The sequence below is a fragment of the Paenibacillus sp. SYP-B3998 genome (genome assembly GCF_010820665.1).
Lineage (GTDB): Bacteria > Bacillota > Bacilli > Paenibacillales > NBRC-103111 > Paenibacillus_E.
Window position 1 is genome coordinate 1 of the sequence record NZ_JAAIKC010000006.1, and the last position, 115,343, is coordinate 115,343.

The following is a 115,343-nucleotide window of genomic DNA, read 5'->3' on the forward strand; positions in this document are numbered from 1 at the left end:
CCTCCGTGTACTGATTAAATGTTTGTCCTTTTTTAGCCATAGAAAAATCCCCTCCAAGTTGTACTCATTTCCTTATGGTACCATAAGGTTTTTTTTGAGTGTCTACTTAAAGGGGATATTACCACTCACACGGTTCTTTGTATAGACGATTCAACCTAAAAAACATTTCAGTGCCTAAACCGAGAAGCTATATGCAACTTCCTTCGTTTGTTTAACCAAATCGCCCCATTGCTCGACTGGCATGACATCAACAACCGCTTTAATCGGAATACTTTTGAAATCCAGCTTCAATATAGCTTCCAAATCCAACCTATTGGTGACGAGACGAGCCAACCAATCTGGAACGAACTTCTCCATCTGCTGCAAACGATAGATAGCCGTTTCGAAATCTTTGCGCGAAGCGTTCACCGAGCCGATCACGCATTTATTCTCAAGAACCATGCCCTGATTGAGCATGTCCGCGGAGATTTCCAGCTTCCGGTCCGCTGGAGTTACCCCAAGCAGCGCTAGCACGCCGTTAGGCGCTAGCACGGACATAGCCTCGAATGCTAGCGGGCTGTAGCCCGTACACTCGAGAATGAGATCCACTGGCTTGCCGAGCCCGTCGGCATAAGCCGTTAGGGTTTCCACAGTCCCGGCTGCGCCGGACTGTTGATAGACGGCGCCGCACGCCTGCACAAGCTGCGCTTGTAAGCTGTCTTGCGGCGACATCGACCACACATAGGCGTCTAGCCCGAGCAATCGGCAGGTCATCGCTGCAAGCAGACCAAGCGGCCCAGAACCTAGAATAAGCGCTGTTCGCGGCTCCCAAATCAGCCGCTGCTGCACACGCTGCACTTGATCCCATACCTTCTCGACAATACTTTGCGGCTCAACAAGCATCCCTAACTTCAATAAGGAGGAGGGGACCTGAACCAAATAACGAGATTCTTCTTTATAAAACTCAGCTAGAAAGCCATGCGCTCCTTTGATTCCCCGTTCCACATATTTACCCGTCTGGCAGAAATCGGCATGACCATTGCGACAATTCACGCAGTTCTGATCCTTGCAAGGGCGTCTGACTATCGCCGTTACGAGATCTCCAACTTGAAAACCACTATCTGCCCCTGCCTCTGTAACGACGCCAAGTGACTCATGACCTGTCGTTAAGTCATCTTCTCCCTCAGCTGGAGTCCCGTATTTTTCTTGTAAAATCTCTCGATCCGTCCCATCCAAGCCAACCGCTAATACACGGACTAGCACTTCTTGCGGATGAGAAATAGTCGGGGTATCTATGGTTTCCAGCGCAATCGTGGCATTCCCCTCACGAAGCCCCTTAACGCGAATCGCTTTCATCTCGTGATCTCCTCCTTTATTGCATGACAGGCTCCAATACCTTATCTTCACTGACGTCAGCCGCTTGATTCGTTCCGGCCGAGGTAAGTGTTTTTATTTTGGATAAATACTCTTGCGTAACTTTAATAAATGAAGCATGCGACCAAGTTAGCGGAGATACCGACATGGGGTCGCCTGTGAAAGGATGAACCTGCTCCGCCATGACGCCGGAAGGCAGTGCGTGCTGAATGGCCCATCGCATCAAACGTTCAGCTTCTTCTAAATCGCCAACCGTGTTAGCCGCTGCAATCAGCCACTCTGCATACCAAAGCGTACAAATGAACCACGGGTTCCCAGGTACTTTTGCGACATCATTCGTTACCTGGTGGTAGTAATCGTTCTCATAGCGGGCAAAACCTCCGATATCTGTATGTACCCACAATTTATCTTTTAAAAACTGCATCGTCTTAACGATTCTAGGATCTTCAAGTTCAAACAAGCCAAAATCAAACAACGCATACATACTCATATCAAGCGTATAATCAGGGACGTAGCTCTGAGTCTCATTGTTCCAAAATAAAGCCCGTATGAATCGCTGCTGCCCAGGGTCATATAGCTGCTGCTCGGCTGCTTTCTTGACCTGAGCGGCTACATCCGCATAATAAATAGCTCGGGCTTTATCATCGTGGTACTCGGCGAATCGAGCTGCGGCTACTAACCCTGCATACACGCTTGCGACGGTGAAGGCCAGTACCCCATATCTTTCTTCCCACAGATCGTAGGAAGGCAACGGAAGACTGGAAGCATCGCGGTAATGCACGACAAAATCAGCTGCGGGCTTTACGAATTTCTCATAATCATCACGGGATTGTTCTAGCGTGCCTGCAAGCTTATGATGATGCCACATGGTATACAAAACGAGTGCCGTTTCGTCCTCTTGTATAGCTAGCTGCTTGGTACCCTGAGCATTGACCCAAGGATGCCAGCTTGAACCTACAGAACCGTCTGGATTGTATTTATGCATTAAATATCCTTCTGGCGTCAGCGCTTTGATGCAAAAGTCGAAAAACTTCCTAGAAAGCTCATAATATCCAGCCCGATCCAGTGCGTGCGATACAAGGGCGCCATCACGAGGCCACATATAGGAGTACGAATCTTTGGCAAATTTTAATATATCTGAATCATTCGCAGCTACGATTGCCCCTCGGTTATCTAAATTCGTCCTTGTGATAAGCAAGCTTCTCTTGTAAAATGATTCCAAATCCTCTTTTAATAGTGATAACTGATGCTGATCACGATTCACCCATTTTACCCAGTGATCATGAGTTCGCTGCAGCAAGGCTTGTGGTGTTGCTGTTCGCAGTAAACGCTCCAATCGTTCTACTTCTTGCTTGCTTTTTCCAAAACATATCCAAAACCAAGCATCCTTCGTGCTCTTAGGCGGCAGTATCATTGTCAACTCGATAATACCGTCCACTGAACCCTGTGCGATAGGATTACCACCTAGATGACCGTCCTCCGCGTCACGCCATGTACCTTCCAGGCCATTGATTCCCTTTTGACCCGTCGCATACCCTGTTGGTTTGGCTTTGTCCTCATCGGGCGACAAACAAGATAACGACATGTAACGGTGTCCTTTGTAAAATAGAAGCGAATTCAGCTCAGGATCATAGTAAATCGTATCCCCGATGCCATTTCCATAAATCTGTAGATCCAGATGAAAGTAAAGCTTCACCTTTCGCTGCCTATCCAATCGGTTTTCAACTCTGATTTTACGCAAAAACACATTTTGCTGAACATCGACTCCATCCCTGATAAGTAGGCTTAACCCAAGCCGCTCATTCGTACATTCCACATTGGTAACAAGGGAATCTTCCAAATAAGTCAGCTTGCGTGATACCTCTGGATTGTCAATCCAGAAGAATTCTTCGTCGCACCAAACGCCAAAATGTGAAAGATGATCGCTAGATTGATTTTCCTGACCTACTAAAGGGTAATACATGTCACGAATATTATAAGCAGCATCAAAATTGATGAGTACATTCCCATTTCCTATGGGTAGATCCCTTGCCATACGATCAGCCTCTTTCCATGGATGTTGCAATTAATTTTCCAATTGAAGGACCTAACTATGCATCACTTGCGATTTCCACTGGAAAAATCGGTAAATGCCACCATTTCGTCACTTATGCATTTTCATTTTAAAGGAATTCGTTTACAATATTAGTTATATGGAGGGATACGTAATTATGCAGCAATTAGAAGGATTCGGTAAATTTTTGGAGAGCTTGCGCGGAAAGATGTCTTTACGTGAAGCGGCCCACAAAAGCGGACTTTCGCATGCCTATATTCGAGACCTTGAATTAGAGCGGAACCGTTCCACCAACGAGAAGATCAAGCCCTCTCCTGTCACACTCAAAAAGCTGTCGGATGCATACAATTATTCGTATACAGAACTGATGGAGAAAGCAGGTTATCTGGAAAAAGAAGGCATGGCGAACACCGATGTCGACATTCCCTTTGAAGATATCCTATTCATTGAAGTGAGTATGAAAGAAATAACCTATCATACCCATACGGGTAGATTGAACAGAAACGTGAATTCCTTGATCGATTTCAGCAGCTTTCTCGACAAGCTTGAAGATCTGGATTTCAAAAAAATGGATACAGACTTGTTCGTAAATCTGCATCATGTGCAAAAATATTTAGAAAAAGAAGGAAAGCTTTATTTCGATTCCCTCGGTCTCGGCAAGCATGTTGTCATGGCCGCAATAAGGCAAAAGAAATACCACGAACTTATCATTCGAAGCGTAGCCCGCAATACGGGGATGAGTGTTGGTTACCAATTCGATCGCAGTCCCGGCGGAGACTCGTTGTTTTCTTCTTTAAAGCGTCCTATTTAGCAGAAGTACGTCGTTAATTCTTGTTTCTTCGATACACTGTGCTTAGCAAGTAAACATTTGTCTGATTTCATTTTAAATTAGTAACCACAAGGCAGCATTTTGGAAAAAAGCCTTGCGTTTGGCACCTCTGGGACAACCTATCGCTTATTGACGGAAAAAGGATAAAAAGTTCGGGATATTCTGAAACTTTTGTTTCCTTTTTTTCGTCTATTTAAGGAGTATGACTAGGTTGTATTCACTAATGAAAAGTGATTATATGGAGAGGAATTGTTGAGATTATATGGCTTTACAGCAAACTGCGTCCCGACTCCCTCCTCGTAAAACCGGAAAAGGTAGACGTAAAAAGTCTACAGGAATGGGAGTTATCTTGTACACGCTTATTGGATTTACTGGCTTGTCTTTAGTGGCCTTATGTTGGTTTTTCCTTACATCATCAGGGACAAGTGTAAGACTCATGATGGCTGACACCATCATTACAACCCAGCATCGCGATTGGGCCAAATATTTGATTGGCTCGGACGAATTGAAGAAGCGAGTTGACGCTTATACGAAAAATTTCGAAGAAATGGGCGTCGAGAAAGACAAAGGATTTGTTGACCTTGGCAAAAACTCAACGAAACCTTCAACCGTTAAAAAAGAGCTTGTCAAAATTGATCCGATTTCGGGCTCAAACTTTAAAGGTTATCTTGTAACCATCTCAGATCCAAAAAAGGTAAGAATTGCTGTTCCCGAAAAAGCAGGTAAAGGTGAGAAAGTTTCATCAATGGTCAAGCGAACAGGAGCCATTCTCGGCGTGAACGGCGGAGGATTTAATGATCCGAACTGGGAAGGAAATGGCTTCCAACCAGAGGGAATCGTTATCTCTGGGGGCAAAATCTTTTATAATGATAAAGGGGTAAATGGCTCCGTTCAAGTTGTAGGGATTGATAAAGAAGGCCGTATGATTGCTGGTAAATATAAAGTTTCCGAGCTTGTCGAAATGGGCGTTAAAGAAGCCGTTTCCTTCAGTCCGCGCTTTATTGTCAACGGCGTTGGTCAGATCAAGAGTCAAGCTGACGGTTGGGGCATTGCGCCTCGAACAAGCATGGCTCAGACAAAAGATGGCTCGATTCTCTTCTGTATTATCGATGGCAGGCAAAAAAATAGCATCGGAGCTACCTTATACGATGTCCAGCAGATCTTCCTCGACCATGGCGCGGTGACGGCTGCCAATTTGGATGGCGGAGCCTCGACCGTTCTCGTTCACAATAATGCAATCGTCAACAAGCCATCCAGCGAATACGGTGAACGCTATCTTCCCACTGCATGGCTTGTTTATGATCATCCTGAGACAGCTAACATTAAGAACGTCTGGGAAGGCCTTGATATTCGCAAAATTGATCCCTCCAAATGGTAGACAATGAAAACGCAGGAGTCTCAGTATAGCTGAGCTTCCTGCGTTTTGTTGTATGCGTATGAATGACATATACGCTTTATTAACGATTCCCGACGATCACTAAATCTTCGGCAGCCCCAGAAGCTGCTATCTCATCGACAAGCTCATCGTCCGCTTTAGCTTCTTTCCACGAACGAACAGTCTCAACAACACTTGATGCCGTTTCTTTCGCTTTACCTACTAATTCCACAGTATGCGTACTTACGGTTTTGGCAACATCTTGTGTTTTTTGAGTGATCGTGCTCGCAATTTGCACGGTTTTATCACTAACCACTTGCGCTTGCTCCGCGATGTCTCTTCTTAGTTCACGCCCTGATTTTGGAGCTAATAAAAGTGCTGTGGCCGCTCCTAACACGCCGCCAACAACAGCTCCGATGAGAAGATCTTTACCTTTTTTTTGATTGGACATAGGATTCCACTCCTTAGAGTATTAGTTCAGACTTTTAAGTGTCTGATTTGGCATTTCTATGAGCTTGCCATCTTTGCCACAATTCAATACCGGTCGTTGTCCATTCGATTGCATCCTGCAATCTTTTCTGGTGGGTATGTACGACTTTTTCCGCACCTTGAATGGATTGGTTCATCACCCTCGATGCTTTGCGAAGGACAGAAGCGACGTCTCCTATAGCTGCTCCTGTCTGTTCAATCGAGTGAAAACATGGCTGCAACTCCTGCAATTGAGTGTGCACAGCATCGGTGAGAACTGCTGCCTGCTTGATAAGCTGCTGGGACTGATTGGCTGTCACTGTTAGGCTTACTTTCGTTTCAACGATGGCATCGCTCAGCTGGAGCAGTGTGTTTCTTGCTGTAATCAAGATACGTATCCCAAAGCCTACAAGTACGATAACTGCGACAGCGGCGCTCACTACGCTTATCTCCACCCATGTCATGACCGGCACCTCCTAAGCATTTTAACTTGCTTCGTAAGCAGATGGCATCTTCTAGACGAATGCCTATGAATTACTACAGTATAAGTAGGCGCTGCCTGTCTTGACACAAAAATGCTGAAAAAATTTTGGCGACCTGTCATAATAAGAATTAAACGAACTTTAGAGGGTGGAGGGCAAACATGTTACGCGAGCAGGGACTCAAAGAAATTGAGCAAACACGCATCATCGCCATCGTCCGAGGCGTTAAAGAGGAGCATATCTCTTCTGTGGCCGAGGCGCTTTACCGGGGCGGCATAACGGTCATGGAAGTAACTTTAAACACACCAGGCGCGCTCCGCATGATCGAAGAGTTACAAAGCACATTTACTGATCGCATGTACATTGGTGCCGGTACTGTCCTTGATCTGGATGATGCGAAAAAAGCGGTACAAGCAGGAGCAGCTTTCCTTGTCACTCCGAACATGGATGAGGAAGTGATTCGTTGGGCCAAAAGTGAGGATATTCCGATCTTTCCCGGCGCTATGACGCCAACTGAAATCGTTAAAGCTTGGAAAGCCGGTGCAACCGCCGTTAAAGTTTTCCCTTGCGCGAGTCTGGGCATTGCCTACATCAAGGAATTAATGGGACCATTAGATCACATTCCGATGATGGCTGTTGGAGGCGTAACTGAAGAGAATATTAAACAGTTCCTGCACATCGGTTGTTACGGCTTAGGCATCGGCGGGTCCTTAATTAACTTGAAAGAAATCGAAGCAGGCCGCTTTGAATGGATTACTGAGAAAGCCTCCCGATTATTGGCTGCATCCAATTAATTCGGCTGTTTACTCTATAAAAGAACAAAATAGCCATCTTCCTCCGAAATGTAACCGGAGAAAGATGACTATTTTTTTTGACTAATCATATACACGCATTTACTGCCGCCTTTGGCCAAACATTCTGTTCGTTCTACATCGGCATCGAGTAAATTACGAAACAAAGCAAGCTCGCACTTACATGCCTGCTGAAACCGATTGGCGACCTGTGTAATGGGACAATTGTGTTCGCTAAGGAGAAATTCCCCCTCTTCACCTTGTGACCATTCCACCATATAGCCGTTCTCGTTCTGAATTCTCGCTAGCTCCGCCACTCGTTCTTCCAAGCTTATCGCTTTCATTCGCGATTGATAGCGCAGCTCCATCTTTTCTTGTCTGCGTTCAAACAAATGATCGATTTTCTCAAGACCTTCATCCTCCAGCAGTTCACCAAGCAGGTCCAACGTAAGCTGCGAATATTTCTTAGGAAACAATTCATCGGCTAGCGGAGATAACGAATACATCCTTGTTGGTCTGCCCATCGCTTGTCGAACAAGCTTCGTTTCCAGTAAAGCATCCTTCTCTAAGGAGTTGATATGGCGGCGTACAGCCATTTCCGTAATTCCGAGCTGCTTCGAAATCTCATGGACGCTTAGAGGCCCCTCGGTTTTGAGCATGGAAAGGATCACTTTACGCGTGGATGTCTCTAGTTCCTGTTTCAAAAGCTCACCTACCCTCGGACCTGCATTTTAGTCTCATTTTACAGCATCCTTTACAATAAGTAAATTAAGAAACAACTATGTATGTTATTCCATTTCCTTCTTTATGAACGCTTTTACATGAACAGCGAATTCTTGGAACGCTGCAGGAAGTCTAGGAATTAACGGATTGAGCTGCTCCCGATTCCAGCTTACATATTCCTGCACAAGAGGCTTTCTGAGCTTTACCAGCTCCAATAAAGTCTCTGTTAACGTTTCGGAATAGGCACCTTCGCCGTGTACAATTTCGACGATATCCTCATAACTGCTTGCATCTCTTAAAATAAACGCATCAATGAGTAAACTGCCGACATCTGTCACCGTTTCAATCGCTAAATGAAGCACTCTTTCTTGAGCCATTTGTAGTATGAGCGTGGACTCGCCGTGCTGCCACTGCTCCTCCAATTGCTTGCAAGTCTCAGACAAGCAATCTAGAAACTGAATTCTTTGATCAATTTGCTCATGATTAATAAAATACATGACCTATCTCCGTCCTCTTTTTCTCCATTTGGTCCATATCAGCATAGCAAAGAAAGTAACGATAACCAATAAAATCAACAAAACTGCTTGCATCAAATATTCATAACTCACCCTAGTTTCACCCTCTTGATCTACGGATCGTTCATTCTACCTAACAGTTTATCGTGATGGCATAGGAGCGTCAAGCACACTACTGCGTCAATGCTGCTCTATTGTTCTATCATTTTTTTCATGATAAAGTGGAAAAAGTAAAAAAAGGAGCTGCCGTCATCATGCTAACTCGACCTAAAATTCCTGAAATTGATATCGTAAGAGCCATCGCAATTATAGCCGTTGTCATCATTCATGGTACTGCAAATGCTACCTTACTCCCTGTGGGAACTGGCTCTCAAGCCTTCTTTTTCATCCTCAATCGAGCTTGTTTGTTCACCGTTCCCGTGTTTATATGGATTAGCGGCGTTGTTCTCTTCTATAACTATTACGACCGCTGGGATCCAAGTACATCGTTCGCTTTCTGGACGAAACGGTTGCGTCGAATTTTGATACCTTACCTGCTATGGTCTGTTTTCTATTATGTGTACAATCAATATATGTTCCATGGCAAAGTTACGCTCAACGCCTGGTATTTATTTAAATTAGTACTTTCCGGGAATGCCAGCTATCATCTCTATTATATGCTCATTATCGTGCAATTTTATATCCTATTCCCTTTTGTCATAACTGCCGTTCGCAAATTCCCCCTATTAAACAAAGCTTTAATTCCGCTTGGAATCTGCTTGCAAGCTGCCGCATACAGCGTGAATCATTGGGTTCATCCTTTGCCCGAGTACTCATCATTATTTACAAGCTACTCAGCGCTTTTTGCTTTTGGCGCTTTCACGGGAATTCATTATGCAGCGATGTCTACATGGATAGCTAGATACAGATCGTGGATTTTGTCTGCCATGGTCTTGGGGGGATTTGCCTTTGTCGGCATGCTGCTGCTGCATCAGTACGGATGGATCGCTGTTGAAAATACATGGTTTGAACTCGCCTTGCTCCTCTACTGCATGACTGCTGCGCTTATCTTCGTGCAATTGGGGCAAAACACGCTTCACAAGGATTCTTCCTTCAGCAAAGCGTTAACTGCACTAGGTGCGGCATCCTTCGGCATCTATCTCGCACATCCTGCACTTTTAACCTTATGGGATCGCTTAAAGCCTGCGAAGGAGCGCATTCTGTTGTATGACCTGCACACCGTCACTTCCTTCGTCATCGGTTTGCTAGGAACATGGTTGCTGGTAAGGCTCTACGCTCACATCATGAAAAAAGGCAAAGTATCCGTCAAATAAACGGAACTTTGCCTTTTTATCATTTGAAGCGAGCTAACAGCGCCCAACGACGCTGTTGTCTACGGCTGTATCGCGGTAAGCCGCGATAGATGTCCAGCGCTTCACGGTAAGCGCGCTTCGCTTCATCCGTGCGCCCCAGCTTCTGATACAGTTGTCCGAGACGGTAGTAGGCTTCAACCGAGGAGGAGTGTACGTCCCTGAACTGTTCCATATAAGCAACAGCTCGCTCAGGCGCGACCGATGCCAAGGCTTCCCCAAGACGCAAGTACGGATTGCCATACTTGACCCGCGGGTTCAACTCAATCGCTTTGAGCATGAAGCTTTCACCTCTAGATAAATCACCTAATTTCAAGCAGCATAATCCAATCTCATAGTGGACATCTGCTGAATCCAACATGACACTATGCGATTGCTCAAGGTAGGGCAGCGCCTCGCTATACCTTTTCCGTTCAATTAAAATTCTAGCAAGCTCTAATTTAACAGATGTGTTGTGAGGGTTAGCGTATAGATCCTGCCGCAGCCTACTGGCTTTGCGGCTTAGTTGAAATGGCCTAAAAATATTTGGCGTTAACCCTACAAATCTACGGTCTAGCACATACAGAATGACGATCAGGATGATAAGGGCAATAAACGGATTTCCTGTAAGACGCCAAAGCAACCCAAATGCAAGCAATTTGGTAAGCAAGCTGAATCCTCCTTCAATCTTTCGGGATAACGATCAGGCTTCCCTATACTACCATAATTTACTTACTTTGGTCACCCTTCCCCATCGAAAAAAGCTTCTGGCTCTGTACCAGAAGCTAGTTTCTCCGATAAGACCAACTGGAATCATTCGTGATTTCTAACAAGCAATGATATACTAAAAAGAAAAGGGAGATTCGACATGAACGATCCGCGCAAAGCGCTTTGGCACAAAAGACAACAAATGGGAAGATCCAAATACTTAATTTTGTTTGGGCTAATGCCTTGGGGCATCGGGCTTTCCCTCGTATTCGGTCTTATTGAATTCCTGCGACTTGGTGAAACGTTGTGGGTGTGGCTTCCGATTCGCTTGCTTGTATTCGCTCTCGTTGGTTTCTTTGTAGCCAATGCTCGTTGGCAATCGATGGAACGCAGATATGAGCCTGTTGGTAACGAACGATCCTAAGGATCGTTTTTTTATTAATAGGCATACAATAGGATTAATGTAAAAAGGTTTGGTCCTCTACATCCTCGGTATGGAATAAAGATGCTTTGCGAGACAGCTCAAAGTGTTCCTCAAGTTCTTTACGAATAGAGCCAAATGTCAGCACCTGCTCCTTAAAGGCCTCGCGTTCACCCCACTTCGTTTCTTCGGCTTCATTTTGAAACAAAGCTTCTGACATATCTTCCAATGCTTGATGCACATTGTTATCATACCGATCAATTTCACCGGAAACATCCTTCCGATAAACATGTGTCATGTCGAAATCGTTATCTTTGGATGCTGTAAACACGGCCAATAAAATGCCCTTCGAATGGTCTACTTTCACCTCAACATCCGCGCAAGCGATATCATTGCGTTCTGTGAATCTTACAACTTCTGCATGTTTAATTGTAAGCATGAATAACCCCCTCCTACATATAAAATCTACGGATAAAGGGAGTATTTCCATGTTTAGATCATTCTATCAGCGATTCGGCGCGAACCATATTTTGCGAAAATCGACCCAACCAAGGTCATTAATCGTGACACCTTTTATCGATGTGTGATAAGTGGTTTGAAGGGAACGGTGTAGAACAAACAGAAACGATTTCTCCTCTTGCAGCACATCTACCATATCGTTCAGCTTGCAAATACGCTCCTGCTGATTCGGATTGGTCATGAGCTGCTCCACATCCTGATCGATCCAAGCGATCAGCTCGTCGTTCAGATGGGCTCTCACGTAGCTATTACTTTGCTTCAGCGTTTGGATAATATGTAAGTCGTAGTCGCTTTCCATGCAAATGTGATAGAAAATGAGATCGGCAGCTTGAATCGTCTCCATCCTCATCATATCCAGCTTACTCTGTGTATGGACTTCGATCGAGACGCCCACCTTGGCGCATTGCTCGCTTATCCATAAGGCATCCTCATTATTGTTGCTATATATGTACATGCAAAGGGTTTCACCCCTATATCCGATCTCGCCCAGCAACCGCCTGGCTTCCTCCAAGTCAGTTCGATAAGCGGATCCTGTGCCTGCCATGCTTGGTAAAAAGCTGCTTGCGGGCGCTTCTCTGAAGCCCCCCAATTCGAGAATCATCCGTTCACGATCTAGAATGAGATCGATGGCTTGACGGAATTTATGCTGCTTTTGAGGGCCTTGCTTATTGATATTAAATGTAATCAAGCTGCAGCCAAGAACTGATTGTTCGATTTGCTGCCATTCAGAATCTTTCCCTACTGCGCCAACAGGCTTCCTAGAATTCGTATGATCAAAAAGCACTTGAACCGTATTCCAGCACGGACCCACCTCGGAAAAATCCTGTGGCAGCAACCATATCTCCACTTGATCCAGGTGCGGTCTCACGCCAAAGTAGCTATCGAAAGCACGCAACTTACAGATGTAATCATCGTTCCGTTCTAAACGAAACGGTCCTGTTCCAATTGGCATCCGCGCGAACATTGCCTCGTTATCATGGCATATATCCTCTGGTACAATGGACATGGAAGTATGCGCTAGCTGCTGCAAAAAAAGCACATTCGGATGCTTAAGCTCAATAGCGATTGCGTTGCGATTAAGGACGGTCATAGCTTCGATGCCTTCCGTCATCCATCCTTGGCTGGCTGACGTTCCAAGCTCCTTCAACCTTAAAAATGAGTAATAAACATCGCTAGCCGTCATTTCTCTTCCGTGATGAAACACCACGCCTTTACGTAAATAAAAAGTATAGTGCAGCCCGTCTTCACTTATTTCCCAATAATGTGCTAATAGAGGTTCTACAACAAGGGTACTCGAATTGTAAAAAACCAAGGTATCAAAGATCTGGTTAATCAAATGGCAGTCAAACGCAAAAAAAGAGTGAGCCGGGTCCAGCGTTACCAGCCATTTATAAACAGGAAAGCGCAATGTATCTTTAAAACGCTTCTCATGTTCCACAGCACGATAACCAAAATAGCTGAACAGCCACTCAATGAATGAGTCCTGCAACGCCTCCGTATTACCCAGTTGATGAATAAGTTCAATCGTCCCTTTATAGTCTCCTCGTCCGGCCAACTCCATCGCCTGCTTCGCAATCATTTCCTCCGCTGATACATGAAAAGTAAGCTCAGACGCATTGCCTCTGCCCCGTCCAGGCTTCCAACTAATCCATTCCTGCTCGGACATTTTTCTCAGCAGCAGCTTTACATTGCGTGTTGTACAGTAAAGCTTTTCCGATAATTCCTCCAACGTAATCCGTTGAGGATGATTTTCCACACCGTGTTCAAAGCCAGAGCGAAGCTCTAGAAAATGGGTTAACAGCTGCATGCCAGCCTTCCTTCCAATAAAAGGGGAAATCGTTAAAGTAAATTATACTCTTTTTGTTCCCCTTATTCTAGATGTATGCTAAGAGCATCAGGAAAAGAAAGGAAGTGATTAACTTGCAACCCACTGATATTTATTTGTCGGAGAAACTCATGCAATGGCAGCAACAGGCCCTCGAAAAAGAAGCACACCAGCTTTGGAAATGGAAATCGATTAAAAAAAGAAAAGTGTATATGCTGCTAATGTTACTGACTAGCTTATTCTCCTTCGTTTAATCCAAGCTCTTAGGAAAAGAACAATACTAACGACAATCACAGCAAGAATAATCCCTATTGCATCTACAGCAACATCAATTGGATGACCCGTTCTACCCGCAACAAACGATTGATGCCATTCATCCGTAGCTGCATAAATGATGGAAATTATAGAGGAGGTGAGCAGTGCTATGACGACTTTCACAGGTTTGGCCAGCAAAGCTAAAGACCAGAGCAGGGCAAGGACGGCGTATTCGCTAACGTGCCCTGCTTTTCTTATAAAAAATTCAATTAACCCTATTGGATCCTGCCAAGAGACGAGATCATGATCATAAGAAAACTCCACATGTGGCATGCTTTTCGTAAGATCAATATCTTGGAACCACGACGATAAAAGCGGGCGCAGACTTTGCTGCTGATACGACTCCGCTGACTTAAAAAAAATAACCGCCATCCATAGGAGGGCGGCCGCGAGCAAGAGATAATAACGAGTTGAAGATGTTTTGCGCATAGCTTACTCTAACTCCTTATGGATTCGATTTCTTACGAATGCTGAATAAAGCAAAAAACTCAATTACCATGACATTAACGGCAGAAATTCCGTAAAAGGCCATGCCGAACATCATTCGGAACCCTTCCGCACTAACAGATTTCCACCATATCACAGCCGCCAACGTCAATCCAATATTCAAAGCTGTCGTTGTCCAAAACGAGAATCCGAGTCGATTCGTTCGGCGCATCAACCAAACACCTAGAAGAAGTGGCAGCGCAGAAGCAATTCCCAGGAAAATCCAAAACAACATATTATTCGACACTTCCGTCACTCCCAAACCGCAACTTGTTTATTCTTTTAGGTTAGCATGAATGTCTTGTTGAAACAACGTTTCTCACTGTGCTGCAACACAATCGTCATATGGTAAAGAATGAGAAAAAGCGAGAAGATTTTTTTGTGAGTTAGGACTTGATTAGGTGAAATATTTCATGTATAATACGAAAAGTCGACACAAAAGACAACAATTACTTTAGCTTGGGGTCATAGCTCAGCTGGGAGAGCGCTTCGCTGGCAGCGAAGAGGTCAGGGGTTCGATCCCCCTTGATTCCATAAATAGAAGCACTGCAACCTTTAGGTTGTGGTGCTTCTTTTTTATATGGAGCCACGGGGAGATCCCTTCAGGGTTCGCCCGCGCGGACGGAGCGAAAAATGGGGCCCGCGCAAAGTAGTCGGACCTATTATCGAAGCATTTTCTTCACTTAGTGAGGTTGAGTATGGAGCACGGCGTCTGAAGCCACCGCTAAAGTCCTCGTCGAGTACCACATAGAGGTTGCTTCATGAATACCTCTGTGCCTCACTTGATACAAACTTATCACGCAAATGAAAGTCGGCCTTTTATTTGTGAATAATCACCGCTAATAAATCTTGTGTATATACACTCTACCTGCTTCACGAATCTTAGTAATTCATCATAAATACCAAGTTCCTTCAGTAACTCAACACCCTCTATTTTATATAACAAAAGGGTCCATACCTCTCCCCTTTTTTCACTTAAGCTCTTGTTTTTTTGAAGCTCTTTGAATTTCCTTTTCTTCATTAGTTTTGGATATGAATCCAAAACATTTGCAATTTCCAAATGCTCAATCAAACTAATTTCATCACTTATACAACAACCGGAAGAATGTTGAACTCCGAAGTTAGTATACTCATATTCAATTTCGCAAAGAGATAAATGATTCAAGACTTTGCTATCCTCATCTCCATTTCCTAATTTGTCCAAGCAGTTTTTTATTATAGGTTCAACGTATGACTTATTAAAATGAAAAGGAAAAAGACCACTTCTTGAAGTGGATCATTTTTTAAGTAGTGGTTGTAAACCTCGCTAGACAAAAATTCGTTCAACCACAAAATAGGCTCTTCTTGATGCATGAATAGATAAAAGCTTTCCGCGCAGAAACTCATGGTAATATCCCCTTTAAGTAGACACTCAGAAAAAACCTTATGGTACCGTCAAAAAGACAAAAAAAATGAAACCCGAATTTCTTCGGGTTTCCAATATACAATGGATAAGGTAAAGATAATTATTGAATGATAGCGTTAATAGCGGTTATTACGAATTCCGGATGATCTTGCGCAATGTAGTGGTAAGAAGATACGATTGTTTGGTGACTGTAATCAGACAGGCCCAGGAAACTCTTTTGTAAAGCTTGCCATTTTGCCTCTACATCAGGTCCCAGACGGTGATCGTCTGCTGTTACAATTTCAAGAGGAATATCACGCAAGGAATCGTTAGATTTTACAGCAGCCATTTCGGCAAGCGTTTTAACGATTGCAGGATATCCACCTTCGTGAATCCAGCCAGCTTTAAATGCTTTCGCATTCTCTGGATCTAAATACTTATCGGTAATTTCTTTTTCTTGATCTTCGTGTGCAGCATCAACAAGAACTACACCGGCGACTTCTTCGCTATATTTATCAACGAAAACTCTCGTGATAGCTGAACCATAGGAATGTGTTACCAAAACATATGGTGCTTTCACGTGAGATTTTTTCAGAAGTGCGTGAAGCTGCTCCGCTTGGTTATTAGCAGAATACTCTACATTGCTGCTATCACTTTGGCCGAGATCAGCGCGATCATATGATACGGTTTGTGTTTTCTGGGAAATGGAATCCTGAACAGCTTTCCATACAGTGTGGTCTTGATCACGACCACTTTCAAACACAACAGCCGGTTCACCTTTGTCTCTGTTAGCAGAGCCTTTGATATTCACATACAGACCGATAGCGCCAATGTTAACTTTGCCTTCAAAGTCACTGTGCGGCTTCGGTTTGGTGTCACTTGCGAAAGCAGGAACACACAAAAATACCATGAGTAGAACGGATAGTGCAACAGATAAAACTTTTTTCATTGAAAAGCCTCCTTTTGGTGAATCTTCATGCTCACACATTATTATTGATAGAGATTTATCTATGTCTATTCTCTATCATAATAATAATAATAATATATATTACCAAATTTGGAAAACGCTAAAAAACAAGACTATTTAAACGGTCTTGTTTAAAATAACAAAATGCTCATTGAAATAATCAATGGACATTAATTGATATCTTCCTTCGGTATGCGATTCAATATCTACATCAAGACCGACTTTCTCATAAATTCCAACATAAATAGAATGTTTCGATCAGGATTTAATTTGCGTACCTACCACTATCCGTGTACAAGCCGTCAATACCTACATCGCGTCTTTCTTTGTATGTTTCTAAAAAATCCCTTCTCGCTGTTGAACAACATCACAGACCAGCCCTTCGAACTCAAGCGGTTCTAACAATGCATGAAAATCATAATTGGACATAAAACGTCCTCCCGAAATGTAGTTTGGTAGCATAATTGTCCCATGTATAACGTATTTCAATAATAAAATATTTTTCCATAATTAAGTATGCTGACTATGAAGGTACACGGCATGTGGCTCATATGGGCTTGAATGCGTATCGTTATTCAGACAGAGTAATGATATATTGCTGCGAGGAGGGCGTAACATGCCAACTATTCGACCGAGCTCAGACTTACGAAATAAGTACAACGAGATATCTGAGTTTTGCAATAAATATGATGAACCTGTCTACATTACGAAGAATGGCCAAGGCGATCTGGCTGTTGCATTGAAAAAGCAGAAGGTACGACCTTTTCGTGAGGCACTTGCAGACATCGAGAAAGGAATTCCAGAGTGAGTTTAACATATCGTTTAGTGATCACAGAGCTGGCAGAAGCGGATTTGAGGAATATCGCCAATTATATCGCAAACGAATTATTGGAACCGACGACAGCGCGAAAAATGATTACCAGAATCGCTGAGGCCACTTTTCAATAGGAGCAAATGCCCTTTAGAAACGGATTAGTTCGCAATGAACGATTGGCAGTGAATGGTATTCGACATTTACTTGTGGACTCGTACATCGTGTTCTATGTCATTTCGAAAAAAGAAGAAACCGTTACAATTATTCGGATTCTTTTCGGAAAAAGGAACTGGAGCAGCTAGTGAAACCGTCTCATTTGGGAGAGCGCTTCGCCGGCAGCGAAGAGGTCAGGGGTTCGATCCCCCTTGATTCCACCAAACACTTTAACTCCATTCTGTTTTGGTGGATTGCCAAGGGGCAGATGAACCCCGAAATGGGAGGTATTCCGACAAGACGGAGTGATGGGAAGCTTCATTGAAAAGCATCAATTGAAGAGCACAACATCGATATCAACCACTGAGCTCTACTTCGTTGAATCGGCTTCGTCAGCAAAAGTTAATTAGGATATCGTTATCCCCGCCGAAACAGTGATTTCAAGTATTAAGCTGATTCTCATCTGTACTCCTCCAAACAACTAACACAAACGGCAGAGATGCCGTTTTTTTGTTTTGATTTCTACCGTACTCCATACATGATTATATCTTTATCAATCAAGCCGCTTAATTGGGATGTGATTCATTTTCATTTGTAAATATGCCCTGTGCCACGATAAGGAACGCTTGAACTGCTGGGGAAGCACATTGAATCGATGGATAAGCTAATGCCACACTACGCCAATTCAATTCCTTAAGATTTCCAATTTTAATTTTCGGCTGGTCTTTGAGAAACAATTCAGGCCCGATTGTAATGCCAAGTCCTTCTTGTACCATACTTGCAATGGTGGCACAGTCTTGAACTTCAAAACGAACCAAGGGTTTTATCTTAGCTTGAGAAAAAATCTCATCAACATGAGTTCGATAACCTCCTTTGGGCATAATAAACGGCTCTTCTTGTAAATCTTGTATGTCAATTGTTTTTTCATCTTGGAATCGATGTCCTTCGGGAAAGGCAACAACCATTTTATCTTTGATTAATGGCAATACATTCAGTTTCGTATTCATATTTTGTTGAACAACAATTCCGATGTCGATGACCCCTGTCTCAAACCATTCTATGATTTCTTCATAAGTCCCTTCAAAAAAAACAAACTCAATGTTTGGGTGTTTTTTATGAAACTTAGAAATTATTTTTGGTAATATGCAGGAAGTTGCGCTGGCAAAACTTCCGATTCGTATGGTCCCTGCTTCAAGATTTGATGCAAAAGCTACTTCTTGTTTGATTTTTTCCATCTGATTTAATATCTCTCGCATATAAATCAGTGTTTTCTGACCAACTTCTGTAAGTATAAGTCCTTTTTTCCGATCGCGAATCAAGAGAGTAATTCCCCATTCTGATTCCAAACCAGCGACAGCGTGACTCACGGCAGATTGTGTCATGTTAAGCCTCTCTGCTGCTTTTGTGAAGCTGCCTAGTTCAACTACTTTAGAAAAGATTTCAAATCTCGCCACACTCATGAGTTACACCTCATATATAACATTAATAATATCAATTTGATTCATGCTAACACAGGGCATATACTTATGCAAGAAATACCCGTATTCAAGAAAGGATAAATCAATTCAAAAAAGCAAATCTAACATCCGCGTCCACGAACCCGCAATAACGAATCAGACAGACGTGTGATTATATCTTTGGAGGTTATTACTATGACTCAAAAACTGTTTTCTTCATATGATCTGAAAGGTTTGCACCTAAATAATCGCATTGTCATGGCGCCTATGTGTCAGTATTCCGTTACAGCCAAAGATGGGAAGCCGAATGAATGGCATTATGTTCATTATCTCAGCCGCGCTATTGGCGGGACGGGCCTCATTATCATGGAAATGACTGATGTTGATCCCGATGGCAGGATTACCGATTTTGACTTAGGTTTGTGGTCAGATGAGCAGATTCCGGCATTCGCCAAAATTATCGACGGTGTACACGCTCATAACAGCAAGATCGGGATTCAGATTGCTCATGCGGGACGAAAAACGGAAAACGCGGCAATACCCATTGCACCATCTGCGATAAAGTTTCCAGGATCACCTTACAAAATGCCACGTGCTCTTGCTACCGAAGAGGTTCAACACATCGTCCAAAAATTTGCCGATGCAGCCCGTCGTGCTGTAGAAGCCGGTGTAGACACAATCGAACTTCATGGAGCTCACGGCTATTTGATCCATCAGTTTCAATCACCACTAACGAATAAACGAGATGATATATACGGACAGGACCTTGCCCGCTTTGGCGTAGAAGTCATTCAAGCAGTCAAAAAAGAAATGCCTGAGGATATGCCTCTCATCTTCCGCATCTCAGCTGTGGAGTATGCCGATGGTGGATACGATATTGATCACGCCATCAAATTGTCCAAAGTCTACCAAGCTGCAGGTGTGGATGCGTTTCATGTGAGTTCAGGTGGGGAAGGACCTGCTGGAGAGAGAAAGCCAGGCAATTATCCGAGATATCAAGTACCTTTTGCACGGATAATCCGTGAGGCTGTGAACACGCCCGTCATTGCAGTAGGTATGCTTGAAGATCCAGCGCTGGCTGAATCCGTTATCGGCAGTTCAGAAGCAGATCTCGTTGCGATTGGTAGGGGTATGCTGCGTGATCCATACTGGGCTGCGCATGCAGCCATTACGCTTCGCAATGAGCATAATAATATTCCCGAACAATACAGAGCTGCGTACTAATATTGGGAATTAGGAAAGGAAAATGAACGAATATGCTGCAGCGGCCAGAACAAAACGAATATGATCCGTACTTCTCGACTTACATCGACGTTGTACCTGATGGTGATATCCTTCAATTACTTCAACAACAATTGAATCAGGTAAACTTCATATTCGGCAAGTTTAGCGAAGAACAAGCGGAGCAGAGCTATGCGCCCAGAAAGTGGAAAATAAAGGAGGTTGTCGGTCATATCAGCGATTCGGAGCGTGTTATGAGCTACTGGATGCTTAGCGTTGCGCGTGGAGATAGAATGAAACTTCCGGGCTATGATCAGGATATTTTTGTTAACAACGGGTCTTTCGGCGAGTGTACGCTAGCTGAGTTGCTTGTAGATCTCCAAGCTGTCAGACAAGCGACGTTCTCGCTCCTGTCCACGATTTCAGAGACGGCTTGGTTACGGGTAGGCAATGTGGTTAATAAAGTTGTGACGGCTCGCAGCCTCCTTTATCTTATTGTCGGACATACCGAGCATCATTTGAATGTAATTAAGCATGCAATCCCCGGTGAGTTCAAGCAACAGTGAGCGTAGGAACATACACCGATGCAGTTCCGGTCAATTCTCGAATGGGAAGATACGCTGAATTATCTTAATGCCATTGTGAAGGAATGCAATATCGCGCCGGATTAAAAGACGGTATTCAAATGGCATGAATTTTTCAAGTTCATAAGTATCATTAATTATAAGAGTGGGACGTAGGCTGACGATAGCCTGCTGTCCTGCTCTTATTTGCCTTCTCAGCCGATGCAAAGCAAAAAAAAGACATTTCAGTACTTGATTCACCATTGTTCTCTCCCCCTCTCCGCTACTTCAACACATCGATATGCTCGATGTTGCGAATCGACATGTAGGCAACTGCCGCTCCAAGGAGCGCTAGGCCGATCGGCACCGCAATGTTTGAGTATAAACTGAAGTTGCCGACATACTGGCAGACGATCATCACAACAATGAGCGACGATACGACCGTGGCCGACTGGAATGCTTCTGCATGCCAAAGTACAGCGGGATCAAACTCCAAAGCCATCTGTCACACGTATATTGGATATACGCAATTGATTTTCCAGTACATAGGCCGCCTTGCTGCTTTCGCTTGTCGTAATTTCGATATACTCCGTGATTAGCTCAGCAATATGATCCATTGAAACTTCTTGCAGCAGCCTGCATTCGTTCATCACCGAGATCATATCGGCAATCAGCTCGATTCCTTTGCCCTGGTCCCACACGTCCACGTATACAAACTCGTCGTCGCTTCGCAAAGCAAGCCCGATCTTCTTTCCGTCCCCGCCGTGCTGGATCGCATTACCGATCAGATTGTTCAGAATCCGATCAAGCGCCTCTTCATTTCCCCATACAAGATGAGGTTTGTCTGGGATATCGATCGCCACCTCGAACCCTTTGACCGTTAACGTATCTTAGAAGTCCAACATATTTTTCCAGCAAATGTCATTCATATAAACCCGGGTCATTAGGACTGGCTTGTCCCCCGACTCTAATCTCGCCAAATCGAAAAACTGGCGGATCAGTTCCAGCACTTCGTTTGCTTTGGCATACATCTTCATCATTCATCATTTTTTCGGACATAAAAAAAGGCCACTCACGTGAGTGACCTAACTACTTCCTTGATAGAATTACGTTCAATCGTATAGAAACAAAGTTATACTTTAAATTTACACACTAACTCTTGAAGTTTCGATGCTTCGAAATTAACTTTTTGTGAGATCTCAGAAGCCTCATCAGCAAGCTTTGTTTGTCTCTCTGTATTATTTTTGACTAAAACAATTTTACCGAGCACATTGCGAGAGACCTGTGTAATTTCAATAACAGAAGCCGATACTTCCTCAGAGCCTGCAGCCATCTCCTCAGAAGCTGCCGATACTTCTTGTAGCTGAAGGGAAACTCCTTGGGACGCTAGTAAAATTTGTTGGAATGCGCGGCTAGCATGATTTACTTTACTACCACCAACAGTAACTTCATTGGAAATTTTCTTCATTGCTGCAGCCGTATGGTTCGTATCCGTCTGGATTTCTTTAAGCAGCACGGAAATTTTCTCTGCTGACAGCCTGGACTGCTCAGCCAGCCTCCGAATTTCTGTCGCCACAACGGAGAAGCCCCTTCCATGCTCGCCTGCGCGTGCGGCTTCAATCGATGCATTCAGCGCCAGAAGGTTTGTCTGCGAGGAGACGGAAGTAATAGCCGCAACAATTTGTTCAATATACCCTGTCCGGGATTCGAGAGCAGATACGATTTCGGACGATTCAATGACCGAGCTCTGGATATGCTCCATTTGGGACATTGCTTCTTGCATCAGCTCAAAACCCAGCCGCGATTCCTTCTCCGAATCCTTTGCCAGGTTAGACAGGTCGCTTGCGGAAGCTGCTATTTGTTGAATCCCTTTGGACATCTCCTCAATGACTCGCGAGCTCTCCTCTGTGCTGTGAACCGTTAGCGATGAATTAGCCTGAACTTCTTGCATCGCTTCGGAGGTATGGTGCGTTGATGAGGATACTTGTTCCGATATGCGAATCAATCTCGTCGACGAATCTGCAACTCCATGAGAAGAGGAAATGATCTCATGGACGATGGCCTGCAGTGTGTGTAAGAAGGAGTTAAGCGAACTGGATATCGTGCCAATCTCATCGGAGCTCGTTACCGGAAGCCTTGCCGTAAGATCACCACCCGAAGCGGCAAGCTCGCTTAACTTGATCTGCACGACACGAAGCGGTTTTAATTTATGAAGAAAGAATAAGAAAATGAACAGCAGAATGCCGAATGTCGCAATAAGCAGGCCAATTGTCAAGTATAGCATCTGTTGGGCATGCAGTCGCGCTTGCTCCGATTCCTCTTGGGCACGTTTGTTCATCGCATTCTGGAAATCCGTTATCGGATCCATAATGACTTTCTTATTGGCATCATAATTTTTGTCGAACATCAGGGTACGAGCCTTGGTAAAATCCCCTGCCGCAATCGCTTTCATCGCAGCATCTTCTGTTTTTACTAGCGCGTCTGAATTAGCCTTTGCCTTCGCAATGTAATCTAGCTCCGATTGCGGTGAGCCGAGTTCCTTGAGCTTCTCAACTACATAATCCCGCGTCTTCGTATCGTTTACTTCTTTCCAATAATTATCATAGTGAGTCTTATCACCAAACTGCACGTAAGCTCTTGCTTCATTCGTCAAATAATCAGAAGCATTTGCCAAATCAACTCCAAGTTGTTTAAACTCAATCTGTCGTTTGGACGCTTGGTTCTCTTTATCCAAACTTTGATTAAAAAAATAAACACAAATAAAAACACCTACAAAAAGCATAGTAAAGACACCTATCATTACTTTTAACCAAGTAGATATTTTCAATTAGATCCCTCCATCGTTGAGATAATCTAAAATTTCGACACAGTTCTACATTATCCCTTTAGCAAACGTGATAGGAGGAGTATCCTTTATTTCCCATTCATCTATAGAAGTAAACTTGCTGCCACGGTGGGAGACTAACAAACTTTTCCTGTGAAAGTCTTGTTTGCAGCATAAACTCTAGATCGCCGAAGTACGGATCGAAAGTACCAAATGAAAAGGGGATGCCCCTAGGTCATTTTAGACCTTATGGGACAGCCCCCTAAAATTATGAGTCACTAAAATCATTCTAGCCAATCCTTTGCGCTTCTCCCTTCTGGGAACAAGCCTATTTGTGGATCAACTATTCTTATTCAGGAAGCGTCACCTGATATTGAGTCCAGAGCTGATTGACGCGTATACCAGTAAGTTCCTGAATTTTATTTTCATTCCAATCTAGACCGTCGAAAGGGGTGAGGCTTGCATTTAGTTTACGAATGAATCCTTTTGTCTTCGTATCCTCAATCCAGCGGAAGAAGTTCCCTGTCGTGCCGTAGCCATCCTGCCAGGTTCCGCCCTTAGTCATGCCGTAGCGGTTATGATAGCCTACTTCAAAACGCACGGTATCGGCCAATCCTTCCACCATATAGCTGAGTCCCCCAACGTTCTTATCGGCATAGCGATTGTCGTCGTATTGATAACAATGAGTCAATTCATGGTAAAGGACGCCTATAATTTCATCACGTACCGATTGATTGGGATCAGCTGCGATGTCCCGTAGAAACCGAGAACTGAAACCGACCGTCTTTTGAACGCTGTCCCCCGATGCCCAAGCAACCCCAGGAACGTCTTCAATAGTCACTCGGATTTTCCTCACGCCTCCTTGCAGCTCGGCAGGATTGTTATACAGAACTTCGTTTACTTTACGGACGATTACCAAGATGTCATCCGCCGCATTAGGCAGAGCCTGATCGAACAATCTTCCGTTACCCGCTGAGTCGAGATTCTGCACTTCGATGACTGGATGGATGACATGCCACATGTCGTTAGTTCGCGAAAATTCGACCTCGCCTAATTGCAAGCGGTTACCGCTATGATTTTTCAAATTGTTTAACCTGTAAAATTGATAAGCAGCGCTATTGTTCTTCAGGATGTAGTGATTGCGCTGATGCCGCAGACTGAAGGACTCGTTGCTTTTCGTGTCGATGGTCGTCCAGTTAGCGTTATCGTTGGAACCCTGCAGAACCCAGCTTTTCGGATCACGCTCGGGCACATCGTTAGCTGCCGTGAGCGCATAGCCATCGATGGTCACCTGTTTACCGAAGTCAAATTGAAGCCAGCCGGTAGCCTCAGGAGCCAGCCATTTGGTAACACTTGTCCCGTCTACTAAATTCTCTTTGCCTTCGTGGGGCCCATTTTCCCCGCTGGCCGTAACCGTAGGCTTGATAGTGGTCCAGGTATCTACGGAACCATCGAATAGTTTGATTTCGGCCAACTGTAAGATGCCGCTTCCCGCTTGATTAGTAAGGTTATCGAATTTCACAAATTTATAAGCAGTCGTATTCGAAAACGAGTAAGTTTTCGTTTGATACCGATATGTAAAGCTTTCGTTCTGCCGAGTATCCAGTACGGTCCAGATCGACCCGTCATTGGAACCTTTCAATACCCAACCTATCGGGTCTCTATCGGGATAGTCGTTTGCGGATGTAATCGAGTAAGACGTAACAACATTTGCCATAGTAAATTGATATTGCAGCCAGCCCGGAGAATTAAATACTAACCATTTCGAATAAGGTGTCTGATCAAACGCACTATCCTTGCCTTCGTTTGGCGCATTTTCTCCACTAGCTGTTACCGTTCCGCCTACAGCCAAATTTTTGGGTGTGGTGGTCGTTGTCGATTGGGCTGCTGCTGCAGTAGATACGTTCACGCTGCAACTTATGCCTAATACGAAGGCGCCCGCAAAAATAAGCATTGCTAATTTTTTCATGTTTCTCCCCACCATTCCCTCTTAATTTTAATTGAATTATTGCCTTTAATTACCTTTAAATCCAAATATATTCCATTTCTAATATAGTAGACAATATGTAAAACTTTTTCATCACATATTCTCCAGAATTATTATTACTATCAGAAGTTCAAAGATAACAAAACATGCTAAATATGATTACAAGAACGTAGATATTATCTTTATTCATGTAAAGGAGAACTTACGATGACAGAAGAATTTTGAATAAACCTTCCAGTCAAAGACCTCGATAAGTCAAAAGCGTTTTTCACCAAACTTGGATTTTCGTTTCATCCACGGCACAGTAATAGTGATGAAGCCGCTGGCTTACTTATCGGAGATAAACATGTTATCGTGATGCTTTTTCCGGAGCCCTCTTTCAAAAATTTCACAAGAAATGATATTGCAGATACAAAGCAAGGCACAGAAGTGTTGCTTTCCATTGATGCTGAGAGCAAAGAAGCGGTAGATGAAATGGTAGAGAAGGCCGTAAAAGCGGGTGGCACAGCCTTTAGTGAGCCCCAAGGTCAGGGCTTTATGTACGGCGCTGGTTTCGCTGATTTGGATGGTCATCGCTGGAATGTGTTGTATATGGATACGAGTAAGATGCCGAAGGAGTAAACTATTGTATCGGGTTTCAGCCGAGCCCTTTAGGCTCAGTTATAATTTCCGCAATCATTTTTTATTCAATTGATAGAATAAAAAACAAAGACAAAACAAAAGAAATACTAAAAATTCGCTCGACGATGTCGTAGTCAATGTCATGAACCGTCGTGTAATTCAACATTCTTACTTCCCCTGAATACACTGCTCTAAGTTAATAAAATTATTATTAAATGAGGAGCAAATAAAATGAGCTATTATTACAGGCCCCCATACTTTAACCCACCCGTCCAGCAATATCAGTTAGTCCCTCAACATCAGCCCTTTGTTGCACAACCACAATTACATCCGTCCATTCCTGCTTATCCGGGAACTTATTCAGCAGCTGGACCAAGTTACTGTGTATGTATACCGAATAATTGCTGTTGTGGACCTGCAGGTGTGCCGTGTACCTGGTGCAACAATGGAAATCATACTTGCTAATTTTTCTCAACCTCGATTAGCATAATGGAGCAAACCTGGAGGAATAAACGGCGGCAGCGACCTCGTTATAAGGTCGACCGCCGCCGAATCAGTCTTATCCTACTATTGTTTTGGTAGCAACCCACGAAAATTTATTTTTTGTGGCGCTACCTCCAGCACCAGCAAATGCTATGAAGTATCCAGACAGTGTGTAGAATGTGTCTGTATTAGAACGTCTTTGAATCCATCCTTCGAAAATTTGATTTTGGCTAGGATTGTTTACATTAATGATTCTTATGAATATGATCCTTCCTTTTAATAAAATATGTAAAAAAACTAGAATGATAGGAACACTTGACGTAGTGTTTATGCGAGAGGATTGTTAAAAACAAAAAAGAGAGATAGACAATTGTCTACCTCCCACTACATTTTAATATTATCATCGTTTTTTCCTCACTAATTCTCACTCATTCTTACGATTTCAGATGTCGACATTCGCGAGTAAATAAACCATAATTTTCCATTAACAGCTGATATGCGTGCAAAAATAGGCATACATCTGTGCTGTTGTATGGCTTTTGTTTGTCCCTAACACTTAGAACGTCCCCGAAAGGGGTTACTTACGATCTGGTCGGTTGACTCGTAGTCCGCCAATACTGCAGATTTGCTTCATCACGAACTGCAATTCCTAGCTTACTGAGCTCTCTTTTAATTTCCTTTACATCGGAAATCTCTTTCTTTTCTATCGCTATTTTTCTCGCCTGTAGCAAAGCATTCACGCCTAACTCAAGGTCTGGGGAAGCAGAAACCCATAGTCTATATTGATCCTTGAAGGGGTCTTCTTTTGACCATGGAAAACCATACCGCTTAAAAGCATCCGAGATTCGAGTGCTCGAAGATTCAACCTTTTCCCTAAAAAGCTCTTGCCCCCATGTCCCCAGCAGGACAAGTTGCTTATTTTCCAAGAAGCAAACAGTCAACTCTTCTTTGGCATATGTTTCTTCGATGTCGTTTATTGACAGCTGAACATCCTTATCCGAAATGCTGATCGTAAGGCTCTCTTTGAATACAATATATATGATATACAAGCCGGCAAGCACACCTATTGAAGTGGTGAGATAACGTAGCCATGAGCCCTTGAACGATGCGATCAATTCAAGTGGACCTTTGAATGGCACCCATACCAACCTTACAGCCCAATTCGCAATGTTTGGCAAAAACCACCCAAGCACAAATCCCGAAATAAGAAGCAAGACCCAAATCAGAACTTTTTCAAAAAGTGTTAACCCTAGGATGGTACGGTTTTGAGATTGTCTCACATTATTTCCCTCCATTCATAAAAACACTGTTGACAGATTCTTTCCAAATTTGTTCAAAATCTAAGTTTAGTCCCATCATCATGTAAGTCGATAAATTATCAATAACGAGCGCAAGCATATGTGCCTTAGCCTTCGTTTGCTGAGACGAGATAACCCCCAATTCAGCACCCTTCTTTAACAAATCGCAAAAACCGTCTAAAAACTCCTGCTGCATGGAAATCATACGTTTGGCATAATTCTCATCGCGTCCGGCGCTTAACATAAATTCATTTAGAATGCGCATAATTGAGTAATGCTCTTCTTCGTTCTCAGGAAGCATTTGAAGCCCTCCTAGGTATAACTTATCCCAAAAGTTATTTTCATTAAATTCTTCGATAGGAAAGTAATGCTTAAAATGATATTCACTAAAAATATGCTCGAAGATTCGCTGCACAAGTTCTTCTTTCGAGGTGAAATGATAATAAATGGATGGCTTTGAAATGCCAACCTCCTTGGCGATCATGGCCAAGCTTGTTTTTTCGATACCATGCTGAGCGAATAGGTTGAAAGCTGCTTCAATCAACTGATTGGAAGTTAGCTCCTTTTTTTTCATAGTAAATTGCTCCTTAACAACCTTTTTTTAACTTCCGTTAGGTAAATTAAATCATATTTTATCATCAAAATCAATTTTTTAGCAAAAAAAGCCATTCTCTTAGGAGAACAGCTTTGCGCCACGCTATCTACATGTGTGAAATTTCTTAAAGTTCAATCTAATAAATATACCTTCTCACCTGTGTGAATGTGTCCCGTCTTCTTGACAGAAGCATACACGCCGAAACTTAAATTCATCTCCTCATTGACTTTCCTCAGCAAAGAAGAATCACGTTCAAGGTCATCTGGATCGATTGTAATCATTGAGCAGCGCTCACAATACGTATCTATTTGCAATTCAGCACTACCTACTGCCACTCTTTTTCCGATCCATTCACATTCATTGCCTGCGCCCTCATCTACTGTGACAACTAGGTTTGCTCTAAAACGACGTTTATCTAAGCTCTTCCCCCATATCTTTTCAAGGTTACGCAATGTAGAATCTGTGATAATCAGTAGGCTACTAGAATCGACAGCCATAAGGTCAGCGTTTTGTGATTGATAACTCTTCATAGACATCTTTTTTTTGGAAAACCTTTGCATTTCATTTAATAATTCTTCATTCCAGTTAAAAATCCGGTTATCTGGTGAGGTTACACTCACTTTAGGCAACTCATGTTGAAATCCTTCACCAATGAGTTTCGCCTTATAAGCGAGCATGTTAGGAATCGTTCTAGCAGTGAAGAAGCTTTCCCATCCTTCTTTCGTCTCATCTATAAAGGCATAGCAGCGGTCGCCATATAATCCATAGGTCTCAACGATACAAGTCTCCAAGCGCTCTCCCGCAAACGACTTTATCGGATATCGATTAATTTCGCTGATTTCTCCAATTAAAGTCAAGCAACTCCCTCTTTTCAATATAATAGTAATAACGTGATTATCTTCATTATACGCCTAGCCAAGCTGATTACGGTGGATTTACTCAGCTGAAACTTGATCAACATCTATCTTGACTAAGTGATAATTCGTCCAGTCACCACTACCTACGATGTCGATGAGATAGTTCTCTCCACCACCTTCAAGATTGGTTTGATCAGGAGTTAACGTATGGTTTAAGCGTTGATGCACATGTGCAAGTCCTAACTTACGATTGTCATCGTCATAGAAAGTCAACGTGAGTCTATAATCACGAGATCCTGGGAGCATGCCACTGATCCATGCCCTCGCAACCGTATACTCTTCTGTCTTCTGTTTACGAAGAATACCTAATAAAACCTTCCCTTCAGAATCAGTTAGATTCAGCAGGGGTGGGATCGGTAAACCGAAATAGAAGGGAAATGTATCCTGCAAAGTTGCTGCTACAGCTGATGATACATCCTTATCTACAGGTAAGAATAGCGGTGCAGTCATCTGTTGCCCTGCTTGTGTATGAACCGCATAAGGCGTTTGAGCGATAACTTCTCCTGCTTCATTCCAGAAGCTTAGTTTCCCCGAAACGATATAATCGTTTAATCCATGATTAATCCTTCCTACTAGCCAAGCATCTTTCTCAAGAATCAACTGTCCTTGAACAAAGGTACGTTCACCCAGTTTAGTGATATGAATATGATCAATCTTCATTAAATCCCCGTAGTCAGGACTAATGGCATCTGCTAAAGTCTTTGTTCCAGATAATCCATTCTTTATTTGTGGATAAATCAACCATTGATCACCCAGCCAAGAAGATTCAATCTGAATTGCATAAAAGCCTGAGGGTGAAACGAATTCCGCTTTGGTATGTACAGTTTGGGAAGATAATCCCCCTCCATTCGCAGCCTCAATGGACGGGCGATCATAAAGAGGTGTATCGGACGCCAAGTTGAGATCAGCTCGGAATGGACGGATTACGCCGATTTGTGTGTTCTTAAGCTTTATCCACCTATTACCAAGCCACGTTGTACGTATTTGAATCCATGTAAAGCCAGAAGGATTCGCATAGTCACGATCACCAAACTGAGTCTGAACCACCTCTACCTTCTGGGGGCTCAACGAATCCCAAGACACGATAGTTGAATCAGGCTTGGGGTAAAGCTGAGTGGTGTCTAAGAGATTAATAGTCTCTGGCATACCTTGAGGAAGCTCTGCTTCATTGATTTTTTGCGCTAGTGATGGCCATGGGGACGCAAATGTCAAAGATGAAAAACCTACAAGCAGAATACATAGGATTAAAAGCACTTTCTTCATCATCAACCCTCCTTAACATAGTGCAACTTATTTATTTTTCCATAATCACCCACCCGCGTGAAGTTACTAACCGTCCAGGCACACCGATCAGTCATTAGCGATGCAGAGGCCCCGCTAAAATCAAGCCTGCATCGCCTTCGCTAAGACAGCCAGCTTGTTCATGGTATTCCAGTTGCGCGTCGTCGCTGTATTGCCCAGCTTCTGAATATTACTCGCAAGCTTGGAATCCAAAACACTTTGGCGAAAAAGAAAATAAATCTCGCGTCCGTGAATCTGGAATTCATCGATGCTGCTTTTTCCATTAGACAAAATTTCCGCGGTTTGTTCGGGCGGCTCTTGCGTTAGCACAGAAATCTGTATGCTTTCACCTTCTAACAAAGCGTCCACCGCATAGGGACAAGCGGCAACGATCTGCTCAAACTCCTCCGCTGTTCGTAATACGACTGTCGGTGAAACGCCGAATCTGCTATCCATATCCTGCTCAATGCCCCTGCGCAGCGGCCCTTCCGCTTCCTCGGATATGAACAGAACATTGCCACTTTGCAAGTATGTCTGCACATGAGTGAAGCCTTTAGTCTCCAGCAACATTTTCAATTCGACCATTTTAATTTTGTTCTTGCCTCCTACATTAATTCCACGCAGCAGTCCGATGTAAACGGTCATCCCGATATCCCCTTCCTTTGATTACGCATACTTCTTATGTCCCCAATCAATTTTCACGAATTGTTGATGATGACATTACCATGCTATCCGCTTACAGACAAGCTTATTTCGCAGAAAAGTTGGATTTTTTTCCAGAAAAACACCTGCGACTCGACTACCTCCTGGCAGCAGTCAGCAGTCTAACCGCATCATCTAGCTTCCCTGCAGCGAGAACACATCTGTCATAAACCATCTCCGAGGATCAACCCGATGCACTTGATTACTCCTTACAGCCTTTAAGTTACGCCAGAGGGGATCCTCAGCAAGCTTACGATAACTCGCACAAGATTGCTCATCGTCCCACACCATGACGAACATATGATCATCGGCATACTGTTGCAGTTCCCCTTACGGACAGAATAAATGATATACACGTTCAATGGACAAATGAGTGCTATTATAGTCCATTTGTGTGGTCAATTGTCGAGCAGGCAAGAGACCAGTGAATAAATGCTCCTATTCTCTCCTAAACAAAAAACCACTTCAACTGGAAGTGGTTTTTGTTTAGGAAACCCAAGTGTACGGATTAGGTTTCCAAATGGACTGAACGGATATTGGGTACAAGCGTCTGCGTCGAACTCGTTTCGTCGCCTGCCTGAGTTAACCGACATGTCATTCCTTGACCGCGCCGATAGTAATCCCTTTAACGAAGAACCGTTGCAGGAAGGGGTAAACCAACAAGATAGGCAAAGCGCCGATAAAGATCTGCGATGCCCGAACAGTTCGTTGAGATAGATTGGCAACCGCTGCCGGATCTACCTTTGACATATCTGCTTGAACAATAATGGTTTGCATGAAGCTCGCAAGCGGGAGGTTTTTAGCCTCTTTAATATAGATTAAACCGTCAAAATAAGCGTTCCAATGTCCGACCATGGTAAACAAGGAAACCGTGGCAATGGCTGGTAACGAGATCGGTAAGTAAATCAAGACGAAAGATCGGAAATGACCCGCTCCGTCAATGAAGGCTGCTTCTTCCAAATCTTTAGGAACTGTACGGAAGAAGTTCAGTAGCAGAATAATGTTGTAGACTGTAACTAATCCTGGCAGGATAAGCGCCAACAATGAATTCATCAAGCCGAGCTTCAGGATAAGGATATAGGTTGGAATCAGGCCCCCATTGAACAGCATGGTTACAACAAAATACCAGAGATAGGTATTGCGAGCACGAAAGATACGACTATCTTTAGAAAGAGCGTAGGCTGCAATCAGATTAACGAACATGGCAAGTGCTGTTCCAAGGACCGTACGTTGTACGGAAACCCAAAGTGATGACAGGAAATTCGAGTTGCTAAACGTTTTTGCGTAGGCTTCAAATGTAAAACCAATCGGCCAAAACGTAACCAATCCAGCGTTGGCAGGAGCACTTGCGCTTAAAGATACCATCAGTAAGTGGAACAATGGTAGCAAGCAAAGTATAGAGATCGCAGTCAAAAACACATTGTTCAAGACGGAAAATATCCGATATGACGGCGTTTTATGGTACATGGGATTGTCCCCCCTTTGAGTTTTTGCCAGAAAACTGGCTTCGTAAGCATTCGCTTAGAAGATTCGATACCCAGCAAATTTATAAGCAATACGGTAGGATATAACGATTAAGGCTAAGCTAATTGTTGATTTGAATAGGCCGACTGCCGTAGCGAGACTGAATTGCCCGCTTAGAAGACCTTCCCGGTACACAAACGTGTCGATAATATCTCCCTGCTGATAGATCAGAGGACTATATAAGTTAAACACTTGGTCGAAGTTCGCATTCAGTACGTTGCCGAGCGCCAATGTGGCAACTACGATTGCCATAGGTATAAGTGATGGTATCGTGATACTCATCGTTTGCTGTAGGCGGGTAGCTCCGTCAACCTCTGCAGCTTCGTACAAGGCTGGATTAATGCCAGAAAGCGCTGCGAGGAAGATAATCATATTGAATCCAAATTCTTTCCATACATCACTGAAGATAATGGTAAATCGGAACCAACTGCCATCACCTAGAAAGAAAATCGGCTTAATACCGAACACATGTGTAACAAACTGGTTGATGATTCCTGTCTGGGCAAGCATATCAATCAAAATCCCTGCCAGCGTAACCCATGAAAGAAAGTGAGGAAGATAGACAAACGTTTGAATCGATCTTTTAAGCCCCATGTTCCTTACCTCATTCAACAACAGAGCGAAAGCAAATGGAATGATTAAGTTCAATACGATTTTGGAACAAGCAAAGAATAGGGTGTTCCACGTAATTTTCAAGAAATATTCATTCTCAAACATATAACGAAAATGCTTCAAACCGACCCATGGGGATCCGCTTACTCCCAAAGCCGCCTTATAATCCTGAAACGCCATAACGATACCCGACATTGGAAGATAAGAAAAAATAAATACCAATATGACAGCCGGAAGAACCATGAGATGAAGCATCCATGGTTGCTTGTAACTGCTTTTTTTCACACGTTTGGTGGTCTCTTGGGTCACCTGCTGTACTGTATTCGCATCCATAGCTCTCTACCCCGTTCCATAAAAACTCATTTGTGTATTTTGAGAAACCCTGATATATATAGTATCAACAAACGCTACCTTTAAACTATAAGACATTGTTAGGATTGATAGGGTTTTGTTAGGGGTATCTTCTGGGGGGATCGGTTATGAAGCTAAGAAAAGGCATCGCATTTGTCAAAAGAAAGAGCAGTTCCAGGTACAGTCTGTTTGCCAAAATGAACAGTTTGATCTTTATTTTGTTCATCCCGATCATTATCGTATTTACCTATTCCAACAGAATCGCATTCGATGTTATAAGTAAGGAACTTCAGGTATCTAACACCAAACAACTCTCTTTTCTATCCAACCAAATTGACTCCAGGATCAATCAGATGATGGACTTTGTCATGATCTTTTCGAAAGATCCGAATGTTCAGAAATTCAATGGATTGAACATCTGGGAAGATCGCTATGATCGGATGCAGACTAGATATGTGGTCCAGGAAAAGATGGTGCTGCAATCTGGTATTATGAACATATGGCCAGTTAAATACAGTGTTTATTCTCAACAGAACAAAGAAGTCATTTCTAATTCCAGTATAGCGTTCGAGTATGATGAGAATTATCTGAAAAGGAATATGACCGGAAAATGGACTTACGGTGATGGAGAAACCGATCTTCAAAGTGGTCCGAAAGCCTTTTATTGGTTCTTTACGGATTCTTTTGGCCAACAGGATACGCTTAAGGGAAGCAATTTAGTCGTCGAAGCCAGCTTCGGTCCCGAAAATATTCAAAACATGCTTGACACGTATAAAGCAGGCGGCCAAGGAGATCCTTTCTTTTACCACAAGGGAGAGACTCCGATCCTGAATCGCAGCGCATCCGAGAAGCTATCGAATAACGTTATCCATTATTTGGATGGGAAGTTTCTGGAAGACACGATGCAGCAGGTTGTAAGTTTAGAAAATAAAAATTATTTGGTTAGTGCTGTGAAATCTCCTCACTTGGATTGGTATCTGGTTGATATTGTTCCACTCGATCAAATACTGGGACCTATATCGTTTAGCCGCAATCTATTCTATTTATCGATGGTTCTGCTTTTTGTGGTCGGTATTTCAGCTTCAGTCTTGCTCTACCGGAACGTTCAACGTCCGATCAGAAAGCTGATTCGCGGATTACAAAGCGTGCAGCGGGGGGATTTCTCGGTAAGGATCGACGCTACCGTGCAAAATGAGTTTTCATTTCTGTTTTATCGATTTAATGATATGTCTCAGCAAATTCAAGGTTTAATTGAAAATGTGCTCAACGAGAAGCTCCGGGCCCGGGATGCGACTCTCAAGCAGCTACAGGCCCAAATTAATCCCCATTTTCTTTACAACTGCCTTGGCTACATTGTTAACATGGCCCAGATGAAGAACGAAGAGGCTGTCGTTTCAATGGCGTATAATTTAAGCGCATACTACCGTTACACGACCCGAATGGAGCGGCAAACGGCTAGTCTGGACGAAGAGATTCGACTGATCGTCAACTATCTGGACATTCAGAAGCTGCGTAACGAAAGAATTTACTATCTTATCGATATCCCTGATGAGATGCTAAACCAACAAGTTCCACGCTTAATGCTGCAACCCATTGTAGAAAATGCAGTCATTCATGGGGTAGGCAAATCATATTCATCGGGTGAAATTCGAATCAGCGGCGAGATGTCAAACGGCTATTGTCGAATATATATCGACGACGACGGCCCCGGGATGGGGGAGGATCAGCAATATGCATTAAATCGTAAAATGCAAGAACCCTTGCAAGAGAAAATGGGCTGCGGTCTTTGGAATACTAACCAGCGGATCATTCACCAATTTGGAGAAAACTCTTCTCTCTATTTTACGAAATCACTTCTAGGAGGATTTCGGACAGAGATCATTTGGAAGGCAACCTCCAGAGAAGAACATCGCCATCATCCATTCATACAAGGAGACACCTAACATGCAAATGATCATCGTAGACGATGAAGCTCACTGGGTAGACAATCTATCTATGCACAAACCGTGGCACACACTCGGCATCGAACAGGTTCATAAAGCTTATTCCGCGCATGAAGCGCTTCAAATCCTCGAGACGCATCCTATCGATATTGTCATATCGGATATTCTTATGCCAGAAATGACTGGCATCGAGCTGATAGAACGGATTCGCAGGTATGATAAAAATATAAAATGTATTATATTATCCGGTCACTCTGACTTTGAGTTTACGAAAGAGGCCGTCCGTAACCAAGCGGTGGACTACTTGCTTAAACCGCCAACCGACAACGAATTGTTTGGCGCAGTCAAGTCTGCCATTGACCAATTGAATAGTGAATGGGAAAGTATTAGCTCCTATGAACGCACCCAATACACACTTCGGGAAAACCTGCCGCTTCTTCGCGGCCAATTACTTCTAGATGCCTTGCGGGGTCATCGCATGCCCGCCGATGAATGGAGCAGGAAACTGGAGAATTACGGATTACCGTTCCGATATGGGGACTGTGCCCTACTGCTCGTCCGAATGGAGGAAGAATTCGGGCAATATACAAACAATGGGCAGCAGCTGATGGAATACGCAATCATTAATATGGCTGAGGAAATCATCGGAGAATATACAGAGGTGTGGGGTGTTAAAGAGGAGCATGGGTATCTTGCGTTTCTGCTTCAGTTAAAGGGAGATCGTCCTACTGACGCTGGAAAAGAAACGATTTTAGAAAAGCTTGCTATGCAGCTTCAGTATAAAGTGAAACAGTTTTTGAAAGGATCATTATCCATCGTCATCACGGAATGGTTCCGCTTTCCAGAGCAGCTGCCGGACCGCTACAGGCGAGCTTCGGCCTATTTCCGGCAAATTGTAGGGGACGAGCGGGAATTTGTCATTCGGGTCGGCGAATTAGAGCAGAACATTTCGCAGGAAACTTCGGACACTCTCCATCTTCCTCCCACTTTGATTACCCTGTTAGAAGCCGGCCGTTGGGATGCGGCAGAAGATAGACTGTCCACTGTGTTCGCAGAGCTGGACGAAAGATGGTCAGAATCCTGGGAGCATTGCATGGAGGCTGGATGCGTAATTGCTTCATCTTTCACTCATCTCGCCCATCGAAACGGCTACTCGCTGTCCAAATTACTTGGTTCGGAGATTGACTCCTTGCAAAGCGGAGAGGCTTTCACCTCCATCAGTAAGCTTAGAAAATGGTCTCTTGGCGTACTTGTCAAGCTGAAAGAGGGAACATCGAATGAAATCAAACACACACGCTCTGCGTATGTGAAAAAAGTCCAGGATTTTGCTGAGAAAAACCTGCATCTCGATGTTTCGCTGCGTACGCTGGCAGACCATGTAAATTTGCATCCGACGCATTTATCCAAAATTTATAAGATTGAAACCGGTGAAGGGATAAGCGATTACATGTCCTCTCTCCGAATGGAGCGTGCTTGCCATTGGCTTAGGACAACCGACAAAAAAGTATACCAAATTAGCCTGGAAGTCGGTTATTTGGATCCAGCTTACTTTATCAAAGTTTTTAAACGTCAGTTCGGTGTAACCCCGCAGGAATTCAGAGATAGCAATGAATAGCCTAACAGAGTACTATGAAAACTAATAAAATCATATAGATGCCATCCCTCACAAGTTGGTAAAGTAACACATGTAATGATCTTACATCGTAGGGGGAAATCAGAAATGGTTAAATTCAAAAAATCATGGCTGCTGCTCATGGTTTCGGCACTCATCGTGATCACGGCCTGTGGAAAATCCGGTGATACCGGAAAACCAGACAGCGCTGGTTCGAATGCTGCCACTGCATCCGATGCCGGATTCACCAACGGCAAATACGATCCGCCAATTGAGATTAGCACCGTCATTATGTTCAACACGCCGAAGAAGTACGGCAAAGGTGACACTAGAGAGAACAATGTACATGACCGTTGGATGCTGGAGCAGTTCGGGATCAAGCACAAAGATACTTGGTACCCTGCCGGCGGGGATCAATATAAGCAGAAACTTCAGCTTGCTATTGCTTCCGGCGAGAAGCTGCCTGATTTCGTATACGTACCAACCGACCCTGTTCTGACCAACCAACTGATCGATTCCGGACAGTTTGTTGCCATCGACCAGTTGTTCGATAAGTACGCCAACAAGGCTTGGAAAGACCATACGGTCAAAAATCCAGAACTGTGGTACCCTTTCACGAGGGACGGCAAAAAATACAACCTGCCAATTCTTGAATATACCGACAATGATGATACGTTGTTATGGCTGCGGGAAGATTGGATGGAAAAGCTGCATCTTACGACTCCCAAAACGATCGCTGAGTTAGAGAACGTGATGGATAAATTCAAGAACGAGAACCCGGACGGGCTTTCTCCGAAGGATGTCTATCCGCTCGCAATTACCTTGAAAAGTAATACCAATACATGGTTGGGTGGTCTCGACTGGCTGTTCGGAGCATACGGAACCGTTCAGGAGCAATGGAACAAGGACGCCAATGGCAATCTAGAATACGGTTCCTTGAATCCTGGAGCTAAGCAAGCGCTTGCCAAGCTGCAAGAATGGATGAACAAAGGCTACATTCATCCGGATTCGGCTCTGTGGGACGAGAACAAAACAGCTGAATTCTGGACAAAAGGGAATGCAGGCGTTCTACCTGGAGCGAACTGGATACCCGACTGGCCGGCTCCTGATTTGTTGAAAAACGTCAAAGGATCCAAATATAAAGCCTATCCGATTCCCGCAGGTCCTGATGGACTGATGGGCACGAAATGGCAAAATTCAGGCGTAAACAGCAGCTTCATGATTAATAAAGATGCCAAGCATCCAGAAGCGATTTTCCTGTATTACAACTATCTGCTAGACAACTTGGCCAACCCGCCAAGCGGCAGCAAATTCGAACACGGCTTTGCCCAAGGGTACGACTGGGATGTTGTGGACGGCAAACCGACGAGCAACAAAGACAAAATCAAGGATTTCAGCAATGACTTCACATTCCTTACTGGTCCGGCCCGAATTCCGGATCTTTATATGAAGTCGCTAGTTAAGCTTGCAGACGGCAAAACACCGGAAACTCCTTATGAGAAACAGTTAGCGGATTTCCGCAAACCTGAAAACTGGTATGCTGCGAAAGTCGTTATGTCGCAAATGGACATTCGCAAGCAAAACTATTTCACTGGTGCTGCGACGCCTACTATGATTTCCAAATGGAATCTGCTGCGTCAGTCTGAAATGGAAACCTTCAACAAAATTATTTATGGCAAATTGCCAGTTACTGCGTTTGACGAATTCGCTTCCAATTGGAAAGTTAACGGCGGGGATCAGATTACGAAGGAAGTCAACGATTGGTTCAAAGCTGTAACTAAAAAATAGAAGTGTAAGAAGAGAAGTCCTTGCTGTTCCTCTGACTCTTCGCAGATTAAGCTGCGAAGAGTCGGGTTCAGCTAGGACTTCTCTGTTTTTATTACATCTAGCTAGACTCCCTCATTTTCCCTATTTTCCTTATTTCCCTTCTTTCATTCGTTCAATAGCAGCAATGATATCTTTTCTAGATGTCACCTCTAAAACCGAAACCTGCGGAACGGACGGAACATCAAATAGCGTATGCGAATGAAAAAAATCAAAGATTAACGTTCCAATCTCATTTTGCTGTTGATCTTCAATAACAAACCAAAACACTCTCGATCGATGATCCTCTGGCCCCCATTTTTCCATAGAATTTCTGAAGTTAAACCCTTTTGCGATGATATAATCCGTTTCTTTTGCATCTCTAAGCGTGGTAAAACCCGCCTTTTCCAGCGCCTCAAACACGGGAGGCATAAGTTTTTCAAAATAGAGGCCATATGTCGAATCCTCAAGCTCCGGAAAAACGCGAATGAACTCTTCCATATTTTCCTCAAGTGCTTTTTTCCAATTCGTTGACACATAGTTCTCGATACATCCACCAAGTTCTTTCATAGACATACTAGGGTCAAAAGATATAACTAATTCTCCCATCTAAACTGCCTCCTCTTCATATTCCAATAATTAGTTGTACGATTTCATCATACAACATAAATGCTAATTCCAAACTTGATCAATTTTCCCCTTGATTTTATTGGTTCATATTGAATAAACTTTACAAGTAAACTTTAATCTTAATTAACCGATACAGCGAGGTGAGCATTCCATTGAGACCGATAGACATTGCGAGAAAATTAAAAATAAGCACAAGCGCCTTAAGAAACTATGAAGATCTGGGAATTGTTCCTCCTACCGAGCGATCATCGAGCGGCTATCGGATTTATACGAAGGAACATGTAGCCTATTTTGAGTGTATTCAAGCCATGTCACCCGGTTTCGGAATGAAAGTCGCATCAGAAGTTCTTCGAAAAATACAATCCAAAGAAGTTAATGCTGCCCTTTGGATGGTAAATGAAGTACAAGCAAACCTTCATCGTGATAAAACAATAATGGAGAAGACCATTCAAATCTTAGAGACTCAGCAGCTTCCCCTCCCAGATTCGAGTCAGACTGAAACTTGGCTAACAATCGGAGAGGTTTCTGCTGAGACAGGCATCCCCTGTTCAGCCATCCGACACTGGGACAAGATCGGGCTAATTACTTCATCGCGCGATCAACGAAACGGCTACCGACTATTTAATCGATCTCAAATACGTAAAATCCTGCTGCTGCGTACTTTCCGATCAACCGTTTATTCACTTGATGTGGTTGAGCTAAAGAAAAACATTGCTGAAATGGATCATACCGATGTTGAGCATGCAATTCGTATCGCCAAGGATTCATTAAATTACCTTAACAAAATAAACCAGCTGCAACTTCGAGGCGGAAAATATTTATATGATTTATGCCGATCTTTGAATTTACTAAATTAGTACAAAGAGACACACTTAACATCCATGAACCAATCATAAAATTTACATTAATTTATGATAAATAAATATTTATTTGAATTATATGGAATATATTGTTAAGTTAAATTAGTGGATATATTATATTTTAGGAGGAATAACGAATGAAAAAGAAAGTAGTGGCAATCCTAGCAACCGTTGCATTAGTTTCTACACTCTCCACGACAGCTATGGCAAGAGATGCCAAACCCGAAAGTGATAGCAGCAGCAGCCCCAACGTTTTTTATGGAGTAGGCGATTATTTCACAGCTACATTTGATAGTTTTAATGACCTCGATTATTACTCATGGTATAACGATGGACCTGCTAGAACTGTTTTCTTATATTTTTGGCAACCTAATTACACGACTTTAGATTATGGCATTAATTCTGTAGGTATTTCTGGAAGTACCCCTGGCGCTTCCCAACGCTTATGGAAAGCTAATGGACGGGAAAATTGGCAAGTATACGTTCCGGCAGGATCAACGTTGACCGTTGATACAAGAAGCTTTACTTATTCTGGAACAAACCCTAATGTTAAATACGAACTTCTACTAAACTCTGGCTACACGCCACAATAAGCAAAATAATTGAACAACAGAACCAACGGATAAGAGCCCAAGGAAATTCCTTCGGGCCTTTATTTATATCCAAACCCCCTGCTCTACAGTGCAAAGCTTTCAATCTCAAAACCCAAATCTTCGATAATGTGATGATCCGCAGTAACATCTTGTCCTTCTGTCGTTAAGTAGTCTCCTACAAAGAGCGAATTGGCAGCATAGAGTGATAAGGGTTGGAGTGAACGAAGATTTAATTCTCGCCCTCCTGCAACGCGAATTTCTTTGGATGGACAGATGAACCGAAACAAAGCCAGTACTTTCAATGCTTTCAGCGCTGGCGTTCGTCCTGCATATTCCAATGGCGTGCCAGGAATCGCATTTAGAAAATTAATCGGAATGGAATCGGCATCTAGTTCCCGCAGTGCGTAAGCCATCTCAACGATCTCCTGATGCGACTCCCCCATTCCAATGATAACGCCTGAGCAAGGAGACATCCCGTGTGATTTCACCTTCTCTACTGTTTCTATACGCTGTTCATAGGTATGTGTGGTTGTTATGGAAGGATAATTTGATTTGTTTGTATTTAAATTGTGGTTATAACGGTGCACGCCTGCATCTGCGAGACGCTTGGCTTGATCATCTTTCAATAGTCCAAGACATGCACATATTTTGAGCGGCAGCGTCTCGCGGATTTCTTGTACCGCTTCAACTACTTGACTCAACTCCTTGTCCGTAGGACCTCTTCCCGCTGCTACAATACAATAGGTCCCGGCTTTACGCGCTACCGCCTCTCGGGCACCGGCTATCAAGGTGATCTTCTCCAACAAGGTGTATTTGTTAATTGGCGCCGTAGAAACAATAGATTGCGAGCAATACCCACAGTCTTCTGGGCAAAGACCGCTTTTAGCGTTAATAATCATATTCAATTTCACTTTTTTACCAAAAAAATGCTTGCGAACCGTAAACGACGCATGCATAATAGCTAACACTTCATCATCGTCTGCCTCTAATACAGCCAAGCCTTCCTCCAACGTCAGCTTATCACCTTTTAATGCTTTTTGAGCATACAGTGCCCACTCTCTTTGAACTTCACAGGTATCCATACCAATTGTCTCCCTCTTGTTTTTTATTAATAATCGTTAACCAAATATCCTACTTCCGTTTTTAATTGTCAACCAAATTTAACATAATTAAGTTTACAATTAACTGATGAATAATAGCAAATCATGCCTCTTTCCCGGTATGAATCATCTCATTTTCAGCCTTTTTTTAAACAAACACCCCTGACAGCATTGCTTCAGGGGTGTTTTGGGGGGGCTGTCTTTATTGATCTCGCTCTGCTTTTCTCAAAAAGTCTTGAACGATTATTAGAAATGGTTTGGTTTCTTCTAAATAGCTTAGATGTGAACTATTTTCAAATACATGAAATTCAGAATCCTGCACCAAAGATTGATAATATTGGGTGGACTCTGGCGCCGCCTCGTCGTATCGACCACAGACGAAAAGAGAGGGTTGTTTGATTTCATGCAGCTGTGAGGTGCGGTCAAATGTTTTCAAATTACCAGTCGGACTGAATTCGGAAGGTCCCCACATTGTCATATAAACTTCTTTATTCGCTTTTGCACGGCTCTCCATTACAACAGATGGTAAGGGATCAAGTCTGCACACATGCCTTTTGTAATATTCTTTCATGGCTTCTTGATACTCGTCCGAGTCCGTCGTTTTTTGCTTCTCATTGCGTGAAATAGTTAGTTGAACTTCCTCGGGTAAATTTGCCAAGAAATGGTCAGCATCTTTTTTCCAACGTTCGGCACTCAGGCATGGACTTGAAAAAATAACACTTCGAACACCCGGAGGCTTCCGATCAATTAAATAGGATGCTGCAAGCATCGTCCCCCATGAATGACCCAGAATATGAACCTCTTCCAGATCAAGTGCTTGTCTTACACACATTAATTCTTCCACAAACCGTTCTGTTTGCCACAAGGAAGGATCCGTCGGTCTATCTGAATTGCCAGATCCAAGCTGATCATAGAACACGAGCGGCCGCTCATCAGCCAAAACGCTTAGAGCTGACTTCAGGGGATCGTGCGTATTTCCAGGGCCACCATGAAGCACCAATAGAGGTGTTTTATGACCATCACCGATTCGATTGTACCAAATCCTGCCTCCTGGAACTTCAATATAACCTTCACTCTGTTTCATGCACTTTGCCTCCACTTCTTCTATTTCACTAGTTGTATAACTTTATTTCTATGATATCTCGATATCATACTAAAACGTCGGTGTCGAAACAACAGGGTTGAAAATGATATAATTCATAGGCGTGTTACGGCTCACAGGCTCTGGGAAGAAAGGTAGTGTCTAACATGGTTCCTTTATTAACTTACAATCACTCAAACCTTTACTGGAAACAATATCAAAAGTTTTTTCCATTAGAGATTCGGATAAATGAAAAAAATCTACCTTCTGAGGAGTGGTGGGCATGGAAAAACATCCAAGTTCATCTGGATCGCATGCCCGTTCCAGATTCAAAAATAAAAATTTTGTTCATTCATGGTGCTGGTGGCAATGGTAGATTATTGGCGCCCTACGCAAGGATGCTTCAAAACCACGGTTACGAAGTAGTTTCACCTGATCTTCCCCCTTACGGGTTGAGCTATACGAAGTCTATAAAATCTTTGGACTATCAACTTTGGATTGACTTACTTACCGATTTGATTGACAAGGAGACTAAGCAGGATGGCAAACCTATTGTACTATTAGGCAGCAGTATTGGAGGGATGCTAGGATATCACACAAGCATTCAGAGCAACCAAGTAAGAGGGTTAATAGCTACGACATTTGTCGATACGAGCGATCCGAAAGTCCGGGATCAATTGGCTCCTAATAGACTCGTCAGTAGGCTAGGAAAGCTGTCAATGGATTTGCTCCCTTATTTGCTTGATCCTATTCTGATTTCAATTAAGTATGTATCACGCATGCATTTGATAACAAACAATGTTGAGTTAACTAAACTGATTATCAACGATGCGCATGCGGCCGGCGCGAAAATCCCGTTACGTTTATTAAAAACATTTCTAAATATGAAACCTAAGATTGCACCAAATGATTTTGATTATTGTCCTGTTTTGCTCGTTCATCCTGAAATTGATCCCATGACGCCGTTTTGCTTTAGCAAATTTTTTTTTGATAGACTAAAGGCTAAAAAAGATTGTGTCATTTTAGAGGGAGCTGGCCATTTTCCAATTGAACAGCCCGGTTAGGGCAACTGGAAACCGCAGTTTTATCGTTTTTAAAAGTGATAGAGAATGAAGATATAGACCAGAGTAAAGAGAATATTTGACTGATTTTTTAAAATCATCATTACTTCAAACACAAAAAGGAGCTGCCTATAAGCAAGCTCCTTATACATCTTACATGAATTAACCATAAAAGCTAGAAAAATGCGTATAGCCCCTCTTCGAAATAGGTATACTCCCTCTTACCTAATGCTTGTTCCACATTTTCATTCAAATAGCCCTCCGGAAATAGTCACCATCTTCTCGTAAATAACTGGAATTATTATACAAGCGACTCTATTTAGTAAGCAAGACATTTCTTAAAGAAGGTTGCACTTAACTTTTACAAAAGAAATAGGAGCTAGCATAAAGCTAGCCCCTCATTTTCGTCTTCCATTTCACGCTACTATTACTTGAGCTGTCAATTCAATTTGAATTTCTCCACGAGCAGTTGAAGTTCTTGGGCATGTTTGGCCAACACTTGAGAGGATGAAGAAATCTCTTCCATAGAAGCAAGCTGCTGCTCAGTTGCTGCCGAGATATTCTCTGATCCGGATGCAATTCGATCAGAGACGAGCGAAACATTTTCCAATGAATAAACAACTTGATCCGAACTTGCGGATATTTGCTGGGAAGCAGCGGAAATTTGTTGAATTTGATCTGTAACTTCGTTAACTGAACGGTTGATTTTACTAAATGCTTCATCCGCATTTTCAACGGCAACAATCCCTTGTTTGACGTCTTCTGCGCCTTTTTTGGCATTACCAATGACCTTTTCGATAACCTCTTGTACAGTTATAATTCGCTGAGAGATACGCTCAGCGGACACTCTTGACTGTTCGGCTAGCTTACGAACCTCTGAGGCAACCACAGCGAAACCGCGACCACTCTCTCCTGCGCGTGCTGCCTCAATGGCCGCATTAAGTGACAGAAGATTAGTTTGCGTCGCAATGTCCCCAATGACGGCTACAATTTGCCCAATTTCGGCAGAATGCTCGCCAAGCTCCTGAACAGTCAAGGTAAATTCGGACATGAACGTGTTAATCGCATTCATTTCCCTTACGACGGATTTCACAGTTTCATTACCCTCTTTGGCAAATTCCGTGGCATGGATAGCGGAGAGAGAAACCATCTGAGCGTTATTTGTCACGTCCTGCACGCCTGTTGACATATCGGTCATGGATTGCAAGCTTTCTTTCACGATCGTTGCTTGTTTTTCCGTTCCTTCCGCCATTTCCTCCGTAATTTGAGCAACCTGTTCTGTCGCTTTGGCCGTCTCATCCGCATTGATTGACAACTGTTCCGATGTGAAAGCCAGTTGCAATGCTGTTTCACTCACATCCCCGATGACGGTGCGAAGCGAGAGACTCATACGGTTGAAGCTTTCGCCAAGCCTACCCAGCTCATCATTGCTCCTTACGGGTACGCTAATTGTTAAATCGCCAGAGCTGATCTGATCGGACGCCTTCAATAGCCTCCCCAGTGGCTTGATAATAGAGTTAAGAATGAAATAGACCATAATTCCGCCTAGGATCAGGAACACAACAATACAGGCGATGGTTGTCAACATAATGGATCGTGCAGCCTGAGCAACCTCATCATTCAATAAGGTTCCAACCACTACCCAGCCGGTAAGTTCGTTAGTTTTGTAGAAGTCTACACGTTGGCTCCCATTTTTGTTATATTGGATTTCGCCCGTCTTTTGATCATACATTTGCTTAAAACGCTCGTCATTTGCCTCACTTCCAGATTTCTCGCTTGGGTCAATCAGATAGTGACTTTTCCGGTCTAAAATATAGACATATCCTTGTTTACCAACTTTCGTGCGATTTACCGTATCAGCAAGTGATTTCAAAGATAAACTGATGGACACTACCCCATGATCATCATGTGAGGTTTCCGAGACGGTGACAACGACATTGCCTGTGTTGCTTGAGATATATGGATCTATCACATTAGGCTTTCCTTTGTTAGCGATAGCTGTCATAAACCAAGGCCTTTTTCGAGGGTCATATTCCGGTGGATTCACCGCACTCTTGGGTGAGTTGATGTACACCCCTTTATCAGTCCCCACAGATGCGAGCTCAACATTAGGGTGCTTATCCTTATAAGCGTCTAGCATAGCCCGTACGAACGTATCTTCGTTTCCTTGCACAGGGCCAATTGATCCCAGGTTTAAACGATCTGCCATAAAATCAACGTTGTCCTTGGTGTCCTGAATGATTTGGTTGATTTGATCGTTCAAGAGCTCGACCTTGGATTGGGCCTCCTCCTTCATTTTCTCCTCTACCTTACTCTGCGCCGTCATGGCAGAGATCAAGCCCACGCTAACGCTTGGTACCAAAAGGATAATCGAGAAGGATAGAATCAATTTACTCTTTACATTAAATCCAGGAAGCCTTAATTTCCACATGTTACGGGCACCTCTTCGTCTGTTTTGGAAGCAAGAAGATATTCAGAAATTGTATCTTTCGCTTGATTTCATTTTCATTCGACAAATTTCAGCAATAGCCCTTTGAATTTCGTTCCAAGTTTGTCTATAGATTCTTTAAATGAAGAAAAGGCTGCACGCGGCAGCCTCCCACTTCGTTATGCAATTTTACGCACCATTATCTATAAGTTCTTTTTCATTCTCCAAATTTCATAGATGTTTGATTCTTCTTGCCACTTCGTTAATCCAGATTTTTCATAGAACCTTAAGGCTGCAGCATTACTAGGAGATACGCATAAATGGTATTCAGTGATATCATTCTTCCGAAAAAAGTTCTCAGCATACTCCAACAGTTCCTTACCATAACCTTTCCCTCGATACTCAGAAATAAGGTAAAAAAGATTTACATACCCAATATTTTCACCTTCATAAATAAGAATTTGAAGCTCAATTTGCCCGATCGTTTTCCCTTCAACTTCAACAAGAACTAATCCCTCAGGAAAGCGCTTAGCTCGCTCTTGAATTCGGCTTACATAGGTATCTTCATCGCCAAAACCTTCTTCATTCCCGAAGCTCACAACGTATGATTCTTTACGAAAAGACACGATAGTATTCCTATCTTTTATAACATCTATCGTTCTGAAAAACATAATCCCCCTCCTATATACACCTGATTTGATTTCATTAGCCTAGCGTTTCCCTTACCCTAAGAATAATTAAATGGATATGAGAAAACAATATAATTACAACCAAAAAACGGAGGTAGTTAGACTTGGACATACAACGAGCAAATGAGATTGCTGCTTCATCTGTTATGGTTAATGTCTCTTATGAAGGGGTTCCAATTTATATCCAACATGTTAATGAACCTAATGAAATGGCTAGAATTTATCCCCTTAATCAGCCTGATAAGGAGCAAAATGTTCCTTTACACACCTTAAAAGAGTTCTAAAATTAATTTCTAGGTTCAGATGGAGTAAAAGACGAAAAACCTACCATCCCATTTTGGGACAGTGGGCTTTCGTCTTTTATCAATACAAAACAAAGCAGATACAACTATCGTCTTTCAGGTCTTTTTACAGAAGCTCAAACGATAATGAAGACGCATTCAAATTACAAGGATGAATAATCCTATTTCAGCAACCACAATGCAGGAACATTAGGCGGTTCCCATCCCACAAGTGAGGTATGTGCTTGACGAACTTCATATGTCTGACCGTTGTAAGATACGAGCGTACCTACTGTATAGGCTATATTCGGCGCCCAAGGTGCAACTATAGAACCTGTTGTCGTAAAACTGATTGCGTTACTGTTAGCCGATACATTGCCAGCAGCGTCGATTGCACGCACTGTAAACGTATACAATGTATTGGCAGTCAATCCTGTCACCTTATAAGTTAGAGTAGTTCCATTAGCAGTCGTAGCTACCAAAGTTGAACCATTATAAATTTTGTATCCGGTTACCCCAACGTTATCCATTGAAGCGCCCCAAGTTAGTGTTGCACTTGTAGCGGCAACGTTCGAGGACGATAAATTCGTTGGTGCCGTCGGCGCTGTGTTATCTACAGGCAAGGAAAGCGTAGTGAACGTGACCGCATTACTTGCTACTGACGTATTTCCAGCGGCGTCGATCGCACGGAGGGTATACGTGTATAATGTATTTGCAGTCAGCCCCGTGAGATTGTACGTTAAGGTAGTTCCATTGGCTGTTGTAGCCACCAAATTCGTGCCGTTATAAATTTTGTATCCGCTTACAGCTACATTATCGGTTGCCGCACCCCAAGTCAATGTTGCACTTGTTGCTGCTACATTGGAGGAAGTCAAGTTCGTTGGTGCCGTAGGGGCTGTCGTATCGCCAGGAGTCCCACCGCCAAAATCAACGTCGATAACGTTATAGAACGCATTAGCTGTGTCATAAATTTCCCAAACAGCCAAAATAACTTGATACCCTGTTCGGCTAGGAACACTACAAGTATCCGAGTAGGAATGAGGTGGTTGCTTTCCTTTATAGTCCACGTTACAGAATGGCGTCAGATCAAACGATGCCCGGCTAAGAGGCGCGTTTGGATCCCAGTTTTGTTTAGTGATATAGTATTTCCAACTTGTCGTTGCATGATTGGCCTCAATCGTCCAATGAAACGTAGTCGTCCCAGGTGTAATTGCCACTTTACTCCAGCGAGTTGCCGACTGTTGGTCAAGTTCCGGGAAAGCGCCGGAAGCGCTTGCAATTTTACCATCCGCGGGCCCAGCCGCTGGGAATCCTTTGAGAGCTTCCAAACTTTGCGGTTCATAAATGATAGCGCCACAGTTTTTATTAGTTCCGTCTGCGCATAAGTCAGGGCGGCTGCTCGGTGAATCAATATAACCATGGGCCAAAGCTTTACTTGAAAATAAAAGCGCTGCCAGCATCATCACAAGAAGCATTCCGCTTGTGATCAACACCCTTAAGCAAAGTTGATTGGATAATCGACTGTACGTCAAATTCATTCTCCTCCTTAAATTTAGATAGGTCACACATTACTCATTGCTATAACATCATTGCTTGCTTTTGATCAACTCCCTCCCTTTGAACGATGTAGTAACAGCTCACACAAAACCACAGAAATAGCTCGCTGCAGCCTCCCTCCTTCAAAAACGTATATATAAACTCATAAAGAGCTTATATCGGACGGAATGATAGAACATACCTACCTCCTGCCGTCTCTGTAGAGATCACTCTAAGGTGGCTGGTGTAAGCATATTGAAATAAGACCAAAACACAATATCAAGCAAAGTTAAGTTTGGCTGCTACGCATGTATGAAAGGAAAAAGCGCTGATTGGATGTATGGAAAGGTGGTTGCTAACTTGACGTCGTTCTGAGGACGGAAAAGAGCAGATCGGAAAGCTAGAGGGATATTTGTCTCACTTGTTCAAAAATTCGAGCGTATCAAAGCTAAGCTTGAGAATCCATAAACAGGAGATTCACTATAATGATACACTTTGTAACGGAAATCCTCAACAACTACTTTTAACCATAAAACAAATGCTAAGCGAGCTTCCTGCACTTGAAAATCAGGCAAATCCCGTCAGTAAATCAGGACTAATAATGAGTGCACATTGTATTCTTTTCGTGAATAAAGGGAATGACATATTGACAATAAATATCAGTAATGTTATATAAATAATGAATGGCACTCATTGGATGAGAGTGCTAACGAATTACGAAGATTTACTTGATTTTACTCGTTAACTATTGAAGGGAGATTTTCTAGTGAAGAAAAAACAGTTTCAGGCAGAATCCAAGCGATTATTGGATATGATGATTAATTCCATCTATACACAAAAAGAGATTTTTCTGAGAGAACTCATTTCCAATTCTAGTGATGCGATCGACAAAATTTACTACAAGGCTTTAACCGACGATAACCTGGTCTTTGACAAAGACAGTTATTTCATTAAAGTAACCGCCGATAAGGAAAATAGAACGTTGGTCATTCGTGATACCGGTATCGGTATGACGAAAGAAGATCTTGAAAGCCATCTCGGGATCATCGCCAAGAGCGGTTCGCTGGCATTCAAAAAAGAAAACGAAGCCAAAGACGGACACAATATTATCGGTCAATTCGGCGTCGGATTCTATTCCGCATTTATGGTAGCCGATGTAATTACCGTTATTAGTAAAGCTTTAGACGGCGAAGGCGCTTATAAGTGGGAGTCTACAGGCGCTGATGGGTATACCATTGAACCTTATGAGAAAGATGCTGTCGGCACCGAGATTATCTTGAAGATAAAAGAAAATACGGAAGATGAAAGCTTCGATGAATTTTTGGACGAGTACCGATTAAAAGCGATCATCAAAAAATATTCTGATTTCATCAGATACCCAATTAAAATGGATATCTCCGGCAAAAGGCTCAAAGAAGACAGCGATAATGAATTCGAAGATTATAAAGAGGAGCAAGCCGTCAATAGTATGGTTCCAATTTGGCGCAAAAATAAAAGCGAGCTTACTCCTGAAGATTATGAAAAATTTTATAACGAAAAACATTATGGCTACGACAAGCCGCTCAAGCATATCCATGTCAGCGCCGATGGAGCTGTAGTCTATCAAGCTATCTTGTATATTCCAGAGAGCATTCCTTTTGACTATTATTCCAAAGAATACGAAAAAGGGCTTGAGCTTTATGCCAATGGCGTATTGATCATGAATAAATGCGCCGACCTGATTCCTGATTATTTCAGCTTTGTCAAAGGAATGGTCGATTCAGAGAGTTTATCTTTAAACATATCCAGAGAAATGCTGCAGCATGACCGACAATTGAAGCTTATCGCTAAGAACATTACGAGCAAAATTAAAAGCCAACTGCAAAGCTTATTGAAGGATGAAAGAGAAAAGTACGAGCAGTTCTACAAGAGCTTTGGCAGACAGTTAAAATTCGGAATTTATAGTGACTATGGCACTCACAAAGACGTGCTGCAAGATTTAGTCATGTTCTACTCCTCCAAAGAGAAGAAGCTCGTAACCTTAGATGAATATGTAACAAACATGCCGGAAGATCAAAAATACATTTATTACGCTTCTGGGGAATCCAATGAAAGAATCGAAAAGCTTCCTCAGACAGAACTTGTATCTGAAAAAGGCTACGAAATTCTTTATTTCACCGATGATATCGATGAATTCGCGATTAAAACGATTATGAAATACAAAGACAAAGAATTCAAATCCGTCTCCAGCGGTGATCTGGGCATTGAAGCGGATGAAGCACAGGACAATACGGATTCCGACAAAAATAACAACCAAGAGCTTTTCGAGCATATGACAAGCTTGCTATCGGATAAAGTAACAAAAGTAAGAGCATCAAAAAGACTGAGATCCCATCCCGTATGCTTCTCAACCGATGGCGATGTCACTATCGAAATGGAAAAAATATTGAATGCAATGCCAAATAACCCGAACGTAAAAGCGGACAAGGTATTAGAAATCAATGTTCATCACGCTGTGTTTGAATCGTTGAAAGATGCTTTTGAGAAAGATAAGGACAAGCTGAATTTGTATACCGCACTGTTGTACAACCAAGCACTCTTGATCGAAGGCTTGCCGCTTCAAGACCCGGTTGAGTTTACAAATGATATCTGTAAGATCATGGTTTAACAAAAAAGTGCTCTAATCGAACCGCCTAAGAAGAGGGAAACCTCTTCTTTTTTTGTGCAAACTTTTTTTGTTAAGAATGAATAATAAACCATTATCTCCACAAACTACACTCACACCACTTAAAGGAGTGAATCAAATGGCTGGCAGAAGCAGCAACACACTAGTTGTCCCACAAGCAAGAGCAGCACTCGAACAATTGAAATACGAAGCTGCACAAGAATTAGGTATCCAGATTCCCCAAGATGGTTACTACGGTTATATGGCTACACGCGATACAGGCGCTATTGGAGGACATATTACACGTAAGCTCGTACAATTGGCCGAACAACAATTAACAGGCTTTAAACGCTAATTCAAGGATTGAGAAGCAAGTCAAACCAAAAAGACTGCAGCCACCCTTTCGTTCTTACGGTGAGTGCAGTCTTTTATATTCAGATGACAAAATCCATGAACACGGGAGATCGTAACTTTCCGCTTCTTGTCCAATTTTTTGTTTTAATCTTGGCCATAAGCAATGGCTCCATGTAAGCAAAGCTCTTGTCTTCTTTATAAACGAGTCGGCTTTTGATACGATCTATAACTTGCTTGTGTTCTGGGGTAACACCGGACTCAATAACCCCCACAGAAACTTTAGATCCATTCGCAGCGTCAATCGAAGCTAGTAAGCCAAAATCACTTTTTCTATAACCTGAAATATAAACATCCGCATGCAGCCAATTAATCACTTTTTGCCATGAATTAGAACGTTTGCCGACAGTATATTTGGAATTCACATCAGAACGCTTGATGACGATGCCCTCGAGTCCATCCTTCTGAATCTGCTCGAAATATTCTTTCGCTTTGCCTTCGAACAATTGAATTTTCTTATACTGCTCACTTTCAACCAAAGCTTGTTCAAGCAGTTCTCTCCGCTTTAATAAGGGTAAGCCCGTTACATCAATTCCCTTATAGCGAAGAATATCAAATGCATAAAACGTAACTGGTGTTTTATTCTTGTTAGATAAGAATCTGGTTGACATCGCTTCATAATCAGGTTTCCCTTGTTGATCGATAATCATTAATTCGCCGTCAACGATAGTTCCTTCTGGCAAAGGGCATTTATGTAGCTCAGGGAATTTATTTGTAATCCGTATGTTTTGCTTCGTATAGATATATAACTCGTCCATATTGGAAATAACACAGCGAATGCCGTCTAATTTTTGCTCAACGACGTAGTTTTTACGGTTGAACGGTTTATTGTCTTTGGCGTCTTGTAGTAACATTGGAGAAATGAACATCGTTATCACCCTCACAATATGTTACATCGAAGAACCGTTCCTGCCTATAGGAAGTTGAAGGAAGTACGAGCAGCTAGTTGAAGGACACAATTTATAGCATAATCCCTTTCAATCACGAATATGCTATATGGCTTGTATCCCCCATTGAGAGGTGCTGCCCTATGTTCCGTATCTACGTAATTGACAGTGACGAAAAGACCATCGAATTATCTTTCAGAGATTCGCAAGAATTATATAGGTTCGCTGATGTATTCATCGATCATGGCTACAAAGTGTTAATTGAAAAAGATAATCATGACGCGACAACTCAGATTAACAGCTCAGATTCGATTCATGCACAAAGGGATGAACGAAATTAGTTACTCGTCTTTTTTGTCTCTCGCTTACCGCGGCTCATCAACCATAAGGTGAGCCAAATTAAAACAAAACCAAACAGCTGTCCTAACGTTAATTCCTGACCGAATACGAGCCAATTAATAAGCACTCCCACAGCAGGAAAAGCCAGTTCGGCAAGCGTTGCGAAGAACGCCTTGGTCGATGATAAGCCTTTATAATAGAGGAGCATACTAATCAAGCCTGGGAAGAAAGCTTGGAACATAAGATTGACGCCAATGATTATAAGCCCCGTTGTATGGCTATCAACATGCCAGGCATCTCCGCTAACCAAGAGCACGATCAGCAGCAAGGGTACGGCGAGTAAGAAACGTAGTGCAGTAACAACAGGAAAGTCAATGTTTTTCTGCAGTAAGTACTTGCCCATTACTGTCGACCCACCCCATAGGACAGCTGCCAAAATGGAGAATAAACAGCTCATGGTACCCAGATCCTTCAAACCTAGTGCAGGTGATCCAAAACCGAATGTCAATAAATAAGTGCCTAGCAGCGCAACAAGAATATACATAAAAAATTTGGAAGGCAAAGATTCTTTAAGCATTAACCTTGCTAAAATAATCGCGAACAACGGCTGCAATTTCTGCAGCAGCAGGACGGCATTTGCACTTCCATGAGCAAAAGCCGAAGTAAAGAGGATGGTTGCGATCGCCGATCCCCCCCAAGATATAAAAAGAAACGCTCCAAGGACAGCCAATGTTAGCTTGCCAGTTAGGTTCTTACGAAATTTAATAAGAACTGGCAGCGCATAACACGCCAACAGCAAATGCTCAATGAAAACGATCTGAGCGGATGTGAAGCTCTTTAGCAATAAGATACGGAAAAGAGGATCAAGCCCCCATAGTGTAGCGCCCAGGGCGACATACCAGATCCCATGGATGCCCACGGTTCGCGAGGAAAGTCCATTTCTAGCTTTACTTCTTAAATCCATTGCATTTTCCAATTCAAAAACCTCCTAAGAATGTTTTGAATTGAACCTTCTGAAAGAAACGATGCCCCCGTTTGACAAGCAACGGGGGCATCGATAAACAACTCGTTAAAATGAATATTTTAACAAGCTGCTCTTCACCTTCTCCCATCCGGACTTTACCGTCGGCCTTGGAATTCCACCAAGTCAGTCCCAGCCAAAAGAGCCGGGAGTCGCGGGCTTGAGATACACGAACGTATCCTCACCGCCGGTAGGGAATTTCACCCAACCCCGAAGGTTCAAAACTAATTTTCGTTTGTTTACCTTACTGATAAACACTAAACGTTGTAGGAAATACTACCATTATGAAATAAAAAAAGCAAGGATTTTCATCCTTGCTTCGTCCCACCTTCTAACCATTTAAAGAATGTGTCTCTAGATACTTTTATGATTCCCCCTCACCCCTGAGCTCCATTTAGTGACTTCTGATATTATCTAATGCACTTACTAACTTCTATAATTACTATTCCTTTTCCACCTCTATGCCCAACGCCCTAGCCAACTTCTCAAGCGCCTTCCATCTAATCTTGTTATAACAAAGCCCCGAGAGAAAGCATCCATTTGGGCCTTTTTTTGCATTTTGGAGGTTAAATAAGAGGTAGGATAATTTAGTAATACCTAATTTTTATCATCAGACTGTTTCCGGTACATGTTAAAATTATACTAAGAAAAATATAAAGAAGGTGCTTTACAATGAGGTTGTAATATTTGATGAAATAAAGATGAACAAAGTTCTGCGTAGAAGTTAAATCCATGAAACAAAATATTAAAAAGAGGTGTCTTTTATGATTTTAGGAATATATCCTCATTTAGTTTTAGAGGGTAATGTACAAGAAGCTGTTAAATTTTATGAAGATGCATTGGATGCAATAGTTCTTGGGCTTCAAACTTTTGGAGAAATTCCTGAAAATCCACAATACCCTACTCCTGTTGAAGCAAAAGACCGTGTAATAAATGCACATTTGAAAGTCGGTCATACAGATCTAATGCTTTCTGACACCTACCCAGGTCATCCATATCAAATTGGATCACAAGTGACGACAGCTCTCATCATAAACGATGTAGAAAAATCGAAAGAAGTATTCGAGAAACTGCAAAAAGGTGGTCAAATTATTATGCCGCTTCAAGAGACTTTCTGGAGCCCATCTTATGGACATGTAACAGACAAATTCGGCGTAACCTGGCAAATTTCAACACAAGTTGCTAATAATAAATAACTTGATTATCATTCATCTTCAATTAGATAGCTCAATCCAACAACGACGATAGCACAAATAACCGCCTAATTTAAGGGCGGTTATTCTATGATTACTCTACAGCATTCAAACACCTTCGTCATAACTTCTCTTTCGAAATCAACTTTGACATAAAAACAATGCCTCTTCCAGTCCAACAGCAGCACGGCTCCATCCATGTTTCCAACTATTGCGGCGTGATATGCTGGTTTCACTTGTTCTAGAGAAGGCACTCGTTGGTACTACGATGGAAGCCGATGATCTTGGATATCTCTGATAAACTCGCTGCCATTTATCGGTGGACAATTCTAATCCTCTTCCAGCCTACTTAATTAATACATTTTTCAAGTTTTCTTTGAGAAGATAGAACCCAGTAAATTAATATTGCAGTGAGGACCGCTATACCGCCGCAAAGGTTAAATGCAACCGTTGCTCCAAATACCTCCCAAACCACCCCCATCAACAGAGAGGCTGGCAACAAACCGATTCCTGTAAACATGGCATAGGCGCCTAAAGCGGTCGCTTTCATTTCAGAAGGGGCAGATCTAGCAATGACTGCTTTTTCCACCCCTTTCGTCAATGCTGAATATATCCCCAAAAGGCAAAATCCGAGCCATAATTCAGTTAAGCTGGAAGAAAAGCCGAATTGAAAATAAATCAATCCATATAAACCATATCCAGCAGTTAGAATTAACCTGCTCCCGAATCGATCAGAAATCAAGCCCGAGAAGTAAGATAATAAGGATGCAATAAGATGAAAAGCTAGGTACAGAAGTAATGTATTTTCAGTGGACACTCCCAATTCATTGGCTCGCAACAATAAAAACGAATTAGAGGAGTTGGCAAAGGTAAAAAACAAAATGACAAGTAATATCCGCTTTGTGGTTCGATCAAAACGGTTCCAGCTCTTTATACTACTTCTGGTTACTTTGTGATTATCCTTTGCGTCTTCTTTGTACCGATCTTTAATCTTAAACAACATAGAAAAACCAATGATGATCGGAATTAATGAGGCAATAAATATGGATCTATAGTTATCTTGATCAACCACTATTAGCATAACGTATGCAATCCCGATTCCAATTGACGCTCCAAGCATGTCCATCATTTGATGCAAACCAAAAGACCGCCCCTGCCTTTTCCCACCTGCCTCCGAAATGAGCGCATCACGTGGAGCTGTCCGGATGCCTTTACCTACCCGATCGACGATTTTCCAGACGAACACTCCTAGCCATGAAGTTGCAATAATAAGAAAAATCCGTCCGATCCCCGATAAACCGTAGCCCCAAATGGCCATTCGCTTATGGTTTTTCCTATGGTCGGATGCATATCCGGACCATAACTTCAAAACGCTTGTCAAACTTTCAGCAACGCCATCAATGATGCCAATAAATACAGGGCCAGAAGAAGCTAAGAGGATAGGGACAAGCGGTACTACCATGTAACTGCCCATATCCGTAAAGAAACTTACTAGACTTAGGATCCAAACGTTGTTCAACTAAACATGCCTCCCCAAATTCTACTCACCAGGTTTATTTCAAGTATAATAGAAAAAATGGCATAAAAAAAATTGTTATTTTTGATGTTATCTATAAATGGAGGTAATGGAAGGTGGAACATAGCAGTTTGGATTTATATCGTGTTTTTTATGCATGCGCAAAGACAGGTAGTCTGACAAAAGCTGCAGGACAGTTGCATGTTACCCAACCAGCGGTCAGTCACTCTATCAAACAATTGGAGAATATAATGGGAGGAGCGCTGTTCTCGCGTGCTTCAAAAGGTGTTACTCTAACTAAAGAAGGAAACGTTTTGCTAGAATACATAGAACAAGCATTTCAGATTATTTCTCTCGGTGAAAAGAAGATTGCGGAAATGCGACAACTTCTCGCCGGAGAAGTGAGAATCGGCGCAGGGGATACACTCTGCAGGTATATCTTACTCCCCTCACTTGAAGCATTCTACCGCAAGCATCCCGGAATAAAATTAAAAGTTACAAATCGAACTACGTTGGAAAGCGTAGAATTGCTAAAAAAAAGAAAAATTGATTTTGCCCTCGTTAATTTACCGTTGGACGACATCCAATTGGAAGTACAAAAGGTAGTAGACGTTCACGATTGCTTCATTGCAGGCCCTCGTTTTGAACATTTACAAGGACGCAAGATCAGCCTAAATGAATTGCTTTCTTCACCCCTCATACTTCTTGAACAAGGGAGCAACTCAAGGCTGTACGTTGATCAATATATTGAGCAAAAAGGGTATAAAATTGTACCAGAAATCGAACTGGGTAGTCTTGACCTGCTCGTTGAGTTTGCCCGAATCGGACTCGGTGTTTCCTGCATTATACGAGAATTCGTAGATAGGAACCAAACCACTGTGTTTGAAATTGATTTAAAGGATCCTATTCCGCCGCGTGAGATTGGTATCGTCAAACTAAAAAATATTCCATTATCCGAGGCCGCACAAATGTTCGTTAGTACCTTTTCCCTGGTGTAAATATAACCAAGGAATAACGATTATATTGAGTCATAAAGGGTTCTTCGAGTTTCACGATTTCCAAAGGCTTTTTGTGGAAGGACACCTTTCATATTTTCATTTTTAATTCCATGACATCTTCATGTGTAGCACTCCGTTAGTTTGAATTCGCTTGATCACGGAAGGAAGAACGAATGATAGCCGTAGCAACTATAGCTGTTATGACTGAGGCAGGCACCCAACTAATAAAGAATGGCCAGCGGTATTCAGCAATTGTACCTGCAACTGCGCCAATTCCATAGATCGCCACACCAGCCATGCGAAGAAGCGAATCGCGCGTCAAACGTTCTGGACTTTCTCCCCTGCGAAGGAGCATTCGTAATCGTTTAACCAAATCTTCTATTGCATTCGCTAAGTTGTTCGTTAATACCGTAGTTGAGATCCCTGCTACACCTATCGTTCTCGCAGCCGTCGTTTGGATCCCCATGGCATAACTTAGTAAAATAATCATTATGTAAACATCCTGCTTGCCAGCGCCTAGCTGAAAAAGGATACTAAAGGTAATTAATACCATAGACTCCAAAATAAAAATAGTGGTAAGTGCAGATGGCCAAAAAGCTTTCTCTTTACTTCTTGCAGCAAGAAAAGCTGCTGTTGCCGTTCCTGCAATAAAACCAATGAGCGCCAAAATAGAACGAAGAACCTCAAGTCCTTGCACATGTCCGACTGCCAGTCCTAACAATACAATATTTCCTGTCATATTGGCCGTAAATACATGCCCTAATTCAATATATCCGATCACATCAACAAGACCGGATGTCAGGCAAAGCAGCAATACAAATAATTGTCGATAAGCGGTATTTGACAACGAAAAACCTTCCTCTCACGCTGAAAAAGCTTTGGAGTATCATACCTGCGTATGCCCAATTCATGATAGGCAAGCATCCTCCTAAATAGATACATACGTTGTTGTATCTATTATTTAGGAGGAGATATTTAATAACTTATGTTCCAAACCCCTATCCTTATGCCTATCCATATCCTGTAATTACGGCTTATCCCGCTCCCGTTGCTTACTCATACTATCCCCACGGCTGGATGGGGGGCATTGGCACGGCGGTCATGGCGGTTCGCACGGAGGTCACCGAGGTCACGGGGGACCTGGCGGGCATCATAGATAAGGGACGAAATAGTCCAGATTTACTCAAAAAAGGAGAAAGGGATCTCCCCCTTTCTCTTTTTTTGCTCTGCAGCTTCTCCAGAAGTTTTCTTACCTGTTATATTTGAATGAATAAACTGGAAATAATGTAATTTTTATTGTAATTATACATAAAATTAAAATTTACAAATAGGCAAGCATCCATTTAAGCAATCGCTACATAGGTTGTTGTATCACATCTTTAGGAGGACTATTCGATGAGTTACAACCACCATCAACAACACCCGCATCCGCATCACCAGCAGCCTCATCATCATTATCCGCACCATCCGCACCATCATCATTACCCTCAACATCCACACCATCATCATCCCTACCATCCGTTTCCGCACCACCACGCTTATCATCCTTACCATCAGTACCCTGCGCACACATATCCTACTCACACCTATCATACCCACACATACCCTGGCGTTTCCCATCCGCAACATGCTCATCCTGCAGTCCCTTATACCACTGCTCCACAAGGCGGTCAATGGCAAGGTGTACAATCTCATGGAAGTGCTCAAGTTCAAGGCTCACAATGGCCGACAAGTCCGCATAACACATGGGGTGGCCAACATGATCAAGCGAATGTCGGACGACTGCAGACTCCCCAAGCAGGCAACGAACCATAAGCAATTCCCCTATACAAATATGCAAATGAAGCCGCATGAGTCTCCATGCGGCTTTCCGTTGCTTATAGTACCTAGCTTTCCGGCTTTTAGATTTTCTTATATAAGATTTCTTTATTTATCCCGAATGGGTCCGTTGTCGTGTTTGCCTAAAATTTGCGTCAATTCTTTAAGAAACATATTGATATCTTTAAATTGTCTGTAAACAGATGCGAAACGAATGTACGCCACTTCATCAACGGGGTACAGCTGCTCCATTACAATTTCACCAATTGCCAAGCTGTCCACTTCGGCATGCGCAGTATTCCGAAGCTGCATTTCGACTTCGGATACGATGACCTCCAGCCTCTCCATCGACACAGGCCGCTTCTCACAAGCTCGAATTAACCCTCGCAGCATCTTCTCGCGGCTAAACTCTTCCCGGCTTCCGTCCTTCTTAATCACAATCAAAGGTGTTTCTTCAACCATCTCGAAGGTCGTAAAGCGCCTCGTACATTTCTCACACTCACGGCGTCTACGTATGGACTTATTTTCGTTAGCGGGTCGGGAATCGAGCACTTTCGTACCAGAATAGTCACAAAATGGACACTTCATTCGCTCTTTTCTCTCCTTTCTCTCCTGGTTTTTTCCCAGATGTTACAAGTCATGTTCTTCACAAAAACGCACATAATACTATCACCAACGACAAGGAGGTGAACAGACATGGGCGCAGGACAATCCCGCAACAGCAATGCTTTAGTCGTTCCTCAAGCAACCGCAGCGTTGGATCAGTTGAAATACGAGGTAGCACAAGAACTGGGTATCTCCATCCCACAAGATGGATACATGGGTAATATGGCTACTCGTGATGCTGGTGCCATCGGTGGTAACATTACTCGTCGACTGGTACAAATTGCAGAACAATCTTTGGCTGGTCAATTCAAATAATTGAATCCAGACTAAGCTTGTAAACTGCAAACAAGAAGTATTGGACTCTACAGCCCCGCTAAGGAGCTAGTCCGATGCTTCTTTGTTTTTATTGGTATTCCGAGGGATGCGCGCTATTTTTCTGTATACAACTTCGTATATTTCTCATAATAATACAAAACCCGTTGAACGTAATGACGCGTTTCACCAAAAGGAATTTGGTTAATATTCGCTTCCGTGCCATCCCATACTTCATTTTGCTTCCATCTATTCACATTACCTTGGCCTGCATTATAAGCGGCAATCGCATAAACTAAATTTCCGTTGTAATGCTTGATTAGCCAATTCAAATACCAGGCACCTAAATTGATGTTAATTTCTGCTTTGAGCAAATCAGCTTGCGTATTTGGCGCTAAATCAGCCGATTCCACAATCCAAGCTGCCGTATCGGGCATAAGCTGCATGAGACCGATCGCACCTTTTTTTGATTCCAAATGGTGCTTATAATTCGTTTCCACCCTAATAACAGCTGCAATAAGAAGAGGATCTATATGATGTTTCGCCGCGCTTTGCTGAATTTCCTTCTTAAAGTAAATGGGATACAGTTTTCTTCCGATTACTGTGCTATTCATAAACAGGACTAGGACAAAACAAATCAGCAGAAGCGCGAAAACTCGCTTTTTGCGTAAAAATGTCATGAAAGCCCCTTCCTTAACCAAAACTCATCGATAAGACGACTCGTTTCTTCTTTTGTTCCACGATTATCAATGACAAAATCAGCGCGTTCCCGCTTTTCTTCGATAGACATCTGCGATTGCAGCCTTTCTAGTGCAGCATGTTCAGAGAGACCGTCTCGTAATAGCAACCGTTGGAATTGAACCTCGCGAGGAACATACACAACCATCACCTCATGAAACATGAAGCTTAGATCAGACTCGTACAACAAAGGCACATCAACGACAACCAGCTTATCTGGGTGCTCACGTTCAGCCGTTTCCATCTGTTCACGCATTAACGCGCGTATCGGTGGATGAAGCATTCCCTCCAACTGCTTGCGCGAAGCGGGGTCCGCAAAGATAATTTCTCCAAGCTTCTTACGGTTAAGTGACCCGTTGCTATGCAGAACATCTTGTCCAAAATGAGACGCAACCCTGTCCAGAACAGGGCTGCCGGGCTCTACTACGTCGCGGGCAAGTTTATCCGCATCCACCAATATAGCGCCGCGGTTAACCAGCATGGCACTAACTGTGCTTTTGCCGCAAGCGATTCCTCCTGTTAACCCGATATTCATGGATAAGCGCTCCTTCGAGTTTTGCTCAAACAGAACTATCCTCGCAAGCATAGTCTGCTTTTTCTGACTGAATTTATTTACCGTAAAGCTTCCTTCGAGCTTACAACATTTTCATAATTCCCATTACAATTAGCACACATCCTGGAAGCACAGATAGTTTCTTCATCCAGCTCATCTCGGCATAACGAAAGCCAATGCGAAGCCCGATGGCAATAAAGATGCCGCTAGATAAGGCAATGACCGAAGCGGTTAGGAAAGGAACAAAGCCAATTAATGCTGCGCCAATTCCAGCTCCAAAGGCATCAAGCGACAAAGCCAATCCAAGGAGCGTTGCTTCCGATGCAGAAATATTACCAGATCGATCCACGTCTGCAATCGAAGGTGTCCGCAAAATTTGAATAACCAAGCCAAACCGCTTCAATTCAATATTCAGAATTTCCTTCGTCCGTTGAAGGGTATCTAACGTTTGCCCGACAGGTTCCCCTGTCGATCTGACATGGACGCTATCACCCTGCAAACTTAGAGATTCCGCAGGCTCATGAGCTTCCTGAACCTTATGCTGCCTCATCTGCATTAAAGCCCATATGCCGATACCAATCAGGATCAATGCTCCAATCCGCTGCGCAACCAAAGGACTCATGAAAGACGACATGAGAACGCCGATTTGCATGGAGCTGAATATAATAATTCCCGACCAAAGCGATATAATGCCAATGGATAGGAGCGGAATTCGGATTTTGCGTAAGCCATACATCACACCAACGCCAAAACCGTCCAAAGAAACTGCAAAAGCTAGAATAAGTAATGAAATCACAGGAAGCATAAAACCCCTCCTAAGAGTTTTCCCTAAGCTAATTTGCTGCGCAAGCAATTTGCCTAGGTTGAGTACTCCTTATCATATGGAGAGGGTAGGCATCACGTGCCTATTTATCCGATTTCTTTCGCACTAGCTTCCTTTCTAAGGGTTGGCACGTAGGGCAAATATGTGTCCCTCTGCCGCCAACCACCGTTTTGTAAATTTCACTGCCACATTTTTTGCAGGCTTCCGATTGACGTCCGTAGATGTTAAATTGATGTTGAAATAGACCGATTTCACCTTGTCCATTCACATAAGATTTAATCGACGAACCCCCTACCTCAACGGAATCGCTTAACGTTCGAACGATTGCCTCATGCAGCCGCTCAAGCTCCTTGCGAGTCAATGAAGAGGCTGCTCGCTCTGGATGGATACCAGCTAGAAAGAGCGACTCGTCTACATAAATATTCCCGATACCCACGATATATTCTTGATTCAGCAAGAGCGGTTTAATCTTCGTGGGACGCTTGGCAATCCGCTCTCGAAAAACCTCAAAGGTAAACGATTCATCAAGCGGCTCCAAGCCTAGCTTCAGCAGGGGAGGCTGCGTCAATTCCTCTCCTTTGGGGAACAGATGCATCGTCCCAAACTGTCTGACATCCTTGTAGCGAAGCTCGCTATCGTCAGTAAAACGGAACAGCACATGCGTGTGCAGCTCAAGCGGCGCCTCGCCCTCGTACAGTCCGTATCGTCCTTCCATGCGAAGATGCGAGACCATCACATAATCATCAAGAACAAACAACAGAAATTTCCCCCTGCGCTCAATGGTCTCAATTGTCTGACCCTGCAGCAGCACCTCGAACATTTGAATATCATCCGGCTTCTGAATAATGCGCGGCAGTCTGACTTTCACATGAGCAATCGTTTTACCAGAAACGAGCTTATTCAAGGTGCGTCTGACAGTTTCAACTTCAGGTAATTCTGGCACAGCTTTCACCTCTTACTTGGTTAATTTGGAGGCAACCTCACTTTATTTGGCGTCATACCAAGTTAGTCCGTAATCCACATCTGCTCGTAGGGGCACGTCCAACTTAAGGGCGGCAGCCATCACCTCAGGCACGATACGCTTCATCGTCTCAAGCTCATCTTCCGGTACTTCGAAGACAAGCTCATCATGTACTTGAAGCAGCATGCGGCTTCTCAGCCCATCTTGTTTCAATCTCTCTGCCATCTGCACCATCGCAAGCTTAATAATATCCGCTGCGGTGCCTTGAATCGGTGTATTCATAGCCGTACGCTCAGCGAACGAGCGAAGATTAAAATTGGAAGCTGTAATCTCAGGTAGATAACGCCGACGCTGAAGCAGCGTTGTGACATATCCATCTTTCCGAGCATCCTTTACAATATCATCCATATACTTGCGCACCCCTTGAAACACAGCAAAATATTGCTCGATAAAGGTAGCTGCTTCCTTACGGGTTATATCTAAGTTCTGAGATAATCCATAGTCGCTGATGCCGTAAACGATACCGAAGTTTACGGCCTTGGCCTGACGGCGCATATTCGAGTCAACAGCGTCCTCCGCTACGCCGAAGACGTCCATTGCCGTCTTCGTATGGATATCCATGTTCTGAAGGAAAGCTTCCTTCAGGTTGGAGTCCTGCGAGATGTGCGCCAACACGCGAAGCTCAATCTGTGAGTAATCCGCTGCAAGTATGTACCAACCGGGCTCGGATGGGACGAACACCTTGCGGATTTTACGCCCTTCCTCCAGACGAATAGGGATGTTCTGGAGATTCGGGAACTGGCTGCTGAGACGACCCGTCGCAGCAATCGTCTGACGGTAATAGGTATGCACCTTACCCGTCTCTGCCCGCACCTCTTTAAGCAGCCCCTCTACATAAGTCGATTGCAGCTTCGCTAGCTGTCGGTAATTCAAGATCTCCCCTACAACTTCATTGTAGGGGGCTAGTCTCTCCAGTACCTCAGCGTCCGTAGAGTAGCCGGTCTTCGTCTTCTTCGAAGCGGGGAGTCCCAGCTTCTCGAACAGGATCTCACCCAACTGCTTAGGTGAATTGATATTGAACTCCGTTCCAGCGAGTTTGTAAATGCGCGTCATAATCGTATCCAGCTTACTCGCAAGCTCCTCGCCGAGCGCCTTAAGATCCGCGGCGTCAACTTTGATGCCGCGCATTTCAATTTCTGCGAGCACGCCGGCAAGCGGCAGCTCTAGCTCATAGAAGAGGCGATTCATCTCGCCCTTCTCAAGGTCTTCACGCAGCACCGGCACGGCGCGCGCAGTCGTGTACACCTTGCGGCATAAATGGTCGCTAAGAGCAGGCAGCTCCGGCAAGCGAAACTTCGCTCCCTTGCCAAAAATCTCTTCATCGGCCTTCATACTTGGAAGGCCATACTTACTTGCGAGGCCGCTAAGCGTAAGATTCGATTCTGTGGGATCAAGTAAATAAGCGGCCAGCAGCACATCGAAGTCCACCCCTCTGAGCTGGACACCCTGCCAAGCCAGCGCCAACTCGGCGCGGTGCTGGTCGAGCAATTGCTTTTTCTTCGAAGCGTCGCTTAACCAGTCACGAACCGGCGCACCCGCTTCGCTCATTAGCAGCTCAAAGGATAAATAGAAACACTTTTCGCTTTCTTCGATATAAAAGGAGATGCCCGCGATTTCCGAATGATGCGGGTTCTCGCCTACGACCTCAACATGGATGGGCGCGCTGTCACCCAGAGAAATTAGCAACTCATTCACATGCTCAGCTGTCACAACCTCGATATCAAGGCTTACTAAAATGCGCTCATCTTCAGTCTCTACGCCGCTCGTGAAGTCCATCTTTTCCAACAAGCTTTTAAACTCCAACTTGCGGAACATACCGGAGAGCGCTTGTCCATCATATCCTGCATAACGAAACGAAGACCACCCTGTTTCCATAGGCACTTCACGGAATATCGTGGCAAGCTCCTTACTCATAATCGCATCCTGAGCATGCTCTTCTACTTTTTCTTTCATCTTTCCTTTTAAACTTCCTGCATTGGCAAGCACTTCTTCGACTGTACCGAACTCATGTAGCATCTTAAGTGCGGTTTTCTCTCCTACACCCGGAATACCTGGGATGTTATCTGAGGTATCACCCATAAGACCTTTTAAATCGATAATTTGCTTAGGTGTAAGACCATATTTCTCCTTGATGGCTTCAGGATTGTAGAGTTCCACCTCGCTAATCCCCTTGCGAGTAATGGCAACGGTGACATGCTCAGAAGCAAGCTGCAGCATATCTTTGTCTCCTGAGACGAGCAGAACCTTTTCTCCCAGCTCATCGGCTGTTTTGGTCAACGTTCCGATAATATCGTCAGCCTCATAGCCCGTCAGTTCAAATTGCGGGATTTGGAACGCTTGCAGCAGTTCTTTAATCAACGGAAATTGCTCCGAAAGCTCAGGAGGCGTCTTCGCTCTTCCGCCTTTATACTCCGTATATTCCTTATGTCGGAACGTAATTTTCCCAGCATCAAAGGCAACTAGAAAATGAGTCGGTTTCTCTTCCTCAATAAGTTTAAGCAGCATGGTCGTAAAACCATACACCGCGTTTGTGTGCAGCCCATTTGAATTACTTAGCAGCGGAAGCGCATAAAATGCCCGATTCGCAATTGAGTTTCCATCAATAATAATTAACTTATCCATAAGTGCCCACCCCGATTTTTGACATACTCACTTCATCATAGCATACGAAATAAAAATAAAAAAACGGATGCGCACATAAACATATAATGAAGCAAGTAAAGGCCAAAGCGGACTTCAGAAGGAGGTTCTCATCGTGAGCCCTTTTTTTTCTCCAACTCGCAAAAAGATTATTTTTTTTGATATGAATAACACCATTTTAGACCGTAGGCAGTGCTTTGATTCAGCTTTTGTAGAAGTCATGGGCGACTTCACCGCAAGGTGGGAGCCAGAGAAACAAGCCTGGTCATCCCATGATGCCCTTCAAAGCTATAAGTTGGAGTGGAGTCGTCACCGGAAGACACCCCTGCGGAGTCCAATCTCCCCTGATGAGCTGCGACATGTTTGCTTGCAAAAGGCGCTGCAGCCTTTCCCGATTCAAGTAAGCCCCGCCTTTACACGATCATTTTTTGAGCAAGTGGAAGAACAGGAAGACAACTTCGTTGCGCTCTTCCCAGGAGTTGAAGATACACTAGAGGCACTATCTCATAACTATAAACTTGCAATTATAAGTAATGGGAACAGAAAACGACTGCAAAACAATTTGCAGAAGCTGAAGCTTACTACGTGGATTAAGCAGGATCGATTGTTTAGTTCGGAGAAGGATGGGCCGCGCAAGCCGCATCCAGCCATCTTTGAAGCCGCTATGAAGACTATCGGCATGACGCCCGGACAAAGCGTCATGGTGGGGAATTCGTGGCGCAACGACATCGTTGGAGCTACCTCCTGCGGGATGGATGCCATTTGGATTCATCCCGGAAATATGAAGAAAATAGCCGAACGCCGCATCGGCAAGCAAAAAGTAATCATCATTCGTTCTTTTAAACAGCTTCAGTACACGTTTTGAATTCGCTTCCTCTTACGCGTAAGACCTTTATCCAATGTTTTGAAAGTAATAAATACTTCCATGATGTGCCTTGGCCTTCTTTTTCAAGAGGGCCGCTGTCTGGGATATTTTCTCGAGTGAGAGGGGGGACTCACAGGTGCAAACGACAAGCGATAGAGATAATGTGACACCCTCACTCTGCACTTTCTTGCCGCTGCGGTCCCACACATATTCCCACTCCTCCCCTTCATAGAACATTTCAATCCCCTGTTCAAATCGGCGAATCATCTCCTTACATAGTTGTTCAGGTAAGCTCGATAGGGAAATTGCGATAAAATCGTCCCCCCCTACATGTCCAACAAAATCATGTGGTGTCCCGCATACAGCAATAGCTTGCTGCATAATATCTGCTGTGTACTGAATCAGTTGATCCCCTCTTTGAAAGCCGAAGCGATCATTGAACCATTTAAAATAATCCAGATCGGCATAAACCACATGAAATCGTCTCTCTTCCATGATCCGCTTGTTAATTTCTCGATTGATTTGCAAATTTCCCGGCAATCCCGTAAGTGGATTCGCAACTCGTGCAGATTCCATCCTTACATTCGTTATGCTTTCCAACATCGTTCTAATAGAAGCTGTCCCTGCCATTTTACCATTACTTGTTATGATAACTAGATCATATAAATGGTTGATCGAACGGGAAGTCGCCATCTGTGACACCTGCTCCACAGCCATGAATTCATCCACAATAAGCGGATTTTCATCCATAATCCCATCAATCGTTCGATTCCAGAACAAAGAAAATGCGTATTGACCAGCTAATTGCTGGAACAAGCGGTCCCGCATCATAAGACCTACAGGTACATCCTCACTAACAATCACGACACCGACAGCTTCCTGATTCTTCTTTAGATGATCAGCCACTTCTGAGATGAGCGCTTTCTTATCGAACACCATTACCGGTGTTGCTAAATCACCAATCGTCCATGTCATGACACTACCCTGAACTTTACGATGCTGCCAGATCAGCATGCGGTGACTCTCTTGCACTTCAGCAGGCTCCTCTGAAGGTCTTCCAAGCAAATAGCCTTGTGCATAGTGAATGCCAAGGCGAGTTAATTTCATCAATTCATCCGGCTGCTCAATGCCCTCTGCAATTAGCGAAATGTTCATTTTATGAGCAAAAGTGACGAAGGTTTCCAAGATATACTCTTTCACCTTATTCGTATGTATATGCTCGATTAATGAGCGATCTATTTTAATAAAATCGGGCTGCAGCTCAGCTATAGCTTGAAGCGATGAGTACCCAGCTCCTGCGTCATCAATAGCAATCCGGTACCCTTGTTTCCGGTAATGCTCTAATATTCTTTTGGCCAAAGAGAAATCTTCGATTGAGCTTCTTTCCGTGATCTCAAAGACCACATTGCTCGGACGTAACCCATATTGATGGAGAACCTCAAGCGTTTTCCCAGGTACGAACTGAGGGTCATACAATACTTGAGATGAAATATTAATAAACAGCAACTGCTGGGAATGCTCAAGAATAGAACCTTGGATCGCTTTCTCACGGGCCAGCTTTTCCAATATATATAACGCTCCCTGTTGTTCAGCGAATTGGAACAACGCTAACGGGGAGTGAAAAGTGCTTTCTTTGGGCCCACGCGTCAACGCCTCGTAACCGAATACATTCCCATCCTGCAGAGAAATAATAGGTTGATAGACAGAATAAATGGACTGCTGCTTAATAATCTCGTGAAACTGTGTTAATAAATCTGACTGAACGTTCATGCGATCATCCCTAACTGTCTCTACTTGTAACACTAGTTTAACAAACTAAATAACAGCCTTTATTAACCATATGTAAAATGAATGTAAAGAGTTCAAATAAAAAAGAGGGAAATCGCTGTCTCTCCCGAAAAAGAAAGCAATGGATTGTTTGGCGCTTTCGTAACCGTGTACAAGCACAGAAAGGAAATGAAATGAAATGGAACAAGGAGTAAAAATCCTGGCGGTAGATGACCGCTACGAAAACTTGCTGGCTCTGAATAGCATACTCGCTTCATCTCATTATGACATCATATCCTTACAATCAGGCGAGGAAGTTTTAAAATACTTGCTGCGAGAATCCGCTGACCATATAGCAGTCATATTGATGGATGTACAAATGCCAGGTCTTAATGGTTTCGATACTGTCGAGCTTATCAAGCAAAGAAAATCGTGCCAAGATATTCCAATTATTTTCCTGACAGCATTGAGCACTTCCATCGAACACGTCTTGAAAGGCTATCATGTAGGCTCTATTGATTATTTGTTTAAACCCATACATCCCGAGCTTCTTAGAATGAAGGTAGATGCCTTCGTCAAGCTGCACCGCTACCACCAGAAAATTAAATTTCAGAGCGAGCTCCTGCAAACACGTGCCCTAGAGCTAGAAGAAACAAATCAAAGATTGGCTGAGGCGAAAAAACAACTCAAAGAACAAAATCTACTTCTAGAACAGTGGGTGGAAGAACGCACTTCAGAGCTCGTAGATGCGCATGAGAAACTGATGAAATCCCAAGAGCATTTCAAAAAAATGTTTGTTTCTTCCCCGTGCTTAATGGCCATTCGCCGTTTATCCGACTATACCTACATAGATGTTAATGAAAGTTGGAAGCATTTCACTGGTTACGGGAATGAAGTACTGGGTACGGCAACGAACTTTCTGAGTATGAAGCTGGAGCTTGGAGAAGATGCGAAATTAGATCAAATTGTCCGTAATTATAAAATTAAGTATGAAACAAAATCCAAAGAAACGCGCAGTGCTTTACTATCTACTGAAATTATAGATATTGAAGATGAGAAATGCTTACTTCAAGTTGCCATTGATATAACAGAGAATATGAGATATGAAACAGAGATGGCTCGCCTCGCCCAATTGAATCTTGTCGGTGAAATGGCCGCTGGTATTGCCCACGAAATCCGCAACCCGATGACAACAATTCGCGGTTTCCTTCAGTTATTTAGAGAAAGCAATCGTAAGATGGAGAAGGAATATATCCAAATTATGTTGGAAGAACTCGACCGTGCGAATGACATCATTACTGAATATCTATCTTTAGCTAAAAACAAAAGGACACATCCACAGCTAGAGCATTTGAATCGGATTATTGAAACACTGCAACCATTGATTCAAGCAGAAGCCGCTATGTCGGGTAAGCATGTCTATTTCCACTTGGAAGATAGCCCACAATTAAGTTTAGATAATAAAGAAATCCGACAACTCATTCTCAATATGTGCATTAACGGATTAGAGGCTATGGAAAGCGGAGGTAATCTGACCGTACAAACTTATGTGGAATCCAATCAGGTTGTACTTAAAATTTCGGACGAAGGGGGGGGTATTAACGAGGAACATCTAGAGAAGCTAGGCAGACCTTTCTTCACCACAAAAGACCATGGCACTGGTTTAGGCCTAGCCATTTGCTACAGCATAGCCGCTAGACATCATGCGCCTATTCAAGTTGAGACAGACAGATCAGGCACCACATTTTACATACGATTCGGAATTCCCACTAGTTAGTTGTGATTGATGGCTCCATCTAATGCTTAGATGAAAAAAGATTACTGAGTGTTATCAGTAATCTCTTTTCACTTTATTCAGCTATACGTTCAAATCTTTACGTTTACCTGTCACCATATAGATAACGCCTTCGCCTATGTTCGTTGCATGATCGGCTACTCGCTCCAAGTAATGTGCAACTAGAAGTAGATGTGTCAATTGACGGTTGCGATTATAATCAGCGCTCATCAGGCTCATCAACTCTTGCATCACTGTGCTGTAAAGCTTATCCACACGGTCATCCTTCTCCGCCAACGCAGCCGCGCGATGCACATCGCGTTCTGTGTAGGCTTCGAGGCTTTCTTGCAGCATTTCAATTGCAATCTCCGCCATTTGAGGAATAATTTCGAGTGGCTTCACGAGTTCTTCACCAGCGAAGCGAATCGTAATTTTGGCAATATCGACGGCATGATCTGCGATGCGTTCCAAATCGATAGCAATTTTCAGTGCGGTGCCGATTATTCGAAGATCGCTTGCCATTGGCTGCTGCAGGGCAATTAAGCGCAGTGACAGCTCATCGATTCGTGTCAAATAGTCGTCAATAACATCGTCGCTCTTAATTACCTGCGTCGCCGATTTGTCATCTAGCTTGGCCAATGCTTCAACGGAGGAGCGGATTAAGTTTTGCGCGCTGTTTCCCATATCCAATAATTCTTGTTGTAATAAACCTAACGATTGATGAAACCCCGGTCTTGCGTCCATTCGCTTCTCTCCATTCTGTTCGGCTAACCGAATCTTCCCGTAATGTAGTCTTCTGTACGCTGATCATTCGGGTTCGTAAAGATTTTGTCTGTTTTGTCAGTCTCGACCAAATATCCATTGAGGAAAAATGATGTCATATCTGAAATACGTGCTGCTTGCTGCATATTGTGAGTTACGATGATGATCGTGTATTTATCTTTCAGCGTTTGCGTAAGCTCTTCAACCTTAAGAGTTGAGATGGGATCAAGCGCAGAGGTAGGCTCATCCATTAACAGCACATCTGGTTCAACTGCCAGTAAACGGGCTATGCATAGACGCTGCTGCTGTCCACCAGACAAGCCTAGCGCCGACTTATGCAAACGATCCTTTACTTCATCCCAGAGAGCCGCCTGTACAAGACTGCGTTCTACAACTTCATCTAGTACAGACTTCTTCTTCGTACCGTGAATACGGGGACCGTAAGCAATGTTGTCATAAATGCTCATCGGAAATGGATTCGGGCGTTGAAATACCATACCTACGCGTTTGCGAAGAGAAACGACATCGGAGTCTGAACCATAAATGTTATGCCCATCAACTGCCACATTTCCCGTGATTCTTACACTGTCAATCAGATCGTTCATCCGGTTCAATGTACGAAGGAAGGTGGACTTCCCGCAGCCGGAAGGACCGATTAAAGCTGCGATCGTGCCTGCTTCGATCGCCAACTCAATGTCGTGAAGTGCATGATTATCTCCATAATATAAATTCAATTTGTCCGCTTTAATTTTATGTTTGGCAGCCACGTTTTATTTCCCCCCGGATAGTCTTTTTTGTAAAATTCTACTTGGAATGCCTACCAGTAAGTTGAAAATCAATACGACGATAAGAAGAAGCGCAGCGCTTCCTTTGGCAATATCTTTGGCATCAGGCACTAACGCTTCTGCGCCAACGTACCAGAGGTGAACGGATAAAGTCTCACCCATTTTGAGCGGATTAAAGTCTGGGAAAAATCTTGAAACCGATAATCCAGCGGTATAAATGAGAATCGCTGATTCGCCTAACGCGCGGCCGGCAATCAGGGTAATACCTGTGATAAGATTCGGGAGCGCCGCTGGAATCAAGACTTTGCGAATCGCCTGCCATTTCGTTGAACCAAGCGCCAAGCTAGCTTCCCAGTACGATTCGGGAACCGTGCGAATGGCTTCTTCCGTTACACGTACCATAACTGGCAAATTAAGCAGGGCGACCGTCGCCGCTCCGCCAATAATCGAAAATTTCAAACCTAATAGGTTTGCAAAGAGCAAAAATCCGAATAAACCAAATACGATAGAGGGTACTGAGGACAAGGCCTCGACAGAGATTCTTACGAGATCGGTGAACCACGTTTTTTGAGCATATACCGCTAGATAGATCCCTGCACACACACCAATCGGAATGGAGATCAATAAAGAAAGAAATAATACGTAAAAGGAGTTAAATAGTTGAGGGCCTACACCACCGCCTGCTTGTATTTCCTCTGGTTTGCCGAATATGAAGTGCCAAGACAAGTGCGGAATGCCTTCGCCTAAAATACGAACTAAAAACCAACCTAAGATCAAAATTATAACGATACCTGAAAGCCAAAAATAGAGGGTGGCCAAACGATCCGTCGCTTTACTATTCATTTGAGTTCACTCCTTTTGGCCACGATGCGGATGATTAGAATTAGCGATAGCGATATAACGAGCAAAAGCAAGGCCATTAGGTAAAGAGCGTTATTCCAAGTCGTTCCATAGTTCGTGTTCCCCATATCTTTGACAATCGCTGTTGTCAATACGGTTGTTGAATCTAGAAGCGATTTGGGCATTTGCGGTGAGTTCCCAATCACCATGAATACAGCCATTGTCTCGCCAATTGCGCGGCCCATGCCAAGAATAATTGCCGTCAGAATCCCAGGTCTAGCAGCTGGCAGCAGTACACGCCACATGGTTTGCCAACGCGTAGCGCCAAGTGCCAAGGATGCCTCCTCCAAACGTCCTGGTAACGAACGAATCGCATCTTCTGAAATCGAAAGAATCGTAGGGAGAATCATAATAGCTAAGATAATTGAAGCTGGCAGAATGCCATACCCAATACCGCCCGTTAACTTCCCTAATGCAGGCACGATAACCGTCATTCCGATTAACCCGTACACAACGGAAGGAATACCGACGAATAAATCCGTTGCAGGACGCATAATCTCACGCATCCATTTCGGTGCAATTTTAGCCATAAACAATGCGCCAGACAAAGCCAAAGGTACAGATATGACAACTGACACAAGTGTCATAAGCAACGTGCTGTATAGAAAAGGAAAAGCTCCGAATTTATTACTGCCAGGCGTCCAATCTGTTGATAAGAAAAATTCTAGTGGACTAACATCTTGAAACGTCTTAACTCCCTGTATCCCTACGAACACGATAATTGAGAAAATGATAGCCGACACGAGGGCCGCACTTCCGACAAACACCCATCTCATCAAGTTATCCTGTCTATGCTGTCCGTGCGTCCACTTCGTAATGATCGGACGACTCTTCTCCTCTACCGAGCTAGTTAGCTTGTCTGCTACAGAATTCAATGGGTAATCCCCCTTCTCCTAAATACACAATACTTTAATAATAGGTGATGAATGTAAATAGATCGTCAATGAATTGTTAAGGCAATGTAAAAGTTTCTGCGTATAAACCAAAAAAAGAGCGCTGCATGGATGCAACACTCTTGGTGGAAGAGATCATTACTTTTTAAGCAAATCAGCTGGCAAGAATTTCAAATCACGAACTTGTTTGCCTTGGAATTCTTTGCTGGAGATGTAAGCGATGAAAGCCTTAGCAGGATCTTTTGCTTCGCCTTTTGTATACATGTGCTCAACACCAAACAATTTGTAAGTGCCGTTTTTAATGTTTTCTTCGGAGAAAGCTACGCCATCAATTTTCAATGCTTTAATGGAATCATCGATGTAAGGCGTATCTACATAACCAATAGAGCTAGCTTGACCAGCAACAGCTGTTTTCATAGCACCGCTGTTTTCTTGTGTAATACCGTCTTTCGTGAAATCTTTACCATCAAGAATGATTTGTTGAACCAGTTTACGGGAGCCAGAAGAATCTGGACGGTGAACAAGAACGATTTTCGCGTCTTTGCCGCCAACTTCTTTCCAGTTCGTCAGTTTACCCATGTAAATATCAGCAGCTTGTTGCTTCGTTACGTTATCAACCGTTACATCTTTGTTTACGATAAACGCGAAAGGAGCAATGGCTACTTGGTGGTCAACTAGACCTTTATCTTTATAATCAGCGCCTGGCTCAACATCGGAGTTACCGATATCGGAAGTACCATCTGCTACGTTTTTAATTCCTGTACCAGATCCACCTGCTGTAACGTTAATTGTTACTTTTGGATTTTTTTCCATGAATTCTGTAGCTGCTTGTTTAACTAATGGAAGAAGCGCGCTTGAACCGGAAGCTGTAATTGTACCGGAAAGATCTGTTTTTGGAGCTTCGCTCGGTTTTGTTGAAGCTGAAGCACTTGCTGCTGGTGTTGCGGAAGCTGCCGTTTTAGTATCTGTCTTGGCGCCGCACCCTACCAAAGTCCCCATCATTAGTACCGCTGAAAGTGTGAATGTGATTCCTTTTTTCGACATGAAGTTAAACATAATTAGCATGTCCTCCTTAGATTTTATCATTCAATTGGTAAGTGTCGATGCCCACTTGGTTGTCCGTCGAACTAACTTACTTACACATCGTAACAACCGAATGTAAATTTCAAACCCACGAAACGTAAACGTAATGTAAAACTTTTAATCCGAAATTAATTCGATGGAATTATAGGTAAATTTACATATTGATGACATAATTCGATTCTTTATTTAATAGATAAGTCCTATATTAATTAGAAACAACAAGAAATTAGTCGAATCTTGTCTATCAAATCGGAGGTAGTGACAATGAGGAAGATGAAATTTAATATGACTATGCGTCTCAAACTAATCACAAGCTTCGGTGGTGTACTGCTCGTTTTTCTTGCAGTTGCTTTCTTCAATTTGCATCAAGTCAGTCAGATCAAACAGAACTTGAACGATCAGAATGAAAAGGTAGAGCTTAAAGTATTAGCATTGGAACTTAAGGAAATGGTACAGGAAATGAATATTATCGCCTCAGGACTAGAAATATCGAAGAAGTCTGAATACATATCCAAATATAACAACAAGCGAATACCATTCAATGAGTACGTTAAACAAATTGGGAATACGGCAGCTACTCCTGAACAGCAAAAATGGAGGAGTCAACTCATTCAAGCATCTGTCGACTATATCAATAACTTCGATACGGCTTCTAAAATGGTTATGGATACAACAATGAAACCGGCAGATCTCGAAATTAATCTTCTGTACTTATATAATGAATCTCAAGTTTTGAAAGATCAGATTTTCGGTCTTGTTGATAAATTCTATGTCACCTACGCGGAAGCCGCTGATCAAGCTGTGAGCAGCTCAACGAACGCGCTCAATAACACCAGTCAAGTGATGATTATTGCTCCAGCGATTGTGCTTGTCATAACGATTATCGTTGCTTTTCTCATTACGCAGTCCTTCACACGTCCGATTATCCGTTTGCAGAAAGCCGTTTCACTCATTGCATCCGGAGATTTAACGCACACCATTAACTCAACCTCAAAGGATGAACTAGGTAAATTAAGCGATAGCTTCGATCACATGATTGTGCAGGTTCGACAGATGCTAAGCGCCACCCTACATATTGCTTCTTCTTTATCCGAGCATTCACACGCTTTCCATCGTTTCTCTCAGCTAACTGCGGCAGCAAATACCGATATTCTTAAAGCGATTCATGAGATTTCAGCCGGCGCTGATGAACAAGCGATGAAATCAGAGATGAGCTCGCTGATCATCGCGGAGCTTGAAACAGAGATTCGTGACATTAACGCGTACACGGATCAAATGAGGCATACCAGCGACGCTGCAGCTGTCGGTACGAAGCAAGGCACTGAATCGGTACGGGCGCTGAAAGCTTCGGCCGATCAGTCCCATGCGGTGCTGCATAAAGTCGATGCCGCAATGCAAACCTTAGCCGCCAGCTCGAAGCAAATCGGCGCTATCGTTCATTCCATCACGGAGATTTCGACGCAGACGAACGTGCTGGCTTTGAACGCGGCGATCGAAGCGGCGCGGGCTGGCGTCCACGGACGCGGTTTCTCCGTGATCGCAGATGAGGTTCGTCAGCTATCGCAGCAGACGAGCGATTCGTCGAAGACGATCAGCGGCATCGTCCAAGCGCTGCAGAAACAGATTCAAGAGCTTCAGATCAGCTTAGTAGAAGCCAAAGAATCCGTGGTGACGCAAAACCATCGCGTTACCGACACGCTCGGTTCTTTTGAAGGCATCGAACAGTCGATGCACGGCATTCAAGAGCAGATTGAACAGATTCATCTGAAGATTGAGCAAGCTCGCTCCAAAAACGACAAGCTGGTCGACTCTGTGCAGTTCGTAGCCGCCATCGCGCAGGAAACTGCCGCTGGTGTCGAAGAAGTCAACTCTACTTCGATTCAACAGGACGTTTCTATACGCCGCATTGCCGAGGAGTCGGATGATATCCTTGATTTGGCTCAGCAGTTGTTTGCTGAGATCAGCAAATTCCAGATTGATGAAGCCTCAAGGCACAACGTCAGCATCGCGCCTGAAGACGAGAGCACGCCAAAAAATGAAAGTAATAAAACTGAAAAAGAAAACGTGAAGGAAACAGAAAAATGGGGACCTGATGAGGGAGAAAAAGAAGAAAAAGAAAAAGAAGAAGAAGAAGAAGAACTTCTGGCTCCAGCTTTAACCTCCATTTTAGAAAGTGAGTCTACCCATCTACAGATGAAAACAATCCAATTGAGGCCAGCATTGGAGCAATTCGAACCTGAGCATAACACTCAAAACGAGAGTTCTAATCAAATCGATAACAAGAAAGAACTCGTTCTCGCAGGCAAATCTTAACTTCTACATGCCATAGAAGCCCCCACTCCCCAGTTTATGCACATAGGAGCGGAGGCTTCTTTCTCTTCAATTGCTTCTGTAATTTTATTTTAAACGCAGACCCGTTTGCCTGATTAACATAAACAGAGAGCTTAATGGTCGGACTCATTGTGTCACCATTACACAGGGATCTGCGGCAATTACTGCCGAAGCGACTTGATTAATTAATTTCAAGATTGATAGCTCCCGTGTTCGATTATGTCGGATCGGAAACAACCGCATCCAATTGGTTTTCTGTTTCCATTACTAGAACAGAAACTTGTTTATTACTTGTTAGAAAGCTGACTCCGCCTAACATTAAATCACCTGCTCAGCCTTTTAGCCCTGTTAAGGCAGTGGTCTGGTCGGCTATTTCTTAAAAACGAAATTTTATATTTCATATGTTTAATATATAAATTCAAATAATATTTCATAATCCTCTTAAATTATTCATATAACACCTAGATGTCAAGTCTGTTTTAATGAAAATAGCCCCCCTTTACAGCAAAAAAACCAAGAAATCACGATTCTTGGTTTTCCGCTCTGTATTTAAGTTTCAGGTCTACCTTTATTTTGCAATCTCATCGGTAGCCTTGATGTTGCGAATAATGCTTACCTCAACTCGACGGTTTTTGGCTCGGCCTTCGGTGGTGTCGTTCTCGCCAACCGGGCGATATTCCCCATACCCGACGGAATAATAAGATGAAGGGTCAATTTTGCTATTATTAAGTAATATTTTCATGAAATTGACGGACCGCTTCGCGCTCAAGTCCCAGTTCGTTTCGAAGTCCTGCCTGTGAATTGGCACATTATCCGTATGACCAGCTACTTCAACCTGATACCCGGAGTAACGACTTAGCAAATCGGAAATGGATACGGCTAAGGCTTGCGCATCCTGCTTCACGGTTGCCGATCCAGAGTCGAAGAGCGCGCGATCGCTGATCGTAATGGTCAACCGCTCGTTGTCGAGCTTCGTAGCCAACTGTTCCGTCAAATTATTGTCTTTAATGAACGCATCCATGCTCTTTTTTAATTCTTCAAGATCCTTTTCTTCTTTTTGCAGCTTCGCGGCTAGCTGGCTCTCTTCTTTGCTTTCCGTTTTTGTCGGAGGATCCTGATTCTTGCTGGTGTTTTTCGTTGATTTAGCCGATTCATCAATTGGAATCAGATTCGACATGGCGAAAGGTGCTTCGCCCCCTGTGAAAGCGCTGTTCAGAGACCGCATAATGGAGTCGTACTTTTTGGAATCCACTTGACTCGAAGCAAACAAAATAATAAAAAGAGCTAGAAGCAGCGTAAGCAAATCCGCGTAGGGAATGAGCCAAGTTTCATCAACGTGTTCTTCATGTTCCTCATGCTTCTTCTTTTTACTCACTGTGGAGTTGCCTCCCTTGTTTCTTCGTCATACGCCGCACGCTCCGAATTCGCAACGAAGATCATCATTTTCTGCTTAACGGAGTTAGCTGAAACCCCCGATTGAATCGAGAGCAAGCCTTCTACGACCATCAACTTAATCTCGACTTCTTTCTTGGATTTCTGTTTTAATTTATTAGCAAATGGGTGAAAGATTACGTAACCTAAGAAAATCCCGAACATCGTGGCAACGAATGCAGCAGATATTAAATGACCTAGTTTCTCGACTTCGCTCAAGTTCCCGAGAGCGGCAATCAGACCTACTACGGCCCCAAGCACCCCTAAAGTAGGCGCGTATGTACCAGCTTGTGTGAAAATACCAGCATATTTTTTATGCCTTGTTTCCATTTCAGCAATATCTTCAAGTAAAACATCGCGAACAAAGTCAGGGTCGTTGCCATCAATAATTAATCGCATGCCGCTTTTCATGAAAGGATCAGAAAGCTCTTCCGCTTGTTTTTCTAAGGAAAGCAAGCCTTCGCGACGTGTAATGGAAACCCAGTTGACAAACGTTTCGATCAATTCTTTTTTAGGCATAAGCTTCTGCTCTGTAAAAATAATTTTTATTAAAGTTGGGATTTTTTTAATTTCTTCCAACGAGAAAGCAATACATAGCGCTGCACCCGTTCCGCCAAAAATAATTAAGGCAGCGGCTGGATTAAGCAGTGCTACTAAGCTTGCTCCTTTTAAAACCATACCCACACCAATTGCAACAAACGCTAGGACGATCCCAATAAGTGATGACTTCTCCATCTTCCTACATCCTCTCTACGCTATCTAAATTAGTTATTCGTGCTGTTCGCCAACGATTTCATAAGATTTGCTAATGTTTGCTGATCTTCACCAAGCTTGGAAAAAAACGTATCATCTGCTTGCACCACAATTGCTAAAGCCTCTGATACAATCTGTTCTCCAATTGCTGTAAGTGCAATAGACTTAGCTCTTGTATCTGTAGGGTGTTCCTTGCGAACAAGGAGGCCTTTTTTTTCTAAATTACGTAGAACTTGCGAGGCCATCATTGGATCGACATGTGCATGCTGTGCAATCTGAACTTGAGTTACATCCCCCCGCCCTGATAGCGAATTCAGCTGTTCCGTAGAAGCTAGTAAAATGAATTGTACATGCGTAAGGTCAAAAGAATGCAGGGCATGGCGAAGGTTTTTTTGCCATAAGTTCGTAACCTGCCACAAGAGAAAGCCTGGACTATCATAAGGTTTTCCGCATTCAGCTTTCATAGAACCTCCGATATTTCGACAAAATAGTTGTATATGTACATATAATAAGTTTATTTACTATAAAATACAATACTTTTTGTCGAATCCATAATACGATAGACTCATATTTTTGGAGATATGGAATCCTTGTCTTACATCTTTTATACTTGAAGCATCCGAATTCCTGCTCAAATCGATATCCGCATTTTGAACGCGAATTCTGGAAACGATATCCATAGCAGGAGAATTAAAATTAAGCAAGGAGTGAATGATGTGGAAAAACGAAATTTCGGCCTGACGGGGCAGCAATTTCCATTGCTTAGCTTCGGCGCTCAGCGCATGGTGGACGAACATAATTGTACGGAAGAACAAGCGATTCAAATCGTAAACCGAGCTATCGATGCAGGGATTACGTATTTCGACACTGCCCCAAGCTATTCGGATGGTCAGTCGGAGGAGAGACTAGGCAAAGCGCTGCAAGCGCGGAGAAAAGATGTCTGGATCGCAACCAAGACGCACGATCGGACAAGAGATGGCTCATTAAGGCTCTTAGAAGCAAGCCTACAGCGATTACAAACCGATCATGTACAAGAATGGCGTTTGCATAACATAATGACAATCGAAGAACTCGATCAATGCTTCGCCAAAGGCGGTGCGTTGGAAGCGCTCCTAGAAGCCAAGGACCAGGGCTTAATTAAACATATCAGCATTAGCGGACATACGAATCCGCAAGTCCAGGTAGAGGCTATCGAACGCTTTCCTTTTGATAGTGCATTAGTTCCCTTATCCGCGGCAGATCACCACGTATACAGTTACGCTCACGAGTTCCTTCCCAAGGCCATTGAAAAAGGCGTCGCTATTATTGGGATGAAGGTTATGGCCGTAGGCAAACTGGCACCATGGTATGAAAAAGCGATGCAATACACGTTCTCGTTGCCTATATCTACGGCCATTATTGGCATGGAGTCTCTGGATCAGTTAGAACGGAACTTAGCCATAGCCAATAGCTTTAAACCCATGACTGAACTCGAGCAGCTTGAGTTTTTCAAAGAGATCGTTCATCTCGCGAATCCCGATGTGCTGCGCTGGAAAGCCAGCGATTGGATGTCAGGCGAGTGGTATGTCCGATAAGTGAGCCTAGTAGAAGCCAGCGAAGGAGGAGCCCCTTTTCATTTTATGCATGGGATGCTCTGTCGCTGGCTATTCATCTATTTCAACTTAACTGTTGAACGAAAATAAAATTTGTTGTCCGAAGAACAGAAGACGCTCCAAGAATAGGGTTAGCTATTCCAAACATATGCCAATATATAGAGGAAATAAATGTGCACTGGATAAAAGATATAGAAGAAATACTTCATGTTTTTCCCCTTCTGTCCATTGTATAGATAAATGGGAATCGCAGCTATCACCATTAACCATTGGAAGTTCTGATCGAGATTAGTCATCGGCTCAGGCGAGGCGAATCCTACCAAAACGGATAACGCAACTAAACTGGCAATCTGAGCTATTCGATACTTGCGAAGATAATAAAACACGATACCCAGCAACACATAGATGAATCCCCCTTCCACCGCAACAAGTGATGGAAACAGACTGTTGATATAAAGCCCTGTTCTAGAGACCTCTTCCTGCATAAGCAGCAGCAGGGTAAACAAACTCCAGATAATCGGTACTAACATCAACAAGAAAGACGAGATCATCGTTTTCCATTTTCTAATCTTTACAGCGGCAATAAAACGATCAATCAAGACAATATACAAGCCCGAAAGAAAAAGCGTTCCAAAAATATTATTGATAAGAACCATATCGCTTGGCATAAAGTAAGAGATTAGGTGAGACATGAATAGGATCAGCAGATACCCAACGTACAAGTGAAGCAAATATTTCAACTTGCTTCTGGTATAATGAACGCCCTCCGCAAGGGTAAATAGAAAAATAGGCGCTACGATACGCCCCAGCCAAGTAAACCACAACGGCGCACCATCTGTTACAAAAAATTGATGAACGTGATCAAATACCATCAACATGATTCCAAGGATTTTGAGCTGAAAACTATTTAACGCCAAACGCTCTTTAATTATATTCATTTCATATGCCCCCATCTATTAACTACTAGTACAATTAATTTTGATTATAATTGTCCGACCTTACCTCTTATTAACAGTAACCTTACACAAACCTTAAAATAATCAACGAATTTCAACGCAAAAAATGAGGTTAACCAGATTTAACTAGTTAACCTCATTTAATTTCCCGCTTCGATACATTCTCATGATGATTGAATGATATCAATAATCTGTTGTCTAGCCCTCTTCGATTACATAGTAATGAATCAAGATCCCTTTATCATTCAATTTTTTTGGTAAAGCCACAGTAAAAAAGCCGTAAGAGGTTTACTCTCACAGCCGAGATATCGAAAAGTGCCTTACTTTTTTGAAACATGACAGGATTGACGAAACAGTAATCCAGTTCAAACACTTTTACAGCTCGTCAGCTTTGTTTACGTCTAGAATATCCAAAAGAAAAACAAAGATTGGCACACCAATTATTAATCCCCATATCCCTAAATAATGTTCCGAGAAAATTAAAATAACAAAACTATAAAACATCGGCAGTTTAGTTTTTGATGACATAAATCTCGGGTTAAGGAAATAACTCTCTATTAAATGAATCACTATGATCATAATACCCACGTAGACAATCATAATAACTCCGCCAATTTGAAGACCAATTAAGGAGAGTGGAATCATTGAGATAATTACCCCAACAACAGGAATCAAACTAAGTACGAATATCGTAATTGACAAAGCGAACAAATATGGAAAGCCTAACGCCCAGAGACCTATTGTTGTTAATATTGTATTAGAAATCGCAATAAGAATTTGAGCCTCAATTACCTTGCCAAACGAGACAACAAATTTCTTTCCGAAATATTCTACTTCGTTATAAAACCAAGCTATTTTACTTCCCTTGAATTTGGAAGTAAACCTTACAATCCTATCTTTTTCAAGCAAGAAAAAAAGACTAAGCAGTAATGATAAGAAGAATGTTTTACCCCAATCACCTAATTTGAGTAAATAGCCCAACCCTTGTTGTGCATATGATTGTAAATCTAAACTATCCAAAGCACTATTAATGCTATCTGGCAGAGAATTATCTTCTGGTGAATTATACAAATTTATTAACTCATTCGAAACTGCCTTAACCTGATCAACAATTTTCGGCAGCAAATTCGAGATACCTGTAACAAACGATATAATAAGAAGCAAGTAAATCGTAATGACAACTACTCGATAATTAATTTTAATAAATCTATTTAATTTCTTTGTAACATAGCTTTGTAGACTATTCATGATATAAGTAATTAGAAAAGTGAGCAGCATGAGATTTAACATGCTCTTTAGACTAATTAATAACCCACATATTAAAAACAGTATGAAAAACCTTCTAAACGTTAAACTTGATAATATACTTTTGATATATTCCATTGCTCTTTTGCTCCTCACGCTAAACATTGATAACAAAATAATTATTGGTAACTATCTTTCTATACGACAGATTATTATTCAACCTTAACCAATAGGAGCCTATCCTTAAACCCACCTCTTTCTGCCTGCTTAGCTAATCTAACCTTTTCAAAATTGCAAAATATGAGGGATTTTATCACGGACCAACTTATTATCAATGATCATTTAAATTCCTCCCTCTGTGTTTCTACACTTGCATCGAGTCTACCTACTTGTCCGCTATCTACTCCAACAATGAAACTACCGTCCATTCCAAGTACCCATTCGAACATTTTCCGACAATAGTAAAATTATACCACAGCTTAGGAGAGAGGGGCAGTTTGTTGTATCCGTGACAAGTTACATGCAAAAAACCTTGAGCGGCGCAGGGCCAATCAAGGCTTGAGCTTAACTACCAAATGCTGACCCTATCCGCAGGAGCCACATACATGCCATCACCTGGCCCAATATCATAAGCCTTATAAAACTCTGGGAAATTGACAAAGGTTCGATTCACTCTTACTTTATTTGCTGAATGCACATCTGTCATACTTCGATAGGCCGCTAATTCCTTGGTTGTCGTAAATCGCCAGATTTTTGCGGAACTTTCGAAGTATGCCTTGAAATCCGGATGTTTAAGCGTGGATGCAACTTGCAGTGAAGTTGCCATACCGCCAAGATCCGCTACGTTCTCGCTCACTGTCAATTGACCATTATTCGTAACACTATTAATGATCTCAATGCCGTTATAAAATTGGATAACGCGCTGGCATTTTTCTTCAAACTTTTTATAATCCGCTTCCGTCCACCAGTCATTCGCATTCCCATTCTCATCGAAGGCGGCACCGTTATTATCAAAAGCATGACTGATTTCATGGGCAATAACCATGCCGATTGCTCCAAGATTAGCTTCTGGTTTGGCCTTAATTTCATAAAATGGAGCTTGCAGGATGCCTGCGGGGAACACAATTTCATTATATACGCTGTTATAATAGGCATTTACTTCATAGGCGCTCATAGCCCATTCACTTTTATCTACGGGTTTTCCGAGCTGCGCTTTTTTCTCGTTCTCAACGGCAACACTTACCCGTGCGATATTATCAAATAACGATCCCCCCTCCGCATAGGTCTTAATCTCTACCTTCTTAAAGATAGTTGGCCATTTATCCGGATATCCAATTTTGACCGTCATTTTTGAAAGTTTAAGAATGGCCTTCTCCTTCGTAGCTTCAGACATCCAGTCGAGCGCCTGAATTCTTTCCTTGTAAGCGACTATAAATTGATGAGCCATTTGCTGCACATTTTCTTTTGCTTCTGCTGAAAAATATTTTTTCACATAATGTTGACTTAGAAGATCGCTCATCACATTTTTGGTTGTACGAAGGGCTATCTCCTCATTCGTTCTCACACCCGCAACCCCATATAATTCAGCACTAAACTGATTGTTTGCCTGTCTGAACTCGTCAGATAAATAGGTTCCAATTCCCATCAACAAATGAACCTTAGCATACGATTTGATGAGCTCCAAATGACCTTCCGTCAGAAATTCCGCTGTTTTTTCAGCTAATTTCACATCCGTTACAATCACTTTATTTGCTTCAGTGATATGCATAGACGTCATCATCTGTTTAACATCTATGCCGGGGTACAACGAGAAGAACTGCTCCATCGAATAGGGATTATAGTAATTGCTCACATTCCCTTCGTCTTGTGGATCCAGCTTGACGATGGCTAGTTCCTTTTCCATTTGATATATTTGCTGTGCTTGTTCTATTGCAGCCTTCTCATTCTCGCCGGACAGGACAAGCAGCTTGGCTAAATATTGTGTGTAGACCATCTTCGCCTTCTCGTCGCCGGTTACATAGCTTTTCTTAGGAAGTCGTATCGTAGGACCTGAATAATACAAGGCGTTCATCGAGCTGTTTTTCGCATCAGCCAGGACGTCAAAGGACATAATTTCGTTCATACTTGTTTCTTTTTCAAGGCGAATGTTCGCTTGAATGAGTTCGCCTACGCTCTTTGCCTCATCGAAAGCTTTTAAATATGCGCTCACAGGCTCGATCCCCTGCTTATTTCGATCTACTGTATCGAGTGCTGCTTTGTAGAAATCAGCAATTTTTTGTTCGTCAGTTCCTTGTGTATGCTTCTTTTTAATGAGATCAGCTAAGATACCTTTTAACTTGTCTTCGTTCGCGTGAGCAAGTTCGATGAACCCGCCGTTTGAAGTTTCACCATCCTGAATTTTCGAGTCCTTTAGCCATTTCTTGTTGATAGCCTCATAGAAATCGTCCTTCGGATTGCTGCCTACAAGCGCCCATATCCTGTGGATTACAGTCTGTAGCTGCTCTAAGGTTATAGGATCTGATGCACCCAACCTGTCGTCTGAATAGCCTGCCAGGAGGCCTGCGTCGGCAAGCTTTGCGATCTCTTTCTCTGCCCATGGCGGCACATCGGTAAAGGCAACTTGGAAGGTTCCTTTTCGCAAATCGTTACCTTCAGGCTCTGGAAGAACTGGGAAGGCCCTGCTAACCATAACAAAAGCCTCGGCTCTTGTTACCGACTGGCTGTCTTTCCTTTCACCCTTATCAAATCCTTTAAGGATATGCGCCTTCTTCACCCTTGGATAGTAAGCATCGGCAGCGTTAAGCAGCATATGAACAACTTGCTCTCTTGTTGCATACGTCTGCGTCTCAGCAGCAAGCGCTAATGAAGGGATCATTGAGAAAAGCAATATGACAGTTAACAGCGCGGACAAGCTTTTTTTCACACCTTTTCCCCCTCTTAGTTGTTAGCTCCTATGTTCGAGCGTACAGTGCCCTTCTCTATTGTTATCTTCCATGCTTAATGTATACATCTTCCATTTGGATAAACAGCCAAAAAGTATAGGTAGAGGAATTCTTTATAAAATAAAAAACACGATTGCAAATGAGCTGCAATCGTGTTTTTTACTCGCAAGGATAACAAAAAAGCTTAGGAGCTGCTAGCATGCTCGCTTTAAACGCCTAGGCATTTAACCGTTTATGATTCTGATGAGCGAGAGTCAGCAGTGCTACATAAATAGGCTGGAGATTGAATTTTTTCCCGAACTCAAATTTATAGGACGCTGTATGAGGATCGGTTGTCTTGAAATAAGGTGATGTGATGTAATGAATCGTTATTTCGCTATCATCGAAGCCTGTTCCGGCTGTTTCCATCGTAACTTCATAGATGGCATCCAAATGAATGGAAGCAACCCTGGTCTTTCTCCCAGTAACGCCTTGATGATCAATGAGAATCAGCCGTTCATCCGTGATGATAAAAGTATCCCTCACCAGCTTAAAACCCGTTCGAATCTGCTCCTCGGCCATTAAATACTGTCCATACTGTTGGAACAGCTCTTGAACGGAAACCTCTGAATAGTTGCCAAACAACCCACTCAATAAATTAGCCATTTTCCACTCGCCCCTTTGGTCAAAATTCTTAATCCATCTTTATTCGAGATGCTTGCAGAATATCCTTCCATGGAGACAATCATGACACGCTACTTGTCGGATTTATCCCCTTTATTCGTACTGGCGCTCTTTGCACCATCCGCTTTTTTAACCCCTTTGCTTGTATAAGGTTTCGGGGAATTCTTTGCTCTGTTAGCGCTTGCCTTCCATCGGTTCCATCCCTTACTGTCTGTTCCTCTGCCCGTTCCGCCCTTGCCTTTAGCTTTACTCAAATGATCACTCCATTAGTGTTTGTATGTTAAAGTATGTGTCCTTGATAGTTTTGTCCAAATGGCCCGGTTGTTTAACCAAGCATGATGAACTATACAACATCGCATACAATATGTACAGGAAAAAGCTCAGGCCTTTGTTTGGCTTGAGCTTTTCCAATTTGCAAAATTAACGGCCTACCGCCCTGAGCGTCCTGCACGTCTAAATATCCATATAATCAAGTTCAACTCGTTCCGTTTGCTCGCTATACTCCTCTTGCTCTTCCCGTCCACTTTGCTCCTCAAGATCATCCTCGGCTATGTTTTGCAAATCAAGCGCGTTGATACTAAGGATTGGATAAATTTGCGTCGCAGCGATTTGCATCGCTTGCTTTTTCATAAATTTGGGCGATCCTTCGGTATCTTCATCATAGACAAGAAGTATGCCATCTGTATTTCGCAGCAGAAATTTGTCGCGTTCCTTGAATTGCCAAGGCCCTTCATATTTCGTTTTCGTTATACTGTTCACATAATCGACGCGTCCAATGACGCTGTTATAGATGTTCTTTTTATCATCGCTCCACTTTTCCTCTTGCTCCAGAAAGGGAGTGATAACAGCAATTTTAAGCTCTTTATGAATTTGCTTGAGTTCCAACGCCGCTTCTGCGGCCCAGAGCTCTACACCCCATTGACCGCTAACAATGACCCATTCCAAACCTTCATCTATAAGGGCATGGAGTTTCTTTTTAATCGCTTTTTTGATAATGGCAATGCCTGGATGCTTCAATGAGAATATGCCAAGCTCAGACGCTTTATAACCCGTTATTAAAACCCGTTTCAATGGGGGGTACACCACCTTGTTCACAGTCCGTTTCAGGTTAGCATACTTGGTTTCGTTTATAAAGTCTTAATTTCTATTTGAGCCCAGTGTTCACAGCGTATCACCAGCCTGATACGTTAAAATTTGAAATACGCCCTTGCATTGTTATAAGAGATTCCTTCAACAAGCTGCTCCAGCAGTTCCTCGTCGTTCGGGAATTCGCCCGCTTCCACCCATTCTCCGAACAAGTTACAGAGAATTCTGCGGAAGTACTCATGTCTAGTATAGGACAAGAAGCTTCTCGAATCGGTCAGCATGCCTACGAAACGCCCTAGCAAACCAAGGTTAGCTAACGTCTTCATCTGCTGGATCATGCCATCTCTTGTGTCATTGAACCACCATGCAGCTCCAAGCTGAATTTTGCCTGCGATACCATCTCCTTGGAAACTGCCCATGAGTGTGCCAAGAATATCGTTGTCACGAGGATTCAAGGAATACAGAATCGTTCTCGGCAGCGCATCGCCCAGGGCCAGAGAGGACAAAAGTCCTGTTAATGCGCTTGCCACCGGGCTATCATTCATGGAATCATAACCGGTATCGGGGCCTAACACACCGAACATCTTCCCATTATTGTTCCGGGAAGCGTTGATGTGGTACTGCATCGCCCAATCGAGCTTGTTATAAATGCCGCCTAAAAATAGCAAAGTGTACGTCTTATATTTTTTTTCTTCGTCCAAACTAACCGCATTGCCTTGCAAGGCAGATTGAAAAATCAGTTCAACTTCTTCCTTCGTTGTGACTGCGAAAGGCACATAATCCAAAGCGTGGTCAGAAACTTTGCAGCCTACCGAATCGAAAAAATTCGCACGGCTCTCCAGCGCAGTCAACAAATCCTCGTAACCACGAATGGTCAGACCCGAAGCTTGCTCTAGTTGGCCAATCCATGGAAGGAACGTAGCGCGATTGATTTCCAGCGCCTTGTCTGGTCGGAAGGACGGAAGCACTTGCGTATCAAAGCCTTCGATGTCTTTGATTTTAATATGATATTCAAGTGAATCTACCGGATCATCTGTTGTACAAATGACGGTAACTTTGGATTTCGTAATTAAATCTCTGGCGCGCAAATCGCCTTGTGCCAGCTTCGTATTCACCTTGTCCCAAATAACGGGCGCATTCTTTGCATTAATGACTTCATGAACATCAAAATACGTTTGCAGTTCCATATGGGACCAGTGATAAAGCGGATTGCCAATCGCCATTGGCAGCGTAGACGCCCAAGCAGCAAAACGGTCATAATCGCTTGCAGCGCCAGTGACGTTAATCTCCTCGACGCCATTTGCACGCATCATTCTCCACTTATAGTGGTCCCCGTACAACCAAGCTTCGGTTATAGTATTGAATTGTTTATTTTCATAAATTTCCTTCGGACTTAAATGGCAATGATAGTCAATAATCGGCAGATCCTTGGCAATCCCGTGAAACAAGCGAACAGCCGTATCATTCGTAAGCAAAAAATTTTCATCTAAGAATGTTTTCATGAAGCAAATTCCCACCTTTCTCAACTGCATGATCTGCTGTCTATTTTAGCCGAGTCCTATTCAAAAATCTTGTGATTTTTTGCTTTCCTTTTGTAAAATATGCAGATCTTGACCTTCATTCAATTCGCCAAATTTCGACAAACCATTTTGACATTATTTTTCATCTAATGTTATAATTTTCATTTATATCAGACTTGTCATAAATCGTTATAGAAATATCCAATTTTTAGGAAGTTGGGGTGGTAAATTAAGCATTTGAAGTACCCGTTAGACCTTGCTTTTAATAAACTTTTGGAGGTAATTTTTATGAAAAAAAGATCACGCATGTCGTTTTTCACAAAAAATCTATTGCTTTCCTCAGTAAACATTTTTTTGATTGGGATGCTATTAATCGTTTCTAGCTATTTTATTCAAAAGAGTATTCTCATCACCCAGCTCCAAAACCAAATAAAGACAGTAACTGAGGCGTGGGCTAAACAAATTGACACTGGACAAATCCAAAAAGCAATTGCTGAAAAAAGCTATAAAGGTCCAGTTCAAACTGAATTACGTACATTAATGGACTCTGTAAGTAAATATAATCCAAGTATCGCGCAAGCTTATGTATTCGGTACAGAGCTGCAGGATGGCAATAAAACTTCACTTATCGCAGTACCTACGCACCTCGTTGAACCGTTGGAGCAAGCCAAATTGAACATCGGCGATATGTATGAACAACCGAAAGTCGTTGTGAACACGGTTCAAAAGATGCTGGATACGAATGCGCCTGCTCTTTCTGACTATTACACAGACGATCTTGGCATTTGGACAACGATCACCTACCCAATCAAGGATGCCAGTGGCAAAACTTTTGCTTATTTCGCCGTAGATACGGATGCTCGCGCGATTCCTGATGGCTTGCATAAGCTGCTCATTAACGGTATTTCAATTCTCTTAGGATTTCTGGTCATCATCTTACTCATTCAATACTTCATTGTCCGTAAAACGCTGTCTCCGATTAAAGCATTGATTCACGGTATTGAAGAAGTAAGCAGCGGTAACCTTGATGTGCAAATCGCGGTCGGCAAGGACGATCTCGGTATTATTAATGAGAAATTTAACACCATGGTGCGAACAATCAATCACATGATGGTCAAAGTTCAGGAAATGTCTGTCCAAGTCGCAACGTCTGCCAAAGGACTCTATACTTCCTCGGAAGAGAACACGGAACATGTTGATAAAATAAACACGAATATGAAAAAGATCGCAAACAGTATCACCTATCAAGAGAAATCCAGCTCTGAGGGATCCCGGGCGATATCCGAAATGGCTACTGTCATTCAAACAATCGCATTCAGCTCTTCTACGCTTTCTGACGAGGCTAACCACGTTGAGAATAAATCTGCTGAAGGCGATTTAATGGTGAAAAAGATGGCTGATCAGATGCAGCTAATTACGGATTTTGTGAAAGAGACATCCGATACCGTTACTTTGCTCGACCGTCGTTCCCAAGAAATCGGAAATATTCTGGACATCATTACCGGCATTGCGAATCAAACGAATCTACTGGCCCTGAATGCGGCAATCGAAGCCTCCCGCGTTGGAGAGCATGGCAGAGGGTTTGCCGTTGTCGCTGGAGAAGTGCGCAAGTTAGCGGAACAATCCCAGCAATCGGCTAATCAAATATCTGCCTTAATTACAGAAATTCAAGGTGGCATTCATCAGGCTGCCCAATCTATGAGTCATGGCAATCTGGTTGTAACTGAGGGGATGACCATAGCCAAACAAACAGGTCATTTATTCACTGAAATTTTACATGCCACGAAAGAAGTTTCTGGACAAATTCAAGGAGTTTCCAGTGCGGCCCAAGAAATGTCTGCTGGAACCGAAGAGATTTCAGCTAGCGCAGATGAATTGAATCAAGCGGTCAGTCAAACGGCAGCAAGCGCGAACGAGATCACTCATTCTATTGAAGAGCAGAAGCATTATATGGAAACGATCGTAAATTCGTCTAATCAATTGTCTGCTACAGCGGACGAGCTGAAAGAATTAATGAAGCAATTCCGAGTCAAGAAAATATAACCTGGAGGGCCATACAATGACGCTATTTAAATCGCCCTCCCCTCTTTCTAATCAATCCGACACTCCTGTCCTTCAGATACCGTTTGATGGAAAGCGCGAATTCCGCACCTTCCAAGTGGACACTCTGCAGGTCTCGTTGGACGATACGCTGAACCAGAAGCTATTACAACGAGTTGGACATGACGGAGGGGCCATAGATCCTCTATCCTTGTTCCTAACTGTCTATGTGTCATGGATATATCGATTATCGGGGGAAAATGACATTCGGGTAGGCACTTCGGGCGGACTTCATTCCGCCTTGGTTCCTATCCAAGTATCCATGCAAGAAAATGATCAATTTCAAAAGCTTAGGCATGCTATTACCAAGCAGTTAGCCACTCCAATCCTGCCTGAGGATTCATTCATCGATACAATCTTTGTCGTAAATGAACAGGTCGAGATGAAGCAGCCATTCTTGCTAGGCTGGCATATCATCACCAGTGGAAATCAATGGAACCTTCAGGTTAGCTATGATAAATCCTTATGGAAAGAAACCACTATACAACGTTATATCCATATTTATAACAAACTACTAGAAGCTGCTTTAGATAATGAATATCTACCTATCGGAGCGGTCCCTATTTTATCGTATGACGAGATCGCACTGTACCAAAGCTTGAACGACACAGCCTTTGAATACCCTCGTAATCGAACGATGCACCAGCTATTTGAGGATATCGCACTGGCGCATGGAGAGCGACCCGCTCTTTCTTCATTGTCAGGGATATACAGCTACAAATCGCTCAATGAGAAAGCGAACCAAGTTGCCCGCCTCCTCCTGAATAAAGGGCTGCATAAGGGAGATTTTGTTGCTATTTTCATGGAGAGAAGCCTGGAAACAATCATTAGTATACTGGGTATTCTCAAGGCTGGCGGCGTGTATGTGCCTGTTGATCCTGAATATCCGCAAGAACGCATCAGCTACATGATGGAGGATACGAACTGCCGCTTTATGCTCACGAAAGCTCCTTATTTGGAAAAGTCTAATCAACTAGGCAGTGAATTACCTGCTACATTTGAGATTATGCTCGTGGATGAAGGACTCGATTGCTTGGAGAAGACCAATCCAGAGGTTGAGGTACAGCCTGAGGATCTTGCTTATATTATTTATACATCAGGTTCTACAGGTAAACCCAAGGGAACGCTGCTTGCTCATGAAGGAGTCGTCAATTTAGGCACCTTCATAAGGCACACCTTTCAGATTACCGAACATGATGTGTTGACCCAATTCGCAACTTTTAGTTTCGATGCCTCTGTCTGGGAAACGATTAGCGCTCTATTCAGCGGGGCTCATCTTGTCTTATTAGGAGCCGAAGAGCGTATCTCCGTTGAAGCCTTCGCTGATGCCGTTGAAAGAACGCGCGCTACAATTATTCCTGCCGTGCCTACCGTCTTCTTCAATCAACTGGCTATGCATCTCTCTGAAGAAGGCTACCGCAAACTGTCAACTGTGAAACAAATCATGACAGCAGGCGAAGCGCTTTATGGCGAACAGGTCCGTGCTTTTCAGCGCAAATGCAGCGAGCAAATCGACATCTATAACTTATACGGTCCCACAGAGTGCACGGTTGGAGCCACCTTTCATCGCGTGAGTGGACTCATTCCCGAGGAATTAACACATATTCCAATTGGTAAGCCCAATGGCAACTATCGTGTTTACATCGTGAATGAAGAGCAGCAGCTGTGTCCGATCCATGTTCCAGGTGAGCTGTACATCTCGACGATTGGCCTCGCTAAAGGCTATTTGAATCAGCCTGATAAAACAGCCAGCGCCTTCACCGCCAGTCCTTTTGCAGCGGATGAAAGGGTCTATCGAACTGGAGACATTGTGAAGCTGCTGGAAGACGGTACGATTGAGTATGTCACTCGGAGAGACTCCCAGATTAAAATCCGCGGTCATCGGATTGAGATTGGTGCCATTGAAGATAGCTTCGCGAAATTCCCGAACGTACATAGCGCCGCGGTCATCCCTAGAAAAGACAACAACGGCCAAAATATGCTGGTTGGTTACTTTACTTCCATGAATGGAAGTCGTATAGAGCCAACGGCCATCAAGAAGTTTTTGAACGAAAAGCTGCCTGCGTACTATGTACCGCGTTCAATTTGCCAATTAGAGACCATGCCACTTTCACCTACTGGCAAAATTGAGCGGAAGCTGCTGGCTACCTTTGAGCTAATCGAGGAACAGGAGCAGTTGTCTGCCTCTTATGCGGCATTGACCGAATTACAACAGCAAATTGCCGCTGCTTGGAAAGACGTTCTTGGCGTGCAATCCGCCAATGCTCAGGACGATTTCTTCCTCATCGGAGGAGACTCCCTTGATGTCATTCAGGTGCTTGTCCACTTGAAGCCCCTGTATCCGGCCTTAACAATTAATGATTTGTTTCAGTATAAAACGATGGAACAATTGGCCACACGTATGGAACAGGTATCTGAAGTCGCGGCAACGGCAACGATGCTTGACGCCAAGCTGGAAAAGCTGGATCATCAGCATGCAGCAATTAAAGTCCTTAACGAGCATCCCGTCATAGCGACAACAACAGCTTTCCAGAACCAAGCTGATACACCACCTGCTAATGTCCTTCTCACAGGCGCATCTGGCTATCTCGGCTCTCATATCCTGTATGAAGTCCTGATCCGCAGTCATGCACAGGTGCATGCGCTAGTGCGCAACACGTCTTCCCTGACAGGAATGGACAGACTTCAAGAGATCATGACGCACTACTTTGGCGAAGATGTGCTTACGCTTATGGAAGGACGCGTTCACGTGCTGGAAGGTAATTTGGAGCAGCCGCGCCTGGGCTTACAAGAAGCGGACTATACGAAGCTATCTCAGTGTGTCCAAGCCATCTTCCACGCTGCGGCTGACGTTCGGCATTTCGGGGACAATGACCAATTCGACAGAACGAATGTGCAAGGCACACGCCATCTCTTAGAGCTAGCCGAATCTCGAAAGGGCATTCGATTCCATCACGTTTCAACGATCAGTGTGCCTGAGGATCTCGCACATAGCGGGCATTGGGACGAAGTAGAATTGTCTGGGGAAATGCCTTCTGGGCTTCACCTTGCTAACGTATATAGCGACAGTAAGCTGCAAGCGGAGAAACTTGTGCTGGATTCCTCCAAAAGAGGGCTTGCCGTGACCTTATATCGTCCTGGCAATTTAACCTGCCATTCCGAAAACGGCCGCTTCCAACGCAATATTGACAGCAATTCTTTTTATCGCATGATCAAGGCGATGCTGCTGCTTGGCAAAGCGCCCAAAGCGAACTGGTACGTTGACTTTACGCCCATTGATTATGGGAGTAAAGCGATGGTGGAACTTGCTTTTCAACCCGAGACAATCGGTCAAGTGCTTCATATCTGCAATCCGAATCAAATCCTGTATACCGATTTGATTCAAATGATTAATGCTTGTGGTTACCCGGTGGAAACGATGGATTTCGCTTCGTATACCAAATGGCTGCTTGATCCGACTATACCTAAGGATCGAGCCGCTCTGCAATTAGCCATGGCCCAGCTGGAGGGCGATGGAGCCAAAGATTCGATCTATCAGTACGGGTGTCCGGCAACCTCAGCCTTCTTGGCCGGTACCTCAGTAAGCTGCAAGGAGATAGATTTAACTTTCATCCAATCCATGATCGCTTATGCGGTGAATATCGAATATTTCCCAAAACCTTCAAACGTCTCTAGTATGGCGACCCTGTTCTAAGCCGTCCTTGACTAAAGGTAGCGAGCCTCTTTCACATGTACCATGAAAGGGGCTCGCTGCCTTCATACTTTTCCAACTCCTACATGTCAGGCTTTGTGTTTAAGGGATTGGCTGCCCTACGTCCGTCCCTGCATGTATTTCCTCCGGCCATGTTTCGGAAACGCTTGGCACATGCCGCGGCTTATAGTTAATGACATCCGAGGAAGATATCGATACGTAGATCCTCCCTCTTAGGGCCGCTGCTCTGATTAAGATAGGCTGGTTATAGTTGTTCGTGAAGCTAAAGTCAGGTCCCCCCCAGTTCACGGTCGCATCCCGTCCTGGCGGAACATAAGGGACTGACCTGCTGTGGGAATAACGCTCAATCACCTGCAAGCCCGCTCGATCAACCGCATTAAAAAGGGTTGAAGAAATTTGACAAATCCCTCCACCGATCCCTTCCGAGTACTCACCGCGCACAATAACCTTTGCTTGCTTGTACCCTCTAGTCGCCGTTCTGATCCCAACAACTTCGTTAAAGGAAAACGTTTTGCCTGGTAAGACCACGTAATTATTAATAGCCCTAGCAGCCAAACCGATATTATGGAAGCGATTTTTGTTATTGGGATTAAAATAGGTCACATAATATCCAATGGGGTTTACACGGATATTGGCCAACATCTCACTATCTACGTTCGGATAAATTGCTAATTGCGGCACTTCAAATTGCAAAGGCCCTTGACCATAGTAATGATCGTAGAACTTCTTTTCAAAAGCTTGGCGATCCAGCTTCGCCCCCGTTATTTCACGGACAATATTGCCAGCATCGTTAATGGATGCATTGACTGGTTTTCGGTAAACCTTTTTTTCTATTTCGGTCATTAAACGGTCTAATTGATCAAGAGCGACAATCGGCACATCAATCAACTGAACTGAATATTGCGCTCGATCCATAGTTGCGATACGTTTCCCGCTTTCTTCGGTAATTATCGAATTGGGTAGTTCATTTTGTTGTAAGAAAAGAACCAAGCCTGCGATCCAACCATAATTCACGAATTCATACACCCCCACCCACTATTGTAAACAATTGAAAACATTCCATACTATGTAAATCAGGTTTCCTTAATCGATATTTGTAAAAAAATTCCTTGTATAAAAAGGTTGAACCCAAACCTGATTATTCTTATAATAGAAGGCTGATCGTCGTAAAGAGAATGGCAAGGAGTGGATAGATGTGCCACGTAAGCCTGATGGCATTAATCGTGTATATGTTCGTTGCCCTGCATGCAGATGGTATGGGAAACGCCCAGAAACAGCGCTAGGCAACTGCTTGCGTTGCGAGAAACCCGTTAAACCGCAGACTGAAGTACCTAAAGCTGCATATCCGATCGAAAGAACTCGCAGAATCTGGGATGTCAAAAACCCAGCCTTATACAATTTAATTGTATCGAATGGTCTTCGTCTTTCTGAGTTTGCTGAATTGATCGGTGTTTCCGTTAGAATGGTAGAGCGGTACGTTTATCAAGGATCTTATCCCAAAGAACCTGTACGGCAGCGTATGGCTGATCTCTTTGATTGCCCGCAAGAGCAATGCTTCCCTAGTGAAAATAACGAATAGTAGCGAGAAGAGCCCCGTTGTTATCTGGGCTCTTTTCGCTACTATTCGTCAACGGTAAAATAAATTTGACAGACGTAAGCGGACAGCGTTAAGTTAAACCTATACCTTTATAGGGGAAAGCCTTCGTTCAACACACCTTTAGAAAAACGAAGCAAGGCCATATTCAGCTCCTGATTGGGCTGGGCGTTAAGGCAGGTATCAGGGATATCCTACTCGCTAGCGGTCAAGTACAACCTAACGATACCATCTGGGTTGAACTGCCAACTGAGTCTCATCTACCGCTCGAACGCGTCTAATGAAGGTACACATCATAGAGGAGGAACGATAATATGAGTCTAGAAACTAATCTTGAGAAATATGCTGAACTTACGGTTCGCGTAGCTCTAAACATTCAACCTGGACAGACACTATGGATTAACGCCCCTATTCACTCCCCGCAGCTCGTTCGCTTAATTTCCCAAAAAGCGTACGAAGTCGGCGCTAAACACGTGAATATTGAATGGCAAGATGAGATATCCACACAAATTAAATATAAGTATGCACCCGCCGAAGCATTCAATGAATATCCCGCATGGCGAGCCCAAGCGCTTAATGATCTCGCTGCTTGCAATGGCGCTTACTTATTAATCGATTCCAGCGATCCTGAGCTGCTGAAGGATGTTGATCCTAGCCGTACGTCAGCATTTTCCAAAGCAGCGGGCCCTGCCTTAGTGAAGTGGAGAGAAAGCATGTCCGCCTACAAAATGACTTGGTCGATCATTGCAGCTCCTTCATCCACATGGGCCAAAAAAGTATTCCCTCACCTGGAGGAGGAAGCGGCTATTACCGCGTTGTGGGATGCCATCTTCCAAGCGTCACGTGTCGATCAAGACAACCCTGTACATACCTGGCATGCACATAATGATACCCTTCGCAACAAAAGAGAGCTGCTTAACGAGAAGCAATACCGGAAAATTCATTACCGCGCTCCTGGAACCGAGCTTACGGTGGAGCTCCCTGAGAATCATATTTGGCGCGGTGGCTCTGCAACGAATGGAACGGCCAATTTCGAATTTAACCCGAACATTCCGACAGAGGAAGTATTTATTTCTCCGCATAAGAACGGCACGCAGGGTACGGTGCGGAGCACGAAGCCATTAAGCTACCAAGGCAACCTGATTAACAACTTCACGATTACCTTTGAGCATGGAAAGGTTATTGATTACAAGGCTGAACAAGGCTATGAGGCCCTCAAAGCGATGATTGAAATAGATGAAGGCGCTCATTATTTAGGCGAGATTGCTCTCGTTCCGCATCATTCACCGATCTCAAACTCAAACCTTATCTTCTTTAATACCTTGTTTGATGAAAATGCGTCCAACCACTTGGCCTTAGGCCGCTCTTTCCCGACTTGTATAGAAAACGGGACGGATAAGTCCAAAGAAGAGTTGTCGCAAGCAGGATTGAACGATAGTCTCATCCATGTTGACTTTATGATCGGCTCTGCCGAAATGGATGTCGACGGTGAGCGAGCGGATGGCAGCATCGAACCTATTTTCCGAAATGGAAACTGGGCTCTATAGGAAAGTTAAAAAAGGACATGGAGTTTAATCCCACGTCCTTTTTTGCTTTAAATTTCTATTTGCATCCCTTTTTGCATTTTCCTCAGCATATAGTAAGAAAGCATAACAAACAAGAAGACTACGACCGATTTAATACTGCCCATTGGGTTTCCGACCGCATTTTCCGACCAAAATGCAGCAATACAATCAATAGCAAACCCGGCATATGCCCATTCTTTTAGCCTATAATTTTTCGGAACAAGAAGAACAATGATACCTATAAGTTTTGCTATTCCAAGCATAGTCAGAAAGTAGGCTGGGTAACCCAACAGCTGCGTAGTTTCTACTAATGTTTTTGGTGACCGAGCAATCTCATTGACGGCACTGAGTAAGAATCCTATGAGCGTACAAATAGTGATTACCCAATACGTAATTTTTATTTTTTTCATAATCGTAACTCCTCGTATCGTTTTTTGGAATTTGTCTAACTTCAATGATTTCCTAATCCTTTCGTGCTCGGTTAAATCTCACAGCTATTCGTTTATCTGTGCTCCGGCTATCCTCCCTTAATTTCTTACACTCTGATTCTATCAAGAACAGAACGTAAGCAAATCTGTGAAAAGTCATGTTTGCGCAAAGAAAAAGGCAGAACGTTTGATCGCTAAAGCATGATTAATCTCACGCTCTATGCCAAAAGTCATGCCCATTGAATTACATTTGATGGCGAACCGAAAATACGGCTGCTTGTGTTCGGTCTCTTAGCCCTAGCTTAGCTATGAGGTTCGAAACATGATTTTTCACTGTACCTTCCGTAATAACAAGAAAACCAGCAATCTCTTTATTATTTAATCCTTGGCCCAATAAAGCTAATACCTCTTTCTCACGCTCAGTCAGAAGCCCCAATCCTACTGGCTCAGTCCTACTTAGTGGATGGGCTTTATCCGGGTTCCATTCTGACATTTTTTTCAACTCGTTCATAAGTGTTACCGTTATATCTGGTTGAAGTACAGTGCCGCCATTGTATACCGTTTGAATCGCACTTACGATGGCCTCAGATGGCATGTCCTTCAACAAATAGCCATGCACGCCTTTTTCCAAAACTCGTAAAATTAACTCAGCGTCATCGAAGGTCGTTAGAATCAGCACTTTCGTTTCTGGTAAATGCTTGAGAATCAATTCAGCCCCTTCCACACCATCCATGCCCGGCATTCGGATATCCATCAACACAACGTCAGGTCGCCATTCAAGCGCTTTGGTATAGGCATCTCTTCCATCCACAGCCGTTCCTATCACTTCCATACCCGCTTCCAAGCCGATGATGGTCGCAAGCCCCTCTCTCATAAGCCGTTGATCGTCTACTACCAGGATTCTCACTAAATAGCACGCTCCATTTTCATTAAAGAATAAGGGAGTTGCACTTCGATAGCAAAACCCTTGCGATGATCCATGTAAACATGCACTTCCCCATGCAATTCTTCCACTCTTTCTTTCATATTAATGAGACCAAAGCCCGGCTTAAGTTCAACAGGAAGATCTCCGTCATTACGTATGCACAGAGAAAAGCCGTTCTCCGCATAGACTAGCCTGATTTTCACATTTTTCGCATGACCGTGTTTCTGAGCATTCGTAAGTGATTCCTGTACAATTCGATAGGCCGTTATTTGGAGATTGCCTGATAGTGCGACTGGAATCCCAATCGATTCAAAAACGGTTTGAACCTCAGTAAATTGGGTAAACTCCTCTGATAGCGTTGCAAGACTATCATTTAATGAAGCAGACTTAACCGGTTCATCCCGAATAGCCCTTACCGAGAGCCGGACCTCTTGCAATGACGATCTAATTAAATCTTCACATGCCAGATAGGTTTGTTCACTACGTAATGAATCCAATCCGCTTAGCTTGCGAGCCGCTTGCATTTGAATCAATAATGCCGTCAGTTTATGACCTACAGTATCATGAATATCCCGCGCAATACGCACTCTTTCCTTCGTTGCAGCCCACTCCTCCGTTTTGAGCGCATAGTCCTGTAGTCGTTCATGAGATTGCATCAATTGTGCATACAACTGCATGGTATCATTACGTGCGCGTTGATAATAATTGATTAAAGAGCTGACAATTCCTGCGAAAACAATAAAAGAACAGGAAATAAAATAACCAATTTCATCGAATTTTTTATATAATTGCCAATCAATGCTACCCATCGTAACAACATACACGACCAGTAACAGCAGGCATGTACCGATAAGCATTCGGGTATTTTTTAATAACATTAAAATCGCCAAGGCTGTAATTCCAATGAATAAATGATTCGGGAATTTCCCGCCAATATAAACATAACCATAGGAAGCGGATACCAAGAAATCGATGATAAGGATGGGAAAAAGCCAAGTCTGTTTTTTTTTCATCTTAAGGTAAAATAAATTAATCAAAAGGAACACCATCATTGAAATGACGACAAAACTTAATCTCCAAAAAATAGTCATCGAATTTTCAAAATAAAAAACACCTGTTAAAGCTAAATCAAAGATTAGTTTTAACCCGAACAATACTCGCCATGAAAGAGGGCTCTTTCTTATTCGATCCGTTTCTTGAATCATCCTTTCTTACTCACCTCACCATTTGTGATTCCTATTAAAGCGATTATAGCATACAACGCATTAGAAACATTTGGTGTTAATTTCAGACTAGACGATGTACCATTTCACCCATCTTTATTAATAAAATATCCCCCACTAGCCAGTGGCCAGCAGGGGAATATGTATGTAAACTCACAAAACAGCCATCATCGGCGATCCGCCCGCCATCCCTTCAGTACACCATCGAATCCATCGTATATAAATAAATACTCTGTAACCTTTTTGTGCCTACTTCCCAATCGCTCCTCAACTCGTTATGATGAAGATTGTCGAATAAAAACGAAACGAGGAATACAAGGTGAATTCTTTTCCATCAATTAAAACAATTAGTCTTACGATTCTGCTCATCTTGATTTGGGCCTTCTCTTGGCCGATTTATAAACTAGCTCTCCCCTACACACCACCGCTACTGTTTGCGGGCTTGCGAACTTTGTTAGGAGGGCTATTGCTTACTCTCTTTCTACTAAAGCAGTGGAGACTGATTCGTTGGCGTGAAAATAAATTCATTTACATCGTCTCCTCTGTACTCAACGTGATTTTATTTTATGGCTTACAAACGGTAGGTCTCCAGTACTTACCATCTGGCTTATTCTCGGTAATCGTCTACCTGCAGCCTGTCCTTATCGGCATTATGGCTTGGTTATGGCTTGGAGAATCCATGTCGTTGATCAAAATCATAGGGCTGCTGATCGGGTTTATCGGTGTCATTACGGTGAGTTCCGGAGCGTTGTCGGGGCACATATCGATTATCGGTATCGTCATAGCCTTAGTAACGTCGTTAAGTTGGGCTACGGGTACGGTCGTCGTGAAGAAAATAGGAACGAATACGAATCGGATGTGGCTTGTAGCCTTTCAATGTTTGATCGGAGGGTTCGTATTGTCAGGGGCAGGGCTGCTCACGGAGCAATCCTCACATATAGTTTGGAGTAACCCCCTATATTTGACCGGATTAATCTATGGGGCCATCGTAGGTATTCCCTTATCATGGATTATTTACTATAAGCTTATGAACGCAGGTGAAGTAAGCAAAGTCGCTTCCAGTACATTTCTAGTTCCGCTGCTTGCCGTCTTTATCGGTACGCTCGTTCTCCATGAGCCGTTTACATACGCCCTTCTTGTAGGACTCCTGTTCATTGCGGCTAGTATTTACCTGGTGAATCGTTCTGCCGCATGAATGCAATCGCTCGGAAACACATTTCCGAATTTGTGGATTTCTTGCCGAACGTAATGGCCCTGTTCACTGCTAAAACTATGTGCATGGGTAGGTTATATGAACTCCTATGAAGATTACTTCCTTCTCTAGAACAAAGAACATCCCCTTCCATCATGTAGATGAAAAGGGATGTTCTTTGTTCTAGCTTATTATTCGGTCGGCAGCAGTAATCTTTCGCCGGCAATACCCGGTGTGGTCATCTGAATCGGATCCAGGATTTCCTCGATTTCCTCAGGCGTCAGAAGCTGTTTCTCTAGGATCAGCTCTTTTAACGACAATCCCGTACGAATCGCTTCTTTCACTAATTGAGCAGCTACTTCATAGCCTAAGTGCGGGTTCAAAGCTGTTACAATTCCGAAACTTTGTTCAACATAAGTTCTGCAACGCTCCCGATCCGCTTCCATGCCCTCTACCGCGAATCGTTCGAACACCTCAGCAGCGTTACGCATGATTTTCAAGGATTGCAATAAATTGAAAGCGATTACGGGACCCATTACATTAAGCTCGAATTGTCCTGCTTCACAAGCCAAACAGATGGTATGATCGTTGCCAATCACTTGAAACGCCACTTGATTAACGACTTCAGCCATAACCGGGTTCACTTTACCTGGCATGATCGATGAACCTGGCTGCCTTGGCGGAAGCTTAATTTCGCCTAATCCTACTTTCGGGCCGGAAGCCATCAAGCGAATATCATTGCAAATTTTCGATAAATTAACCGCACAAACCTTTAATGCAGCAGAGAGCTCGGTATAAGCATCCATGTTTTGTGTAGCATCGACAAGATGCTCAGCCAGTTCAATCGGAAGCTCTGTTTGCTCTTTCAAATGCAGCATGACGCTTTCAACGTAAGCCGGACTGGCATTAAGGCCTGTGCCTACTGCGGTTGCTCCCATATTAATAGTAAGCAGTCCCTCGGAAGCTTGTGTAATCCGTTTAATATCCCGCTGAATCACACGCGCATAAGCTCCGAATTCTTGCCCCATGCGAATAGGCACTGCATCCTGCAAATGCGTTCTTCCCATTTTGATCACATCATCAAATTCGATCTCTTTACGCGCAAATGCAGATTGAAGCGTTTTCATAGCTGCAAGCAGTTGATCAGCCAAACGAAAAGCAGCTATCTTAACGGCCGTTGGGATGACATCATTCGTAGACTGCGACATATTCACGTGATTATTCGGGTTGCAATGGAAATAATTGCCCTTCTCTTGGGACATCAGCTCTAGCGTACGATTCGCTAACACTTCATTCATATTCATATTGATGGAGGTTCCTGCACCGCCCTGAATAGAATCTACGATAAACTGGTCTACTAATCGTCCTTGCCTTACTTCCTCAGCCGCCGCAACGAGCTGCTCGCCAATTCTTCTTGGCAGCATGTGTGTGTCCATATTCGCCAACGCGCACGCTTTTTTCACTTCAGCCAAAGCTGTTATGAGCTCTGTATGTATAGTTACGCCAGTGATCGGAAAATTCTCAATCGCACGTATCGTCTGAATACCATAATACGCTTCCGAAGGAACCTGTTTTTCACCCAAAAAATCTTTCTCGATCCGATAACTCATCAAACGCACCATCCTTTTACTTGTCATCTGCTCGACATGACGCAGGAGATACAGCCTCTTACTCGCCGTTCATCGAATCAATTCGCTATGTGATGCTGCGTCTCCTGCTCACTTCGATCATAATTATCCAATGGTCAATATATTGTCATTTTTGAAAAAAAATCCGACCAAACTGCTGTGGAATATGGAAATTTACCTTCCCTGTCGGAGACCATGCCCAGTAGTGCCGATTCCCTTGCTCATCATCGTCAATTCGATAAAGATTCCAATTCCACGTCGTACCGGATTCCGGCGTCACACCCAAATCTGCGAAGGGAATATGCAGCTCATACATCCTCCATCCCTCCGTATCGGTGGATATCTTCGTAACCAAACCAGGGGCATGCCATGAGGTATCCACTGTTTTGGCGCCAGCCAAATCATTATGGACTAACGCATCGAATACGACATTACGAGGGCTCACTTCAAGCTCATAATAAACGCGGCCTGTTCCGCTTGTGTCGATAAAAGCTTCCACGACATCTTCTAAAAAAATAGGATCATCATGCTGCTCCATCGTCGCCACCACATGATCATCCTCACATTCAAAACGGATCAACAAAGCCATCTGCGTCCAGCACGCGCGAACGCGGGTCATTAAACGCGGGCTTTCTCCTGTTACCACTTCGCGCAAAGAAACAGCTTCGATCTCTTCCCATCGAGGATTTACATTGTCGCTGTCAACAAATCGGCATTCATAACGCATGCGTTCTCCTCCTTTACCTACGCTTGTAATCATACTGAAAACCCCGTAAAAAGTAAAAACTCCCCTAAGGGAGCTGTATCCTTCAATTTTTGTAAACCAGATTAATATCGTGCTTCACTTTCATAAGACTGGACACTTGATCCCTTGTTTGGGAGTCGCTGTTGATTAAGCAGGAATGATCAAGCTTATCGATCGTTTCAACACGAAGATTTTCATATTTTTTTTTAGCTGTTTCAATTTTGCTCATTACGTTCCGCATCATCATCACGAACGTGATGCAGCCTAATAAGGAGAATACCATGTATCGATTGGCTAGCAGCATATCTAGCATCGCCATCACATTACCGCCTGAACTTATAAGGATTGTCCGATAAAAGATGAGGGTGAAGTATACACATAAACATGCCGCCACCATCACATAAATAGGCAGTGAGCTTCTGAGCTTATCCAACTTAATCTTGCGCTCCTGCAATTCATCGAGCATTTTACTTGTATCCTCTGACAGATTGAGTTCCGACCATTTCATTGGACATTCCCCCCTTTTCTACCCATCCTATGCACTGAGCTATACAAACAGAATCGTTACTATACATACCTCCAGTAAAAAATGAAAAAACTGCCGAGACGCGAAGTCTCGACAGTTTGTACACACAGCTTCCTCTACACGAGGATATCGTCATCTCTCACTTCTTAAGGCAAGTTGACTAAGAACGGTTTTACCGTATTAGCAAAATTATAGTTGCTAGTCGCATCCCAGTTAATTGACCATGTCATTGCGCCGCGAATCGTCGGATACTTCGCCACTGGCTTATAGCTTCCGCAGCTGTTGCCATTTGCCAAGCAATCCAATGCATTATTCACTACAGCAGGGGACACATACCCACCGCCCGCAGCTGATGGGACCGCTGGAACGCCAAGCCCAAGCTTGTTCGCTGGAACCCATTGAAGAATAAGGTCGGTCAATGCGGTTAAGAAGTTAACCGTACCTTGCGAATAACACTGACCATCCCGACCAAGCATGCATCCAGAATTATAGTACTGAGTATTAATAACCGTAATAATGTCGCTCAGGTTCGTATACAACTGCATATAGCTCGTATTCTGACTTTGCATGTCGATCGTTTGCGGTGCCATCGTTAAGATGAAACCAGACCCCACGCTTTGTTGAATTTGGCGAATAGCCGTTGTTAAATTCGGAACGTTCATTCCGTTCTCCAGATCGATATCAATCCCATCGAATCCGAATTCATTAATCAAACCTAGCATACTGCTTACAAAGTTACTCACATTCGGAGAAGCGCTGCCTAGATTGATGTTGCCATTTTGCCCGCCAACAGAAAGAATGACCTTCTTGCCTTGTGCATGCTTAGCTTGAATGTCGCTAATGAGATTAGCATTCGTGTAACCGCCCAGTGCCGTAGACAACGCCGAATCTACGCTGAACACGACTCCGCCTGGCTTCGTAACGTCCATATCTGCAAACGCCACCGCAATGATGTCATATTGACTTGGTACAGCGCTAAGCTTAATATTGCTTGAATTATTAATGAAATTATGCCAATATCCTGTCAGTATATGTGCCGGCAGTTGACCGCCGCCGCCGCTTTGCGTGGTTCCGTTCACGGATGCGCTTGCTGCCGAGATATTGCCCGCAGCGTCTTTCGCTTTGACCGTGAAAGCGTAGGTTGTGCTTGCTGCAAGTCCTGTAACCGTAGCAGAAGTACCCGTCACGGAAACAGCTAACGTTCCTCCTTTGTATACGTCATACCCTGTTACGCCTACATTATCTGTTGATGCGCTCCAAGATAAGGACACGCTAGAGGCAGTAGTTGCAGTTACGCTTACATTTGTTGGTATAGTTGGCGCTTGTGTATCTGCTATTGTATTCGTCGTACCGTTAACAGAGTTGCTAGCCGCTGATACGTTACCAGCCGCATCCTTCGCTTTAACTGTGAAAGCGTAAGTCGTTCCTGCACTTAAACCTGAGTTGGTATAAGCTAACGTAGTGCCGGAAACACTTCCCGCTAAGGTCGTACCGCGATATATGTCATATCCGGTTACAGCGACATTATCCGTAGCTGCCGTCCAAGACAAAGAAATACTCGATGCGGTGGTCCCAATCACCTGAAGCCCGCTAGGCGCAGTAGGCGCTTGCGTATCGCCGCCTGCTGTATTAGTTGTCGCGCTAACGGAGTTGCTAGCCGCCGATACGTTACCAGCCGCATCCTTCGCTTTAACTGTGAAGGCGTAGGTCGTGCCAGCAGTTAAACCTGAATTGTTATAAGTTAGCGTAGTACCGGAGACACTTCCCACTAAGGTCGAACCGCGATATACGTCATATCCGATTACAGCAACATTATCTGTGGCTGCAGTCCAGGACAAGGAGATGCTTGATACTGTGGTTCCAGTCACCTGAAGGCCGCTAGGCGCAGTAGGCGCTTGCGTATCGCCGCTACTTGCGATAGGTTGCCATAATGCAGCCACGACGGGAGGTTCCCATCCTGCCAAAGATGTATGTCCTTGTAAGCACTTATATTGGCTGCTGCCATAAGTAACGGTATCATTTGTCGCATAAGCAACATTAGGTGCCCATACCCCTCGGTCAGCGGCTGCTGCCATCATCGGAATTAATGCAACAAACATAACCGCAATAAGTAGAATTGAAAACGCTTTCTTTAATAAAAACGATTGACCACTCGAAGCACTTTTCATCATAATCCTCCTTTAATTTCATTCTTCGGCTACTTCGTTCAATGCTACAGCATGTCCCCCCTTACGAAATAACGTCGCATTATGACCAAAACCAACGAAGTTTCAGTAATTAAATTTAACCATGAAAGGGCGCTTGAGAGTAGGGACAAATTCATATTCATGGGGAATAAATTTATATTTCGTTCTTATCATTGATTTAATGGATAAAACAAAAAAAGCCAAAGTTCGTCTCATCGAGTTCTTGAGACTTCCTTTGGTTTTCCATAATTTCGAAACGGCTTCTAGAACCGTCTTTTACCCATCAGGAACTTCTTATTGCCTTTTTTAGCCGTAACAGGCACATGCTTGTAGCTGCGAACCATCGAATTTTTGCATAATGGACAAGTTGGTAAAGCTTCCGTAACGAATTCTTTGCGAACCCATGCTTTACAATCTGTCGCTTTACATTTCCAAATTTCTATCTGTTCTACTTCTTGCTTCGGTTCTTCTGCAGTGTCGGGTGCTGTCTTTCGTATCGTTGTTGATGTAGGCATTTCAATAAGTTCTCCCTGTTCGTTTAATTAGACTACTTATTATTATACAGATCGAAAACAATATCAAGTCTTTAGGATGTTCAATTTTAATTACCAGTGGTAAAATGGAAATAGCATTTACAAATTAGACACAGATACAAAGGTAGGAAGCCCCATGTCGAATTTACTTCATGAATGGAAGTTACAGTTTCAAGGGTACAGCCGGAATCTTCTTTTGTTTTTTTGGTTTAATTTTGTTTGGAATTTGGGAATGGGGATGTTCGGACTGGTATATAATCTTTATGTCAAGAGTCTCGGCTATGATCAAACCATGGTCGGTAACATCGTTGGCATGAGCTCATTAGCAGCAGCCATTATTCTAATCCCAGCTGGCATTATGAACGATCGATTTGGACCTAAACGGGTTATTTCATTCGGTCTTTTTTTTGTTATTGCCGCTTTGAGTGCAAGATCCTTGATTGAAGCTAGGGAAGGTATGCTTGTCACTGCCTTCTTAGGCGGTATGGCATTAGCCATCGTTTCCGCAACGATTTTGCCCTTTATGGCCAATAATTCAACCCCTCAGCAGCGTGTTCATTTGTTTAGTTTCAATATGGCCCTTGTGATGGTCGCTAACGTAATTGGCATTGCGCTCGGTGGGGTACTCTGTGACTTCTTCCAATTCATGATCGGACTCGAAGAAATTCGCAGTATGCGGTCCACACTATTAATCGGCATCGGTTTAGCCGCGCTTGGCGTCATCCCGATGCTAATGTTTGAGAAGACGGAGCAAGAACTGCAAGCCCGTCGCGAGCCCCTTCAGTTGCGGCATATTTGGAAAGTACATAAAACATCGATGCAGGTCATCGGCATTTTCATCCTTCTCGGGCTATTAACTTCCACTGCTGGTGGCATGATCGTCCCTTATCTCAACGTCTACTTCGAGGATCGGTTCGCAGCCTCGAAGACAGCGATTGGTATGATCGTAGCCTTAGGTCAAGGCGCTACCGCCCTTGCTTTTCTCATAGGTCCTATGATTGCGAAGAGATATGGTGAGGTGAAATCCGTTGTTTACCTGCAGCTCAGTTCACTCCCTTTTCTACTTATCACCGCTTTTTCTTCCAGCTTTTATTTGTCCTCTGGCGGGTATTTGTTCAGACAGGCGCTCATGAATGCGGCGAATCCTTTCTACAACTCGATCAAAATGAGTTACGTTCATCGCTCTCTGCGCGGACTAGCGTCCAGCTCAGGGGAAGCGGTTTTTAATCTTGGTTGGTTCTTGGCATCCCCGATTAGTACAGGCCTTGTTTTGCGTTATGGCCCTTATTATGGATACGCCTATGCTTTCTGCATCACAGCAGTCGTTTATACGATTACCTCCATCTTATTTCTTGTTTTCTTCGGGAAAAATAGATTCAAGTCCATTGAAGAATCAGCTTAAAAATAGTGCTTTCAACCTAATCTTGCTGCTCGATGCAGGATTCTTGAATTTCCGGGCCAAACCAAATGTTCTTGAAATCGAACCAACCCAGCGTATTGACGGCGATTCCCTTCAAATGTGGGCTAAAGACGGTTTGCTGGGTCGAATGCACGAGAAATAACACACGGTGCTCCTCCGTCAATAGTCGCTCCATCGCCCGAATTTGCTGGATGCGCACCTTCGCATCAGGCTCAGCAACGATACGTGCAATCGTCTCGTTAACTGTTTGTCTCTGATCATCCGTAGCGAATACACGCGGGATCATATTCCCCATCTTGTACATCTCGATGAGACATCGCGCTTCGTCGTCGTCAGCAACGACGCCGCTCAGCACGATGTCACCTTCCTGCGCTAGACTCGCCCGCGACATGTCCTCATACGAGTACTCTTCAAGCTGCAGCCCAATGCCCACGGCTGCGCAGCGCTCATGAATCCATTCAGCCTCTCGCCGATGCGAAGGCGTGAAAATCAGCTTCAGCGTCTCCCCTAGGTAGCCGCTTGCCTCTATAAGCTTTAGAGCTTCTTCAGGCTGATTGTCTTGCTGCGGATACTCGTGGGGCGAATCGGGTGGAAGGAAGCCCTCTGCAGGTACCCCATTGTATAAGTCAAGTTCCGTAATCATGCCTCTCCGATCAAGCACCCTATGAATGGCTCGACGCAAGCTTTCATGGTGCTGAGGACCCGGCCTGCGCAAATTAAACGTAATCATGTTCGAACCCAGCGTCATGATTTCTTTCTTCCGCCAATCTGCGGGCGTCGGCTGCTTGTAATGGTTCAACTTCCCCATATGAAAATTCCACTGCTGCCAATTTTGTTGGCTCACAACCTGAGGCACATAGAGCAGCTCTATCCGATCTAAATGAGCGCCTTCGCGAAAATAATCTTCAAACGCTTCAAGCGTAATCCCCCCCTCATCATGTCGAGTCATGCGAAAAGGCCCAGTGCCAACAGGAAGCTTTTGTTTATCTTGATTTTCTTGGGGACTATAAGCATCCTCAGGTAAAATTGCCATTGGATAGGAGCTTACATAATGCAAAAACATATAATTAGGAGCTTGCAGCACCACTTGGACAGTTAAACGATCAACCGCTCGAATGTCTTCGATGGACTCACAGAGCCAATGGCTGGGTGAGTCCATTGTTCCGTGGGTACGAAGCCGATTCAAGGAAAAGACGACATCCGATGACGAAAGCTCGCGCCCATGATGGAAACGCACACGCTTACGTAAATAAAATGTCCATACACGTCCATCCGAACTAGAGGTCCAATAATGGGTCAAGCCAGGTTCGAACCCCCCGTGCGTTGGCTCATATCGCACTAAGGTATCGAACACTTGCTTCACGAAGTGCAGATCACGGGAAAAATACACCTCAGCGGGGTCCACGGTTAATATCCGATTATGTATCGGAAGGCGGAGTGTCTCTGGTGCCTCTGCTTCCTGTGTCCCCCGGTAGCCGAAATAACCGCCAAGCCATGCCAGAAAGCGATCTGTGAGCGTGGGATCAAGCCCCTCGATTTGAAATAAACTCATCGCGCTATGGATATTTCCCTGCTCTACGTATATCTTCGCTTCAACCAACAATAGCTCATCTGCAGAAGCCAGAAAACGAATCTCGGAACGGTGTCCACGACCACGACCAGGTGTCCATACGATCCAGCCGCTATCGCTCATTTTGCGAATCAGAATTTTCACGTTGCGCTCTGTACAGAACAAATAACTGGCAATTTCTACTACTGTAACAGGTACATTCTCAATCGTATCCTGCTTATCCCGCCGCTTTATCGAGGTGATCAACTGCACGTATTGCAAGGCTAGCTGCATACCGACGCCCCCTCATTTTCCAAGTATGAAAAAGTATAGGCGACACTCCGATTTTCGTCAACGATCTTCAGACATCGTCAGACGTATTAAAAGGGGAAATTGCACCGATTCAGCGGAATTAATGTCATATTGGGGGATTTCTGTCGCCGGGTGTTATGGCTGTTATCATTCTAATGACGGGCCTAGTAGGTGTTGTTCTACTGACTGCGATTCTCCCCGGCTTGCAAGACGAAAAGCCGGATTTGCATGGCTTAGCCACCTAACTTCCAACGGAACTACGCTCAGTCCTTTTAATTGATTGTGCATATAGGCCACGAGGCCCTGGCAGTTCACAGGGAATCGCGGTCTTTTTTTGTCGTTTTTCACCACATTTTAAGGTTTTCGTATTAGAATATAAAGTAACGACTCGAACTGACAGAAAGTAGTGGTGACTTTGAAATATTTATGTTCGCTTTTCATTCTTTTAATCCTGATTCAGCTGACCGGATGTGGGAAATCGGCCAAACCTGTCGCTGAGGAAATGCCCGCTTCAGCAGCTATCAAACATGATGCTCAACCGGATGTTCTACCTGTTGCGGTAAATAAGTCAGACGCGCAGTTGGACGCAAAAGTCTTCTATCACGCAAAAACGTCTGAGCGTAAAATCGCCCTGACCTTCGACGATGGGCCAGACAATAAATATACGCCAAAAGTGTTAGATATATTGAAAAAAAATGGCATTAAAGCAACGTTCTTCGTCATTGGCGAACACGCCGAACAGAACCACAAAATGATCAAACGCATCGTTGAAGAAGGTCATATCATCGGTAACCACTCGTGGGATCATGCCAATTTGTCCAATTTACCCAGCGATCAAGTTCAAGCCGAAATTACCAAGACGGATGATATCATCCGGACCATTGTGGGCCAATCTCCGTCGCTCTTCCGGGCACCTTATGGCGCAGAGAACGAACAGGTGAGAAGCGATGCCGCCAAGACTGGTCATCAATTGATTGGTTGGTCCGTTGACACGCTAGACTGGAATGGTAAAAATGCGAGCCAAATCATGAATACGGTCAAAAAAGAAACCAAACCTGGCGCCATCATACTCCAACACTCTGCCGGGGGTAAAGGCGGCAATTTGTCTAATACGATAGAGGCTTTGCCTCAAATCATTGCTTATTTGAAACATGACGGCTATGCGTTCGTAACCGTTCCTGAGCTAATGCACTTAAATCAAACCCAATAAGTCGTATACATCTTCCGTGTTTCACCTATTTTCATATGAGATCAAAAATAAGGACAGATCGAATGCCATCATTCGTCTGTCCTTTTGTTCATTTCTACACCATTCTGCCAAAAATGGATAAGTCCATCAGCAAAGTCCATGAAGGACAGCTGTTGTCTGTTCAAGGGATTAATAAAACCTTCCCCGTACTGTTTCTGCTCTCTAGAAGTCGATGGGCTTCTGCGCCATCCTGAAGAGCGAAAAGCTTAAAAGGCTCCATGATGAGGTGACCTTGCCGAATAGCTGCAAAAAGGGCTTCTGCTCGCTTGATTCGGTTATCCCGTGTTGTCACATGATTCCACAAATCGCCTCCCGTCAACGTCTTCGACGTATCCATGAGCATCCGCGGATCAATAGGCGCTGGATCCCCTCCCGCCATGCCGAAGAAAATAACATGCCCTTTGGTTCTCGTCGCAGCGAAGCTATCCATTAACGTAGAACCCACGGAATCGTAGGCGGCAGCAACCCCGGCCTTTCCTTCTGACCATTCAAGAACACTTGCTACCCAGTCATTCTTATAAAGGAAGACTGCATCGGCTCCCGCCTTCAGGGCTACTTCGCGCTTGGCCTCAGATGAGGTCAGACCGATGACTCTTGCTCCTTTGCTCTTGCACAGCTGCGTCAAGAGTTGACCTACGCCACCTGCCGCGGCATGAATTAATATATCGTCGCCTAGCTTCACCCCATAGCTGTCATTAGCCAAATAATGCGCCGTCATCCCCTGAAGCATGACACCCGCCGCTTGTTCGTCTGTGATATCTGCAGGTAACGGGATCACTCGGTCGATCGGTACTGCAACAATTTCCGCATTCGCATAAGCCACATCGACGAAGGCTACGCGATCTCCAACTTTAATATTTTGAATGCTCGCTCCCACTTGCTCGACAACCCCGGCGCCCTCGTAGCCTAATATGTACGGAGGCTCGCCTGCCAAATGGTAATTACCCCGCCTGCGGTATATATCTGCGAAATTCAAGCCAATGGCTTTCATCTTCACCAATACTGTGCCTGGTTCTACAAGCGGTTCAGGGATATTCGCGTAACGAAGCACCTCAGGACCACCAAATTGTTCAAAAATCAATGCTTTCATCATGACCTCCACTTAACAATCTACTAGTCAGAGAAATTGTAGCATATTGCGCTTCGTTACAAAAATGAGCTGCCCTTTTCTTGCTTATTACTGTAATTCCCCAGCCTGCTGCCGCAATAAGTAAAAGGTTAATATCATACGTCGAAATGGAGCTTCCTCTTCGAACGACGTTCCATGTTAATGCAGGAAGGAATTTGTTATATTTTGTCGAAATTTAGGGATATCAAATGATAAATGGAGGAACTCGTACATGTCCTTACAGAACAAAGTTTTGCTGCCCGTGTTGTTCATCGTATTAGCCGTAGCCTCTGTCTTGGGTGAAGTCGGTTACTTTAACCAACAAAACTTGCTGTTGAATTTAATGAAACAGGAAGTGAACACCAATGTGTCCGAAATCCAGCAAACAGTGAATCGCAATGATCAGACGCTCACAATTATGAGGGATTCGCTCAAAAGCGATTATTTGAAAATCGCCAAGAGCATCGCCGTTCAATTATCATCGAATCCAAATGCGCTTAAGACGGCCTCCCTCGCTAAACTAGCGCAAGACATCGGTGTTGATGAAATTCATGTGACAGATCCAAAAGGCGTATTGAAATACAGCTCCATCCCCGAGGTTATTGGCTTCGATTTCAACACTTCTGAGCAATCAAAAGCATTTTTACAACTTGGCGATGAAGGGTTAGCCCAAGATCCACAAGAGCGCGGCTCGGACAAGAAAGTTTTCATGTACATTGGCGTCAAACGATTGGACGGTCCTGGAATTATCCAGATCGGATTCGAGCCGAAGAAATACGCGGAAACTCTGCAACAAATGGATGTAGCTAAGATTGTCGCTGGCCGAAAGTTAGGCGTATCTGGTTATTACAGCATTGCGCAAGGCGATAAAATAGTCGCAAGTTCAAATCTCGAAGTCGCTATGCAAAACAGCACAAA

At 43.5% G+C, this 115,343-nt stretch carries 108 protein-coding genes, 2 tRNA genes and 1 riboswitch (1 of these 111 running past the window's edge); of the genes, 39 read left to right on the plus strand and 71 right to left on the minus strand.

Annotation, left to right across the window (positions count from 1 at the left end):
• Positions 1 to 174: 174 nt before the first annotated feature.
• Both GK047_RS16500 and GK047_RS16505 read right to left on the minus strand, forming a co-directional pair.
• Positions 175 to 1,335 (minus strand): glucose 1-dehydrogenase, encoded by a 1,161-nt coding sequence (locus GK047_RS16500; protein ID WP_163948911.1) that lies wholly within the window; start codon positions 1,333 to 1,335, stop codon positions 175 to 177.
• A 16-nt stretch (positions 1,336 to 1,351) separates the two neighbouring features.
• The gene (locus GK047_RS16505; protein ID WP_163948913.1) at positions 1,352 to 3,388 is read right to left on the minus strand and encodes a glycoside hydrolase family 15 protein; all 2,037 of its coding nucleotides are present in this window, start codon (positions 3,386 to 3,388) and stop codon (positions 1,352 to 1,354) included.
• Positions 3,389 to 3,563: 175 nt separating this feature from the next.
• Here GK047_RS16505 and GK047_RS16510 point away from each other — a divergent pair, with 175 nt between their 5' ends.
• A complete protein-coding gene (locus GK047_RS16510; RefSeq protein ID WP_163948915.1) occupies positions 3,564 to 4,217 on the plus strand; it encodes a helix-turn-helix domain-containing protein in 654 nt (217 codons plus the stop codon).
• A gap of 280 nt (positions 4,218 to 4,497) precedes the next feature.
• Positions 4,498 to 5,613, plus strand: a complete 1,116-nt coding sequence (locus GK047_RS16515; protein ID WP_163948918.1) for a phosphodiester glycosidase family protein — start codon at positions 4,498 to 4,500, stop codon at positions 5,611 to 5,613.
• Between the two features lie 79 nt (positions 5,614 to 5,692).
• Here the strand turns inward: GK047_RS16515 and GK047_RS16520 are convergent, their stop codons facing one another.
• The gene (locus GK047_RS16520; protein ID WP_163948920.1) at positions 5,693 to 6,061 is read right to left on the minus strand and encodes a YtxH domain-containing protein; all 369 of its coding nucleotides are present in this window, start codon (positions 6,059 to 6,061) and stop codon (positions 5,693 to 5,695) included.
• 34 nt (positions 6,062 to 6,095) lie between these two features.
• On the minus strand, positions 6,096 to 6,542 hold the full coding sequence (locus GK047_RS16525) for a DUF948 domain-containing protein (protein ID WP_163948924.1): 447 nt from the start codon (positions 6,540 to 6,542) through the stop codon (positions 6,096 to 6,098).
• 179 nt (positions 6,543 to 6,721) lie between these two features.
• Between GK047_RS16525 and GK047_RS16530 the strand changes: the two genes are divergently transcribed.
• Positions 6,722 to 7,354 carry a bifunctional 4-hydroxy-2-oxoglutarate aldolase/2-dehydro-3-deoxy-phosphogluconate aldolase gene (locus GK047_RS16530; protein ID WP_163948926.1) on the plus strand — a complete coding sequence of 211 codons (633 nt, stop codon included), beginning with the start codon at positions 6,722 to 6,724 and terminating at the stop codon, positions 7,352 to 7,354.
• Between the two features lie 68 nt (positions 7,355 to 7,422).
• Here the strand turns inward: GK047_RS16530 and GK047_RS16535 are convergent, their stop codons facing one another.
• Both GK047_RS16535 and GK047_RS16540 read right to left on the minus strand, forming a co-directional pair.
• Positions 7,423 to 8,055 carry a helix-turn-helix transcriptional regulator gene (locus GK047_RS16535; RefSeq protein WP_163948927.1) on the minus strand — a complete coding sequence of 211 codons (633 nt, stop codon included), beginning with the start codon at positions 8,053 to 8,055 and terminating at the stop codon, positions 7,423 to 7,425.
• Positions 8,056 to 8,139: 84 nt separating this feature from the next.
• On the minus strand, positions 8,140 to 8,571 hold the full coding sequence (locus GK047_RS16540) for a DUF86 domain-containing protein (protein WP_163948930.1): 432 nt from the start codon (positions 8,569 to 8,571) through the stop codon (positions 8,140 to 8,142).
• Between the two features lie 272 nt (positions 8,572 to 8,843).
• On the opposite strand from GK047_RS16540, the gene GK047_RS16545 reads away from it, so the two are divergent.
• Entirely contained in the window at positions 8,844 to 9,902 is a 1,059-nt protein-coding gene (locus GK047_RS16545) for an acyltransferase (protein ID WP_163948932.1), read from the plus strand.
• 19 nt (positions 9,903 to 9,921) lie between these two features.
• Here the strand turns inward: GK047_RS16545 and GK047_RS16550 are convergent, their stop codons facing one another.
• Positions 9,922 to 10,587, minus strand: a complete 666-nt coding sequence (locus GK047_RS16550; RefSeq protein ID WP_163948934.1) for a tetratricopeptide repeat protein — start codon at positions 10,585 to 10,587, stop codon at positions 9,922 to 9,924.
• 198 nt (positions 10,588 to 10,785) lie between these two features.
• Between GK047_RS16550 and GK047_RS16555 the strand changes: the two genes are divergently transcribed.
• Positions 10,786 to 11,049, plus strand: coding sequence for a hypothetical protein (locus GK047_RS16555; protein ID WP_163948936.1), 264 nt, complete (start codon positions 10,786 to 10,788; stop codon positions 11,047 to 11,049).
• A 34-nt stretch (positions 11,050 to 11,083) separates the two neighbouring features.
• Here GK047_RS16555 and GK047_RS16560 read toward each other — a convergent pair whose 3' ends face one another.
• The 4 genes from GK047_RS16560 to GK047_RS16575 all read right to left on the minus strand — a co-directional run bounded on the left by GK047_RS16560 (position 11,084) and on the right by GK047_RS16575 (position 14,438).
• A complete protein-coding gene (locus GK047_RS16560; protein ID WP_205516829.1) occupies positions 11,084 to 11,485 on the minus strand; it encodes a hypothetical protein in 402 nt (133 codons plus the stop codon).
• Between the two features lie 66 nt (positions 11,486 to 11,551).
• Positions 11,552 to 13,372 (minus strand): ABC transporter substrate-binding protein, encoded by a 1,821-nt coding sequence (locus tag GK047_RS16565; RefSeq protein WP_163948939.1) that lies wholly within the window; start codon positions 13,370 to 13,372, stop codon positions 11,552 to 11,554.
• Positions 13,373 to 13,621: 249 nt separating this feature from the next.
• Positions 13,622 to 14,134, minus strand: coding sequence for a VanZ family protein (locus GK047_RS16570; RefSeq protein WP_163948941.1), 513 nt, complete (start codon positions 14,132 to 14,134; stop codon positions 13,622 to 13,624).
• A gap of 16 nt (positions 14,135 to 14,150) precedes the next feature.
• Positions 14,151 to 14,438: a hypothetical protein gene (locus GK047_RS16575; protein ID WP_163948943.1), complete on the minus strand. Its 288-nt coding sequence runs from the start codon at positions 14,436 to 14,438 to the stop codon at positions 14,151 to 14,153.
• Between the two features lie 214 nt (positions 14,439 to 14,652).
• On the opposite strand from GK047_RS16575, the gene GK047_RS16580 reads away from it, so the two are divergent.
• A tRNA-Ala gene (locus tag GK047_RS16580) sits at positions 14,653 to 14,725 on the plus strand.
• Between the two features lie 262 nt (positions 14,726 to 14,987).
• Here the strand turns inward: GK047_RS16580 and GK047_RS16585 are convergent.
• Both GK047_RS16585 and GK047_RS16590 read right to left on the minus strand, forming a co-directional pair.
• A complete protein-coding gene (locus GK047_RS16585; protein ID WP_205516830.1) occupies positions 14,988 to 15,395 on the minus strand; it encodes a hypothetical protein in 408 nt (135 codons plus the stop codon).
• 301 nt (positions 15,396 to 15,696) lie between these two features.
• Entirely contained in the window at positions 15,697 to 16,524 is an 828-nt protein-coding gene (locus GK047_RS16590; RefSeq protein ID WP_163948946.1) for an alpha/beta fold hydrolase, read from the minus strand.
• 634 nt (positions 16,525 to 17,158) lie between these two features.
• Between GK047_RS16590 and GK047_RS16595 the strand changes: the two genes are divergently transcribed.
• From GK047_RS16595 to GK047_RS16605, 4 genes are all read left to right on the plus strand, one after another.
• On the plus strand, positions 17,159 to 17,350 hold the full coding sequence (locus tag GK047_RS16595; RefSeq protein ID WP_163948947.1) for an antitoxin PHD: 192 nt from the start codon (positions 17,159 to 17,161) through the stop codon (positions 17,348 to 17,350).
• The gene (locus tag GK047_RS29255) at positions 17,347 to 17,490 is read left to right on the plus strand and encodes a hypothetical protein (protein WP_205516831.1); all 144 of its coding nucleotides are present in this window, start codon (positions 17,347 to 17,349) and stop codon (positions 17,488 to 17,490) included. The genes GK047_RS16595 and GK047_RS29255 overlap by 4 nt, the downstream gene beginning before the upstream one ends.
• Positions 17,491 to 17,496: 6 nt before the next feature.
• Positions 17,497 to 17,658, plus strand: a complete 162-nt coding sequence (locus tag GK047_RS29260; RefSeq protein WP_205516832.1) for a type II toxin-antitoxin system RelE/ParE family toxin — start codon at positions 17,497 to 17,499, stop codon at positions 17,656 to 17,658.
• A tRNA-Ala gene (locus tag GK047_RS16605) sits at positions 17,642 to 17,733 on the plus strand. Before GK047_RS29260 ends, GK047_RS16605 begins: the two co-directional genes overlap by 17 nt.
• A gap of 342 nt (positions 17,734 to 18,075) precedes the next feature.
• Here the strand turns inward: GK047_RS16605 and GK047_RS16610 are convergent.
• A complete protein-coding gene (locus GK047_RS16610) occupies positions 18,076 to 18,969 on the minus strand; it encodes a LysR family transcriptional regulator (RefSeq protein WP_163948949.1) in 894 nt (297 codons plus the stop codon).
• Between the two features lie 192 nt (positions 18,970 to 19,161).
• Here GK047_RS16610 and GK047_RS16615 point away from each other — a divergent pair, with 192 nt between their 5' ends.
• Positions 19,162 to 20,190, plus strand: coding sequence for an NADH:flavin oxidoreductase/NADH oxidase (locus GK047_RS16615; RefSeq protein ID WP_163948950.1), 1,029 nt, complete (start codon positions 19,162 to 19,164; stop codon positions 20,188 to 20,190).
• 32 nt (positions 20,191 to 20,222) lie between these two features.
• Positions 20,223 to 20,753 carry a DinB family protein gene (locus tag GK047_RS16620; protein WP_163948951.1) on the plus strand — a complete coding sequence of 177 codons (531 nt, stop codon included), beginning with the start codon at positions 20,223 to 20,225 and terminating at the stop codon, positions 20,751 to 20,753.
• Positions 20,754 to 20,783: 30 nt separating this feature from the next.
• Here the strand turns inward: GK047_RS16620 and GK047_RS16625 are convergent, their stop codons facing one another.
• From GK047_RS16625 to GK047_RS16645, 6 genes are all read right to left on the minus strand, one after another.
• Positions 20,784 to 21,014, minus strand: coding sequence for a hypothetical protein (locus GK047_RS16625; RefSeq protein WP_163948954.1), 231 nt, complete (start codon positions 21,012 to 21,014; stop codon positions 20,784 to 20,786).
• Between the two features lie 19 nt (positions 21,015 to 21,033).
• On the minus strand, positions 21,034 to 21,252 hold the full coding sequence (locus GK047_RS16630; RefSeq protein WP_163948956.1) for a hypothetical protein: 219 nt from the start codon (positions 21,250 to 21,252) through the stop codon (positions 21,034 to 21,036).
• Positions 21,236 to 21,613, minus strand: coding sequence for an ATP-binding protein (locus GK047_RS16635; protein ID WP_205516833.1), 378 nt, complete (start codon positions 21,611 to 21,613; stop codon positions 21,236 to 21,238). Before GK047_RS16635 ends, GK047_RS16630 begins: the two co-directional genes overlap by 17 nt.
• Before the next feature lie 27 nt (positions 21,614 to 21,640).
• Positions 21,641 to 21,790: a hypothetical protein gene (locus GK047_RS29265; RefSeq protein WP_205516834.1), complete on the minus strand. Its 150-nt coding sequence runs from the start codon at positions 21,788 to 21,790 to the stop codon at positions 21,641 to 21,643.
• Between the two features lie 92 nt (positions 21,791 to 21,882).
• A complete protein-coding gene (locus GK047_RS16640) occupies positions 21,883 to 23,577 on the minus strand; it encodes a methyl-accepting chemotaxis protein (protein WP_163948959.1) in 1,695 nt (564 codons plus the stop codon).
• 346 nt (positions 23,578 to 23,923) lie between these two features.
• The gene (locus tag GK047_RS16645) at positions 23,924 to 25,543 is read right to left on the minus strand and encodes a basic secretory protein-like protein (RefSeq protein WP_163948961.1); all 1,620 of its coding nucleotides are present in this window, start codon (positions 25,541 to 25,543) and stop codon (positions 23,924 to 23,926) included.
• Between the two features lie 243 nt (positions 25,544 to 25,786).
• Between GK047_RS16645 and GK047_RS16650 the strand changes: the two genes are divergently transcribed.
• Positions 25,787 to 26,182 (plus strand): VOC family protein, encoded by a 396-nt coding sequence (locus GK047_RS16650; protein WP_163949608.1) that lies wholly within the window; start codon positions 25,787 to 25,789, stop codon positions 26,180 to 26,182.
• 1,064 nt (positions 26,183 to 27,246) lie between these two features.
• On the opposite strand, the gene GK047_RS16655 is transcribed toward GK047_RS16650, so the two are convergent.
• From GK047_RS16655 to GK047_RS16690, 8 genes are all read right to left on the minus strand, one after another.
• Positions 27,247 to 27,945: a YqeB family protein gene (locus tag GK047_RS16655; protein WP_163948964.1), complete on the minus strand. Its 699-nt coding sequence runs from the start codon at positions 27,943 to 27,945 to the stop codon at positions 27,247 to 27,249.
• 1 nt (position 27,946) lies between these two features.
• Entirely contained in the window at positions 27,947 to 28,537 is a 591-nt protein-coding gene (locus GK047_RS16660) for a TetR/AcrR family transcriptional regulator (RefSeq protein ID WP_163948966.1), read from the minus strand.
• Positions 28,538 to 28,689: 152 nt separating this feature from the next.
• Positions 28,690 to 29,415: an MOSC domain-containing protein gene (locus tag GK047_RS16665; RefSeq protein ID WP_163948968.1), complete on the minus strand. Its 726-nt coding sequence runs from the start codon at positions 29,413 to 29,415 to the stop codon at positions 28,690 to 28,692.
• 78 nt (positions 29,416 to 29,493) lie between these two features.
• Positions 29,494 to 30,741: a hypothetical protein gene (locus GK047_RS16670; protein ID WP_163948971.1), complete on the minus strand. Its 1,248-nt coding sequence runs from the start codon at positions 30,739 to 30,741 to the stop codon at positions 29,494 to 29,496.
• A 117-nt stretch (positions 30,742 to 30,858) separates the two neighbouring features.
• Positions 30,859 to 31,401 carry a DUF1697 domain-containing protein gene (locus GK047_RS16675; RefSeq protein WP_163948974.1) on the minus strand — a complete coding sequence of 181 codons (543 nt, stop codon included), beginning with the start codon at positions 31,399 to 31,401 and terminating at the stop codon, positions 30,859 to 30,861.
• A 192-nt stretch (positions 31,402 to 31,593) separates the two neighbouring features.
• Complete coding sequence (locus GK047_RS16680) at positions 31,594 to 31,758, minus strand: hypothetical protein (RefSeq protein WP_163948976.1); 165 nt, start codon at positions 31,756 to 31,758, stop codon at positions 31,594 to 31,596.
• A gap of 294 nt (positions 31,759 to 32,052) precedes the next feature.
• On the minus strand, positions 32,053 to 32,925 hold the full coding sequence (locus GK047_RS16685; protein ID WP_163948979.1) for a carbohydrate ABC transporter permease: 873 nt from the start codon (positions 32,923 to 32,925) through the stop codon (positions 32,053 to 32,055).
• A gap of 54 nt (positions 32,926 to 32,979) precedes the next feature.
• Entirely contained in the window at positions 32,980 to 33,927 is a 948-nt protein-coding gene (locus GK047_RS16690) for an ABC transporter permease (RefSeq protein WP_163948981.1), read from the minus strand.
• A 146-nt stretch (positions 33,928 to 34,073) separates the two neighbouring features.
• On the opposite strand from GK047_RS16690, the gene GK047_RS16695 reads away from it, so the two are divergent.
• From GK047_RS16695 to GK047_RS16705, 3 genes are all read left to right on the plus strand, one after another.
• Entirely contained in the window at positions 34,074 to 35,888 is a 1,815-nt protein-coding gene (locus GK047_RS16695) for a sensor histidine kinase (protein WP_240344005.1), read from the plus strand.
• 1 nt (position 35,889) lies between these two features.
• On the plus strand, positions 35,890 to 37,503 hold the full coding sequence (locus tag GK047_RS16700; protein WP_163948984.1) for a response regulator transcription factor: 1,614 nt from the start codon (positions 35,890 to 35,892) through the stop codon (positions 37,501 to 37,503).
• 105 nt (positions 37,504 to 37,608) lie between these two features.
• Entirely contained in the window at positions 37,609 to 39,288 is a 1,680-nt protein-coding gene (locus tag GK047_RS16705) for a type 2 periplasmic-binding domain-containing protein (RefSeq protein WP_163948988.1), read from the plus strand.
• A gap of 129 nt (positions 39,289 to 39,417) precedes the next feature.
• Here GK047_RS16705 and GK047_RS16710 read toward each other — a convergent pair whose 3' ends face one another.
• Positions 39,418 to 39,912 carry a DUF6022 family protein gene (locus GK047_RS16710; protein WP_163948991.1) on the minus strand — a complete coding sequence of 165 codons (495 nt, stop codon included), beginning with the start codon at positions 39,910 to 39,912 and terminating at the stop codon, positions 39,418 to 39,420.
• A 173-nt stretch (positions 39,913 to 40,085) separates the two neighbouring features.
• Here GK047_RS16710 and GK047_RS16715 point away from each other — a divergent pair, with 173 nt between their 5' ends.
• Both GK047_RS16715 and GK047_RS16720 read left to right on the plus strand, forming a co-directional pair.
• Complete coding sequence (locus GK047_RS16715; protein WP_205516835.1) at positions 40,086 to 40,790, plus strand: MerR family DNA-binding transcriptional regulator; 705 nt, start codon at positions 40,086 to 40,088, stop codon at positions 40,788 to 40,790.
• 140 nt (positions 40,791 to 40,930) lie between these two features.
• A complete protein-coding gene (locus GK047_RS16720) occupies positions 40,931 to 41,386 on the plus strand; it encodes a hypothetical protein (RefSeq protein ID WP_163948993.1) in 456 nt (151 codons plus the stop codon).
• A gap of 83 nt (positions 41,387 to 41,469) precedes the next feature.
• Here GK047_RS16720 and bioB read toward each other — a convergent pair whose 3' ends face one another.
• Positions 41,470 to 42,468, minus strand: coding sequence for a biotin synthase BioB (gene bioB / locus GK047_RS16725; RefSeq protein WP_163948997.1), 999 nt, complete (start codon positions 42,466 to 42,468; stop codon positions 41,470 to 41,472).
• A gap of 220 nt (positions 42,469 to 42,688) precedes the next feature.
• Positions 42,689 to 43,570, minus strand: a complete 882-nt coding sequence (locus GK047_RS16730; RefSeq protein WP_163949000.1) for a proline iminopeptidase-family hydrolase — start codon at positions 43,568 to 43,570, stop codon at positions 42,689 to 42,691.
• A gap of 164 nt (positions 43,571 to 43,734) precedes the next feature.
• Between GK047_RS16730 and GK047_RS16735 the strand changes: the two genes are divergently transcribed.
• On the plus strand, positions 43,735 to 44,631 hold the full coding sequence (locus GK047_RS16735) for an alpha/beta hydrolase (protein WP_240344006.1): 897 nt from the start codon (positions 43,735 to 43,737) through the stop codon (positions 44,629 to 44,631).
• Between the two features lie 436 nt (positions 44,632 to 45,067).
• Here GK047_RS16735 and GK047_RS16740 read toward each other — a convergent pair whose 3' ends face one another.
• Positions 45,068 to 47,059: a methyl-accepting chemotaxis protein gene (locus tag GK047_RS16740; protein WP_163949003.1), complete on the minus strand. Its 1,992-nt coding sequence runs from the start codon at positions 47,057 to 47,059 to the stop codon at positions 45,068 to 45,070.
• 200 nt (positions 47,060 to 47,259) lie between these two features.
• Positions 47,260 to 47,727: a GNAT family N-acetyltransferase gene (locus tag GK047_RS16745; protein WP_163949005.1), complete on the minus strand. Its 468-nt coding sequence runs from the start codon at positions 47,725 to 47,727 to the stop codon at positions 47,260 to 47,262.
• Positions 47,728 to 47,849: 122 nt separating this feature from the next.
• Between GK047_RS16745 and GK047_RS16750 the strand changes: the two genes are divergently transcribed.
• Positions 47,850 to 48,029: an H-type small acid-soluble spore protein gene (locus tag GK047_RS16750; RefSeq protein WP_163949007.1), complete on the plus strand. Its 180-nt coding sequence runs from the start codon at positions 47,850 to 47,852 to the stop codon at positions 48,027 to 48,029.
• Positions 48,030 to 48,208: 179 nt separating this feature from the next.
• Here GK047_RS16750 and GK047_RS16755 read toward each other — a convergent pair whose 3' ends face one another.
• On the minus strand, positions 48,209 to 49,558 hold the full coding sequence (locus GK047_RS16755; RefSeq protein WP_481856009.1) for a lytic polysaccharide monooxygenase: 1,350 nt from the start codon (positions 49,556 to 49,558) through the stop codon (positions 48,209 to 48,211).
• A gap of 770 nt (positions 49,559 to 50,328) precedes the next feature.
• Between GK047_RS16755 and htpG the strand changes: the two genes are divergently transcribed.
• Entirely contained in the window at positions 50,329 to 52,209 is a 1,881-nt protein-coding gene (gene htpG / locus GK047_RS16760) for a molecular chaperone HtpG (RefSeq protein ID WP_163949011.1), read from the plus strand.
• Between the two features lie 136 nt (positions 52,210 to 52,345).
• Positions 52,346 to 52,561, plus strand: a complete 216-nt coding sequence (locus tag GK047_RS16765; RefSeq protein WP_163949013.1) for an alpha/beta-type small acid-soluble spore protein — start codon at positions 52,346 to 52,348, stop codon at positions 52,559 to 52,561.
• 79 nt (positions 52,562 to 52,640) lie between these two features.
• On the opposite strand, the gene GK047_RS16770 is transcribed toward GK047_RS16765, so the two are convergent.
• Complete coding sequence (locus GK047_RS16770; protein ID WP_163949015.1) at positions 52,641 to 53,471, minus strand: ATP-dependent DNA ligase; 831 nt, start codon at positions 53,469 to 53,471, stop codon at positions 52,641 to 52,643.
• A 176-nt stretch (positions 53,472 to 53,647) separates the two neighbouring features.
• Between GK047_RS16770 and GK047_RS16775 the strand changes: the two genes are divergently transcribed.
• Positions 53,648 to 53,845, plus strand: a complete 198-nt coding sequence (locus GK047_RS16775; RefSeq protein WP_163949018.1) for a hypothetical protein — start codon at positions 53,648 to 53,650, stop codon at positions 53,843 to 53,845.
• On the opposite strand, the gene GK047_RS16780 is transcribed toward GK047_RS16775, so the two are convergent.
• Positions 53,842 to 54,819, minus strand: a complete 978-nt coding sequence (locus tag GK047_RS16780) for a DMT family transporter (RefSeq protein ID WP_481856010.1) — start codon at positions 54,817 to 54,819, stop codon at positions 53,842 to 53,844. The two genes, GK047_RS16775 and GK047_RS16780, sit on opposite strands and share 4 nt — an antisense overlap.
• A gap of 120 nt (positions 54,820 to 54,939) precedes the next feature.
• A riboswitch (FMN riboswitch) is annotated at positions 54,940 to 55,086 on the minus strand.
• Positions 55,087 to 55,628: 542 nt separating this feature from the next.
• Between GK047_RS16780 and GK047_RS16785 the strand changes: the two genes are divergently transcribed.
• A complete protein-coding gene (locus GK047_RS16785; RefSeq protein WP_163949021.1) occupies positions 55,629 to 56,060 on the plus strand; it encodes a VOC family protein in 432 nt (143 codons plus the stop codon).
• A 346-nt stretch (positions 56,061 to 56,406) separates the two neighbouring features.
• On the opposite strand, the gene GK047_RS16790 is transcribed toward GK047_RS16785, so the two are convergent.
• On the minus strand, positions 56,407 to 57,576 hold the full coding sequence (locus tag GK047_RS16790) for an MFS transporter (protein ID WP_163949026.1): 1,170 nt from the start codon (positions 57,574 to 57,576) through the stop codon (positions 56,407 to 56,409).
• 113 nt (positions 57,577 to 57,689) lie between these two features.
• On the opposite strand from GK047_RS16790, the gene GK047_RS16795 reads away from it, so the two are divergent.
• Positions 57,690 to 58,571 carry a LysR substrate-binding domain-containing protein gene (locus tag GK047_RS16795; protein ID WP_163949029.1) on the plus strand — a complete coding sequence of 294 codons (882 nt, stop codon included), beginning with the start codon at positions 57,690 to 57,692 and terminating at the stop codon, positions 58,569 to 58,571.
• Between the two features lie 136 nt (positions 58,572 to 58,707).
• Here GK047_RS16795 and GK047_RS16800 read toward each other — a convergent pair whose 3' ends face one another.
• A complete protein-coding gene (locus tag GK047_RS16800; protein ID WP_163949032.1) occupies positions 58,708 to 59,418 on the minus strand; it encodes a YoaK family protein in 711 nt (236 codons plus the stop codon).
• Between the two features lie 548 nt (positions 59,419 to 59,966).
• Between GK047_RS16800 and GK047_RS16805 the strand changes: the two genes are divergently transcribed.
• Positions 59,967 to 60,386 (plus strand): hypothetical protein, encoded by a 420-nt coding sequence (locus GK047_RS16805; protein WP_163948909.1) that lies wholly within the window; start codon positions 59,967 to 59,969, stop codon positions 60,384 to 60,386.
• Between the two features lie 111 nt (positions 60,387 to 60,497).
• Here GK047_RS16805 and nrdR read toward each other — a convergent pair whose 3' ends face one another.
• Positions 60,498 to 60,977: a transcriptional regulator NrdR gene (nrdR, locus tag GK047_RS16810; protein WP_163949035.1), complete on the minus strand. Its 480-nt coding sequence runs from the start codon at positions 60,975 to 60,977 to the stop codon at positions 60,498 to 60,500.
• 108 nt (positions 60,978 to 61,085) lie between these two features.
• On the opposite strand from nrdR, the gene GK047_RS16815 reads away from it, so the two are divergent.
• A complete protein-coding gene (locus tag GK047_RS16815) occupies positions 61,086 to 61,310 on the plus strand; it encodes an alpha/beta-type small acid-soluble spore protein (protein ID WP_163949038.1) in 225 nt (74 codons plus the stop codon).
• A 113-nt stretch (positions 61,311 to 61,423) separates the two neighbouring features.
• On the opposite strand, the gene GK047_RS16820 is transcribed toward GK047_RS16815, so the two are convergent.
• From GK047_RS16820 to polA, 5 genes are all read right to left on the minus strand, one after another.
• Positions 61,424 to 61,987 carry a lytic transglycosylase domain-containing protein gene (locus tag GK047_RS16820; RefSeq protein ID WP_163949041.1) on the minus strand — a complete coding sequence of 188 codons (564 nt, stop codon included), beginning with the start codon at positions 61,985 to 61,987 and terminating at the stop codon, positions 61,424 to 61,426.
• The gene (gene coaE / locus GK047_RS16825; protein ID WP_163949043.1) at positions 61,984 to 62,580 is read right to left on the minus strand and encodes a dephospho-CoA kinase; all 597 of its coding nucleotides are present in this window, start codon (positions 62,578 to 62,580) and stop codon (positions 61,984 to 61,986) included. Before coaE ends, GK047_RS16820 begins: the two co-directional genes overlap by 4 nt.
• Before the next feature lie 100 nt (positions 62,581 to 62,680).
• Positions 62,681 to 63,403, minus strand: a complete 723-nt coding sequence (locus tag GK047_RS16830; protein ID WP_163949046.1) for an MntP/YtaF family protein — start codon at positions 63,401 to 63,403, stop codon at positions 62,681 to 62,683.
• 100 nt (positions 63,404 to 63,503) lie between these two features.
• On the minus strand, positions 63,504 to 64,364 hold the full coding sequence (gene mutM / locus GK047_RS16835) for a DNA-formamidopyrimidine glycosylase (protein WP_163949049.1): 861 nt from the start codon (positions 64,362 to 64,364) through the stop codon (positions 63,504 to 63,506).
• Positions 64,365 to 64,406: 42 nt separating this feature from the next.
• Positions 64,407 to 67,064, minus strand: a complete 2,658-nt coding sequence (polA, locus tag GK047_RS16840; RefSeq protein WP_163949052.1) for a DNA polymerase I — start codon at positions 67,062 to 67,064, stop codon at positions 64,407 to 64,409.
• Between the two features lie 133 nt (positions 67,065 to 67,197).
• Here polA and GK047_RS16845 point away from each other — a divergent pair, with 133 nt between their 5' ends.
• A complete protein-coding gene (locus GK047_RS16845) occupies positions 67,198 to 67,947 on the plus strand; it encodes an HAD-IA family hydrolase (RefSeq protein WP_163949055.1) in 750 nt (249 codons plus the stop codon).
• Between the two features lie 27 nt (positions 67,948 to 67,974).
• Here GK047_RS16845 and GK047_RS16850 read toward each other — a convergent pair whose 3' ends face one another.
• Positions 67,975 to 69,717, minus strand: coding sequence for a GGDEF domain-containing protein (locus GK047_RS16850; RefSeq protein ID WP_163949057.1), 1,743 nt, complete (start codon positions 69,715 to 69,717; stop codon positions 67,975 to 67,977).
• 196 nt (positions 69,718 to 69,913) lie between these two features.
• Here GK047_RS16850 and GK047_RS16855 point away from each other — a divergent pair, with 196 nt between their 5' ends.
• Positions 69,914 to 71,491, plus strand: coding sequence for a response regulator (locus GK047_RS16855; protein ID WP_163949060.1), 1,578 nt, complete (start codon positions 69,914 to 69,916; stop codon positions 71,489 to 71,491).
• A gap of 81 nt (positions 71,492 to 71,572) precedes the next feature.
• Here GK047_RS16855 and phoU read toward each other — a convergent pair whose 3' ends face one another.
• The 5 genes from phoU to GK047_RS16880 all read right to left on the minus strand — a co-directional run bounded on the left by phoU (position 71,573) and on the right by GK047_RS16880 (position 75,884).
• On the minus strand, positions 71,573 to 72,232 hold the full coding sequence (phoU, locus tag GK047_RS16860; RefSeq protein ID WP_163949063.1) for a phosphate signaling complex protein PhoU: 660 nt from the start codon (positions 72,230 to 72,232) through the stop codon (positions 71,573 to 71,575).
• Positions 72,233 to 72,255: 23 nt separating this feature from the next.
• Positions 72,256 to 73,017 carry a phosphate ABC transporter ATP-binding protein PstB gene (gene pstB, locus GK047_RS16865; protein WP_163949066.1) on the minus strand — a complete coding sequence of 254 codons (762 nt, stop codon included), beginning with the start codon at positions 73,015 to 73,017 and terminating at the stop codon, positions 72,256 to 72,258.
• Between the two features lie 3 nt (positions 73,018 to 73,020).
• Complete coding sequence (gene pstA, locus GK047_RS16870; RefSeq protein ID WP_163949069.1) at positions 73,021 to 73,878, minus strand: phosphate ABC transporter permease PstA; 858 nt, start codon at positions 73,876 to 73,878, stop codon at positions 73,021 to 73,023.
• The gene (gene pstC, locus GK047_RS16875) at positions 73,875 to 74,810 is read right to left on the minus strand and encodes a phosphate ABC transporter permease subunit PstC (RefSeq protein ID WP_163949072.1); all 936 of its coding nucleotides are present in this window, start codon (positions 74,808 to 74,810) and stop codon (positions 73,875 to 73,877) included. The genes pstA and pstC overlap by 4 nt, the downstream gene beginning before the upstream one ends.
• Before the next feature lie 156 nt (positions 74,811 to 74,966).
• The gene (locus tag GK047_RS16880; protein ID WP_163949074.1) at positions 74,967 to 75,884 is read right to left on the minus strand and encodes a phosphate ABC transporter substrate-binding protein; all 918 of its coding nucleotides are present in this window, start codon (positions 75,882 to 75,884) and stop codon (positions 74,967 to 74,969) included.
• Between the two features lie 291 nt (positions 75,885 to 76,175).
• On the opposite strand from GK047_RS16880, the gene GK047_RS16885 reads away from it, so the two are divergent.
• Complete coding sequence (locus GK047_RS16885; RefSeq protein WP_163949078.1) at positions 76,176 to 78,224, plus strand: methyl-accepting chemotaxis protein; 2,049 nt, start codon at positions 76,176 to 76,178, stop codon at positions 78,222 to 78,224.
• A 586-nt stretch (positions 78,225 to 78,810) separates the two neighbouring features.
• Here GK047_RS16885 and motB read toward each other — a convergent pair.
• From motB to GK047_RS16900, 3 genes are read right to left on the minus strand one after another with little or no spacing between them, the layout of a single operon-like run.
• On the minus strand, positions 78,811 to 79,617 hold the full coding sequence (gene motB / locus GK047_RS16890; protein ID WP_163949080.1) for a flagellar motor protein MotB: 807 nt from the start codon (positions 79,615 to 79,617) through the stop codon (positions 78,811 to 78,813).
• Complete coding sequence (gene motA, locus GK047_RS16895; RefSeq protein ID WP_163949083.1) at positions 79,614 to 80,408, minus strand: flagellar motor stator protein MotA; 795 nt, start codon at positions 80,406 to 80,408, stop codon at positions 79,614 to 79,616. Before motA ends, motB begins: the two co-directional genes overlap by 4 nt.
• A 29-nt stretch (positions 80,409 to 80,437) precedes the next feature.
• Positions 80,438 to 80,890, minus strand: coding sequence for a MarR family winged helix-turn-helix transcriptional regulator (locus tag GK047_RS16900; RefSeq protein ID WP_163949087.1), 453 nt, complete (start codon positions 80,888 to 80,890; stop codon positions 80,438 to 80,440).
• 252 nt (positions 80,891 to 81,142) lie between these two features.
• Here GK047_RS16900 and GK047_RS16905 point away from each other — a divergent pair, with 252 nt between their 5' ends.
• A complete protein-coding gene (locus GK047_RS16905; RefSeq protein ID WP_163949090.1) occupies positions 81,143 to 82,000 on the plus strand; it encodes an aldo/keto reductase in 858 nt (285 codons plus the stop codon).
• Positions 82,001 to 82,149: 149 nt separating this feature from the next.
• On the opposite strand, the gene GK047_RS16910 is transcribed toward GK047_RS16905, so the two are convergent.
• The 7 genes from GK047_RS16910 to uxaC form a co-directional block, all read right to left on the minus strand.
• The gene (locus GK047_RS16910) at positions 82,150 to 82,956 is read right to left on the minus strand and encodes a TraX family protein (protein WP_163949093.1); all 807 of its coding nucleotides are present in this window, start codon (positions 82,954 to 82,956) and stop codon (positions 82,150 to 82,152) included.
• A gap of 393 nt (positions 82,957 to 83,349) precedes the next feature.
• Positions 83,350 to 84,384 (minus strand): AI-2E family transporter, encoded by a 1,035-nt coding sequence (locus tag GK047_RS16915; RefSeq protein WP_346010353.1) that lies wholly within the window; start codon positions 84,382 to 84,384, stop codon positions 83,350 to 83,352.
• A gap of 403 nt (positions 84,385 to 84,787) precedes the next feature.
• Positions 84,788 to 87,142: a M13-type metalloendopeptidase gene (locus GK047_RS16920; RefSeq protein ID WP_163949099.1), complete on the minus strand. Its 2,355-nt coding sequence runs from the start codon at positions 87,140 to 87,142 to the stop codon at positions 84,788 to 84,790.
• A 235-nt stretch (positions 87,143 to 87,377) separates the two neighbouring features.
• A complete protein-coding gene (locus tag GK047_RS16925) occupies positions 87,378 to 87,806 on the minus strand; it encodes a PH domain-containing protein (protein WP_163949102.1) in 429 nt (142 codons plus the stop codon).
• A gap of 89 nt (positions 87,807 to 87,895) precedes the next feature.
• Positions 87,896 to 88,078 (minus strand): DUF3934 family protein, encoded by a 183-nt coding sequence (locus GK047_RS16930; RefSeq protein ID WP_163949103.1) that lies wholly within the window; start codon positions 88,076 to 88,078, stop codon positions 87,896 to 87,898.
• Positions 88,079 to 88,277: 199 nt separating this feature from the next.
• Positions 88,278 to 88,895, minus strand: a complete 618-nt coding sequence (locus GK047_RS16935) for an SLOG family protein (RefSeq protein WP_163949107.1) — start codon at positions 88,893 to 88,895, stop codon at positions 88,278 to 88,280.
• A gap of 116 nt (positions 88,896 to 89,011) precedes the next feature.
• Complete coding sequence (uxaC, locus tag GK047_RS16940) at positions 89,012 to 90,412, minus strand: glucuronate isomerase (protein ID WP_163949142.1); 1,401 nt, start codon at positions 90,410 to 90,412, stop codon at positions 89,012 to 89,014.
• Positions 90,413 to 90,718: 306 nt separating this feature from the next.
• Between uxaC and GK047_RS16945 the strand changes: the two genes are divergently transcribed.
• A complete protein-coding gene (locus GK047_RS16945) occupies positions 90,719 to 92,473 on the plus strand; it encodes a methyl-accepting chemotaxis protein (RefSeq protein WP_163949145.1) in 1,755 nt (584 codons plus the stop codon).
• 16 nt (positions 92,474 to 92,489) lie between these two features.
• Positions 92,490 to 96,224: a non-ribosomal peptide synthetase family protein gene (locus tag GK047_RS16950; RefSeq protein ID WP_163949149.1), complete on the plus strand. Its 3,735-nt coding sequence runs from the start codon at positions 92,490 to 92,492 to the stop codon at positions 96,222 to 96,224.
• Between the two features lie 99 nt (positions 96,225 to 96,323).
• On the opposite strand, the gene GK047_RS16955 is transcribed toward GK047_RS16950, so the two are convergent.
• Positions 96,324 to 97,256 (minus strand): VanW family protein, encoded by a 933-nt coding sequence (locus GK047_RS16955; protein ID WP_163949152.1) that lies wholly within the window; start codon positions 97,254 to 97,256, stop codon positions 96,324 to 96,326.
• 181 nt (positions 97,257 to 97,437) lie between these two features.
• Here GK047_RS16955 and GK047_RS16960 point away from each other — a divergent pair, with 181 nt between their 5' ends.
• Together GK047_RS16960 and GK047_RS16965 are read left to right on the plus strand one after the other, a co-directional pair.
• Positions 97,438 to 97,821 (plus strand): helix-turn-helix domain-containing protein, encoded by a 384-nt coding sequence (locus GK047_RS16960; RefSeq protein ID WP_163949155.1) that lies wholly within the window; start codon positions 97,438 to 97,440, stop codon positions 97,819 to 97,821.
• A gap of 329 nt (positions 97,822 to 98,150) precedes the next feature.
• Entirely contained in the window at positions 98,151 to 99,383 is a 1,233-nt protein-coding gene (locus tag GK047_RS16965) for an aminopeptidase (RefSeq protein ID WP_163949158.1), read from the plus strand.
• A 47-nt stretch (positions 99,384 to 99,430) separates the two neighbouring features.
• On the opposite strand, the gene GK047_RS16970 is transcribed toward GK047_RS16965, so the two are convergent.
• The 3 genes from GK047_RS16970 to GK047_RS16980 all read right to left on the minus strand — a co-directional run bounded on the left by GK047_RS16970 (position 99,431) and on the right by GK047_RS16980 (position 101,767).
• The gene (locus GK047_RS16970; protein ID WP_163949161.1) at positions 99,431 to 99,811 is read right to left on the minus strand and encodes a DoxX family protein; all 381 of its coding nucleotides are present in this window, start codon (positions 99,809 to 99,811) and stop codon (positions 99,431 to 99,433) included.
• Between the two features lie 262 nt (positions 99,812 to 100,073).
• The gene (locus GK047_RS16975) at positions 100,074 to 100,736 is read right to left on the minus strand and encodes a response regulator (RefSeq protein WP_163949164.1); all 663 of its coding nucleotides are present in this window, start codon (positions 100,734 to 100,736) and stop codon (positions 100,074 to 100,076) included.
• Positions 100,736 to 101,767 carry a sensor histidine kinase gene (locus tag GK047_RS16980; RefSeq protein WP_240344007.1) on the minus strand — a complete coding sequence of 344 codons (1,032 nt, stop codon included), beginning with the start codon at positions 101,765 to 101,767 and terminating at the stop codon, positions 100,736 to 100,738. The genes GK047_RS16975 and GK047_RS16980 overlap by 1 nt, the downstream gene beginning before the upstream one ends.
• 529 nt (positions 101,768 to 102,296) lie before the next feature.
• Between GK047_RS16980 and GK047_RS16985 the strand changes: the two genes are divergently transcribed.
• Positions 102,297 to 103,172: a DMT family transporter gene (locus GK047_RS16985; protein WP_346010354.1), complete on the plus strand. Its 876-nt coding sequence runs from the start codon at positions 102,297 to 102,299 to the stop codon at positions 103,170 to 103,172.
• A gap of 188 nt (positions 103,173 to 103,360) precedes the next feature.
• Here GK047_RS16985 and GK047_RS16990 read toward each other — a convergent pair whose 3' ends face one another.
• The 5 genes from GK047_RS16990 to GK047_RS17010 form a co-directional block, all read right to left on the minus strand.
• Positions 103,361 to 104,788 carry an aspartate ammonia-lyase gene (locus tag GK047_RS16990; protein ID WP_163949624.1) on the minus strand — a complete coding sequence of 476 codons (1,428 nt, stop codon included), beginning with the start codon at positions 104,786 to 104,788 and terminating at the stop codon, positions 103,361 to 103,363.
• A 136-nt stretch (positions 104,789 to 104,924) separates the two neighbouring features.
• A complete protein-coding gene (locus GK047_RS16995) occupies positions 104,925 to 105,524 on the minus strand; it encodes a carbohydrate-binding family 9-like protein (RefSeq protein WP_163949169.1) in 600 nt (199 codons plus the stop codon).
• An 82-nt stretch (positions 105,525 to 105,606) separates the two neighbouring features.
• Positions 105,607 to 106,050: a DUF2663 family protein gene (locus tag GK047_RS17000; protein WP_163949172.1), complete on the minus strand. Its 444-nt coding sequence runs from the start codon at positions 106,048 to 106,050 to the stop codon at positions 105,607 to 105,609.
• 164 nt (positions 106,051 to 106,214) lie between these two features.
• A complete protein-coding gene (locus GK047_RS17005) occupies positions 106,215 to 108,239 on the minus strand; it encodes a fibronectin type III domain-containing protein (protein WP_275901685.1) in 2,025 nt (674 codons plus the stop codon).
• A 278-nt stretch (positions 108,240 to 108,517) separates the two neighbouring features.
• Entirely contained in the window at positions 108,518 to 108,769 is a 252-nt protein-coding gene (locus GK047_RS17010) for a cold-inducible protein YdjO-related protein (protein ID WP_163949175.1), read from the minus strand.
• Between the two features lie 154 nt (positions 108,770 to 108,923).
• On the opposite strand from GK047_RS17010, the gene GK047_RS17015 reads away from it, so the two are divergent.
• Positions 108,924 to 110,189 (plus strand): MFS transporter, encoded by a 1,266-nt coding sequence (locus GK047_RS17015; RefSeq protein ID WP_163949178.1) that lies wholly within the window; start codon positions 108,924 to 108,926, stop codon positions 110,187 to 110,189.
• A 16-nt stretch (positions 110,190 to 110,205) separates the two neighbouring features.
• Here the strand turns inward: GK047_RS17015 and GK047_RS17020 are convergent, their stop codons facing one another.
• Positions 110,206 to 112,050: an ABC transporter substrate-binding protein gene (locus GK047_RS17020; protein WP_163949181.1), complete on the minus strand. Its 1,845-nt coding sequence runs from the start codon at positions 112,048 to 112,050 to the stop codon at positions 110,206 to 110,208.
• Between the two features lie 427 nt (positions 112,051 to 112,477).
• Between GK047_RS17020 and GK047_RS17025 the strand changes: the two genes are divergently transcribed.
• On the plus strand, positions 112,478 to 113,278 hold the full coding sequence (locus GK047_RS17025) for a polysaccharide deacetylase family protein (protein WP_346010355.1): 801 nt from the start codon (positions 112,478 to 112,480) through the stop codon (positions 113,276 to 113,278).
• A gap of 160 nt (positions 113,279 to 113,438) precedes the next feature.
• Here the strand turns inward: GK047_RS17025 and GK047_RS17030 are convergent, their stop codons facing one another.
• Positions 113,439 to 114,407 carry a quinone oxidoreductase family protein gene (locus GK047_RS17030; RefSeq protein WP_163949633.1) on the minus strand — a complete coding sequence of 323 codons (969 nt, stop codon included), beginning with the start codon at positions 114,405 to 114,407 and terminating at the stop codon, positions 113,439 to 113,441.
• Between the two features lie 250 nt (positions 114,408 to 114,657).
• Between GK047_RS17030 and GK047_RS17035 the strand changes: the two genes are divergently transcribed.
• Positions 114,658 to 115,343 carry the 5' portion of a methyl-accepting chemotaxis protein gene (locus GK047_RS17035; RefSeq protein ID WP_163949184.1) on the plus strand. 1,243 nt of this gene lie beyond the right edge of the window, so only the first 686 of its 1,929 coding nucleotides appear in the window; it begins with the start codon at positions 114,658 to 114,660; its stop codon lies beyond the right edge, outside the window.

Excerpts from the sequence above, each read along its gene's own strand:
- GK047_RS16555 (WP_163948936.1), top strand. The coding sequence starts at position 10,786 with ATGAACGATCCGCGCAAAGCGCTTTGGCACAAAAGACAACAAATGGGA.
- GK047_RS16720 (WP_163948993.1), top strand. The coding sequence starts at position 40,931 with ATGAAAAAGAAAGTAGTGGCAATCCTAGCAACCGTTGCATTAGTTTCT.
- GK047_RS16625 (WP_163948954.1), bottom strand. The coding sequence starts at position 21,014 with ATGGTGAATCAAGTACTGAAATGTCTTTTTTTTGCTTTGCATCGGCTG.
- GK047_RS16530 (WP_163948926.1), top strand. The coding sequence starts at position 6,722 with ATGTTACGCGAGCAGGGACTCAAAGAAATTGAGCAAACACGCATCATC.
- GK047_RS16500 (WP_163948911.1), bottom strand. The coding sequence starts at position 1,335 with ATGAAAGCGATTCGCGTTAAGGGGCTTCGTGAGGGGAATGCCACGATT.
- GK047_RS16965 (WP_163949158.1), top strand. The coding sequence starts at position 98,151 with ATGAGTCTAGAAACTAATCTTGAGAAATATGCTGAACTTACGGTTCGC.
- GK047_RS16850 (WP_163949057.1), bottom strand. The coding sequence starts at position 69,717 with ATGAACGTTCAGTCAGATTTATTAACACAGTTTCACGAGATTATTAAG.
- GK047_RS16705 (WP_163948988.1), top strand. The coding sequence starts at position 37,609 with ATGGTTAAATTCAAAAAATCATGGCTGCTGCTCATGGTTTCGGCACTC.
- GK047_RS16610 (WP_163948949.1), bottom strand. The coding sequence starts at position 18,969 with ATGAGTGTGGCGAGATTTGAAATCTTTTCTAAAGTAGTTGAACTAGGC.
- GK047_RS17010 (WP_163949175.1), bottom strand. The coding sequence starts at position 108,769 with ATGCCTACATCAACAACGATACGAAAGACAGCACCCGACACTGCAGAA.
- GK047_RS16910 (WP_163949093.1), bottom strand. The coding sequence starts at position 82,956 with ATGAATATAATTAAAGAGCGTTTGGCGTTAAATAGTTTTCAGCTCAAA.
- coaE (WP_163949043.1), bottom strand. The coding sequence starts at position 62,580 with ATGAATATCGGGTTAACAGGAGGAATCGCTTGCGGCAAAAGCACAGTT.
- GK047_RS16615 (WP_163948950.1), top strand. The coding sequence starts at position 19,162 with ATGACTCAAAAACTGTTTTCTTCATATGATCTGAAAGGTTTGCACCTA.
- GK047_RS16775 (WP_163949018.1), top strand. The coding sequence starts at position 53,648 with ATGTTCCGTATCTACGTAATTGACAGTGACGAAAAGACCATCGAATTA.
- GK047_RS17005 (WP_275901685.1), bottom strand. The coding sequence starts at position 108,239 with ATGATGAAAAGTGCTTCGAGTGGTCAATCGTTTTTATTAAAGAAAGCG.
- GK047_RS16995 (WP_163949169.1), bottom strand. The coding sequence starts at position 105,524 with ATGCGTTATGAATGCCGATTTGTTGACAGCGACAATGTAAATCCTCGA.
- GK047_RS16980 (WP_240344007.1), bottom strand. The coding sequence starts at position 101,767 with ATGAAAAAAAAACAGACTTGGCTTTTTCCCATCCTTATCATCGATTTC.
- GK047_RS16520 (WP_163948920.1), bottom strand. The coding sequence starts at position 6,061 with ATGTCCAATCAAAAAAAAGGTAAAGATCTTCTCATCGGAGCTGTTGTT.
- GK047_RS16970 (WP_163949161.1), bottom strand. The coding sequence starts at position 99,811 with ATGAAAAAAATAAAAATTACGTATTGGGTAATCACTATTTGTACGCTC.
- GK047_RS16745 (WP_163949005.1), bottom strand. The coding sequence starts at position 47,727 with ATGTTTTTCAGAACGATAGATGTTATAAAAGATAGGAATACTATCGTG.
- GK047_RS16690 (WP_163948981.1), bottom strand. The coding sequence starts at position 33,927 with ATGGATGCGAATACAGTACAGCAGGTGACCCAAGAGACCACCAAACGT.
- GK047_RS16660 (WP_163948966.1), bottom strand. The coding sequence starts at position 28,537 with ATGAAAAAAAAGGAGCTAACTTCCAATCAGTTGATTGAAGCAGCTTTC.
- GK047_RS16735 (WP_240344006.1), top strand. The coding sequence starts at position 43,735 with ATGGTTCCTTTATTAACTTACAATCACTCAAACCTTTACTGGAAACAA.
- bioB (WP_163948997.1), bottom strand. The coding sequence starts at position 42,468 with ATGGATACCTGTGAAGTTCAAAGAGAGTGGGCACTGTATGCTCAAAAA.
- GK047_RS16785 (WP_163949021.1), top strand. The coding sequence starts at position 55,629 with ATGATTTTAGGAATATATCCTCATTTAGTTTTAGAGGGTAATGTACAA.
- GK047_RS16595 (WP_163948947.1), top strand. The coding sequence starts at position 17,159 with ATGCCAACTATTCGACCGAGCTCAGACTTACGAAATAAGTACAACGAG.
- GK047_RS16855 (WP_163949060.1), top strand. The coding sequence starts at position 69,914 with ATGGAACAAGGAGTAAAAATCCTGGCGGTAGATGACCGCTACGAAAAC.
- GK047_RS16830 (WP_163949046.1), bottom strand. The coding sequence starts at position 63,403 with ATGCTTCCTGTGATTTCATTACTTATTCTAGCTTTTGCAGTTTCTTTG.
- GK047_RS16805 (WP_163948909.1), top strand. The coding sequence starts at position 59,967 with ATGAGTTACAACCACCATCAACAACACCCGCATCCGCATCACCAGCAG.
- GK047_RS16545 (WP_163948932.1), top strand. The coding sequence starts at position 8,844 with ATGCTAACTCGACCTAAAATTCCTGAAATTGATATCGTAAGAGCCATC.
- GK047_RS29260 (WP_205516832.1), top strand. The coding sequence starts at position 17,497 with ATGCCCTTTAGAAACGGATTAGTTCGCAATGAACGATTGGCAGTGAAT.
- GK047_RS16695 (WP_240344005.1), top strand. The coding sequence starts at position 34,074 with ATGAAGCTAAGAAAAGGCATCGCATTTGTCAAAAGAAAGAGCAGTTCC.
- GK047_RS16950 (WP_163949149.1), top strand. The coding sequence starts at position 92,490 with ATGACGCTATTTAAATCGCCCTCCCCTCTTTCTAATCAATCCGACACT.
- GK047_RS16680 (WP_163948976.1), bottom strand. The coding sequence starts at position 31,758 with ATGTTCGTCATGGTGTGGGACGATGAGCAATCTTGTGCGAGTTATCGT.
- GK047_RS16510 (WP_163948915.1), top strand. The coding sequence starts at position 3,564 with ATGCAGCAATTAGAAGGATTCGGTAAATTTTTGGAGAGCTTGCGCGGA.
- nrdR (WP_163949035.1), bottom strand. The coding sequence starts at position 60,977 with ATGAAGTGTCCATTTTGTGACTATTCTGGTACGAAAGTGCTCGATTCC.
- motA (WP_163949083.1), bottom strand. The coding sequence starts at position 80,408 with ATGGAGAAGTCATCACTTATTGGGATCGTCCTAGCGTTTGTTGCAATT.
- GK047_RS16645 (WP_163948961.1), bottom strand. The coding sequence starts at position 25,543 with ATGAAAAAATTAGCAATGCTTATTTTTGCGGGCGCCTTCGTATTAGGC.
- GK047_RS16710 (WP_163948991.1), bottom strand. The coding sequence starts at position 39,912 with ATGGGAGAATTAGTTATATCTTTTGACCCTAGTATGTCTATGAAAGAA.
- GK047_RS16685 (WP_163948979.1), bottom strand. The coding sequence starts at position 32,925 with ATGTACCATAAAACGCCGTCATATCGGATATTTTCCGTCTTGAACAAT.
- GK047_RS16880 (WP_163949074.1), bottom strand. The coding sequence starts at position 75,884 with ATGTTTAACTTCATGTCGAAAAAAGGAATCACATTCACACTTTCAGCG.
- GK047_RS16515 (WP_163948918.1), top strand. The coding sequence starts at position 4,498 with ATGGCTTTACAGCAAACTGCGTCCCGACTCCCTCCTCGTAAAACCGGA.
- GK047_RS16540 (WP_163948930.1), bottom strand. The coding sequence starts at position 8,571 with ATGTATTTTATTAATCATGAGCAAATTGATCAAAGAATTCAGTTTCTA.
- GK047_RS16915 (WP_346010353.1), bottom strand. The coding sequence starts at position 84,384 with ATGTTTAGCGTGAGGAGCAAAAGAGCAATGGAATATATCAAAAGTATA.
- GK047_RS17030 (WP_163949633.1), bottom strand. The coding sequence starts at position 114,407 with ATGAAAGCATTGATTTTTGAACAATTTGGTGGTCCTGAGGTGCTTCGT.
- GK047_RS16740 (WP_163949003.1), bottom strand. The coding sequence starts at position 47,059 with ATGTGGAAATTAAGGCTTCCTGGATTTAATGTAAAGAGTAAATTGATT.
- GK047_RS16525 (WP_163948924.1), bottom strand. The coding sequence starts at position 6,542 with ATGACATGGGTGGAGATAAGCGTAGTGAGCGCCGCTGTCGCAGTTATC.
- GK047_RS16700 (WP_163948984.1), top strand. The coding sequence starts at position 35,890 with ATGCAAATGATCATCGTAGACGATGAAGCTCACTGGGTAGACAATCTA.
- GK047_RS29265 (WP_205516834.1), bottom strand. The coding sequence starts at position 21,790 with ATGATGAAGATGTATGCCAAAGCAAACGAAGTGCTGGAACTGATCCGC.
- GK047_RS17000 (WP_163949172.1), bottom strand. The coding sequence starts at position 106,050 with ATGAAATGGTCGGAACTCAATCTGTCAGAGGATACAAGTAAAATGCTC.
- GK047_RS16560 (WP_205516829.1), bottom strand. The coding sequence starts at position 11,485 with ATGCTTACAATTAAACATGCAGAAGTTGTAAGATTCACAGAACGCAAT.
- GK047_RS16565 (WP_163948939.1), bottom strand. The coding sequence starts at position 13,372 with ATGCAGCTGTTAACCCATTTTCTAGAGCTTCGCTCTGGCTTTGAACAC.
- phoU (WP_163949063.1), bottom strand. The coding sequence starts at position 72,232 with ATGGACGCAAGACCGGGGTTTCATCAATCGTTAGGTTTATTACAACAA.
- GK047_RS16815 (WP_163949038.1), top strand. The coding sequence starts at position 61,086 with ATGGGCGCAGGACAATCCCGCAACAGCAATGCTTTAGTCGTTCCTCAA.
- GK047_RS16620 (WP_163948951.1), top strand. The coding sequence starts at position 20,223 with ATGCTGCAGCGGCCAGAACAAAACGAATATGATCCGTACTTCTCGACT.
- GK047_RS16630 (WP_163948956.1), bottom strand. The coding sequence starts at position 21,252 with ATGGCTTTGGAGTTTGATCCCGCTGTACTTTGGCATGCAGAAGCATTC.
- pstA (WP_163949069.1), bottom strand. The coding sequence starts at position 73,878 with ATGAATAGTAAAGCGACGGATCGTTTGGCCACCCTCTATTTTTGGCTT.
- GK047_RS16945 (WP_163949145.1), top strand. The coding sequence starts at position 90,719 with ATGAAAAAAAGATCACGCATGTCGTTTTTCACAAAAAATCTATTGCTT.
- GK047_RS16885 (WP_163949078.1), top strand. The coding sequence starts at position 76,176 with ATGAGGAAGATGAAATTTAATATGACTATGCGTCTCAAACTAATCACA.
- GK047_RS16900 (WP_163949087.1), bottom strand. The coding sequence starts at position 80,890 with ATGAAAGCTGAATGCGGAAAACCTTATGATAGTCCAGGCTTTCTCTTG.
- GK047_RS16730 (WP_163949000.1), bottom strand. The coding sequence starts at position 43,570 with ATGAAACAGAGTGAAGGTTATATTGAAGTTCCAGGAGGCAGGATTTGG.
- uxaC (WP_163949142.1), bottom strand. The coding sequence starts at position 90,412 with ATGAAAACATTCTTAGATGAAAATTTTTTGCTTACGAATGATACGGCT.
- GK047_RS16670 (WP_163948971.1), bottom strand. The coding sequence starts at position 30,741 with ATGATGAAGAAAGTGCTTTTAATCCTATGTATTCTGCTTGTAGGTTTT.
- GK047_RS16505 (WP_163948913.1), bottom strand. The coding sequence starts at position 3,388 with ATGGCAAGGGATCTACCCATAGGAAATGGGAATGTACTCATCAATTTT.
- GK047_RS17020 (WP_163949181.1), bottom strand. The coding sequence starts at position 112,050 with ATGCAGCTAGCCTTGCAATACGTGCAGTTGATCACCTCGATAAAGCGG.
- GK047_RS17015 (WP_163949178.1), top strand. The coding sequence starts at position 108,924 with ATGTCGAATTTACTTCATGAATGGAAGTTACAGTTTCAAGGGTACAGC.
- polA (WP_163949052.1), bottom strand. The coding sequence starts at position 67,064 with ATGGATAAGTTAATTATTATTGATGGAAACTCAATTGCGAATCGGGCA.
- GK047_RS16590 (WP_163948946.1), bottom strand. The coding sequence starts at position 16,524 with ATGAAAAAAGTTTTATCTGTTGCACTATCCGTTCTACTCATGGTATTT.
- GK047_RS16675 (WP_163948974.1), bottom strand. The coding sequence starts at position 31,401 with ATGACCGTTTACATCGGACTGCTGCGTGGAATTAATGTAGGAGGCAAG.
- GK047_RS16820 (WP_163949041.1), bottom strand. The coding sequence starts at position 61,987 with ATGACATTTTTACGCAAAAAGCGAGTTTTCGCGCTTCTGCTGATTTGT.
- GK047_RS16925 (WP_163949102.1), bottom strand. The coding sequence starts at position 87,806 with ATGGCTAATTTATTGAGTGGGTTGTTTGGCAACTATTCAGAGGTTTCC.
- GK047_RS16770 (WP_163949015.1), bottom strand. The coding sequence starts at position 53,471 with ATGTTACTACAAGACGCCAAAGACAATAAACCGTTCAACCGTAAAAAC.
- GK047_RS16765 (WP_163949013.1), top strand. The coding sequence starts at position 52,346 with ATGGCTGGCAGAAGCAGCAACACACTAGTTGTCCCACAAGCAAGAGCA.
- GK047_RS16570 (WP_163948941.1), bottom strand. The coding sequence starts at position 14,134 with ATGCGCAAAACATCTTCAACTCGTTATTATCTCTTGCTCGCGGCCGCC.